This window comes from Gluconobacter sp. OJA (assembly GCF_039638325.1).
Taxonomy (GTDB): domain Bacteria; phylum Pseudomonadota; class Alphaproteobacteria; order Acetobacterales; family Acetobacteraceae; genus Gluconobacter; species Gluconobacter cerinus.
Window position 1 is genome coordinate 398,485 of the sequence record NZ_JBDIWI010000001.1, and the last position, 114,009, is coordinate 512,493.

Sequence of the window (114,009 nt, forward strand, 5' to 3'; positions counted from 1 at the left end):
CAGGGTCAAAGCCGGTCTGAACGCGACGGGTGACCATCTCCCCGGATGCCCGAAGCTGGCTGACGCGTTCGTTGTAGCCGTTGATATTACGGACCTGAAGCTGCGCCATCAGACGATAGCGACGGTCCATCTCCTGCACGGTCCACTTGAGAGCACTGACAGCCTTTGCCGGTTCCGTCACCACAGGGGTCAGAAGATGCGGAATTCCGTCGTAAATCGACAGTTCCAAGATCTTTGGATCAATCATGATCAGACGGCACTCTTCCGGGCTAAGCCGATAGAGCAGTGACAGGATCATGGAGTTGATACCAACGGACTTACCCGATCCAGTCGTACCAGCCACCAGAAGATGCGGCATTTTTGCCAGGTCCGTATAGACCGGAACGCCAGCAATATCCTTACCAAGCGCAATCTGGAGGCGGCCCACGCCATTGGTCCATTCCGGCGTCATAAGCAGTTCGGAGAAAAACACCATCTCGCGCTTGGCGTTCGGAACCTCGATACCAATGACATTCCGGCCGGGCACCGTCGCGATACGCACACTGAGAACGGAGAGGGACCGCGCCACGTCATCCGCCAGACCGATCACACGTGACGATCGGATACCCGGAGCAGGTTCAAGCTCATAAAGCGTGACAACCGGGCCTGCGTGAATGTCGCCAATCGTGCCCTGAACGCCGTAATCCGCCAGAACACTTTCCAGCAGTCGTGCATTGGACTGAAGCGTTTCCTGCGAGGGACCTGTGGAGGCGTGTGCAGGTGGTGGGTTCAGTAGAGACAGCGGGGGAAGTTCCCAGCCTGTTGCTGCGGGGGTGCGCGGTGGCATCGGGCGGGCGGCAGGTTGTGGCTGAGCCGGGCGCTCAGGACGACGCATTCCGAAGAGGCTGCGGCGCTGTTCCGGCTCTGGTGCAGGCGGCTCGATGCTGCTCTGCGGCCCATCTTCATCCGCATCGTCTTCAACATGCGAACGCTGGATCGTTTGAACATTCCTCTGGCGGGCAATCTGCGCCAGTCGTTCAGCATAAGGGTTGGACGGCGCTTCTTCCTCTTCCGGCACCTGCGGATCTGGGGCCGCGGCGTTGGCAGCTTCGTTCCGCATGACTGCCGGATGCTCGTAAGGGTCTTCCGCCGTTTCCATGGGAGGCTGCATCCAGCCCGTGTTCTGCGGCACGAAGGGAGACGGGCGCGTGCTTGGGTCACTCTTGCCGAAGCTACGCCGCAGAAAAGACAGGGGCGCTGCATCTGGTGCAGGGCTGCTTCCTGTATTGCCGCGCTGGAATTCGTACTGACGCGGGTCGGGAGCAGGACGATCGGACGTCTGCGGGCCGTTCATGCGTCGGGCGAGGGCCACGGGCTGGCGGGCCAGCAATGCGGCGCCCTGTCCCATGGCGCGCCATTCGCGCCACTGAAGCCCCATAGCAAGTGGCATCAGAATGCCCATCAGGAGCAGAACAAGAAACACTGCCAGTGCACTGCCTGCTGAACCGGCTTCAGCATGTGCGGCGTCAAGCAGACGATGAGCACAGGACACGCCCATTTCGCCGCCCAGACCGGCTGCTGTCGGCCAGGCTACTTCAAGCCCCGGAATAAGCAGCTGGAGAGTGCCAATGAACGTGGCGCCAGCCGGAAGAAGCAGGAGTGCAGCGATAATCCGGACGATGGGGGCACTCATGCCGTGATGGCGGACCATACGCCAGGCCCAGGCCAGCAGCACGACAATCGGCAGACCGCTTCCTAGGCCCAGCCACTGCACCAGACCATCCGAAATAGTGGCGCCGGTCCGGCCCAGAAGGTTCGTGGGTTCTGTTCCCGTGGACGTATTGAACGACGGATCGTGCGGGTTGAAGCTCCACAGCGCGATGCCGATGGCAACAGCCGCAATCAGAAAGCCCAGTCCCAGAAGCTCCATGAGGCGGGCGTTCAGCGCACTCCGGAGCTTTGGTGTCATGTGACGGTCGTGTGCTTCACGAACGATGTTGCGCACTGTGCTGGTCGAACGGCTGAACACGGCCAAGTCTCGTCACCCCGTCGGTTTTCTGGATTACGGCTTTCAGATCAAGACTGAATTATACCTGACAGGCCACTGAATACAGTAGGAAAATTAAGGAACAGTGGATGAATGTCGCCAGATGGTCACCTTTGCCGCGCCGAATTTCCGGATCACGAGTGGCTCGGCAGGAAGTGTGGGGGAAAAGTGTTCGGAAGGTGGCACAAACGGGGCAAAATCTTCAGTCGCTCCCGTCTCTGCAACGATCAGTGCACCTTCAGCAATCCAGCCCCCTCGTGCCAGAGCGCGCAGACCCGATTCGACCAGTGTTTTCCCGTAAGGTGGATCCAGGAAAATCAGCGTATGCGGCTCTGTCGCACGGGGCGGATGCGTCACGCTGCAACTCAGCACGCGAGAGATGTCCCGAGCGCGGCAGATATCGAGATTGGCACGCAGGGCGTTCAGGGCATTGCGGTCCCGCTCGATAAAAGATGCGCGCTGAGCCCCGCGTGACAGGGCTTCCAAGCCCATCGCCCCTGTCCCGGCATAACCGTCCAGAACAATGGCCTCTTCAAGCTCATCATGCCCGTACCATGGGGCATGAGCCAGCATGTCAAAGATGGCCTGCCGCGTCCGGTCAGATGTGGGGCGCGTCCCTTCTCCCCGTGGGGCCATAAGTGCACGGCCCTTGTTCTCTCCGCCAACAATCCGCATGAATCAGCGGGTCCGCTTGCGGGTCGGAGCAGGTAGATCGGGGATCTGCTCGCGCAGTGTCTTACCGTTGACTTCCTCAAGTTCGCGCGCCTTCAGGGAGCCGAGCTGAAACGGACCATACGACAGACGGATCAGGCGGCTCACATGCAGGTTCAGGCCGCGCATAACCTGACGGATTTCACGGTTCTTACCTTCACGCAGAGAGACGGTCAGCCAGGAGTTGTCACCCTTGACGGAATCCAGTTCGGCTTCGATCGAGCCGTAACGGATGCCTTCAAATTCAAAACCATCGACCAGAGAGGCCAGACGTCTCTCGTCCACCATGCCAAAGACGCGCACACGGTAACGGCGGACCCAGGCATTGCCGGGCAGCTCCAGACGACGTGCCAGTTCGCCATCGTTTGTCAGCAGCAGCAGACCCTCGGAATTGATATCCAGTCGGCCGACGCTGATAACACGCGGCATTCCCTCAGGCAGGGAGTCAAAAACTGTCCGGCGTTCCTGCGGGTCACGATGCGTGGTCAGAAGGCCGTCAGGCTTGTGATAACGCCACAGACGGGTACGCTCGGGATTATCCACGGGCTTACCGTCAACCAGCACGATGTCACCCGGCTGAACGAATGTTGCGGGATGCGTGACGGGCTGGCCGTCCATCTTGATCCGGCCGTCTTCGATCATGCGTTCCACGTCACGACGGCTGGCAACGCCAGCGCGCGCAAGGAACTTTGCGATGCGTTCGCCTCTTGGGCCGTCGGATGTTTCAGGGGTCGGGTTAAGTTCTTCGGTCATCGTGCTGCTGCCTCCACCAGCGCCGCATACAGGCGACGGTCGCCGGGGTCGAGGGTGAATTCAGGATGCCACTGTACACCAATGGCGAATTTTGCGTCGTCCAGTTCGATTGCTTCGATCACACCGTCCGCCGCAACAGCCGAGATTTTTGCCTTTCCTGCCGTCCCCACAGCCTGATGGTGGGACGAATTGACGTGCATGATCTCGGTCTCAACAATGCGGGCCAGACGGGTGCCAGTCACAAGAGAAACCGTATGTCCGGGTTCATGGCGCGGGTTGGGCTGCTCATGTTCCAGTTCGGGTGGAAGATGCTGGATCAGTGTCCCACCCGCATTCACGGCCATAAGTTGCATGCCGCCGCAGATTCCCAGAACAGGAATGTCCCGCTTGAGTGCAGCACGCAGAAGGGCAAGCTCGGCAGATGTTCTCGCGGGGCGGGGGCTGGTCAGAGGATGAGGTTCTTCCCCATACAGCGCAGGATCAACATCAAACGCGCCGCCAGTGATAACGAGGGCGTCCAGGCGCTCTACCATAGCTTCCGCGTTCCCCACATACCCCAGGCAGACTGGTAAGCCGCCAGCGCCACTGAGGGCTGTGAGATAATTTTCCCGCAAGGCATGATAAGGATAGCGAGAAAATTGCCCCGAACCGCCAGGCTCATGATCGAGCGTAAGACCAATGAGCGGAGCTGTGTTCCGGGAAGGGGATGGACGGGCGGTGGTCATACGCCCCATCATCGCATCATGATTCAGGCCGATACAAGCCGCGCCATGCAGTTGGCTCTTGATGCCGCAGACGAAGCGGCCCGACAGGGTGAAGTTCCCGTGGGGGCAGTGGTGCTGGATGCGGCGGGAGATGTCGTGTCCGTGGCGCGCAACCGCGTAGAGGAACTGTATGACGCTTCTGCCCATGCTGAACTCTTGGCCATGCGTGCCGCAGCAGTGAAGCTTGGCTCGCCGCGCCTGACAGGATGTACGCTTGTTGTCACGCTGGAACCCTGCTCGATGTGCGCGGGCGCCATTGTACATTTCAGGTGCGAGCGTGTCGTGTTCGGTGCTTATGATCCCAAAGGTGGCGGGGTCGAACATGGTCCGCGTGTGTTTGAACGGCCGACCTGCCTGCACAGGCCGGAAGTGATCGGCGGACTACGTGAACGGGAAGCGGCTCTTCAGCTCAGGACATTCTTCCAGCGGCTGCGGAAAGGGTGACAAACAAAGACTTACGGATGTTTCACCTCCCGGTCAGCTTGGTGAATGGGAACGCAGTGCATAGTGCGGACTTATAACGACCGAACCGTTCTTCTGTAACAATCGGGACTGACATGACCACACGCTTCCGCGCTTCCCTTGCTGCCCTCGCTGCCACGACCTTTCTGGTCGCGGCTCCCGCTGCCATGGCGGATAACGGAGCCATCAAGCCGCAAACCAATGTTCAGGCACTGCCCAACTTCGTCACTCTTGTGAAGCAGGTGAAGCCTGCCGTTGTTTCCATCACGGCACACATCAAGGCCGATGTTGCCGAGCAGGAAGAGAACGGCCCAGGCGGTGATGGCGGCGGCGGAATGCAGGGTTCGCCTTTCCCGTTTCCCTTCCCGTTCCAGATGATGCCGCAGCAACAGCAGCAGAACCGCACGGTGGAAGCTCGCGGATCAGGCTTCATCATCTCGGCTGATGGTTATGTCGTGACCAACAACCATGTTGTGAATGGCGCCACGAAGGTGACGGTCACGCTGGATGACGGGACCACATTGCAGGCCAAGATCATTGGCCGTGATCCGAAGACGGACGTGGCTCTTCTGCGTGTGAAGCCAACCGGAAAACTGCCGTTCATTGACCTCGGTGATTCTGATGATGTCCAGCCGGGCGAATGGGTCGTTGCCGTCGGCAATCCCTACGGTCTTGGCGGAACCGTGACGGCAGGTATCGTCTCGGCTCTGGGCCGTGATCTGCATTCCGGTGCATATAACGACTTCATCCAGGTTGATGCGCCGATCAACCACGGCAACTCCGGTGGCCCGCTGTTCACGCAGGATGGCAAGGTCGTGGGCATCAACTCCATGATCATTTCGCCGAACGGTGGTGGCTCAATCGGTATCGGCTTTGCCATTCCATCCAACACGGTGCGATCTGTCGTCGATCAGCTTGAAAAAACGGGTCATGTGACGCGAGGCTATTTCGGCATCGAGGGGCAGGATATTTCTCCGACGATGGCTCAGGCGCTCAACCTGAAGTCCCCGGAGCCCGGTGCTCCGCCACATGGTACGCTGGTGGCGTCCGTCTCCAAGGGTAGCCCAGCCGAAAAGGCTGGTATCAAGAGCGGTGACGTCATCCTGACGCTAAATGGCCATCCGGTGAAGAACGGCCATGATCTGGCTGTGAAGGTTGTCTCCATTGCACCCGGGACAGACGCTACGGTGAACCTGCTGCGTGACGGCAAGCCGATGGATGTGAAGTTCACAGTGGGCAACCTTGCTAACCAGGATCATGGCAGCGGCGGTGCAGATAGCAGCCAGTCCGCCGGTGCTGGCAAGCTTGGTGTGTCTCTGGCATCCCTGACGCCGCGCGCCCGACAGGAACTGGGCCTGGATGACAGCGTGCAGGGCGCCGTCGTTGCTGACGTTGTTCAGGGTTCCCCGGCTGACCAGTCTGGCATTCGTCCGGGCGACATTATTGTGGCCGTGGGAAATCACGTCACGCCGTCTCCGAAGGCTGTGGTGGCACAGGTGCGTGACGCTCTGTCCCGCAAGCAGCCCCCTCTGCTACGCATCCTGCGTGACGGGCAGCAGCTCTTTGTCGCTGTCTCGCCTGATGGTTCGGATGATGGCAGCTCAGGCGACGATCTCCAGTAATTCTCGTATCGGGTTTTACGAAACAGCGCGGGGGGACAGATGTCTCCCTGCTTTTTTTATGGTCGTCACAAGGGAAGGCGTCAGAGTTCTGTAACTGGACAGAAGGCCCGAGATAAGTTTTTCTGAGCCGCAATTGGCGTTCGTGCGTTACGGTCGCTTAAAACGCGGATCTGTTAAGGATTTTGGATTAATGGCCAATATCAGCCCCCTCGCCGGAAAAACGCTCGATCAGTCGCAGTTGACGGATATATCGGCCCTGGTTGCCGCTTATTATGATCGCAAGCCGGACGTCTCCATCCCGACCCAGCGTGTTTCGTTCGGGACTTCCGGGCACCGTGGTTCGTCTTTCCATACCAGCTTCAACGAAGGCCATATCCTCGCCATCTGTGAAGCAATCTGTCGGTATCGTAAGGCGGAGGGGATTGATGGCCCGCTCTTCATTGGCATTGACTCGCACGCCCTGTCGGCCCCTGCACAGCGCTCGGCCATTGAGGTTTTCGCGGCCCACGGCATTGATGTCCGCATCGACCAGAACGATGGCTACACGCCGACGCCTGTCATTTCCCACGCCATTCTGACCTATAACAAGGGCCGCACGACGGGTCTGGCCGATGGTGTGGTTGTCACGCCGTCCCATAACCCGCCGACGGATGGTGGCTTCAAGTACAATCCGACGAACGGTGGTCCGGCAGATACGGCCGTGACGAAAGCCATTCAGGATATGGCGAATGACCTGCTGGCGGATGGCCTGAAGGACGTAAAGCGCCTGCCTTACGACGAAGCCAAGAACGCACCGTCCATCAAGCGCTATGATTACGTCACGCCGTATGTGGCCGATCTGGAAAACGTCATCGACATGGCGGCCATCCGTGATGCGGGCGTGAAGATTGGTATTGATCCGCTGGGTGGCGCTGCCGTTGGCTACTGGAAGCCCATCGTCGAGAAGTACGGCCTGAACGCTACGATCGTCAGCGATGTCGTGGACCCGCAGTTTGCGTTCATGACGGCAGACTGGGACGGGCAGATCCGTATGGACTGTTCTTCGCCGTATGCCATGGCGCGTCTCATCAAGATGGGCCAGGATTTTGACGTCGCGTTCGCCAATGACACGGATGCAGACCGTCATGGCATCGTGGCCATGCCGGATGGCTTGATGAACCCGAACCACTATCTGGCTGTGGCGGTTTCGTACCTGTTCCAGAACCGCCCCGAGTGGAAGCCTGATCTCGGTGTCGGCAAGACGCTGGTGAGCAGTGGTCTGATTGATCGCGTTGTCGCGGATATGGGCCGTAAACTGGTCGAGGTGCCGGTCGGCCTGAAATGGTTCGTGCCGGGCCTGATGGATGGCTCGCTGGGCTTTGGCGGCGAGGAGAGTGCAGGCGCAACCTTCCTGCGCCGTGATGGCTCAGTCTGGACGACCGACAAGGACGGTCTCATTCTCGGCCTTCTTGCTGCGGAAATCACAGCCAAGACGGGCAAGAACCCAAGCCAGCATTATCATGAGATCATCGCTCGCCTCGGAACGCCGTATTATGCGCGGATCGACGCGGCAGCGAACCCGGAGCAGAAGGCCAAGCTCAGCAAGCTGGCGCCTGAGCAGTTCCCGCTTGAAGAACTGGCTGGTGACAAGATCATTGCCAAGCTGACGAAGGCACCGGGCAATGGCGCGGCGATCGGCGGCCTGAAGGTTGTGACGGAAAATGGTTGGTTCGCAGCCCGTCCATCCGGCACGGAAGATGTCTATAAGATCTATGCCGAGAGCTTCAAAAGCCCAGAGCACCTGAAGGCCATTCAGGACGAGGCGCAGGCCGCGATTTCCAAAGTCTTTGCGTCTTGAAGCTGTTGCCCTCAAAAGCGCAGTAACGACATTGGGCCACCATCTTTAACGAGATGGTGGCCTTTTTTGTGGAACGTCTTTCCCGCCCGGTCAGAAAGGCAGCACGGGCCTTTATTTTCCCGAGAGGCTTCGGTGCAACCGTGCAATAGCACCTGGCAGGCCCCGGATTTTCAGAATACGACCTGTCTCGTCATGATCTTCGGACAAGACGCGGGTGCTCTCGTAAATTTCGCCAATCAGCCCCTGTTTCGAGTAGGGCAGTACCAGAACATCATCGACCATTTTCGTCTCGAAGAAGGCGATTAGGCTTTCCCGTAAAGCACTGACGTCATCTGGCCGATGGGCAGACAAGGGAATGGCGTCGGGATGCTTTTCCAGCAGTTCAGCGCGCCGGGCCTCATCAACCTTATCCATTTTGTTCAGAACAAGCCGGGATGGCACAACATCCGCCCCGATTTCATGCAGAACGCTGCGGCTAACCTCAAGCTGCGCTTCGTAAGTCGGGTCCGAGGCATCTACGACAAATAGCAGCAGGGACGCTTCCAACGCTTCAGACAGCGTGGAGCGGAACGAGGCGACCAGATCATGGGGGAGCTGTTTGATGAAGCCCACCGTGTCGGACACAAGAATACGCGGACGTGTCTCGGGCTGAAGTGTCCGGACTGTCGTATCAAGGGTAGCGAAGAGCTTGTCCTGCACCAGAACTTCGCTACCGGTGAGCGCGCGCATCAGGGAGGACTTGCCAGCGTTGGTGTAACCCACCAGAGCGACGCGGAGCTGATCCCGCCGTGCAGAACGCCGGTTATCGCTATCGCGTTGCACGGCTTCCAGCTGGGTTTTCAGCTCGGCAAGGCGGTCCCGGATCTTGCGGCGATCAAGCGACAGATTGGTTTCACCAGCGCCGGGCCCCTGCTGTCTGCCGCCGCCATTCGAAGATTCCCGCAGGCGTGGTGCAACGTATTTCAGCCGCGCCATCTCCACCTGAAGCTTTGCTTCGCGGGTGTTGGCGTGACGATGGAAAATTTCGACAATGACACCCGTACGATCCAGCACCTGCGCGCCGGTAGCGCGTTCGAGATTGCGGATCTGACTAGGTGTCAGTTCGTGGTCAACAATGACGAATTCTGGCTTGCGGGGGCCATCTGAGTCTTCTTCATCGGGCTCTGATGCTTCAACGGTGCCCTCAAAGCGTTTGCGGGCTTTTGTCATCGGGGTCTTGACCATCGGTGTGATGATCCCGCGGCCGCCGGTAATGTCTGCGAGCTCTTCCAGCTTGCCAGCACCAAGGAGCGACGCAGCACCCGTACCTTCGCGCTTTTGCGAGACGGACCCGATGACGTCATAGCCAAGGGTTTTGACCAGTCTCCCCAGTTCTTCCAGGCTGGCTTCGTGTGCGACGTCATCAACGTCAGGGGTCTGGATGCCGACGAGAACGGCGAGCGGAATGGGGAGCTTTGTTTCCATTCGCCCTTACATAGCACGGATTATGACAACGCCATCGAAATGCATGGACGGCGTGACTCACTGTTTCGATGGCGCGGAACACGACGCATTTTCTGCACGTTTCTGACGAAGTTTGTTGTCTGGGGCTGGGGGGTGCGGCATGAGAAGGCACAATCAGAAACCACCCTTTTTCCGTCAGCAGGTCCGTACAGATGTCAGAACACACCCCAATTGGTCTCGGAAAAGAAGCCAGAACCGTCAAGGCATTGACCCACTCGGGCAATTTCCATGCCGACGAGACGCTGGGTTACGCCATTCTTCACTACGCCCTTTCGCCGGAAGGCAGTCTGCGTGGCCGTGTGCTCGGTGAAGACGCAGACGACCGCCTGCAGTTTGTTCGCACCCGGTCACCGGAGCGTATTGCAGAAGCCGATATCGTTTTTGATGTCGGCGGTGTCTTTGATCCGTCCATCGGGCGGTATGACCATCACATGAAGGACAAGCCCCTGCGTGAAGACGGGACGCCGTATAGCGCTGCGGGTCTGTTGTGGAAGGACTACGGCCACGCTGCCATCCGCAATATCGTCACCACACCGGTGACCGAGGACATGGTTGCCGCCATCTGGCAGTCGCTCGACAAGTCCCTGATCATTCCTGTTGATCAGGATGACAATGGTGTAGCCAAGATGGGCAAGCTGTCTCTTGCGGATATTGTTTCTGCGTGCAGCCCGGCCTGGGATACTGCGGAGCTGTACGGAGCGCAGGAAGCCAAACAGCGTGAAGCTTTAGGGTTTGCGAGTGCGGCAACGGCCGTCGCATCCCATCTGGTTAATATGGTTGACCGTGTACGGGCCAGCCTCAAGGCCGCTAACCGCGTTGTGGAAGCTTACGAGGCTGCGGAAGACAAGCGCATCCTTGTCATGGAAACGGGAATGCCCACGGAAAAGGTCATTTTCGAGCGGGATCTTCCGGTTGTTTATGTTGTCTCTCCAGCAGGCCCGGAGCAGTGGAACGTGAAGGCCATTCCCCCTGTGCGCGGCGATTTCGGGCAGCGCGTCTCTTTGCCGGAGGCCTGGGGTGGGCTGGAAAAAACTGCGCTAGCGGCCGTTTCGGGCGTTCCGGATGCAGTTTTTGCTCATCCGGCCCGTTTCATCTGTGGTGCGGGAAGCCGGAATGGGGCCATCACCATGGCGCGCCTGGCGTTGGAAATCGATGCGGCCCTGAAATCCAAAGCTGACTGATCACCGGCATTAGAAAACCGTTGATCCGGAAAAAGCGCCCGGATCAACGTCTTGTTTGTAAATGCTGGTTCAGGCTGCAATTTCTGCAAGCAGCGCGTCTACATCTTCTGGCCGGGTGTAGTAACTCGTGACCAGACGGATCAGTGTGCCAGAGACGTCTTCCGGTGTAGGCCAGCGGTAGAATGTGTAGCCAACGGTTTCCAGATCTTTCAGAACCAGATCTGGCAGAATGACGAAAACCTCGTTGCTCTGCCGCTCATAAGGCATCTGGGCCGCCGGATGGCGACGAAGCCCATCGACAAGGCGCTGGGCCATCTGGTTCGCATGCGCGGCGTTCTGGAGCCACACATCGTTTTCCAGCAATGCGTGAAGCTGCGCACTCAGGAAACGATGCTTGGACCACAGATTGCCACTGCGTTTGATGCGACGCAGAAACTCTTTAACCAGTGGGCGTGTCCGCTCATTGAGGAAAAAGACCACGGCTTCCGCCGCCATTGCGCCAGCCTTGGTGCCTCCGAAGCTCAGAACATCCACACCTGCTTTCCACGTCACGTCTGCTGGAGAGCAGCCAAGATGGGCCACGGCATTCCCCAGGCGCGCGCCATCGAGATGCACGCTCAGGCCATGGTCGTGTGCGATGCGCGTCAGTGCGGCCAGCTCCTCCAGACTGTAGACAAGTCCCCATTCGTTCGCCTGTGTGAGTGACAGAGCCTGAATGACAGGGCTGAGAATGCCGCTTTCCTCATTATTCCTGAGAACGGCAGGCATTGTCGCCGGGTCCAGCTTTCCTTCTGCGGATGGAATGCAGATGAGCTTGGCGCCATGCATGTAGAATTCCGGAGCGCCACCTTCATCCGTGTTGATATGGGCGCTCTGGTCGCACAGCACGGCTCCGTAAGGTGAGACCAGCGCGGAAAGCGCGATACTGTTGGCGGCAGTTCCAGTCGCGATCGGGAAAACAGCCACTTCCGTCTCGAAGATGTCCCCAAACCGTTTGTCCAGGGATTGGGTAAGATCATCCGCTCCATAAGATCCAACACTGCCCTCATTGGCGGCCAGCAAGGCTGCCATGACTTCAGGGCAGATGGGGGTAACATTGTCACTGGCGAAGTTCTTGCGTATTTCCTCGGACATAAAACCATCCTTTTCCTGCGCACGACGCGGGCTGTAGCCTGAATCGTAACTGAAACTGCAGCCTGTTGCCATCCGGAGAGCCCATGAGCACGTTTCCCCCTGAACTGGCCGGCAAACTCATAGATGGCAAAGGTATTGCCCGGTCTCTGACAGACCGTATCGGCCGTGAAGTTTCCAGCTTTATCGAGCAGGGCAATGCCGTGCCGGGTCTGGCGGTTGTTCTGGTCGGCAACGATCCTGCATCTGAAGTCTATGTGAAGAACAAAGCTATTCAGACGCACCGTGCTGGCATGCGCTCCTTCATGCACATGCTGCCGCAAAGCACGAAGCAGGAAGAACTGCTGGAGCTCCTTGCGCAGCTGAATGCGAACCCGCAGATTCACGGTATTCTCGTCCAGCTTCCGTTGCCGCCCCAGATTGATCCGGTTGTCGTGACGAATGCGATTGCGCCGCATAAGGATGTCGACGGGTTGGGTGAAGTAAATGCCGGGCGCCTGTCTCTGGGCATTGACGGGCTCGTCCCCTGCACGCCGCTGGGATGTCTTATGCTGCTACAGTCTGTTCATAAGGACATGACGGGCAAGCATGCTGTGGTGATCGGGGCGTCCAGTCTGGTTGGAAAGCCCATGGCGCAGCTTCTGTTGAAGCAGAACTGCACGGTCTCGGTCGCGCATATCCATACGCGGGACACACGAGCACTGGCACGTGAGGCAGACATTCTGGTTGTGGCAACCGGCAAGCACGGCCTTGTTCGTGGAGACTGGATCAAGCCGGGCGCTACCGTCATTGACGTTGGTATTACGCGCGTCCCGACGCCTGAAGGCCGGACACGACTTGTGGGAGATGTTGCTTTTGAGGAAGCGCTCCCCATTGCAGGTCATATTACGCCTGTTCCGGGTGGCGTTGGCCCAATGACCATTGCCTGCCTGCTGCACAATACGCTTCAGGCTGCGCGCGTTACACAGGGGCAAAGCAAGGGTGAAGCCCTCTGATGCGTGTTTCTGTTGAACTGGTTCCCCGCTCGGAAGACGCTCTGTTTGATGATGTTGCGGTGGTACAGAAAGTGCTTCCGCAGGTTGGTCTTCTGAACATTCCGGACCTGATCCGTTTCGACCTGCGCAGTGACGATGCTGCTGCACAGGTTAACCGTCGGTCAGGCATGGATGTGATTCCGCATATTCGGGCGATTGATATCGCTCCTGGAGCACCTCTTCCGGGTGCAGATCGTCCAGAATTGAAATCCGTGCTTGTGGTGGCAGGCGATCCACTGCCTGCGGGAAGTGATCGAGTGTCCTACCCGAATACTTCTGCGGAAATCATTGCGCGGTATCGCAAGGAAGCGCCGCATCTGGATGTTTATGCGGTATTTGACCCTTACCGCCGGGCTCCCTGGCGGGAGCTGGAAGATATCGCCCGGAAGAAAGACGCCGGGGCCTGCGGTTTCTTTACTCAACCGTTGTTTGATCTGCACATGCTCCAGCTCTCCATGGACTGGTTGCGCGACGACACGGTGTTCTGGGGCGTCTCACCTGTCTTGGGTGAACGATCCCGCCGATACTGGGAGCGCGTTAACCATGTGGTGTTCCCCAAAGACTATGACGATACCCTTGAAGGGAACGTGCATCTTGCGCGCCAGATGCTGACACTGGTGCGCGAAAAGAACGACAATGCCTATCTTATGCCTCTGAAAGTTGATCTTGCATCTTATCTGGGCGGCCTAGGTGATATTATAACGGGGTAGGAACTAACGAGCGGAGATCATAGCCCGGATGCGCGTATGCCTTTTTCTCTTACCCCTTCTGGGAGGCGCGCTGGTTCCGGCCGCTCTTTCGGCCAAAACCCTCTCTGACCCGGCTCCGGTTTTTGCTCCGCTGACACTGCCTGATGCCCCGAACGTCTATCGTTCGGGCTCCGGTCTGCCAGGACCACAATACTGGCAGAACCGAACGGATTACGTCATCCGATCCCGCATCGACACGCAGGCGCATGTCCTGCATGGGGCCGAAACCGTCACATACAGCAACAACAGTCCGGAAACGCTGGACGTTCTGTGGGTTCAGTTGGAGCAAAACCTCTATCGCACAGACTCACGGGCCTCGTTCTGGGGTAAATTTCCATCGGGTGGTCATCATACTTCCGGCATGGAAATCGAGCGTGTTTCCATTGTGCAGTGCGGCCATGAAGTTGATGTCACGCCGCTCATTACCGACACCCGGATGCAGCTTCGACTGCCCCGAGCCCTTGATGCTCATGGCGTCGCAGTCATTAAAATCGAGTGGCACTATACAATCCCGGGAGAATGGGGAGGTCGTACAGCTGTCACCCCGTCTCGCGAGGGCGAAATTTACGAGATTGCTCAATGGTACCCGCGCCTGAGCGTGTATGATGATCGTGCGGGATGGAACACTCTGCCCTATCTCGGGCAGGAGTTTTATCTGGAATATGGCAACTTCGATTACACCGTCACTGTTCCGTGGAACTTCACGGTCGTCGGGTCCGGGGCACTCCTGAATCCGGAGCAGACCCTGACGACAACGGAGCGCGCGCGACTGGCTCAGGCAGCGCAGAGTGACAATCGCGTCATGATCCGGACCATTGATGACGTGACAGACCCCAAAAGCCATCTCAGGCAGTCTGGGGAAGTGTCCTGGCATTACGTTATGCGCAATAGCCGCGACGTGGCCTTTACGGCATCGCCAGCTTTTCTGTGGGATGCTGCTCGTATTAACCTGCCGCCGGTTGCGCCCTGGGCCAATTATCGTCCGGTTCCGCGGCTGGCGATGTCCGTCTATCCCCGCGAAGGCATTGGCCCGCATGGATGGGACCGATCAACGGAATACGTCAAACACGCCATCGAGTATTTTTCGTCTCAGTGGTACGAATATCCATGGCCAAATGCCGTCAATCTGGGCGGGCACGGAGCCGGAATGGAATATCCGGGTATCGTGTTTGACGGCATGAGTGACCGGGACCCGGAGCTCTTCTGGATCACGACGCATGAGTTGGGCCACGACTGGTTCCCGATGATTGTGGGTTCTGATGAGCGGCGTAATCCGTTCATGGATGAAGGGTTCAATACCTTTATCGATGCGTATGCGTCAGATCATTTCCACAACGGGGAATTCGCGCCAAAGCGGGACCCGGAATTTGCTCCAAAAACGGGCAATCCTGCGCAGGATATCGTTCCTGTCCTGACGGATTCAAAAGCGCCAAACCTGATGGCGGGGGCCGACGAGGTCTCCGAAACCTACCGCCATAGCGTTGTCTATTTCAAAGGGGCTTACGGGCTGAAGCTTCTGCGAGAGCAGATTCTCGGGCCTGTGCGTTTTGACGCTGCCTTCCGTCGCTATATTGCCGTCTGGGCTTTTCATCACCCATCGCCCTCGGATTTTTTCCGCTTGATGAGCAGCGAAGCCGGTGAGGATCTCTCATGGTTCTGGCGCGGATGGTATTTCTCTAACGCCGCGCCCGATTACGCTGTTGGAACCGTGGAGCAGAAAGGAACAGACCCTGTGTCTGTACAGGTTCTGAACTACGGCACCCTGCCTCTTCCTGTTGTTCTGCGCGTCGAATATCAGGACGGAACAACGCTGGACCGCCGTATCCCGACGGAAGCTTGGCGGCAGACCAGCGATTTGAAGGTCACGTTTGAAGCCCATGGTCCGGTGAAGGCCGTAACGCTTGATCCAGACCATGTCATTCCGGACATTGACCGCAGCGATAACCGTAAATGACACGCCACCATTCCTGACATGCAATGTGTGTCAGGAATGGAAAAACTCCCATGTCCTGCCAAAGGCATGGGAGGAGTAGTTTTCACCCGACCATTTGAATAGCTGCGCGAGTTTCGTTGGATGCCGCAGGTCCCGCATATGGTGAAGGGGCAGCAGACGCTGACAGACCTTCAATCATATCCCTGTTGATATCAATGAGAGCCTGAAGGGATGTATCCGAGTTCAGCGCAACATTGGCGTAACGCATGGACCAGGTTCCAACGGTCGTCAGGTCTTTGCGCAGAATGGCATCCAAAGGGCAGTCCGTCCGCTGGACCCCCTGCATCAGAATGCCCCAGAGTTTGAGATTGGCAGACAATGCAGCCTGCCGATCTGAGCGTGTTTTTGCGGCCGAAAGCAGCCCATTAACGTGTCTGAACGCCATGGCTTCCACTTCTCGTGGCGGAAGATAGGTGCCGGACTGGTTCTGGTATTGTGACATGCCATAGGTCATGGACATGATGCTCCTTTACAAAAGGACTGTTTCAAAAGGCTCCCGGGAAACGGGAAACTTTTGGAGCAGTTCAGGAAGGGGCGCTGGCTTTCACCAGCGCCCCGCCGACATCAACCGCGGAAGAGCGACATGATGTTGGAAGACTGCGAATTCGCAATCGAGAGCGACTGAATGGCCAGCTGCTGCTTCGTTTGCAGGGACGTAAGCTTGGCGCTTTCCGCTGCAAGATCAGCATCCGTCAGAGCACCCACACCCGTCGTCAGAGCGTCAGACAGCGTGCTGTTGGACGTCTGAAGCTGTGTAACGGTATTGGAAGCCACACCAATGCTGGAAGAAATGCGGCTCATCTTGTTGATAGCGCCCGTGACAGCAAGCTGTACAACATTCGTGCCAGTGGTGGAGGCAATCGAGACAGGTTTCTGAATGCTGGCACCCACAATGCCATCACCTAGTGTCAACGTTGTGCCCTGAGCCACGCCCGTCAGCTTGCCGCTTGAGTTTGTCAGGCCCGTGGCCGTTGCCAGTGAGGTTGTGTAGCTGGCTTCTGTTCCATCTGTTGATGTGACAGCATCGAATTTGGTTGTCTGGTTCGTCGTTGTGTTTGTAACGGTGTAAGAACCAGCGGACCCAGTGACAGTATAACCCGTCGTTGCCGTGGTAGCAGAATTTAGGGTGCCATCGGCAGCGATGCTGATCTTATGATCGCTATCCGTTGCGCCAAGAATTGCGTTGATGCTGTCAGTCATTGCCGAAGCCGCATTATCAGACAGCGGGCTGCCAGCACTTGCCACATAATTCGTGACGTTCCCGGTGCTGTCGGTAGCGGTAAGCGCTGTATGACCGTCAACATATGCTGCAGAAGACGGAATTGACAGTGTCGTCGTTGCTGCGCTGCCGTTGGACAGGTTGACGCTGGAAGAATCCAGGTTGCCGCCAGCGACTGTCAGCGTGCCGTCGTTTTCCAGCTCTGCGCCAAATCCGGCATTTCCAATGGCTGTGACAAGAGTGGAAAGTTGATCAGCCTTCGTGTTCGTCGCGGAATCCGTGCGCGCTCCGCTGATGTTGACGTCCACGATATTGGTCATGGCTTTTGCATTACCATTCGCATCGAGGTCCGCAGCCTTCGTGACGCTGTAGGCCATGTTGCCACTGGCGTCAGCTTTGGCAGAAATGGAGTCCCCGTTTTTGAGCGTATAGACCGTCGTACCGTCGGACTGACTCTTCGACGTGGCGCCATCAATGCTCAGAGCGCCGTTTGACCCAACAGTTACGGTCGCTGCCGTCGTCAGTGCATTGGAAATCGCCGATCCAACTGCTGAGGATGCCCCCTTTGCTGAGGAACCGGGCTGAGAATCCATTACAAAAGACGTCGTAATGGCTGGGTTGGCAGCAGTTGCACTGGAGGCACTTGCTGCAGACAGGTTCTTCAGTGTCAGGCTCGTCGCAGTGGTGCTGTCGCCGGTGCCCGTGATGCTCATGGCTGTGGCATCAATGGTTGCGCCCTTCATGTCTGTGCTCAGACCCTGCAAGCCCAGACCTGTCGAGGTGGCATCAGCGCCATTCAGCGTGAAGAGGTTTCCGTTGATGTCCTGAGCAGCAGAAATCTGCGTGTACTTCACACTGCTGCTGGTTGAACCGGATAGCAGGTTCACACCCTGGAAGGTCGAGTTCGAAGTCGCCACATCAACCTGGGACAGGTAGCTGCTCAGCTGGGTGTTCAGGGTATCCTGATTTTCACCGTTATTGGCAGCGTTCGTCACGGTCTCGGAAATATTGCTCAGGACGGTCGAGATAGACCCGGCCTGCGAAGAGGCCGTGCTGAGAACCTGCCCAGCGAACTGAAGACCTGTCGAGACACCGGACAGAGCCGAAATCTGGGAATTCATTGTCTGGGAAATGGCGTAAATGGCCGGGCTGTCAGAGGCGGAGCTGACGCTCTTGCCCGTGGACACGGCGTTCTGCGTCTTGCTCAGCTGGTCCGTCGTCTGGTTCAGGACCTGAAGAGCCGACATGGCGGCTGTATTTGTATTGATTGACATGGACATCGAGACATTCTCCGTCGGTGCAGTTTTGCTCCTTCACGATAGGCCTCGAATGGTTAAGGGAACCTGAATCTTCATCTTTAAAAAACGGTGACAGGGTTTGACAGGAAAGAGGCAAACAACCGGTAAATTTTAAGCAGTTCTTGCATTTTATAGACAGGAACGAAATAAGAACAATGCATGAAGAAATCTCTGTCTGAACGTCTTGCGATTCTGTCCGATGCGGCAAAGTACGATGCGTCCTGCGCGTCCAGTGGATCGACGCGCCGGGACTCTGCCAAAACAGGAGGTCTGGGCTCCACGACCGGGAACGGGATCTGTCATGCCTATACGCCGGATGGGCGTTGTATTTCGCTGCTCAAGATCCTGCTGACCAATTTCTGCGTTTATGACTGCGCCTATTGCATCAACCGCTCGTCCTCAAATGTTGAGCGGGCGAAGTTCACGCCTGATGAAGTGATCTGGCTGACGCTGGAGTTCTACCGTCGGAACTGCATTGAGGGGCTTTTCCTGTCGTCCGGGATTATCCGGTCGTCCGATCATACGATGGAGCAGCTTGTTCAGGTCGCGCGTGACCTGCGGCTCAAGCATGGTTTCCGCGGATATATCCATCTCAAAACGATCCCGGATGCGTCTCCCAAATTGCTGGAGGAAGCTGGGCTTTATGCGGATCGCTTATCGATCAACGTCGAGATGCCAACAGAAACGGGCCTGAAGGATTACGCGCCGGAGAAGGATGCCGGAAATATCCGTCGCGCGATGGGGGACATGCGTCTCAAGATTGATGCAGCCAAAGAGAAGACACATACAGGCAGGCGGGCAGGGCGCTTTTCACCGGGCGGCCAAAGCACACAAATGATCATCGGGGCAGATGCCGCGACGGATCAGGATGTTCTGGCCAGTAGCTCAGGCCTTTACGGGTCTTATGGTCTGCGCCGCGTTTACTATTCAGCCTTCAGCCCCATTCCGGATGCTTCAGCGATCCTGCCTGTGCGTAGCCCCCCGTTACAGCGAGAGCACCGGCTGTATCAGGCAGACTGGTTATTCCGGTTCTATGGCTTTGATTTTGGCGAACTGACAGCATCACGGCCCAATGGAATGCTGGATCTGGAGATTGATCCCAAGCTGGCCTGGGCTCTGGATAATCGCGCGCAGTTTCCTGTGGACCTGAATCTGGCCTCCAAGGAAATGCTGCTGCGGGTTCCTGGACTTGGGGTTCGGACCGTTGCTGCGCTGCTGTCTGCGCGAAAGCACACGACAATCCGTCTGGAAGATCTGGCGCGGCTGAACGTGTCCATTAAAAAGGTGCGTCCGTTCGTCAAGGCATCCGGATGGAGTCCTGCGCGTCTGACGGATCGTCAGGATTTGCGCACTCTTTTTCTGCCGACTCCACAGCAGATGCGGCTTCTGTAAGTGCCGGTTACCGTCAGGCTCGCGGATACCAGCGCGTTTGAAGGCTGGCGCGAAAAGGCCAGAATGGCGCTTCAGCGTGACATTCCTCCAGACCAGATCCTCTGGCGCTATCCTGAGGCCGATCTGGATCTTTTTCACGCGGCTGAAAATCAGACGTTTGAGGGTGAAGTCGTGCGGGATGTTCGCCTCAAAGCGTCGAGCCTGCCCCTTTTGAAAGATGTTCTCTGCCACTCCAGTGCTGAGCGGTTCGCATTAGCTTATCGGCTGCTCTGGCGTCTTCAGAGTGATCCGAACCTGTTGTCGGTGGTGATAGATCAGGATGTGGCGCAGGCGCGTCGAATGGTGCATCAGGTTCGCCGAGCGGCCCATAAAATGACGGCTTTTGTGCGCTTCCGGGAGCAGGGAACGTCGGAGACGGGTCGGCGGCGTTTTCTTTCCTGGTTTGAGCCGGACCATCATGTGCTGGAAAAAGTCTCTTCTTTTTTCGCGGGCCGTTTCGCAGATATGGACTGGATGATCCTGACGCCGCGCGGCTCTCTGCGATGGGATGGCGAGACGGTACATTGCTCTTTCGAGCCCTGTGAAAAACAGGTGCTTGATGATGACGTGGATCAGCTCTGGCAGACCTATTACGCCTCGACTTTCAATCCTGCCCGTGTCCGGACGAAAGCGATGCGCAATGAAATGCCGCGGCGTTACTGGCATAACCTGCCAGAGGCGAACCGGATTCCCCATCTGGTGGCTCAGGCGGAAAAACGCGTGGCTGAAATGGCAGCGCAGGAGGCTCTTCCCGCGCCTAAATTTCATCAGGCTCTGCAGATTCGCCAGAAAGCCGTTCCAGCTGCGGTGCCGACAGCAGGCAGTTGGGCAGATCTGAAGCAGCAAATTCGCACCTGTCAGGCCTGCTCGCTTCACTGCCATGCTACGCAGGCGGTCTTGGGGGAGGGGCCTGAGACGGCAAAAATCATGCTGGTCGGTGAGCAGCCGGGCGATCAGGAAGATCTGGCTGGGCGTCCTTTTGTCGGTCCCGCAGGCTCTCTTTTAAAGGAGTGTATGGCGGAGGCGGGCGTTGAACCCCAGGCCCTCTACATGACGAATGCTGTAAAGCATTTCCGGTTCACCACGCGGGGCAGACGGCGCATTCACCAGACGCCTGGCGCTGAGCATGTTCAGGCGTGTCAGCCCTGGCTGCGGCAGGAAATAGCCTTGGTTCGGCCACAGCTTGTCGTGACGCTTGGGGCGACAGCATTGCGCGCAGTTGCGGGGCCTTCGGCTCAATTGAAAGACTTTCGGGGGCTGATGCGTGAGGACGCGCAAGGCGGACACCGTCATCTGAGCCTCGCTCATCCATCATGGATTCTGCGTCTGGGACCAACCGAGCAGGCCGAGCAGGAACGTCAGCGCTTGATTGAAGGTCTGAGAAAGATGCAGACCGCCCTTTAAGGGCAACATTCTGTTCAGGCGTTGCGTGGAGACCCTTTCAGGATAAGAAAATTTCGTCTCACGGATGAGCGGGCGCAAGGAAAAATCTTCCCGGCCTGAAAGGAAACGCATCAGTTTTTTCCGGCTTGAAGACGGCCATACAATATGTCATGGATGACCGAACCGATCGGTCAATCGGCCTTTTCATGAGGCCATTTCATTCAGCCGGTCACTTCGGACAGACCCGTTTAAAGCGAGAGAGACGATATGGCGCAGGGCGACCAAGCGCAGGCCGAACAGCAGTCCGGAGCGTCCGGAAAACCGCAGAAAAAGCGCAATCCCCTTGTACGGGTGCTCTTGATCTGTCTGGTTGTTCTGGTGCTGGTAGGGATTGGTTCATACCTCTTCCTGACCCGCAATAACATCGAGACGGACGACGCCTATACGGCCGGTCGCAAGATCGCCATTGCGCCGCACGTGAACGGGTATGTGACGCAGCTGCTGGTGAACGATAACCAGTATGTGCATCGCGGTGATCTTCTGCTGACCATTGATGACCGCGACTACGCGGCATCCCTGCACAAGGCACAGGCGTCAATCCAGCAGGCACAGGCCAACATGCAGGCCTATCAGCTGATGGTTGAAGTGGCGCACAAGAACTTCCCGGGTCAGCTCGTAACGGCTCAGGGCAGTCTTTCTGCCGCTCAGGCCCAGCTGACGAAGGCTGAAGCAGATTACAAGCGCCAGCGCAGTGTTTCACGTGCGGCAACGTCCCAGCAGGACATTGACTACGCTCGTGCAGCTCTTGAAGAAGCCAGAGCCCGTGTCATGCAGGCGCAGGGTCAGTTGACGCAGGCTGAGCCGGTGAAGGCCAATGTCGCGAATGCGGATGCCCGCGTCTCGCAGGAAGAAGCCAATCTGAAGTCTGCCCAGGCATCCCTGGAACAGGCTGAGCTCAACATGGAATGGACGCAGGTTCGCGCCCCTCATGATGGTTGGGTGTCCCAGCGTAGTGTCGAGCGTGGCAACTTCGTCCAGACCGGCCAGCAGATGTTCACGATCGTCCAGCCAGAAGTCTGGGTTGTGGCCAACTACAAGGAAACACAGCTGACCCACATGCGCCCGGGTCAGAAAGTGGACATCGAAGTTGACGCGTACCCACAGCTTAAGCTGCAGGGCCACGTGGATTCCATTCAGCTTGGCTCGGGTGAATCCTTCAGCACCTTCCCGCCCGAAAATGCGACAGGCAACTTCGTGAAAACGGTGCAGCGTATTCCGGTGAAGATCCTGATCGACAGCGGTCTTGATCCGCAGCTGCCGCTCGCTCTTGGTCTTTCCGTCGTTCCTACGGTCTATGTGAAATGAGCGATACTGCCGGGCATCAGGACTGGAAACCCAGTCATAATCCGTGGGTTGTGGCCATTACGGTCACGCTGGCGGCCTTCATGGAGGTGCTGGACACCACCATCGTCAACGTGGCGCTACCGCATATCGCGGGATCGCTCGGCAGTTCCTATGACGATGCCACCTGGGCGCTGACGTCCTATCTGGTGGCAAACGGTATCGTTCTGACGATTTCCGGCTGGCTTTCACGCCTGTTCGGCCGCAAGCGCTACTTTCTCATCTGTATTGCGATGTTCACCGTCTCGTCCTTCCTATGCGGTCTGGCGACATCGCTGCCCATGCTGGTGGTCTTCCGACTGATGCAGGGCTTCTTCGGTGGTGGCCTGCAACCCAGTCAGCAGTCCATCATCCTTGATACCTTCCCGCCCGAAAAACGTGGTGCAGCCTTTGGCATGACCGCGATTGCAACCATCGTTGGCCCGGTTCTCGGTCCGATGCTGGGTGGCTATCTGACGGACAACTTCTCCTGGCGCTGGATTTTCTTCGTCAACGTTCCCTTCGGGATCCTGACAGTCATGGCCGTAACGGCTTTCGTTGAGGATCCGCCTTGGGAGCGGAAGAAGCGTGAGAAGGTGGATGTGATCGGCATCAGTCTCATTACGCTGGGGCTGGGCTGTCTTGAGGTCATGGTCGACCGTGGTGAAGACGATGACTGGTTCGGCTCGAACTTCATCATCACCATGGCTGTTCTGGGCGTGATTGGTGTGCTCGGTGCGATCGTATGGCTCTGCTATGCCAAGGACCCGCTGGTGAAGCTGACGGTTTTGAAGGACCGTAACTTCGCAACCGGCATGTTCCTGATTTCCATGGTGGGGGCGACCCTCTACGCGTCTGCCATTATCGTTCCGCAATTTGCGCAGCAGGTGCTTGGTTATACGGCAACCACGTCTGGTCTGCTGCTTGCACCAGGTGGGGTCGCGGTAATTTGCCTGATACCGATTGTTGGTCGCCTCATGAAGGTCATTCAACTGAGGTATCTGATTGCCTTCGGGTTTTTCTGTATGGGCATGGCCATGTTCCAGGCTGCCCATCTGTACGCGGCAATCGATTTCAAACACCTGATGTTTTATCGAATCAGTCAGACCGCGTCTCTGGCTTTCCTCTTTGTGCCGATTTCAACGATCGCGTATTCGACGTTGCCACGTGAGCTGAACTCGGACGCATCAGCCCTGTTCAGTATGGCGCGAAACTATGTGGGCTCAATGGCCATTTCCCTGGCCACGGCAGCCATCATTGAAACGCGCCAACGGCACCAGAACTACGTGACCGATAACATGACGCCGGGGCGGCAGGAGTTCACCAACTATATCAATCATGCGCAGACCGTTGGTGAAGCGCATGGCCTGACGCCTGCGGCCGCGCATACGTTTGCAATCCATCGTCTGTTCATGGACTTCACGTCCCAGATCTCGATGCTGGCCTACAACGAGGTGTTTCGCTGGATCGGCGTTATCGCGATGTTCGTAGTCCCGCTTTGCTTCCTGCTGTCACCGAACAGTACGAAGAAGACGAAGCCGGCGGGAGGTCACTGATGATGCGGGCCGTAGATTTTCATGAAGGAATCGGCCGTAATGTTGGCCAGTCGGCTGATGGCTTCCGGGCTGTCATCAACGGGCAGCATGAGCCGACGGCGATGCACGATACGGGCCTGGCACAGGATCATAAGCTGTTCGGCAGCGAAATCCGGGTCTTCGATCTGGAGCTCGCCCGCATCCCTGCGGCGACGCAGCCAGTCGGAGAGGTTGTTCAGGGTGCGCCCAAAACCGTAGCGCCAGAAGGCGTCAGCAAGGTTCGGGAATTTTCCCGCTTCGCCAACGATGATGCGATACAGGTCCATGGACGTCGAGTGGAGCATCATTTTGATGGCAGTTTCCGTCAGGCGGCGCAGACTCGTATGAACGTCTGGCCCATCCTCTCGGGAAATGGCCTCAATAGCCGCCAGTTTGGTTTTGCTGCGTTCTTCGAAGAACGCGGAGAAGAGCGACGCCTTACCATCGAAATGATTGTAAAGCGTGCCCTTCGAAACACCGGCCTCCCGCGCAATCTGCGACATGGACGCACCTTCATAACCGCTTGCGAGAAAGACCTTTTCCGCTCCCTGCAGAATCTGCTCGCGCTTGGCGCGCATCTGGCACAGAGATGCGCTGGCCTCGTCAGGCATACTCTCGGGGCGGTCAGTCGGCGTGCTGGTCATGAGTGGGCAAGGTCCTTTTCCGGAAAAAATACCATCTCCAACATGCTGACCGAACTGGTCGGTCACCGCAAGATCATTTCCGTTTCAGGAGTTTCTTTGTGAGCGCAGCCTTTCTATCCCGCGCGCTGCTGTCTGGCTGCGCCCTTGTTGCTCTTTCCGGCTGCCTGCGGGTCGGACCGGAATATCACGAGCCTCATCCCTGGTCTCCGGCGCACTATGCCGATCATATGGCAGGTGCCCCTGACAGTGTGACGAGCGAAGCTGAGGCTGCCAGCAAATGGTGGATAGTCTTCAAGGATCCAGAGCTGGTTTCCCTGGAAGACCGCCTGGTTCAGCAGAACCTGTCCTTCCGTCTTGCAACGGCCAATCTGGCACAAAGCCGTGCGCAGCTCATGATGGCGGGGGCCGAGCGCTTTCCCGGATTGAGTGCTTCTGGCTCCTACACGCGGAGTCAGTTCAGCACGAAACAGATGCAGGAAATCATCAATCGTGTGGGTGGCAATATTGCCAAGTCCGACAACGGGCTTTTGGGAGATCAGGGCAGTAGCATTCTCAGTGGTGCAGCCAGCGGGGCCACGATCCCTCTGCTGAACCAGTGGAAGACATCCATTGATGCCAGCTACGAAATCGATCTCTGGGGACGCGTGGCCCACCAGTACGATGCTGCCAAAGCGGATCTTCAGGCCACGGACGAAGAGCGCCGCTCGGTCCTGATCGCCCAGCAGGCCGATATGGCGCGTGGATACATGACGCTCCGCGGGGACCAAAAGCGCCTGAAGGTTCTTCAGGACAATCTCGGAACGCTGAAGCAGATCGTGGATATTTCCCAGAGCCGCTATCGCAGTGGTCTGGTCACGGAAGTGGATGTCGATTCCGCGCAGGCCCGGCAACATGACACCGAAGCGCAGGCTGCTCAGCTTCAGCAGGGGGTGGCGCAGGAAGAAAACGCACTCGCGCTGCTCCTCGGTGCGCCTCCAGGTAGCCTGAATGCCGAACTGAACAAGGACGCAGGCATCCCTGTGGTGCCGCCGGTCGTTCCTGTCGGGTTGCCGTCTGAACTGGCGCATCGCCGTCCGGATATCCGGGAAGCTGAAGCCAAGCTGCGTGCCTCTGTGGCAGAGGTGGGTGAGGCCACCGCCGATTTCTATCCGAAGATTACCATCAATGCAGACTTCGGATTCCAGACCCTGTCATTCCGTGATCTTGGATTCTGGAATGCGCGTGCGTGGAACGTTGGCCCGTCCATTTCCTTGCCGATTTTTCAGGGAGGACGTTTGCGCGGCCAGCTTGAGCTGAAGAAATATGCCCAGAAAGCTGCGGCAATTTCCTATCAGCAGACAGTCATTCAGGCGTGGCATGATGTCGATAATGCGCTGATCGCTTACCGGGATGAGCAGCTCCGTCATCAGGGGCTTGAGCGGGCTGTGAACGACAACCGCAAGGCGCTCCAGTTGGCCCAGAGCCAGTATCGCAGTGGCCTGACGAACTACCTGAACGTGCTGAACGCGCAGGGTCAGCTGCAATCCGCTGAAATGAGTCTTGCTGACAGTGATGCGACTGTCGCGACCAATCTGGCGCGTCTCTACAATGCGCTTGGCGGAGGCTGGGAAGAGGTTGTCCCTGCAGCGCAGGACGTGACCAAGACGAAGCTTGCCTCGGCAACGCCGGGTCCCTGAGACCCGGCGCTATCGCTGGGAGCTGTTTCAGCTCCCAGCGATGGACTGACCTTTGGAGCCGAGGATTTCAAAAGCCTCGCTCATCCGCTCCACAATAGACTTCTCACCCGCACGCAGCCATTTGCGAGGGTCGTATAAGGACTTCATGGGTTTGTCCGTGGCGGGATCAATCTGGTGCTGGAAAGCGACCGGATGCGTGCTCACATAGGAGCCGACGCCATGAGCAAATGCGAACTGGATGTCTGTATCCAGGTTCATCTTGAAGGTCCCGTAGGACACTGCATCCCGGATTTCTTCCAGGCTTGACCCTGATCCACCATGGAAGACCAGCGGGAGGGGCTTTGGCCCGCTTCCTGTGGCTTTCTGTACGGCGTCCTGAGAATTTTTCAGGATTTCTGGTCGAAGTTTGACGTTGCCTGGCTTGTAGACGCCATGAACGTTGCCGAAAGACGCGGCGATGGAAACCATGCCAATAGGCGAGAGCAGTTCCCAGGCTCTCAGCACGTCTTCCGGCTGGGTATAGAGATGCGCATTGTCCGCACCTTCTTCCAGATCATGGCCAACGCCATCTTCTTCACCGCCCGTAACGCCAAGCTCGATTTCCAGACCCATACCCAGCGGGGCGAGGCGCGTCAGAAGTTTCTCGGAAAGGGCCAGGTTGTCATCCAGTGTTTCGGCCGAGAGGTCGAGCATGTGGGATGAAAAAAGCGGGCGGCCTGTATTTTTGAACTCTGCTTCACTTAGGGAAATCAGGTCTTCCAGCCAGGGAATCAGCTTGCGATCAGCATGATCCGTGTGAAGGATGACGGCGATTCCATACTCCTTGGCCAGCAGATGGACGTGATGAGCCATCGATGCTGCGCCAAGAACGCGGGCGCGATGGGCATCCGGAAGACCCTCGCCCGCGAAGAAGCGTGCCCCACCGTTTGAAACCTGGATGATCACGTCCGAGCCGTTGGCTGCGGCCGCTTCCAGAACGGCGTTGACGCTGTTGGTGCCAACGACATTGATGGCTGGAAGGGCGTATCCGCCGTCCCTGCACGCCTGAAGAAGAGTTTGGTAGTCGGCGCCCGTTACGACGCCGGGAGAAACGCTTGTCATGGGAGACTCCGGTCGAGTGCAGGAACCGAGATAGGCTGTTCCTGCGTTTCGTGTATTGTAAGCCAGAAAATGTTTTCCGTCATGAGCGCTAAAGATAAGGGAACAGTTTCAGCCCAGATTTGTTGCTTGTGGTATCTGCCCTGCTGCGATTATGGAAAAGTATGGTGCCAAATCTTTCCGATCCCGATCTTCCCGCCCGTATCCTTGTTGTCGAAGATGACGCAGGAATGCGGACCCTCATTCTGCGCGCATTACAGGGCGGCGGTTTCCGCGCCCGTGGTGTGGCAAGTGGAGATGAGATGTGGGCCGCTCTTGAAGTGGCTCCGGTTGATCTCATCATCCTTGACATCATGTTGCCAGGCACGAACGGCATTGAGCTGTGCCGTGCCCTGCGCAATGGCCAGGGGGCCAGTCATGTTGACGAGACGCCTCCCTCGCAGGTTCCCATCATCATGGTGTCTGCCCGTGGTGAAGAACGCGACCGTGTGACCGGCCTCGAATCCGGTGCGGACGACTATGTGCCGAAGCCTTTCGGACAGCGCGAGCTTCTGGCCCGCGTCCGGGCAGTGCTCCGTCGTGGTAGCCCAAGTGCGGCACCGGAGAAGGTGCGGCGTGAAAGACTGCAATTCGCAGGCTGGATGCTGGACCTGCGCCGTCGTGAACTGACAGACCCGAGTGGGGCGACTGTCGATATTTCAGGCGCAGAACACGACCTTCTGACCAGCTTCCTCGATAATCCGCAGCGCGTTATTGCACGTGATCGTCTGCTGGAACTGTCACGGACCCGTTTGGGTGATGTGTCTGACCGCAGCATCGATGTTCTGGTCAGCCGCCTGCGTCGCAAGCTTGGTTCTGATGCGGACCAGTTGATTCGTACAGTCCGTGGACTGGGATATATTTTCGTGGCCGAGGTTGAACGGGTCTGAATATTCAGAATCGGATCCTGTTGTGGCCGCTGGGGCTGGTCGGTCGCGTTTGCGTCGTCCTGACCGTAGCGGTCACGCTGGTCTTTCTGGCCAACGCCGTTTTTTATGGTGAGGCTGAAACCTACATTGTGGATGATGTGCGCATTGCGCAGCTTGGAGAGGCCCTCAGTACAGATCTGAGGGTTCTCGCTGCTGCGCCTGTGACGCAGCGCTCCTTCCTGGCAGTCATGCTGTCAGGAAGTGAACTGAGTGTTGCCTGGCAACCCTCAACGGCTCTGCCGCACCTGCCGGGATATCGCCCTACTGTTCTGAGGGATCTCACGGCACGCTTGATCAAGGATGATCCCATCCTCGCGCAGGCCCAGCTCGATCTTTACACGCTGGGAACAGGTACACCCGATGTGCTCGGGTCCGAGCGCCTTCCTGATGGCACATATATTCATTTCCGTGTCCCCGGTCTTCTGGGGCACCACCATTTTACGCGCGGGCTAGCCTCCGCGGCGATTGCGGCAGGTGCTGTAGCGATCGCTGCAACCATGCTGATTCGCGGACTGAGCATGCCCCTGCGGGCTCTGGCTTCTGTGGCAGACAAGATCGGCTCGAATGAAACCTGGGTTCCGCTGGCAGAGCGTGGTCCGCGTGAAGTTCGCGGGGTTGCACGGGCCATCAATGCCATGCAGCGTCGTATCCAGAGCCTGATCAACGACCGAACGCAGGCTCTGGCTGCCGTTTCACACGATCTCCGCACGCCTCTGACGCGTTTGAGACTCCGGTGCGGATTTCTCAATGATGGGGAAGCGCAGGCCGCCATCGAGTCGGACCTCGATGAGATGGAGGGGATGGTCAACGGGATTCTTGCCTATCTCGCAGGCGCAGATGATCCGGAAAAACCTCGCACCATCAATATTGTCGCCACCCTTGCGACTTTGGTTGATGACCATGCGGATCACGGCAAAGACGCCCGTTATGAAGGGCCGGACCGTGCTCTGGTTCACGTCCGCCCTCTGGCTATCAAACGCGTTCTGTCCAACCTGATTGAAAACGCCCTGAACTACGGGGGAAATGCCCTTGCAACGCTGAGGGTTCAGGAAGACGGCGCCATAGAAATTTCCATTCAGGACAACGGCCCTGGCATTCCTGAGAGCGAATACGAGCGGGTTTTGGCGCCGTTTTATCGGCTCGAAGGATCGCGCTCTCGCCAGACGGGTGGGATTGGGCTCGGCCTGGCTATTGTAACCCGCGAGATTGCCCGGGAAGGGGGATATCTCAAGCTTGGGCGGGGAGACGCTGAAAAGGGCTATGGAGGTCTGTGTGCGACGATTGTCTTGCCTCCGGCACGCAAGCCTTCGATCGGTGCCCGTCCTCAGAGCTGACGGGCAAGAAGTGGGACTACGTTGGTCCAGACCCTTGCGCCAGCGGCTGAAGTGGCACATGTCAGGTGCGGACTGGCCATTGAGGACATGATGACGATGTTCATTGAAACCGAAGATACTCCGAATCCCGCCACGCTGAAGTTCCTTCCGGGTCGACCGGTCACGAATGACACGCGCACGGTTGATTTTGGCGAAGCTTCTGCTGCCGAAGGCCGCTCCGAGCTTGCTGAAGCCCTCTTTGCGCTGCCGGACGTCAAGCGCGTCTTCCTGGGAAGTGACTTCGTGTCCATCACCAAGGCGCAGGACGTCAGCTGGGGTGACCTCAAGCCTGTTGTTCTCAGCGCTCTGACGACGTTTTTCGAAAGCGGCAAGCCTGTTCTGGCTGGTGATGACGAAGCGCTGAAATACGATGTCGCGCCGGAAGACGCGGATGTCGTGACGCGTATCCGCGATCTGCTGGATACACGTGTTCGTCCCGCTGTTGCCGGAGATGGTGGTGACATCGCGTTCCGTGGTTATCGGGACGGGATTGTTTACCTCACGATGCAGGGCGCCTGTTCCGGTTGCCCGTCTTCCCGCGCCACGCTGAAGCATGGTGTGGAAAACATGCTCCGTCATTATGTGCCGGAAGTGCAGTCCGTCGAGCAGGTCGAGGACTGATCCATGGATGGCCAGACGTCTCTTCCCGTGACTGACGATCTGGCTTCCGGTCCCGTGCCGGGAGCCGAAGTGCTTTTCACGCAGGCCCGAACACCGCGTGCGTTTTCACCGCGTCCGGTCGGGGAAGATGTTTTGCGTCACCTTTACGATCTGGTGAAGCTTGGCCCCACGTCGGGCAACTGCTCTCCGGGACGCTTTGTGTTTCTGACGACGCAGGACGCTAAAGAACGCCTGCGCCCAGCCCTTTCACCGGGAAATGTCGCTCGCGCCATGGCGGCACCAGTTCTGGCTGTTGTCTGCCATGATCCCCTGTTCTTCGAGGCATTGCCGCGTCTGGGCGCAGATGAAGGCCTTCGGGACTGGTTTGCGGCGGATGTAGGACTCTCGGAAGAGACGGCTTTCCGGAACGGTACGCTGGAAGGCGGTTATCTTATTCTGGCGGCACGGATGCTCGGACTGGCCGCCATGCCGATGTCCGGGTTCGATGCGTTCATGGTGGAAGACGCGCTGCTGACAGCCTCGGGCTGGCGGGCGAATTTTCTGGTGGGACTTGGTTACCCTGCTGAAAATGAGCCTCATCCGGACCATACAGAACCCCGTGCGCCACGTCTCGACTTCGGCGAGGCGTGTCTGTGTCTGTGAGGACCGTTGTTTTTAACGGCGCAGGTGCCGGAACGGGATCGACCAATCTTGTAGCGCTCGTCGAAGACGGTCGTATCATTGCTGAACAGCATTTGGCGGGGAGGGGTGCTTCCGAGCACTTTGCTCCGGCACTACGGACTGTTCTCGAAGCTGGTGGTTGGTCTGGCTCGCCTGACAGGGTTGTTGCTGTAATCGGCCCAGGGTCTTTCACCGGCTTAAGAGCGTCACTCTCTCTTGCCGCAGGTCTGGCCGCAGGATGGGGGTGCCCGACGATTGGTGTCACTCTGGGCGCTGCCATTCGGGCTACACTTGGTCAGCCTGATGTAACCTGCATCAGTGTTGCCAGGCGCGGTCGATATTTTGTGGACCCACCGGCGGGCGAGGTTTTCGCAGTTTCTGCTGACGATCTCGACGCGTCTACATTTGAGGTTATTGCCGGCGACGCAGTGTCTGAGCGTGAGACGTGGCCTTGTCGTGTTGTGGCCTGTGTCGCACCGGATGCTCTCGGTATTGTCCGTGCCGCTGAGACGCTGCCTTCGGGGCCATTGATGCCTCTGTATGTTGACCCCCCCGAAGCCAAACCGCCCGCTGCCGGACTTCGCCCTCTCCCTCAATGACGCCGTCTCTTCCGGATTTAATATTTCAAGTCACGGGCGTGGAAAGCGCTCCGTTACTGGCGGCGCTTCATGAAGAAGCGTTTGCGGGAGGAGAAGTGTGGGATGCGGACTCCTTCACATCTCTTCTCGGTCTTCCCGGCACAGAAGCTCTGGTTGTTCTTAAAGCAAATGAGCCTGCGGGCTTTATCCTGACCAGAACCGTCATGGATGAAACAGAGGTCCTGACATTGGCTGTTCGACCGTCATTCCGGCGTTTTGGCCTGGGAAAATCTCTGGTTGAGCAAATACTTCCAAAAGGAAAAATATTTCTGGAAGTATCAATAAGTAACAATGCAGCAAAAAAACTTTATGATCGGTGCGGTTTCATAAAGGCCGGCCATCGACGTCGCTATTATCGTGATGGAAGCGATGCTCTGGTTCTGGTCTCTACGCCTTCAGAATGAGTAGGCAGTAAAGATCAGTGTCTTCCTGATGTGGTAAATTTTCTATTATTTTATGCCCAAGTGCTAGTACCGATGCAGTTACATTTTTTCTGGGTTCATCGCCTTTAACGATCACTTTTATTTTTTGACCAGAAGTCATGATGTCGAGGCGCGCGCGGACATATACAGTCGTCATCGGACAAATCTTGCTGCTTACATCAAGAAGAAATGTTTCATATTTTGTCATATTCTGGTTTTTCCTTGTTTTTGCTTGATGGTAATTAGCTTCTACTGATAGAGAATTCGTCGTTTCCGGATGAAGGACTATTACACTATGCCGCATGAGACTGCAGACCTCGATCTGCGCCATCTGACCGCCCAGATCGTTACCGCCTACGTATCCAGCCATGACATCGGAGCCGACGCGCTGCCGGGTCTTATTCGTGCGGTACATGATTCGCTTGCAACGGTTGATGTGCAGGAAGAGGTTCCCGCTGAAAAGCCGGTGCCAGCAGTTCCGCCCCGCAAATCAGTATTCCCTGACTACATCATCTGTCTCGAAGACGGGAAGAAGCTGAAGCTGCTTCGTCGTCACCTCAAGACAGCCTACAACATGACGCCGCAGGAATACCGTGAGCGTTGGGGTCTGCCGCCGGAATACCCGATGGTTGCTCCGAACTACGCAAGCCATCGTTCCTCCCTGGCACGCAAGATCGGCCTCGGCCGTCGTCGCGAAGACTGAGGATGTTTCCCGGCTTCCTGATCTTCATCCGCAGGAAGCCGGTTCTTTTATTTGCATCTCTGATTGGACAAATGGTCCGGTTTTCGGCTAGGCCGCTGATATGGTCGTAGATATGAAAATCGCGGACAGACGCGCTCGCACGCAAGGCCGGAAGCCAGAAGGTTCCGTCGTTGTCGATGATTCTCCCATTGCACGCCTCTGCGTGGAAAATGGTTTGAAGATGACAGGACAGCGCCGGGTCATTGCCCATGTTCTGTCTGAAGCCAGCGACCATCCGGACGTAGAAGAGCTTTATCGGCGCGCATCCGCCATAGACAGCCGTATTTCCGTTGCCACGGTTTATCGGACCGTGCGTCTTCTGGAAGAAAAAGGGATTCTCGAACGCCGTGATTTCGGCGGTGGGCGTGCCCGGTATGAGGCCAGCGACAGTGGGCATCACTATCATCTGATTGATGTGGACAGTGGTCGTGTCATCGAATTTGAAGATGACGAACCTGTCCGTCTGCTTACGCAGATTGCAAAACGTCTCGGATTCGATCTCGTCTCACACCGCATAGAACTCTTCGGTCATCGTCTTGAAAAAGAAACTCCGAAGCAGACTGTTGCCAAGAACAGGAACAAGAGCGGATCATGAGCACCAATCCGGCCGAGGAAAAAACCTTACCGACAGCCCATTCGCTCATCAGTAGTGAAGAAACACTCAAACAGATGGAGACCCTCTCCACGCTGGCTCTGAACCGTGACGGCGGTTTCCAGGAGCTTCGGGGCGGTTCTCTGGGTGTTCGCATCGCTGTTACCGAAGCCGAGCGTGATGCGGCTCAGGCCCTGCGGTATCGTGTGTTTTTTGAAGAACTTGGCGCACACCCGGACGAACGCGCATTCCGTACAAAGCGGGATGTGGACGAGTTTGACGAGGTTGCCGACCATCTTCTCGTCATCGACCACAGCATTTCTTCTGGTGCAGAAGGCGTTGTCGGAACCTATCGCCTTCTACGTTCCGATGCTGCCGAGAAGATTGGCCGTTTTTACACGGCTTCCGAATACGATATTTCGACCCTGACGGAATTTCCGGGACGTTTGCTTGAGGTTGGCCGGTCCTGTGTGGCTCGCGAACATCGTGGGCGTTCTGCAATGCAGCTCCTCTGGCGTGGTATTGCATCCTATATCTTCCTTCACCGGATCGACGTGCTGTTCGGTTGCGGCAGCCTTCCAGGCACAGATCCTGATGCGCTCTCCGATCAACTGACTTATCTGCATCATAATCATCTGGCTCCTCCGGCTCTCAGAATTCGGGCGCTGCCAGATCGTTATGTGGAAATGCTGCGTACGGACCCGCATACGCTTGATTACCGGGCCTGCCTAAACAAGCTGCCGCCTCTCATCAAAGGATATCTCCGCCTTGGGGGGTATGTTGGAGATGGTGCTGTTGTGGACGAGCAGTTCAATACGACGGACGTAGCCGTTCTGGTAAAGAGTGAACTTCTGGCGGACAAATATTACCGCCATTACGAGCGCCGCCTTCGGGACGCTCTGGACTGATTTCCGGCTCGGGCCTCTGTGGCACGGCCGTTTTTTCTAACGGATAATCATCTTCATGATTTCGACGCTCCCTGTGCGTGGCTGGCGACTTGCCGGCCTGATGGTGCTGGCAGGGGCGTTTTCTGCCCTGTCTCTTCCGCCTGTCTGTGCGCTTTTTGTGCTCCCTCTCGGGCTGCTGGTCCTCTATCGCGCCTCTGAGGATGCGGCATCCTGGAAGCAGGCTGCTCTTTGCGGCTTCCTGTTTGGAATGGGATTTCACACGGCAGGCCTGTATTGGCTGACCAATGCCATTCTGACGCGTATCCATCAGTTCTGGTGGGTCATCCCGTTCGCGGCTCCGGGTGTTGCGCTCATTATTGCCCCGCTGATGGCTGTTCCCGCGGTTCTCTGTCGCCTTGTGCCAGCTGGATGGCGGCGTATTCTGATGTTCGCCGGCAGCTGGACAGTCGTTGATATGGCGCGCGTCCTGATTTTTTCAGGCTTCCCCTGGAACCCGCTTGGTAGCGATCTGGAACTGCCGGGTTCGATCGGCAATGCACTGATCCAGCCCGCGTCCATTCTCGGGGTCGATGGTCTGACCCTTGCACTGGTCCTGGCATCTCTGGCGCTTTTTCGTGGGCGTGTGGCTGTTTTAAGCGTGCTCGTGTGCAGCGTGCTGTGGCTCGGTGGCGGCTACTGGCGGCTTGCCACAGTGGCTCCTTTGCCGATCAGTAATCCGCGTGCGGTTCTGGTTCAGGGGAATGTCTCGGAAAATGAAATCATCAACCGGCAGCAAAGCGTCGAAAATTTTCGACGCTATCTCCGCCTGACGGCTCAGGGCACGCAGAAGGCCAGATTGATGGGCGATGACCGGCCTGTGGTTGTCATCTGGCCAGAATCCGGCTTTCCGGGGCTGCTCGACGAGGATGAACTGGCCCGACAGGTGATCGCCCATGCAGCCGGCGGTGCTTCGGCAATGATTGGGTCAGATCGTGAAGAAAATGGCCACTGGTACAACAGCCTCGAACTGGTGGATCAGGATGGCAAGATCACATCCATCTATGACAAGAGCCGCCTGGTGCCATTCGGGGAGTACCAGCCCTGGATTATTCCCTTCAACGTGCTTCCAGGAGTTTTGACTCCGGGCCCAGGGCTCAAGACATGGGATCTACCTGATATTGGCCGTGTTGGCCCGATGGTTTGCTACGAGATCATTTTCTCGGGCTCTGTCGTTGCGCGGCATGACCGGCCTGACTGGCTGGTCACCATTTCCAATGATGCCTGGTTCGGCAACAGTGCTGGCCCACGCCAGCATCTTGCCACGGGCCGTCTGCGGGCAGTGGAAGAAGGTCTTCCGGTTGTCTTCGCGAACAACACGGGCATTTCGGCGATTTATGATGCTGTTGGCCGTGAAACGGTTCGTCTGGGCTGGGGACGGGCAGATGTCATTGTGAGTGATATTCCGTCACCCCTCTCACCAACGATATTCTCTCGGTATGGACGCGCCATTCCCCTGTCTCTGTCGATACTGTGCGTCTTGCTCTCGTTCTGGCCAACGGTTCGCCGCAAAAGAGAGCGGGTTGTAATGCGTCAAAAAGGTTAATATTGACAATCTAGGGTTGTTTTATTTACCTTCTCTTGGTCTCAGAGGAGGATCATCATGTCTACGGGTCACGTTAAGGCCGAGCCAAAGAGTGCTTCGGCTGCTGGCCCGGTCGATGTGCATGTCGGAAACCGCATTCGGCTGCGGCGCACGCTGCTGGGGCTTTCGCAGGAAAAGCTTGGCGAGGCGCTGGGACTCACGTTCCAGCAGATCCAGAAATATGAACGTGGTGCCAACCGCGTAGGGGCGAGCCGTCTTTACGATCTGGCGCGTGTTCTGGATGTGCCGATTGGTTTTTTCTTTGATGATATGCAGGATGCGGCCCCCAAAACGGCACCTGCCCCCGTTCAGCCCTCGGTCACGACGGGTTTTGCAGAAACGCAGGCCACTTTCGGCGGTCCGCCCCGTAAAGCGGTTCAACCGCCTCGGCTGTTTGATCTGCCTGCCGATGAGGCGGCATTGTTCAGCCGTCGTGAAACGGTTGATCTGGTGCGATCCTATTATCGCATTCCAGATCCCTCCGTACGCAAGCGAATGCTGGACCTTATCCGCAGCCTCGGCCCGGCAGAAGAATAAGCCAGAGCCTATTCGCGGCGCAGGACGCTATCGTTCAGGAAGGACGAAATCTTGCCCGCTTTGAAATCGGCCCGCAGCCGGTCTTCATCGTATTCGGTCTGAAGCCAGTCCATGAAGGAAAGACGCCCTTCGGCTTCAGCGCGGTAACGCAGGAAAAATGCGTCCAGGATGCCCGTGCGGGACCGGTTGAAATGTCCGAAGCGCCAGTGCAACTGCCTGAGGGCATCTGTTGCCGTTCCTCCTTCGAACATCACGACCAGCCCCGAAGCCAGTCCTGCGCGGTCAGCGCCTGACTTGCAGTGCATCAGCATTGGAAACTGAAGAGTCTGATACATGGCATGAAAGCGTAGGATGCGATCCTTGTGAGGCGCGCCCCGGCTCTCAAATGCCATATCCAGATGCGTCAGCCCCAGCTTTTCACTCGTGCTGCGGGACAGGGCATCGGACCCGCATTTACGATGCCCGCGCAGGTTTACGAGCGTCTTGAGGTGGAGCTTCTTCGTCATTCTGCGCAGACGTGACGGTGTTGGGTGGTTGCAACGCCATACCTTGCCAGGAACGACTTCCGAAAGATTTGTCCAGCCGAGGCGGAAGATGGAGTGGTCCACAAAGAGACTGTCCCACCAGGCCCGTCGCAGCGTGGCGGCAGAAGTAATCCGGCCTTCAAACATCAAAAAACGTCCTCGACTGTGGGGCATGAAGCAGCTTCAGGCAGCGCTGTGTCCCATTTGAGATGGGGATGCGTCAACCGCAAGGAAATGGTAATGTCAGCTTATGCGGTGGCTTTCTCTTTCCCTGATGGTGTCCTGCCTGTCCCTGACGGGATGTGGTGTTGGTTCAATGTTTGACGGACCGGCTGCGGATATGACCGCGCTGCCCCCGCCGGGAGCTGCGCCGGATAGAGCTACTCATCGCCGGCCTCATGCCAGTGGCATGTCCTATGCGGACGATGCGCCCGTCATGCCGATGCCGCCTGGGGGGATGAGCGAGGAAAACCGCCCCCGGGAAAGCAGCGCTCCGTCCTCTGAAGGAATGACCTTCGGGACGAGTGGTGTAGGTGGCAATACAGCCGACATCACCCCGCGCCCTGCCGTGCCGGATACTGAAGTGTCATACGGGAAGAATAGCGGAAATTAAGGACAGCGAGGCCGTCTGACGGTCCGGTCTTCATGATTGCGTAACTATTGGCGTGGTAGGGCGAAAGCGTCCTCACCAGTGGGCCGAGTTGACGTCTTGGAGACCAGAAATGACCGAGCAGGTCGCGGCAGATATGAAAGAGCGCCTTACCTTTTTGGGGATTGGAGCCAGTGAGAAGGCCCTGATAGCGCGAATTGGCCAGCAAGTCCGCCGGATTTTGCCTCCCGCGCTTGACCGGTTTTATCGCCGTGTGGACGAGACTCCAGCGCTTGCCCGTTTTTTCTCAAGCTCTGCCCATCAGAATTCAGCCCGCACACAGCAGGAAATGCACTGGAGCCGTATTCTCGAGGGTGATTTTGGCCCCGATTATGTCCAGAGTACGCGGGCTATCGGGAATACTCACGCCCGGATTGGCCTGGATCCACAGTGGTATATCGGCAGTTATGGCTTGCTGGTCGAAGGTATTGTCGCAGGCGTTATTCAAGATGCGTGGCCAAAGCAGAAACAAGGCTTTCTTGGCAGGCTGTTCGGTAAGCGCCCATTAGGTCTAACCAGTCACGATGTTGCTGCGCGGGTAGGCGTTTTGGTGAAAGCCGCGTTTCTGGATATGGAGCTTGGCCTTCAGACATACACATTGAATTTGGATGGGCAGGAGCGTTCGCGCGCCGAGAAGGAGCGCACTGAAAGTCTGTCAGCACTTTCAGAAGCTCTTGCAGATTCGCTGGACCGCATGGCTGAGGGAGATCTTGTACAGGATATTGATCCGGAGCTCGCCAGTCAGGCAGCCCGGATGAGCGGAGCCTTTCAGCGTGCCTGTAGTGGGCTGGGGCGAATTGTGCAGGGTGTACGCTCTACGTCGGGCGTGGTGGAGCATCGCGCCCGAACACTCAGCAGCTCGTCCGAAGACATCGCGTGTCGTATCGCGGAGCAGGTCGATGCACTGGGGACAGTATCGCGTAACATCACGCAACTGACGACGTCCGTAAAGGAAGTGGCGGAAGAGGCGCGACAAGCAGATGAGACGGTTGAAGCCTGCTGTCAGGAGACAGGGCAAAGTACGGAAGTTGTCGCTCGGACAGTTGAAGCGATGGCCAAAATTTCGGAATCATCCACGCGGATTGTTCAGATTATTGGCGTTATCGATGAAATTGCCTTCCAGACAAATCTTCTGGCTTTAAACGCAGGCGTAGAGGCTGCGCATGCTGGAGATGCCGGGCGAGGTTTTGCCGTTGTCGCTCAGGAAATACGCGCTCTTTCCCAGAGGTCCAAGACTGCCGCTTGCGAGATCAAGGAACTGATCAGCAGCAGTATGGAAGACGTAGAGCGTGGCGTGAAGATGGTTGATGAGACGGGGGCTGCACTCGGCAACATCAGTGCATCTGTGAATCGGCTGGGAGAAGCTGTGGGGCAGATTGCTTCAGGTGCGGAAGCTCAGGCTCAGCGGATCATGGATATCAACACCAGCACCACACAGCTTGAAGCTGTGACCAAAACCAACGCCGCGATCGTGAGGCAGATGAGCAACTCCAGTCAGGAGTTGGTTGGGGATGCTGCTCAGCTGATGAAGATCGTCATGAACTTCAAGGTTCAGAACGATCTTCCAGCACAGCATCAGCTCTGAAGAAAATCTTCAGTCAGAGCGAACGTGCTTCTTCCGGCAACATGATGGGGATGCCGTCCCGGATCGGGAATGCCAGCTTTGCGCGCGGGCTGATGAGTTCCTGCGTGTCACGGTCATAGGTGAGCGGCCCTTTGGTGAGGGGGCAGACCAGAAGAGACAGGAGGCGAGGGTCAAGTTCAGTATTCATGGTCATTCCATGCCTTTTGCCAGAAGATCCAGCAAGACCCCGGCGCGGTCATCCAGCGTGCTTGCTTCAAGAAGGGCCTGTTTCTGCTCAGAACTGAACGGAACAAGCATCGGCAGGATGACGAGCAGCATGTCATCATCCAGTTCATCAAGCAAAGACCAGTCGGTCTGGAGCTGATGTGCTGTCAGATAGCTTTTCAGCCGGCTTAACAAGCGTGCCCGATTGATCGGGGAGGGGTCGCTTTCCAGCAGATCCGAGAAGAAAGGGGAGGCATCAATGGTGCCTTCCCTCCAGCCACGCTGCGTCAAGCCTTCCATCAGCAATCTGAAGCGGGTGATGCCCAGAAGCGTGATGGAGAACGTGCCGTCAGAATATTCCGTAAAGCTGGTAATTCTGCCCAATGTCCCGATGTTATGCAGGACCGGTAGAGGATCGGATTCGTCCTCTTCCTGAGGCTGAATCATCCCGATGAGACGACGTCCTGCAAGCGCGTCTTCCAGCAAGGCGACATAGCGGGGTTCAAAGACCGTCAGAGGAAGATGCCCGCCAGGCAGGATCATGGCCCCGGAAAGTGGGAAAAGCCCGACCCGCGGTGGAATGTCAGCAAGAGTGAGGTCCGCAAGAGCTGGAACCCTGCGCGGGATATCATTCAGATCCAGAAAGGTATCGGGCGTTTTCGTCATGGGATTACGAGAACAGGAGAGAAGAGAGCTTGCGACGCGCAGCAAGCGTTACAGGGTCCGTATGGCCCCACGCTTCGAAGAAACGAAGCAACTCGGTTTTGGCAGCGCCGTCGTTCCATTCACGGTCCTGACGGATAATTCCCAGCAGAACATCCGCAGCATCAGCGCGATTTCCCGCAGCATTGAGTGCCCCAGCCAGTTTGAGCTGGATATCAAAGTCAGTCGGTGAGGCGGCGGCCTGCTGTTTGAGAGTATCCAGTTCGGAAACTGCCGCTGCACCTTCTATTTTGAGGGCGAGTGCCGCACGTGCTCCCGTAATTTCAGGATGGTTATTAAGCTTGGCAGGGATCTGGCTGGACGCTTCTTCTGCGCCCTCTAGTTCATCGAGAGCTAGAAGCGCGCGGAGCATCCCCCCCCATGCTTCAGGGTTTTCAGGTTCTGCATCGAGAACCTGCGCGTAGAGGCCGACAGCTTCTGCGGGCTGGTTTTCGGCAAGGGCTGTCTTGGCTGCGGCCAGAATATCTGCTGCGGGCATCGTGCCGCCAGAAGCTTTCAAAAGCGATTCGACAAAATGACGAATTTCACTTTCTGGCTGTGCACCCTGGAAAAGATCCAGAACCTGGCCCTTCCAGAACGCGACAACAACGGGAATGGACTGAAGCGGAAGCCCCATCTGAGCCAGTTGAGCCGCGAGGGACTTGTTGGCCTCTACATCGACCTTGACCAGACGAACCCGTCCGTTGGCAGCATGGACGATCTTCTCCAGAACGGGCGTCAGCTGTTTGCAGGGGCCGCACCACGGGGCCCAGAAATCCACCAGAACCGGGATCTGCTGGCTGGCCTCAACCACGTCCGCCATGAACGTCGTCTGATCTGCTTCGACGATGTATGCGGCCTTGCCTGAAGACGGGGACTGGCCAATCAGATGTTCGTCAAAAGTGCTGCTCATGGAATGGAAGCCATCCTGCTGGGAAAATCTAGTTCCGTTGAAGATCGGGCCTGATGGCTCTGTGTGCAAGGGCGCTTTCGCGGGAATGCTTTTCATCTTCCCAGAAGATCATGGCGCTTTCTTCACAAGAAACGGTGCAGATTGAAAAATTGACTGAGAGGTCCATTTTCTCTCTTGCATGTCCCTGAAAGTTCAGTAATAACACCGCCCACGGAACGCGGGTGTAGCTCAGGGGTAGAGCACAACCTTGCCAAGGTTGGGGTCGTGGGTTCGAATCCCATCACCCGCTCCAGTTTGAAAAAGACGCCTTAGGGCGTCTTTTTTCGTTTCTGGCTCATAAATATTTCCTGATCAGGAAAATGCTTTTCCACTCGTCTTTCCTCTTGCGGATATTGCAAGTTTCCGCCATAAGCCGCCTCACGGAATGCGGGTGTAGCTCAGGGGTAGAGCACAACCTTGCCAAGGTTGGGGTCGTGGGTTCGAATCCCATCACCCGCTCCAGTTTGAAAAAGGCGCCTTAAGGCGCCTTTTTTCGTTTCTGGAACCTGAAGTGCCTCAAGGTGGCGTTCTGTTACGATAAAAGTCGCATGGTTGCAGAAAACGTAGCGATGATCAGGGCATTGTCCAGCCCCGAACAGAGTGATGCGCCTTCGTGGAAAATCCTGATCCGTCCTGTCCGGTCATTGCCATTATCGGAAGTGGCGCCAGTGGAACGCTTCTGGCCTGGTATCTTCGCAAAGCAGGCTGCGCTGCGAGACTGATTGTTGTTGGAGATGCGCCAGAGCCGGGGCGAGGGCTGGCATACGGCACTCCCTGTCTCTCACACTATCTGAATGTCTGCGCGTCCGGAATGAGCGCAGTTACGGATGACCCATCGCACTTTCTGGCGTGGGTACGAGAGCATCATGATCCACATATCAGCGCTTCAGATTTTGTTCCCAGAGCGATTTATGGGCGCTATCTCCAAAGTCTGTGGACAGAGGCTGCGCCAGAATACCATCAGGGCCATGTTCTTGCCTGCAACAAGGCGTATCAGGAGTGGAATCTTACACTCGCTGACGGGGCCTGTATTGCCACGTCCTATGTCGTTCTCGCGACTGGAAATTTTTCGCCCGTCGTGTTGGCAGACCCGCGGCGTTTAGTGCCCGGATACTCTCCTTCAGCATGGCAGGATGATCTTTATAGTCGCATTCGCCTTGATGATGACGTTGCTCTGATTGGAACGGGGCTGACAGCCGTTGATGTTCTGGTTCGTTTGAGACAGCAGGGGCACAGAGGCCAGATTACCGCTATTTCCCGGCATGGATGGTATCCGACCTCACATGCAGAGGCGCCTGCGGCGGGGGTGGATGATGTGTGGTTCGCCACGCCCCCGAGTGCGAGAGCTTATCTTGCTTTATTCCGGGCATGTCTGCGCAAAGGTATTTCCTGGAGGAGCATGGTCAATGCTCTGCGTGCCCATACAAACGCGCTCTGGGGCCGACTGCCAGTAGAAGAAAAACGTCGCTTTGCGCGCCATCTTCAGCGGCGATGGGACATCGTGCGGCATCGAATGGCGCCAGCACTCCGATCAGTGCTTGATCATGAAACCGAAGCCGGGACTTTGAAAATCCTGAAAGGGCGCGTGGAGCAGGTCTTCGCGGTTTCAGGCGGGGTGCGTCTTAGCATTCAGGGAGCAGAACGGCTTCGTTGTCTCGACGTAGATCACGCCGTGAACTGTACGGGGCCAAGTCGTGATTATCGGACAGTTGGCTCAGCTTTGTTAACAGGATTGCTTGAGACAGGGTCGGCAACACAGACCCCATTCGGTGGCTTGGTTTGTGATGACAGGGGCGCTTTGCAGGATGCCTCGGGCAGATGGAGTACGAGCCTGTATGCCATTGGCCCGATGCGCTGGGGGACGGTCTTCGAAACAACAGCCATACCCGAAATTCGCCAGCAGGCTGCTGAACTGGCTTATCATCTGGCTGCTCAGGTGCAGTCCTCGTCTCTTCAAAACAGTCTGGCCGACGAGGTCCGGGTACCAAAAGCGGCCAGTCACATATCTGACTGGCCGCTGGGAAAGGTTAGAAGAACTGGATGTGGCTCTTGAAGCCGAGCATTGCTGCATTATGCAGTGCAGCCTGGCCGCCGGGACGGAAGTAGTACTGGAAGTCCGGTGCGAAGGTCACGCCACGCATCACGTGGATACGGTAGTTCGCTTCAAGAACTTCGCCATAGTTCTGGATCCCGTAAGATCCGTTCATGAGTGACATCCCACGAGCAAGCTGAAGGCGCTGAGTATCGGACACGCTGCCTGCAACACGAACGTAGGTGAAGTTCACACCAATACCGTCCAGCGGGCGAGCCTTCCAGAAGCCGCTGTCCACAAACCCGATTTCATACTGCTGGGCACGTGTCTGGGTGCGGGGGCTGTTGGCGTAGAAGCCACCCAGCACGACAAGGCCTGCGTCCGGATTTCCGGGCGTATGATGGCGCCAGACCATCTGATCCGCCAGGAACCAGGCTGCCCAGGAGTAATTGACCGTGCGCTGCGCCAGACCTGAGATGACATACGGGTTCCCGTTGACATCATAGTAGTTGTCTTTGTGCGGTGCATTGTCGATGGCGTAGCCGACCTTGTAGTGACCCGGCAGGTGGTCCTTGCCCACCAGCGGCTCCCAGCCAGCTTCCACTGGCACAGCTTCGCCATTGATGTCTGCGCCGTTGAGCTTGAAGCCCGTCCGGTACTGAACGTTGTTGTAGATGCCTGCCTGCGCGAAATACACGCCGGTCTGAATGTATGTGCTTTTTGTTGGGCGAACGCGGATACGGGCCGCCCACACAGCATCTGGGTAGGACGAATGGGTTGTGTTGTCAGACGATGCCTTCGGGTTACCGCAGAAAGCATTGTTCTGGAAGTTGCAGTACAGCGGGTTAGCGGAGAAGTCGTTCAGGAACGGAATACGTCCGGCAGCGACGTCAAAGTGACCGTTTCCAAGTGTTTCCTCACCATAAGCATAGACAAGGTGAACGACAACGTTGCCGCCTGCGCCATAGATTTCGGAGCTGGGGTTCAGGTTGTCACCGAACATGCGGCTGGCGGGAATACCGTAACGGCCGACAACGACGGCATGGGTTGAGAAGCCGCGGATACCAGCGAGCTTTTCCCAGTCGATATCGTTCTCAAGGCTGTACTGGCCTGCGTTGCTGCTACCCTGACGAAGCCCATAACCCGGGGTCGGCTTGGTGATGGCGCCCGTGTATTCGTTGGTGTTGTCCATCATGATCGCGATGCCGCGGTCACGAAGCCACTTGTTCCAGCCAAACGGGTTGGTCAGCAAGGCCTCAGGCTTGGGGAGCGGGGGGACCTGCTCCTTGTCGAACGACATGATGGTAAGCGGGGTGTTAACGCGAACACTCGGGTTTTCCGAGTTCTGGTCTGGCCAGTCCATAACCGTGATGGGCGCGAGAACGCGCACGGTCGTAACCTTGTCGCCAGCCTTTGACTGAACGACGGTCGTGACAGGTGCGGGAGCCTTGGTCGCGCCTTCAGCGGCGGCGATGGCGGGCGTAAAACAAACCGCACAGGCTGCGGCATAGAGATGCAGGCGAGACAAGTCTCTTATCCTCGGGTATCAGGTTGCGAGATCTTCGTAACACTTTTTCCGGGATAAAGAACAGAGATTATGAGATAAATTTCTAAAAAATCACGTTCATATGATATAGGCTCCGTTTTTCAGGAAAAAACAAAGCCTATACCAAGCGATGTAAACTATAATCCGTATAAAACGGATCACAACATCGTATTATTTGGCTGCTGCGAGTGCTGCCTCGATGACTTTACCAGCCTCTTCCTTGCCAGCCCAGCCTGTTACCTTAACCCATTTGTTGGGTTCAAGATCCTTGTAGCGCTCAAAAAAGTGCTCAATCCCCTTGCGTGTGATCTCTGGCAGGTCGTCGATGGACTTCACGTCCGTGAACTGCGGATGGATCTTGTCGTGCGGGACGCAGATGATTTTTTCATCCTGGCCGCTCTCATCTTCCATCTTCAGCATGCCGATCGGACGTGCACGGATCACGGCGCCAGGAACGACGGCTGCCGGAGCCAGAACGAGGGCATCAGCCGGGTCACCGTCAGCGGCGAGGGTGCCAGGAATGAAGCCGTAAGCTGCCGGATAGGCCATCGGCGTGAACAGGAAACGGTCCACGAAGATCGCGCCGCTATCCTTGTCCACTTCGTACTTGACCTGAGAGCCCTGCGGGATCTCGATAACTACATTAATGTCGTTCGGCACGTCTTTGCCGGGCGAGATCTTGGAAACGTCCATGATGTTCACGTCCTGAACTGGTTTTAAGACGGCGGAACCTTAGCTGTCCTGCGCCTTTCTGCCCAGAGCGGAAGCAAAAACATGATGGGGAGCTAATGCGTTAGGTGCGGGGGTGAGGGCGCTCGCCAGATCGCCAGAAACGCAAAACGCTCCAGCACAAGGCTGAAGCGTTCGTAGAAGCCGATAAACTCGGAAAGTCAGGGATCAGAGAAGCGGCTGTGCGGCCTTTAGGGCATTGTGGCAGGCTGCGCGACGGTCATCTTCGTTGGTGTAGGCCACCAGATAATAGCGCTTGCCATTGCTGTTGAAGAAGCCAGCGGTGCCAAGAGCATAGTCTTCATTGCCAACCGTCTGTTCGGTGGCCTTGTATTTTTCGCTCAGGCCGTAAAGAGCCGGGTTGCCTTCATCATAAGAGAGATACTGCAGTTCGACGCAGTAGTTCATGATTCCTGCAAGATTGGCAGGAGAGACGCCCGTGAAATCTTTGCCAGGCGTGCCCTGAACGGCAGCAGGAGGCGGTGGCGACTGTTCCTGGGCCATAGCAGCCGTGGACATCACGCCGAGGCCAAGAGCTAGGCCGAGAGCGGGCACGATACGACGAAACATGACGGTATCCTTTCTGAAGACCCTGTCTTCCCGCGGCACTCCGCGGTTGAAACGGAACATTTCCCCCCTTTTCGTGAAAAGAAAAGTCTATTTCAGAACATTTCTTCGTGAGCACTCACACGGGAGGGTCGAGATAGGGGCTCTTTGTGTCAAAGAATATCTTGTTGGTGTTCAGTTCCGTTGCAATGACGTCCAGAGCCGTCAGGGCGGCGATCAGCACGAAGCGCTGACGAGGGCGCGATTCGGTTGTCTCACAGTCTCGCAGTCTCTGAATGGCAAGGAGCGTGGCGCGCAGTGTTCGTCCATAATGCCCGTGATAACGCCCACTGAAATGGCTCATCCGTGCCAGAACCAGCTCAAGAGCCTGATGCGCGCGGGGATTGAGAGACGCATCATGGTTGATAGCGCGAAGTCGGAGCAGGTTCAGCATGACACGCATCGCGGAAAGAATCCCCGCCAGATAGGCGTGAACGACAGGAGACGGTGTATTCCCTGAGTTGGTCATCAACCGGACGAAGCGGTCCACGTTGCGTGAGACCACTGTATCAAGTGTGGCGTTCGTTTTCCCTTCGGCAATGTGATGCAGGTCCTGAAGGATGTGTTCTCGCATGGTCCAGCGTTGGTGCGCCGGGTCATAAGGCAGGAAAACACGGTACATCCATGATGTGTACAGCAGGCCCAGAACGAGTGGCATGGCCGTATTGAAATAGACGATTTCATCCGTTCGGCCCTGATTGGACGGGCCTAGAAGGATGGGCAGGAACAGGTTGTAAGAGACGGCCGGAAGCGTCAGTGGCGGATAGGCAAAGGCCAGCCCGCCCAGCATCATGGCAACGCCAGACCACATTCCGAGCATTTCGAATGTTGTGGGTTTTCCCAGCAAAAGCAGATCGAGTACACCGCCAGCCAAAACGGCGCAGCAGGCGCCATGCAAAAAGGCCTGTGTCGCGAGGGCGGGGCGCTCCAGCGTAGAGAACAGGCTGCATGCAATCGCGACAAACATGATGAATGTCAGGCCGCTGGGCCACGCTGTTGCAATCCAGATTACACCCGCCCCAAAGACAGTCACCGATGAGCGGAGGCTGTTAACGATGGCCTGGCGCCAGTCCCGATAGGAGCGGATAGGCTCATGGAAATGATCGTGAGGCTGAGGATTGCGGCTGGCTTCGAACTGCCGCAGAGCCATTCTCAACGCATCAATCAGTTCGACCAGAGACTGCTGCAACATGCCGTGGCGAAGCATGGCAGCGCGGTCTTCTGCTTTGGGAAGAACAGTATCGAAATCTTCTACGACCCGGCGTCGGCAGTCCCGTCTGATGTCTCGCAGGTCGCTCAAAATTGCGTCCATGCTCTCGGTGCTCTCCAGCCTCGCGGGCAAGGCGAGAAACATGTGCTGGATCGTTTTGGCCTGTTCGAGGAACGCGTCATCCTGACTGAGGGGAAGACGCATCAGCGTGGCAAGGTCCATGGCCCGCGCCAGGAGAACAGCGATGTTCGCCAGCGCGGCGCGCGTATGATCGCCCGCATGATCCTGTCGTCCCAGCTCGACCTCAGCGAATTCAACCTGATCCCCCAAAGTGGTGATGCGGGTGAAGACAGATTGCATGGTTTCCAGAGCATCAGTCTTGCCCGCAAGGATGTCTGCGATGGTCGAAAGTGCTGGCTTTAAAGTGTCTTCAAATGTGCTGGTAAGTTGTTGGCGCGTTCGTTTCGTGAGGCCGAGCTGGAACAGTCCGGAAATCGATGCTTCCAGAACAATGCCCAGCACAATGTATGTGGCGCGCGAACTGGCAATTTCGAAAATGTGGTGCGGGTCCGCGATCCCATCGAGGGAGACAATGGCGTAGGTGAAGCCCGTCGCCCGCATACCGTGAATACGGTAATTGGTCATGGAAGCCGGCCCTGGCATGAACGTGCCAATCAGGCAGAACAGCCCGATGCCTGCGGCCAGAAGCAGAATGAACATCAAGGGCGCCTGAGGGCAGACCGCGACGAGGATCACGCCGCAGATCACGCCCAGCACCATGCCGAACAGATGCCACTTCGCCTTTGCCAGACTGCGCCCACGTGTGCCCTGCGCGACCATCCAGACGGTCAGGGCTGCCCATTGAGGGCTGCCAAGCTCCATCTTCAGGGCAATCCCCAGCGCGAGCAGGGACGTCAGAGTAGTTCGGAGAGCGTAGCCGGCCATGACCGGGTCCGGGCTGTAGAGCCAGCGGAATTTTTGCAGAAAAGCTGTCGCGCTTGCCTGCATCACTGAATGTGCGGCGTTGTAATGTGTTTCAATGAGCGTCCAGCCACGTCTTCCCCCAGAATAATGAAAACCGGTAGGTGCCTTCTCGAAACGGCGGCAATGGCCTTCTGAGGCCAGTCGGGGACGGGAGGCGTTTTGACACATAATGCAAAAAAAGACATTTCACCATGTCAGCCCTTGCAAAAATGCGTCAGGTGAGCGATTTCGTGCAGCTACCGCGCGCCTGTAGCTCAATTGGTTAGAGCCGGCCGCTCATAACGGCTTGGTTGGGGGTTCGAGTCCCTCCGGGCGCACGGTGTTCTATTTTGTCTGGCGAGCCTGTCTGCCGCCACTCATTCCGCACTCCACCACCGAACAGGAGACCTCATCATGGCCGCCTACCAGTACGTCTACGTCATGAAGGATCTTACGAAGGCCTATCCGGGTGGACGTGAGGTCTTTAAGGGCATCACCCTTTCCTTCCTGCCCGGTGTGAAGATCGGTGTTCTCGGCGTCAACGGCGCGGGTAAGTCCACGCTGCTCAAGGTGATGGCCGGGATCGACAAGGAATTCGGCGGTGAAGCCTGGGCGGCTGATGGCGTCAAGATCGGCTACCTCGAGCAGGAGCCGCAGCTTGATGAAAAGCTGACGGTTGGTGAGAACGTCGCTCTCGGTTTTGGTGAACTCAAGCGCGCACTCGATCGCTTCAACGAAATTTCCATGCTGTTCGCTGAGCCTATGTCCGATGAGGAGATGACCAATCTTCTCTCGGAACAGGCCGAGCTTCAGGAAATCATTGATGCCGGTGACGGCTGGGAACTGGATCGGAAGCTGGAGATCGCTCTCGACGCGCTGCGTTGCCCGCCAGCAGACAGCCCGGTCGACAAGCTTTCCGGTGGTGAACGTCGCCGCGTTGCGCTGTGTCGCCTGCTGCTCGAAAAGCCTGACATTCTGCTGCTCGATGAGCCAACCAACCATCTTGATGCCGAGAGCGTCAGCTGGCTCGAAAAGACGCTGCGTGACTATCAGGGCACCGTCATGGTCATCACCCATGACCGTTACTTCCTCGATAACGTCACGAACTGGATTCTGGAGCTCGAGCGTGGCCGTGGCTATCCGTTCGAAGGCAACTACTCGTCCTGGCTGACCCAGAAGCGCAAGCGTCTGGCCCAGGAAGAGAAGGAAGAAAGCTCCCGCCAGCGCGCTCTTGCTGCCGAGCAGGACTGGATCAATAGCTCACCGAAGGCCCGTCAGGCCAAGAGCCAGGCTCGTATCACCAAATACGAAGAAATGCTGGCAGCCAACTCCGAGAAGGTTGGTGGAACGGCGGACATTGTTATCACGCCGGGCCCACGCCTTGGCGGTACGGTGATCGAAGCCGAGAACCTGTCCAAGGGCTTTGGTGATCGTCTGCTGATCGATGGCCTGAACTTCAAGCTCCCGCCTGGTGGCATCGTGGGTGTGATCGGTCCGAACGGTGCGGGTAAGTCCACGCTGTTCAAGATGATCACCGGTCAGGACACGCCGGATGGTGGCTCTCTGAAGGTCGGCGAGACGGTGAAGCTCGGCTATGTCGATCAGTCCCGCGATACGCTGGATGGCAACAAGACCGTCTGGGAAGAGATTTCCGGCGGTACGGACGTCATTCAGCTTGGCAAGCGGACGGTTCCGTCCCGCGCCTATGTCGGGGCGTTCAACTTCAAGGGCTCTGACCAGCAGAAGCGCGTCGGCATCCTGTCGGGCGGTGAGCGTAACCGCGTTCATCTTGCCAAGATGCTCAAGGAAGACAGCAACGTTCTGCTGCTCGATGAGCCGACCAACGATCTTGACGTTGATACGCTGCGTGCCCTCGAAGATGCTCTGGCAGACTTCGCTGGCTGCGCCGTGGTCATCTCCCATGATCGCTGGTTCCTTGACCGTCTGGCCACGCATATTCTGGCTTTCGAAGGCGACAGCCATGTCGAGTGGTTCGAAGGCAACTTCCAGGACTACGAAGAAGACAAGCGCCGCCGTCTGGGCCCGGATGCGACTGAGCCAAGCCGCATCAAATATCGCCCGCTGGCCCGCTAAGACGGACCGTTCCTTTTGCACGTCACCGGGGTAGGCTATTCTGCCCCGGTTTCTGACGGTTTGAGGAGGCCCGGTTGTTAGGGCGAGAACTCCGTACAGCACGTCTTGTCCTCACTCCGGTCAACTGGCCGGACCTTGAGGACATGATCGCCCTGAAGGCTGATGCTGGTGCCTTTGGTCGTATGCTTGGTGGCGTGCGCAGCCGGACCGAAGCAGAGCAGGATATGGCTGAAGACGTCGCCTTCTGGGCGCGTCGCCGTATCGGTATTTTTGCCATCCGTGAAAATGGCCGCTTCGTCGGCATGACGGGCGTGCATGAACGCCCCGATGGGCGCGGCCTCGGCCTCAGATTCTCTATTTTTCCGTGGGCTGCGGGCCGGGGACTTGCTCGTGAAGCTGCGGGTGCAGCGATCCGGTATGTCCTTGATGAGGGTGAGCCCCGGATCGTAGCCGTTGCCCGCGAAGATAATCTTGCGTCCCGTATGGTGCTGGGAAGTATCGGCATGCGTCATATCGATACTTTCAAGCGGGATGGCGATACGATGTTCCTCTACGAAATTGCGCCTGCCTGAAACGGTGCAGAAAGCAGGGAATTTTTCCTTTCGCTTTCAGGTGTGAGCGTTTGAATTGAGACGGCGCGGTCGTCGAGGAATAAATATGGTCTATTTTCTGAAAAACATACGAACAGCAGGTCTTGTTGTGCTGGCTTTGGGCGTGGCCTCTTTATCGGCCGCTCGGGCCGCAGACCCCAAACCTGCTGAGTCGGCGGTTGGTGGTATGCGCATCATTGAGCATACGCTCGTTATGACGTTGGGAGGAACGGAGATCGTAGCTCTTCCTCCTAACCTGCAGACGGCGTCTATCAGCCTGCCTGCAATTGTGCATATCAATCTCGTGTCCCAGAAAGTGGCGGAAATTCTGGCCCATCAGGAGGGCCGGACCGATGTGCTGTTCACCGGGAAAGACACAATCTATCGGTTCCACATCACCGTGCAGCACGTCGCCCCGCGATAAAGGCTTGTAGTGTAGAACCAAAAAAGGCCTCCCGTTCAGGAGGCCTTTTTCAGAGTATCAACTTCGATGTGCAGCACTCAGTGGTGATTGCTGAGCTGACGCTCCAGAGCGGAGTTCAGAGCACCAACATCGCCACCGTGGCGAGCCAGATAGGAGCTGTAATCGCCGCGCTGATTCATGCGCAGGCTGGCACCTTCACCATACATGTCCACGACCTTCGGTGGGTTTCCACCGATGATAAGCTGCATGTTGACCTCTGGCTGGCCTGGACGGTCAATCAGTGCATTGACCCGTTCGCCATCCGGCGTTGAGCTGGTGCCGGTAACCCGGAAGCTCACGCCCTGATAGTTACCGATCTGATCCGTGATCGTGTTGACCAGAACCTGATCGAAAAGCTGCAGGTACTTCTGCTGCTGTGCCGGGGTGGCGGTGCGCCAGTAGCGGCCGAGGCAGTAACGGGCAATGCCCTGAATATCCACATTGGACTGAAGAAGCGGAAGGACTTCGCGCTTCTTTTCACCCAGTGGCTTGCCGGAATTAACGATGCTGACCAGCTGGCCACCAAAGGAATTCACGAAATCTGTTGCCGGATTGGCATGAGCGACGCCAGCCCCGAAAGTGAGGGCTGCAGCAAAAGCACCAAGAAGGGCCCGGCGCGAAAAGGCTTTAAGCATGCGTTTGTCCTCAGTTGTACCAGTCTGGGGTGGTGGCGCGGTGATCGTTCGTCATAGCGTCAATCTGGCTCTGGCGGTTCTGCTGCCAGGCACTACGGACGTAGGAGTACGGATCAAGGCTGTCCTGCTCCAGATGGTCGATCTGATCCACACTGTTGGCAAAGCCATCAACCGTTCCAAGAATATTGTAGGCCCAGTTGAATGTCAGCAGACCATAACCTCTTGGCACATAATTGATCGGGGTCAGAGCCTGCCCGATCCCATAGCCGATACCATCGCGGAAGTTGCTGGGGCCGACAAACGGGATGAAGAGGTATGGGCCGCTCTTCACGCCCCATGTTCCCATCGTCATCCCCGGGTCAGTCTCATGCTGTTTGTAACCGACCAGACTGGCAACATCGAAGAAACCCGCCACTCCCGCACTCATGTTGATCGTGAAGCGCATGAACGAGTCACCCGCACGACGGGGCTTTCCAGCCCCAACATCAGAGAAGAACACCGCAGGCTCACGCCAGGTTTCATTGATGTTGGAAATACTGTGCCGAACCGGCTTCGGAACAGCCCAGATCCAGGCCTTGGCCACGGGACGCAGGGCCACGTGATAAGCCCACATCTGGACGTTATACATCTTCCGGTTCAGCGGCTCGTACGGATCGTTGGCAGCCTTGTAATCAGCAAGGTCGTCCGGATCTTTCGGCGGGGGATTATGCAGGGAGCCACAGGCCCCCAGCGTCAGCAGTGCCAAAACGCCTGCAATGGCTCTGCCACGACGCGAGCGCGTCGCCCTGATACCGATTCTGTCCTGCCGAGAGTCCATAACCATTCCTCAAAAACCCCACTCCGCGGGCGTGCTCACAAAGACTTCATCTGAAAACGGAAATTTTCGAAATCCGTTCCCATTCAATTGGTGTGCCGCCAGCGGAGCCATGAGCCGTCCGTCGCGGAAAACTGCGGAAGGCCGTAGTCATAGCCTATACTGTGCCAAGCTGCACCCCTCTATGTATCCAAATTATGACACAGGGAAGGGACGAGATCCTTTAACGATCCAGAAGTCAGAAGGACACTCCGGCCACTTTGACGGCTGAAATATTTTGAGAGCAGTGTGGCGGCAACTCAACACCAGGGAATTTTCCAGTGTCCAGATTTTCTGCCTGCAAAGCACCGCTTTTTGCCACCGTGGCCCTAGTTGGCCTGTCTCTTGGGGCTGCTCAGGCGCGTCCAACGGCACTCTCTCAGCCATGGGGCAACACGCCCGATGGTAAGCCTGTCCGTATTGTTACCCTGAAGAATGACCATAACGTGACGGTACGCGTCATTACCTATGGTGGCATTATTCAATCTGTTGAAACGCCGGATCGTAACGGGCATCCGCAGGACATCGTCCTCGGGTTTGGCGATCTCAAGGGATACACCGTCGATAGCGCCAAGGGTGGACTGTTCTTCGGGGCGATTATCGGCCGTTATGCAAACCGTCTCGCAGGCGGCAGCTTCCCGGTAGATGGGAAAATCTACCACACGGACATTACGGCGGCTCCGAATGCTCTGCATGGTGGCAAAAAGGGATTCGACAAGAACGTCTGGACGCTTGAAAAGACAGGTGTCTCTGCAAGCGGCTCCTATGTAACGTTGAAGCTGGTCAGTCCGAACGGAGACCAAGGTTTCCCCGGAACGCTGACGACGCATGTGACCTACACGCTGGGGAACGACAATGCTCTGTCACTGCATTATGTAGCGACAACCGATGCGCCGACGGTTCTGAATCTCACGAACCACAGCTACTGGAATCTGAATGGCGAAGGCTCCGGCAGCATTGAGCCGGAAATCCTTCAGATCAACGCAGACAGCTATACCCCGACCGATAGCACCTCAATCCCGACGGGCCAGCTTGCACCCGTTGCAGGCACACCATTGGACTTCAGCAAGCCAACTGAAGTGGGCGCACGCCTCCGCAGCAATGACATCCAGATGATGTATGCGCGTGGTTACGACATGAACTGGGTCGTCAACGGAGCATACGGACAGGCTCCGCGTCTGGCTGGAAAAGTCTATGACCCACGCTCGGGCCGCAGCATGGAAGTTCTGACCAACCAGCCGGGGCTACAGGTTTACACGTCCAACTCATTGGACGGCGGGTATGCAGGAATTTCCGGCCACGCTTATCGTCAGACAGATGCTATCGCCTTTGAAGCCGAGCATTATCCAGACAGCCCGAATCATCCGTCCTTTCCGACGACAGAGCTAAAGCCGGGTCAGACATTCGATTACACGACGACGTTCAAGTTCTCGAATCAGTAAGCGCTCAACGTCAACGAGGCCTTGCTTGAGGAAGAGGGTGTTCTCCGAAAGGAGGCAGCCTCTTCCTGTATCTGCTCAGGACGGCAGTTTGGCGTCTGTTGCAGCACTGACTTTGGAAGGCTCCAGAATCCTGGCCGGATTTCCGACTGCCGTCGCATTGGCAGGGATATCTTCCAGAACGACTGATGCTGCACCAATACGGGCATTTTCGCCGATGATGAGGCGCCCCAGCACCTTGGCACCTGATCCAATCATGGCCCCTCGGCGTACGATCGGATGTCTATTCCCGGTCAGTTTCCCTGTGCCACCCAGCGTGACGTCCTGGAACAGGGAGACGTCATCTTCGATGATGCAGGTTTCCCCGATCACAATCCCCGTTCCATGGTCGATGCTCAGGCGCCGACCAAGGCGCGCGGCCGGATGAATGTCGATTGCGAACAGCTCATTGACCCGGCTTTGAAAATGATAGGCCAGATGCCGTCTGTTTTTCTGCCAGAGGTGATGCGCGATACGATGAACCTGTAACGCCTGCCAGCCTTTGAAGAACAGGAACGGTGTCACCAGATCCGGGCAGGCCGGATCACGGTCATGGATTGCCAGAATATCTTCGGCAGCTGACTCGGCTATGCCGGGGACTTCCAGAAGAATGGAAGTGACCAGCCGTGTGATGGCCGTAGCAGAAATGGATCGATCCGCCAGCTTGGTACCCAGAAGGGATGCAAGGCCCGAGCTGAAGCTGTGATGGTCTCCGATATTCGTAGCGAAAACATCCTGAATCAGAGGGTCATGGCAACTGCAGGCCTGTGCCTGCATATTTCGCCAGAGCTGATCAAGATTTACGGTTGAACTCATACGCCCATCGCCTTGCGAACAAAGGCGCGTCTCAGGCGGGGCAGGCGATGAACGCCCGCAATACCGAGATCACGTACGCGCCGCAGAACCGGATTATCGTTACCAAAAAGACGTTCCAGAATGTCCGTGGCAGCTAGCATGGCCATATTGCCGGGCCGGGCTCGGCGCTGATAGCGGACAAGGAGTTCCCGGCTGCCCGGATCTGTACGTTTCGTATGGGCTTCAATGAGCAGGTCTGCCAGAGCGATGACATCCCGAAAGCCGATATTCAGGCCCTGACCCGCAATCGGGTGAATACCATGGGCAGCATCTCCAACGAGAGCCAGACGCGGCGCAATATATGTCTGCGCATATTGCGCTGACAGCGGATAAATCCAGCGGCGGCCAATGGGTGTGATGGCGCCCAGATCCTCATCGCCCATGCGGGCACGGATTTCGCGGGCAAAGATTTCATCGGGGAGGTCGTGGAAGCGCTGGGCGCGGCCCTCGCCTTCTGCCCAGACAATAGCGGATCGATGCGGATGTTCAGCCGTTCCTGGCATCGGCAGTCGGGCGAACGGTCCTTCGGGCAGGAACTGTTCCAGCGCCACGCCGTCATGAGGCTTTTCATGTGCGATTGTCGCAACGATACCGCACTGATGATAGGGGAGTTTGGTCAGGCCGATGCGGGCCTGGTCGCGCAATGGAGAACGACGTCCCTCAGCGGCGACAGCCAGTTTGGCCGTCACGGTTGAACCCGATGCCAAACGGATCGACACATGATCCGGGTGGAACGTGAAGGTTCCTGTGTCTGGCGCGCGGACGTCCAGCGTCTCGTATTGTTCAAGCGTCCGGTTAATGGCGAGACGCAGATCGCGTGCTTCTGCCATCCAGCCGAAATTCATGCCTTCAGGGGCATCGTCCACACCGAAATGTAGGAAAAGCGGTGAGGGAGCCTCGTGCGGGCGGCCATCCGAGACGCGGATTTCACGGATCGGCTGGGAAACACCGGGAAGATTGTCCCAGATACCTGCGGCTTCCAGCATCTGGCGTGAGCCTTCCGCAATGGCGTATGCCCGGCCATCGAGAGAGGGATCTTCCATGCCCGGGAGAGCTGCCCGGTCAATGAGCAGAACCCGCACACCTTCGGCTGCCAGACGACAGGCCAGTGTCGCGCCAACAGGACCAGCTCCGTTAATGCACAGGTCGTAATGTGTCTTGGTCATCGTGCTCATCTCCCTGCCCCTGTCCTACTCCTGTGACGTGTGGAGCGGAAGAGGGCAGGAAGGGGCAGAAAAGATCAGAGATCGAAGCGTGCGTTCAGGAAGACAGCGCGCGGTGTCCCGACAAAGAAGTAATCAGAGGCCAGAAAGCCCCAGTAATGAAGGTTTGTGGCGTTATCGAGTTCAGCGCGTAGCGTCACTTTGTGACGGCCGATGCTGGTGCGATAGCTGGCCCGCAGATTGAGCAGCGTATAGCTCGGGACATGGAAGCTGTTGGAACTGTCACCCCACATTGACGCAGTATAATGAACTTCTGCAGTCGCTGAGAGACCCGGCACGCCCGGGATACGGTCCGTCAGCTGAAAGACATTCTGGAACAGCGGAATGCCTTCGATCTTGTTTCCTTTAACGCTGGCATCTGCCTTGCTGTATTTTCCGCCTTCGGCGCCCAGACTGTCCGTGAGGGTAATGCCAAACGGTAGATCGACATGACCACTGAGTTCTGCGCCCTGATATGTGACGGTGCCGTTCGACACATAAACATTGTCCGCATTAGCATACTGCGCGCCTCGCGTGATGCGATAGAGCGCGCCTGTCAGGTCCCAGGTCTGGCGCGCAATCTTTGCGCCCACTTCAACCTGATCAGAACGGATGGGCGGAAGGGTCTCGCGTGCGTTCTTATAGGTGTCTCCCACGGTCCCACCGTTTTCCAGCGCCTGAACGTAACTGGCGTAAATGGTGGTATCTTTCCACGGATGGAACATCAGGGCGGCAGTTGGTGTCAGTGGCGTAGTGCGCAGCGCTGTTTTCGTACCGGCGGACGTCCAGGTCAGCTGGTGGAAATCGGTAAAGCGGATGCCGGCGAGCAGTGACCAGTGTTTATCAAACGTCAGGGTGTCGCTGCCGAAAAGACCGACCTGATCGGAACGATAATTACGATAGGTCGCGGTGTCCCAGCTTCCGCTATAAGAGCGGCTGGTGATCGGCGAGTAGAGGTTCTGGCCTCCGATGTTCACGTAATCAGAGTCATATGGAAGATATTTGCTGAGCCCCTGCCAGGCCGCTCCCATCGTGAAATCATGCCGGATAAAGCCTGTCCGGAACTTGCCTTCCAGAATGGCCTGAACCTGATCATATTGTGCCCAACTTCCGGGATTGGTGCTCATATACGTGTCATAGTTGCCACCCTGATCCTGCAGGGACATCCACTCTCCGCGATAGCGGCGATAGTCCATGCTGTGGCTGTAATCGATGCGCGCCGTCCAGTTCTTTGTAATGTCCCAATGCAGCCCCGTTGAGACAAACAGCGTGTGGGATGTAAACATGCTTGCCGGAGATGCGGTCAGGTTCTTGTGTCCGCTGATGGCATCGGGAAGACGGTTGCTGCCATAGGCGGACGGATCATCAATAAAGAAGTCCTGTACGCCACCACGGACCTGACGGTCCTGATAAATGGCATCGGCAGTCCACAGCAGGTTGTGAGCCAGCCGCACATCCGTGGACAGGGAACCTGAAAAGCGCGTGACGTGCGATCCGTTATAGGTTTCGCCATTTTCGTGGGTGAGGTTGAGGCGATATCCAACAATATCGTTTCGGAAGAGGCGCCCACCTGTGTCGATGTGCTGACTGCCAACGGCGCCTGAGCTGTATCCGGCATCAAAGGAAAATGTACGCGCGTCGGTCGGCTTCTTCGTCTGGAAATCGATGATGCCGCCGGGCGCGTTGAAGCCGTACATGAAACCGGAAGCACCCTTGAGAAGCTGCACCGCTTCGAATGACTCAAGCGGGAGTTCCACGGTTGTCATGAAGAAGGGCGTACCGTTGATCTTGTAGCCGTTGTAATCGTCAAGCGGTACGCCCCGGACCGTGACGGAATAGGCGTTGAACGAATACGTGTCGCCGTTTGAAATGACCGATGCATCCTGTGAAAAAACGCGCGCCAGCGATTTGACCTGCCGCTCCTGTAGTTCTGCGGCCGTCACAACCTTGATCGAAAATGGCGTATCTAGAAGGCGGCGTGTCCCTAGCGCTCCGCCGTCAGCCTGATGGGCATGACCGAGAACCGTAACGCTTTCGCTTTTTGCACTGGGCTGCTTATGGGACGTCGGGACAGGTTTGGAATGTCCATTATGACGGGGTGCGACAGAGGGTTTTCGCTCGGATTGAGAATGCTCGTCCTGAGCGTCTGCTGCCAGGGCAATGGCCGAGGTGCCTGACATGAGCAGAGCAAACGAAAACACAGATGACAGAACGGAAGTGGTGGTGGCCATAAAACTACACCAAATAGTTATAATATGAAACAACCAATAAAATATGTTTATAATGATAAATGACAACATGAATCGGTGTTTGTGGTTTGTTGTGATAAAGAACTGAAAAGGCTTAAAAATACTGATTTTCTCTTAAAGTTTTCGCTTCGGCTGTTTGGTATCTGTGGAGCCGAAAAGACGGGTAAATCAGTGTCTCATTTCTGCAACATAAATCGTACAACAATATTAATAACAATTTAAAATAGTGAAAACGGAACTGTTCGTATTTCGGGAACAGTTGGGTCTGCCTGCTGTTGTAGTCTGACGTCCTTGGCCAAATGCGCGCTGAGGGACGCCGCTTACAGCATTTCATTCGCTCAGGATGCAGCCTCCGCGTGACCTGATGGTGGATGACAGGTGATCGTCTAGGGAGACCAATGTTCAGACAGAATTATGTGGACTCAATGTCCAGCCTTCGTCACCAGTTCGACTGGCTGCCTGACCCGCTGGGTTCTGTTCTTCTGCTGATTGCAGCGGCGCTGATTGCTCTTCTGTTCAGTCGGATCATCACGGATGCGCTGCCCCGCCTGCCGGGTCTGAGGAAGATCCAGTTCATTCATGCTTTAACCATCAGGTTAAGGATGAATGTCCGCTATTTTCTGATGATCATAGCCGCCAGTGCAGCTTTGCCAGCGACGGAGGGCTTCTCTCCCGAGACTGAAAAGCTTCTCGCGCACGTGCTGGCCTGTCTGTTCATTATGAACCTGGGCTTCGGCATTATCAGGGCATTTCGTCTGGCGACCGATCAGTACCTGAACCGGATCAGTGCCAAGGAAAACGTGGATGACATCACTGTCCGGTCTCATCAGACGCAGATCCGGGTGCTCCGTCGTCTGATTGAGATCACCTTCGGAGTGCTGACCGTCGCTGCGTCTCTGATGGTTTTCAATTCCGTTCAGAAATTTGGCGTTTCGCTCTTTGCCTCTGCCGGTGCCGCCTCCCTGATCGTGGGTCTCTCCGCTCGACCGGCCTTGTCCAACTTGATTGCGGGTATTCAGATCGCCATTACGCAGCCGATCCGTATGGAAGATATGCTGATCCTGAACGGTGACTGGGCTTGGGTTGAGGAGATCAATGCAACCTATGTCGTCCTGCGGACATGGGATCGTCGGCGCTATATCGTGCCTATTTCCTATTTCCTCGAAAACCCGTTCCAGAACTGGACGCATAGTTCGCAGTCTTTGATCGGCTCCATCTTTCTCTGGTTGGATTACCGCACACCGATGGATCGCTTGCGGGCAATGTTCATGGAAGAAATCGAGCACTGTCCGGACTGGGACAAGGACCGTTCCTCCATTGCCTGCCAGATTGCAGACAGTAATGCTCAGGTCATTTCCATCCGCATGATCGCAGGGGCGGCAGATGCAGGAAACATGTGGAACCTGTCTTGCGATATTCGCGAACGCATGCTGCGCCGTATCCAGATAGAAATGCCGGAATGCCTGCCGCGCGGACGGACTGCGGTCGTATCGGATTCTCCATCTGATACGCCGTGGCCCGAAAGCCTCATGTCGCCGCCCGTCAACCGGCCGGGCGATGGAAAATATCGCGGACCGGACCTGAATACGCCAGCAGTTTCCTGAAATTTCTCAGTGCCGCACTCTGGGGTTCAAAAGTTTCGTTTTGACCCCACAGGAGTGTGGCATTTATGCACTGGAAATCCTGTGATACATTCTGACAAAGGAATAATCGTAGACACATTTTAAAACGTTTCTAATCTGAACCGAACACCGGATCTGATTAGGACTGCCTGAATGCGCCTCAAGTCACTTCTTCTCGCTACTACAATCGTTACGGTTTTGCACCCAGCACATCAGGCCTCTGCTGCCGTGCATAAAACGACCAAGGCCACGGCGCCTGCAAAGGTGACGGCCAAGACCACAGGGAAGAAAACAGTCGTCCGCCAGGCTGTCGCCACGCCGCGTCGCCCACATGCGGTTGATAGCAACAGCAATGAACAGATGATCGTGACGGGAACGCATGCGTTCAACCGCCGCGCCCGGGATTCCACGAGCCCGATCAGCGTTCTTACCGCTGCCACGCTGCGTCGTTCCGGTCAGATGAACCTTGCGGACGCTATCGTCCGTACGGATCCGTCGATCACAGTAAACGCCATGGGCAGTGATGCCGGTGCGCTGACGTCCTCGATCCGTATGCGTGGTTTGAACCCGAACGAAGTTCTGGTTCTCGTGGATGGAAAGCGCCGTCATACGACAGCCAACATCTACGCCGATGCCGGTCCACAGCAGGGCTCAACGCCGGTCGATCTGAACATGATCCCGGCTTCTGCAATCGATCATATCGAAATTCTGCGCGATGGCGCGGCCGCAATGTATGGCTCGGACGCCATTGCAGGTGTTGTGAACATCATTCTGAAAAAGACGCCGCATGGCCTGAACATGACCGCGCAGACGGGTGCAAACGCCTATAACGGCGATGGCTGGCAGTATCAGCTTGGTGCAGATGGTGGCTTTGGCTTCCTGGGTGATGGGTATGTCCACATCAGCGGGCAGATGTACCACACCGATCACATGGTCCCGAACACGACGGACGTGCGAACTGTTCCGGGGAATTCTGAATACAAGGGCTATAATGTCCCGCACGATTCCAACAAGATCCTGAGCACACCAGAAGAAACCCGCGAAAATCTCAGCATCGAGTTTGGCAAGACGCTGACGGAAGGTGTGAATGGCTATGGCCTCATTACCTATGCTCACCGTCATTCCGAGGCTTACGAAAACTATCGTATGCCGTCTGTTGCCCCGACGCTGTATCCTTATGGTTTCTCTCCGCTCGAAACCATTGAAGAGAACGATTATGCCGCGACACTGGGTCTGAAGGGGGACAATTTCTTCGGTTTCTCCTGGGACCTCAGCTCCACTTACGGTGCGGATGAAGACGATGTCGGCAACAAGAACACAGCCAACCCGAATCTGATTGCAGCTACGGGAACGTCTCCAACGACGGTTCGTGCCGAGACGTATCGCCTGTCCCAGTGGACCAACAATCTGGATTTCCGGCGGCAGTTAAAGATCGCTGATCTTGTACCGGTCACGGTGGCTTTCGGTGGCGAGCATCGTCTTGAAACCTACCAGATCTGGCCAGGCGAAGTTGGATCCTATGCTGATGGTGGAACGCAGGGTTATGCGGGCCTGATGCCAGAGAACGCCGGTAAGTGGAGCCGTGACGTCTGGGCTGCCTATCTTGATGGTGACTTCCATCCGCTGAAGCACTGGGATCTCGATTTTGCGGGCCGTTTTGAGCATTACACGGACGTTGGCAATACCGAGAATGGCAAGGTTTCCACACGGTACGACATCACCAAGCGCATTGCCGTTCGTGCCACGATCAGCAACGGTTTCCGTGCTCCGACCCTGCCGGAAGAAAATTTCAGCTCTTTGAATGTGTCGCCGACGGGTGCATCCGGTCTGCTGTCCACGTCAGGTGCGGCTGGCAAGAGCCTTGGTGCGCAGCATCTGAAGCCTGAGCGCTCCACGAGTGCTGAGGGTGGTATTATTCTTGAGCCCGTTGATGGCTGGCATCTCTCGGCGGACGTCTATCAGATCAACATTCGTGATCGGATTTCCGGCGCCGGTTCTGTTTATGGTCCCTCTGCAATTTCGGCAATTGGAATGACGGGTGCGACCCTACCAGTGGGTATTGATACGTCTGACGTGTCTGCCAATTACTTTGCCAACGTTGGCAGCACCCGGACCCAGGGTCTCGATATCCAGTCTGACTATCTGCTGCACATGCATCAGTATGGCAATCTGGACCTGACCATGGCTCTCAACCTCAACCGGACCCGCGTCAGCCACATCAACACGAACTCTCAGGGCAATCCGTATCTTAATGAGCAGAGCATCGCGTATCTGACGTCCACCTCTCCGCGGAGCAAGATCATCCTGAACGCGTATTGGACGATCGGGAAGTGGGATGTGAACCTCCGTCAGACGCGCTACGGCGAAACGACGTCCATGCTGACCTATCAGGATCAGACGCCTGCCAGCCTGACCTGCAAGGGGCAGAGCCTTCAGTATTCCAACGTCTGCTGGGGACAGTTCAAGAATACGCCAGTCTGGCTGACGGATCTTGAGGTCGGGTACCGTCTCAACCACATGTGGCACTTCGCTGTGGGCGCCAACAACATCTTCAATCAGCGTCCGCGCCGTCTGACCAAGTATCTGAACTACCTCGGGGCGAATGCTTACGATACCGACTCTTCCGGTATTGGCATTGCTGGCGGTTATTATTACGGCCGTATCAACGCCACGTTCTGATTGTCCTTCAAGACCCAGACGGAGCAGAAATGCCCGGAGGTGCCGGTTTTCCGGTGCCTCCGGGCTGTTTCGTATATTGTTGTTGAACTGGTACAATCTGGGCCATACTGGCCACCAGTCTTCTGATTCCCAACGAGGATATGCCGTTCGTGAAGCTCGTCACCGCAATTATCAAACCCTTCAAGCTTGACGATGTCCGGGAGGCGCTGACGCCACTGGGCGTGCAAGGTCTGACCGTGACGGAAGTCAAAGGTTTTGGCCGTCAGAAAGGCCAGACGGAAATCTACCGCGGCGCCGAGTATCACGTCAGTTTTCTTCCGAAGCTCAAGATCGAGATCGCAGTGGCGGATTCCGTTGTGGAAGATGTTATTGAAGCAATCATGACGGCAGCGCGTACCGGCAAGATCGGGGACGGCAAGATCATGGTCTCCAATCTCGACCAGCTCATTCGCATCCGCACGGGAGAGACCGGGGAGGGCGCTCTGTGATGAGACGTTCCGGTCTTTCGATCATGGCTGCTGGCGCACTTCTACCAGTATCCGCGATGGCTGCTGATGCGCCTGCGGCCATCGACACAGGTGATACAGCCTGGATGCTGATCAGCACAGCACTTGTTCTGATGATGACAGTGCCTGGTCTTGCGTTGTTCTACGGCGGCATGGTTCGCAAGAAGAACGTTCTTGCGACCCTGATCCAGTCTTTTGCCATCTGTTGTATCGCCAGCCTCGTCTGGATGGTTGCAGGTTACAGCCTGGCCTTCTCGAACGGCACACCGTGGATTGGTGATCTGTCCCGCGCGTTGCTGAACGGTGTGGCAGCAAACTTCCACAATGGCGTTGATTCCGCTTTCACGCTTGGGGCAGGAACGGCAGCCGCCGTTCCGATGACGATCCCGGAAAGCGTCTATATGATGTTCCAGATGACGTTCGCCGTCATCACGCCAGCCCTGATTACAGGGGCCTACGCGGAACGCATGAAGTTCTCTTCCATGTGCGTCTTCACGATTTTCTGGCTGCTGCTGGTTTATGCGCCCGTCGCTCATTGGGTCTGGAGCCCAACGGGCTGGGTCGCTGGCCTAGGCGCTGTGGACTTTGCCGGTGGCACGGTCGTGCACATCAACTCCGGTGTGGCTGGCCTTGTCTGTGCGTATGTTCTTGGCAAGCGCCGGGGCATCGGAACGGATGACATGTCTCCGTTCAACCTGACATACGCCATTATCGGTGCGTCCCTGCTTTGGGTTGGCTGGTTTGGCTTCAACGCAGGCTCCGCGTTGGGCGCAAACGGTCGTGCAGGCATGGCCATGCTGACAACGCAGCTTGCTGCCGCCGCTGGTGGTGTCGCCTGGATGGCTGTCGAGTGGGCACGGACGGGTAAGCCGACGGCACTCGGCATTATTTCTGGCGTGGTCGCCGGCCTGGTCGCCATCACGCCAGCTGCGGGCTTTGTCCTGCCGGGCGGCGCTGTGGTGATTGGTCTGATTGCCGGTGCAGTCTGCTTCTGGAGCGCAACGTGGCTCAAGCACGCTCTCGGCTATGATGACAGCCTCGATGCGTTCGGTGTTCACGGTACGGGTGGTATCATTGGCGCTCTGCTGACAGGCGTTCTGGCCTATGGGCCGCTCTCTGCGACGGACGCCAACCCGTCTGGTACGGTTGGAAGCCTTTCACAGCTTCTGGCTCAGGCGGAAGCTGTCTGCGTGACGATTGTCTGGTGTGTCATCATGACATTCGTGATCCTGAAGGTTTTGGATCGTGTCATGGGTCTGCGTGTTTCTGCAGAAGAGGAACTTGAAGGCCTCGATACGACCATGCATGGTGAACGCATCAACTGATCGTAGTCACCGGCGTTTCTGAACCGGGAGGCTGCGACTTCCCGGTTGACAGACAAGGATGTTTTTCATGGTTTCCAGCCGTATGTTGTCCCGCCTCTCACTGGCCGCTGTTCTGGCTGCCGGTCTTGCCTCGGTTCCTGCACACGCGATGACGGCCAAGGAATGCCATGCTGCATTCCAGTCCGCCAAGAAGGGCGGCACCCTGAACGGGCAGAGCTACAAGGCCTTCAAGGCTGCAAGCTGTGGTAGCGAAACGGCTGAAGCCGCGCCCGCGACAACTGCTGCCCCGGCAACGGCTGCCACAGCACCAACAACGACGGTCCCTGTCACGACGGGTAAGGCGAACCCGCCTGATTCGTCTGTTGCAGGCACGAAGGCACCGATTGCATCCAAGAGTGCTCCGGTCACGTCTGGAAACGTTGTATTCCCAACGTCTGTGTCGTCCCAGTTCTCCAGCCTGTCCGCTGGCAAGGCTCGCATGAAGACCTGTGTTGCCCAGTATAATGCGAACAAGGCGAACGGCGGCAACGGTAGCCTGAAGTGGATCCAGAAGGGTGGCGGGTACTGGTCCCAGTGCAACAGCCGCCTCAAAGGCGAATAACTCCCTGCGTTCCAGTGGGTGTCAGAAACCTCCGTTCCTTTACCGGGACGGAGGTTTTTTTATGCCGGTCATTCAGGATTGAGAATGCTGTTGGAGAGTTTCGGTGTAAGGGGAATGGTCAGGCGTTGGTGTCATCATGAGGTGTCATGTTCTGGTCGCGTTCGAAAAGTCACGATCAGTGATCAATAGAGGCTTTCTCTTTATTGGGCTGGTAGCTCTTACGATCATCTTGGGACCGACGTCGTCTGCGTCTGCGGAAGAGCAGTCGGACTGTGTCACTGCACCAGTTATTCTTCCATTACTGGGAGGCGAGGGAGATGCGCCGCTGATACCGGTGAAAATCAACGGCAAACCCGCTGCGATGTATGTCAGTCCGGCCTTCGATTACATTTACGTCCGGAATTCTGAAGGGATACAGTTTCCCAAGGGCTATGATGACGCCAAAGTCGTCATTAACGGCACTTATAAGGAAAGTGCCTTTCATTCCAAAATTAATGAACTGGTTCTGGATGATATTCCGCTGAAAGATGTAGACGTCGTCTTGCTCGCGAAGGCCAGTACGCAGGTGGTTGACGGGCGACCGATTGTGGGTGTGCTTGGACGCGCGGCGTTATCCCGGCTGGCAGTTCTGATAGATATTCCGGAAAGACAATTCGCGTATCTTGATGTCAAAGATACGAAAGCCTGCAAGCTGGCGTTTAAAACATTCCTGGGAAATGACAGTCATTCCGTGGACATGGAAGACGACTTCACAGTGCATATTCGAGTTGGCGAAAAGAAGAAGCGCGTCAGCCTTGATCCTGATCTGACATACACGACATTTCCGTCTTTCTGGATTTCATCACTAAAGGAAAACCTAGAAGGTCTGGGGGATCAGAAGAAATTCACTCACTATGATGATTTTCTGAGTGTGGGGCAGGGCGCGCTTGTCAAAAACCTTTTTATGGGCGGCGCTCCGATAGAGAATGAAAAAGTTGTCTTTCAGGATGAAGTAGAAATTGGAAGTCTGGGACTTCCGTTCTTTGCGGACAAAATCATCATCTGGAGTCTGGAAAACAACCGGATGTATTTCGCCATCCCGGCCCATATGCGCCCTCTTTCCAAAGGGCAGGGGCTGCATTTCTTCGCCACACATTCAGGAAACGTCTCCGTGCGCGACCGGCGCGGAGACGTGCAGTAATGTTCTGTAGATCAGCTCATAGGGAACGGTGGCTGCCCGTTTGATGCGGTCACGCCGCCGTCAACAGGCATAATCAATCCCGTAATGTAAGCCGCATCCTCACTGGCCAGGAATGTGATTGCTGCGGCCATATCTTCAGGCTCTCCCAGACGCTGCAACGGGACGCGGTCTTCGACGCTTTTGACGAAAGCTGGATCTTTAAGGGCGTCCGCCGTCATGGCCGTGCGTGTGACCGACGGGCAGATGGCGTTGACGCGAACGCCATCCTTTCCGTGATCCATCGCCAGAACACGCGTCAGGTTCACAACGCCGCCTTTGGCAACATCGTAATAGGCCGTGTTCCAGTCTCCCCTCATTCCAGAGACGGAGGCCGTGTTGACGATGTTGCCTTTGCTCTGGATCAGCAGGGGCAGAAAGGTGCGGCTGACATTCAGGGTTCCGGTCAGGGTTGTGGCACACACGGTCTGCCAGGCGTCCAGATCTCCGTCCAGGACCGTGCCGATTGTGGTGACACCGGCGTTGTTCACCAGCACATCCAGTGTGCCGAACGTCTGTTTGGTGAGGTCCAGCAGTTTCTGAACTTTGTCGGGTTTTGAAATGTCTGTCAGAGAGGCCGTAGCTTTGTTCCGGTCGAGGCTCTTCATGACCTCGTCGAGCTTTTCCTGATCCCGGTCCACAAGAATGACATGAGCGCCTTCGTCAAGGAAACGAAGGGCTGTCGCATGACCAATACCCGATGCCGCCCCCGTCACGAGAACCTTGCGGCCAGTGAAACGTGATAGTCCCTGCGTCGCCATGAATAATGTCCTTTTGTTGCTAGGACTTTAAAGTGCCGCTCGCTACAATGGTTGCCTCAAATAAAGGGCGAGCAGGCATGAGTGATCTCACAATGCTGAAGAATGTTGGCAAAGCAGCACTCGCAGATTTTGCCATATTGGGGATTACCTCAACTGCGCAACTGGCATCCTGTGAGCCGGACGATCTTTATCTGAAGCTTTGTCACCTAACGCAGCAACGCCATGATCCCTGTGTGCATGACGTGTTTGCAGCCACCATCCATCAGGCGAAAACAGGAGAAGCCCTGAACTGGTGGGCTTTTACCCCTGCCCGCAAGGAACGGATGAAAGCCGGGACGTTCTGTACGCTCCCAACTCCTTAACGAACGAAAATCTGGTTTGTGGCGTAAGAGAGCCAGATGTCGTGTTTGGCGAACCAGTCTGAGCCCAGCAGCATGTCGGCCTGATCATGAACCGGGGCGACAGTCAGAACGGGATCAACCCAGACCGTCCCCCCCATGGAAAAGCGCTTGAAGCGATGCCAGTGGTAGCGGCGTTCATGCAGGTCCACACCGGCAGTAATACCGCCAGGGTCGAGCGCGAGCAGTTCATCCGTGAGGCCGAGGCGATAGGCGAAGTCGGTGCTGACAATATGGGAGCGCGCACCGCTGTCGAGAAGCGCTGTTCCGCGCGTTCCATCAAGCGTGAAGGTTACCATCAGGCGTCCGTCAACCTGTCGGGCCGGAACCGTATTCCATTGGCCTTTCCAAGTGGGCTGAAGCTGGCAGGACGAGCTGTTTGAGGAAACTTTCCAGAACATGAGCCTCTGATGGGGAACGTCAAACTCCAGATCATACCCATCCAGAACATCTGCCCCGAGAAGCCCCAGAATAGGCGGATGAATCATCGGGGAACCAGGAAGAGAGCCTATGGGCATGGACCCGGCTCCCAGAGAAAGATGCCCCAGTTGCAGATCGGCAATACGGACGTTGGCTACAAGGCGAGGTGTTCCATTGGGCCCCTGCATAACAGTGTGACGGTCAGGGTCCTGAGGTAGATGAAGCGCTGCAACGCCCTGCGGTGTCATCAGGCTACCTTGTGAGCCTGTGTCTACGATCATGGAGACTGCATGACCGTTGATCTGGGCAGGAATGCTCAGATATCCACCATCATCGCGCAGAGGCAAAACGGCCGCTTGTACCGTGTGGCATGGCACTGCTTCAGCCTTCCCGGTCAGAGCCATAAGAGCAGCCAAAATGCCCCATGTCAGTCTTTTCATTCCTGCTCCGCCCGTGGGTGTGCCTTGCGCCAGACGTCCAGCAGATGCTTTTCGTCTGCCAGAGTATAAGCCTGGGTGGTGGAAAGACTGGCATGGCCCATGAGTTCCTGAATGGCACGCAGATCAGCGCCACCTTCCATCAAATGGGTCGCAAAAGAGTGGCGAAGAGCATGCGGTGTGGCGGAATCCGGCAGGCCTTCGCCTTTGCGCCATTCCCGCATGGCGCGCTGGGCGACGCCGGGGTTCAGGCGACCACCGCGTGTGCCGCAGAACAATGGGGCGTCGGGGGAGGGAGACGGATGGGCGGCTTTCCATGTCTCCAATGCCTCGCGCACGGCGGGAAGGAGAGGAACGAGGCGTTCTTTTCCGCCCTTTCCCAAGACCCGGAGCATGTTCTCGCCAGCGTTTGAAAGATCCCGCACGTCCAGCGCGAGCGCTTCGCCAATGCGTAATCCGGTGCCGTAAAGCAACGTGAAAAGCGCTTTGTCCCTGAGAGCAGCGGCGCTGGTGTAAGCGTCGTCGGAAATGCCTTCAGGGGCGGCGAGGGCCTGTTCCTGCCCAAGGGGGCGGGGAAGACGCTTTTTCAGGCGTGGTGTGGCCAGAAGTCCGGGAGCGGGGTTCGACACATCGAACCGAACGGCCAGATAACGGTAAAACGACCGCAACGCCGACACCCGGCGTGCTCGGGACCGCGCACGGGAGTCTGCATTGGTGGCGCGCCGTGTGGGTTTTTCGCTGCGGGCGGTTTCATGGGCCAGCCAGGCGCGCAAATCGGCTAGAGACAGTTTTGCGAGGGATGCCAGATCAACGTCCCCCCCCAGATGCTGCTCGAAAAAGGCCAGTGCGAGAACAATATCGTGCCGATAAGCCTCGACCGTTCGCAGGCTGGAGCGCCGCTCATGGGTCAGCCATTCGGTCCAGTCGCGTAATGCGTCATGGGCCATCATGGCATTTCGGGCTCAGGAAGGTTAGACACAGGCATGGCATCCAGCAGCCTACCCAAGCCTGACCTCTGGCGAAAGCCACCCTCCACCGGAACGCGTGTCTCGGTGCTCGTTCCGCTGCCTTTTCCGGGTCCGTTAGACTATCTGGCACCCATGGCGCTTCAGCCGGGCGATCTGGTGTCAATTCCTCTGGGAAAGCGGGAAACGGTCGGATGTGTCTGGGATACGACCAGCACAGTCCCTGCTGACTTCGCGACGGCTCCGGGGCGCGAGGTTCCGCTGTCCCGCCTGCGTCCAGTTGTCGAAAAGCTGGACGTACGCCCCCTGCCGGGCAGTCTGCGGCGGTTTATTGATTGGGTTGCTGCATATACCCTGACGCCGCCTGGGCTTGTACTGGCGATGGCAACCCGCATTCACCTGAAGGACGCACCAAAGCCTGCGTTGGGTTGGGTCAGAACGGAACAACCGGAAGAAGGCCTGCGCATCACTCCGGCCCGTCGCTCCGTCCTCAATGCGGCGTCCAATGCGCCGATGACGACGTCTGATCTTGCGGCGGCCAGCGGCACCAGTTCCGCCGTGATCCGAGGGCTCGCGACTGCAGGGCTCCTTCGGGAAGCCGTCATCTCTGTCGCGGCTCCTTTCGCAACGCCGGACCCGACCCACGGTGCACCGCAGCTGTCTGAAGAGCAGGCAGATGTTGCCGAGCAGCTGTGCCGCCCGGTGAAAGAGCAGCGTTTTGACGTCACTCTGCTGGAGGGTGTGACAGGATCGGGAAAGACCGAAGTCTATTTCGAGGCTGTCGCGGCCTGTCTGGCCCAAGGGAAACAGGTTCTGGTCCTGTTGCCGGAAATTGCTCTGTCAGCTCAGTGGACGGATCGGTTTATCCGTCGTTTCGGTGCAGACCCAGCCGTATGGCACTCCGACCTCGGAACCAAGCGCCGACGCGAAACATGGCGCGCTGTGGCGGACGGGACGGCCCGTGTCGTTGTGGGCGCGCGATCAGCGCTCTTTCTGCCGTTTGAAGATCTTGGACTCGTTGTGGTGGACGAGGAGCATGAGAGCGCCTTCAAGCAGGAAGAAGGCGTCATGTATCATGGGCGGGACATGGCTGTGGTTCGCGCCCGTCTGGCGAACGCTCCTGCCATTCTCGTGTCTGCGACGCCGTCACTGGAGACACTGGCGAATGTGGAAAGCGGCCGCTATCACCATGAGCTTCTGACGGCCCGGCATGGCGGAGCGACGATGCCGGACGTCTCTCTGGTCGATATGCGGGCTGATCCGCCAGAGCGTGGGCTCTTTTTATCCCCGGTGCTCTGCAATGCCATTGATGAGACCCTGAAGAACGAGGAGCAGGCGATGCTGTTCCTCAACCGTCGTGGCTATGCACCGTTGACGCTCTGTCGTGCCTGTGGGCACAGGATGCAGTGCCCCAGCTGCTCCACTTGGCTGGTGGAACATCGCGCGCGTGGCATCCTGACATGCCATCATTGCGGTCATACCGAGAGTATTCCGTCAGACTGCCCGCAATGCCACGCCGAACACTCGCTCGTACCCATTGGGCCGGGTATTGAGCGCATTACGGAAGAGGCAAAGCTGCGTTTTCCTGAAGCAAAAATTCTGGTCATGTCTTCGGATACACTGGGCTCCCCGGCGGCTACGGCGGAAGCCGTACGGAAGATCACGGATGGCGAGGTCAATCTCATCATCGGGACGCAAATTGTCGCCAAAGGCTGGCATTTCCCGAAGCTGACTCTGGTCGGTGTTGTGGATGCGGATCTGGGGTTGGGCGGCGGCGATCTACGGGCAGCGGAACGCACGGTTCAGCTTTTGCATCAGGTCGCGGGTCGTGCGGGTCGTGCGGAGCGTCCTGGCCGTGTCCTGCTTCAGAGCTACGTGGGTGAGCACCCTGTCATGACGGCGCTTGTCTCCAATGATTTTCAGACCTTCATGGAGCAGGAAGCTGAGCAGAGACGCCCTTCTTTCTGGCCACCATACGGCCGTCTGGCTGCGCTGATCATCAGTGCTGCGACAGCAGACGCGGCAGATGCGCTGGCAAAGGAAATTGCGTTTGCGGCGCCGGAGCGGGAAGGGGTGCAGGTTCTTGGCCCAGCCCCCGCGCCTTTGGCCGTGCTGAGAGGGCGACACCGTCGGCGACTGTTGTTGCGAACAATGCGTGGCATCGCCGTGCAGCCGATTCTGCGAGACTGGCTGAAAGATATCAAGCCGACTGGCAGTGCCCGGATCGATATTGATATTGATCCAATTTCGTTCCTCTGAGGGCTACGAGGAACGTGGAAAGGTGATCTGGCCAGCAACCTGAAAAGGTGTCTGGCCAAACCAAACTCAGGCCTTCCGGTTGCGGAAGAACTGGATGGTTGCTGCCACGACGGAAATAACGGCGAGTGCCTGCTGAAAATAGGGGCGGAAACGCTTGGGGCCGATAGTGGCCATGCCGGTCATGACTGCCAGGCTGATTTCGCGGGCGCGACCGGCATGCTTGCAGCAGGCTTTGACTTTGCTGCAGCAACCCTGTTTTGCGGGAGCCTGATCGGCGGGAACTGTTTTGGTTTTCATGAAGGTCCTCCTGAATAGAATGAATCAGGGAATGAACGCTGACGAATACAAGAGGTTGTGTTCGTCAGTCTTCCTGTCCGTCTTTCTCTGTCTGAAGGATTTTGAGTTGCTTGTCTGCATCAGGAGCATGCGGATCAAGCTGCATCATCTGTTTGTAAGCACGAAGGGCAGCGTCTGGCTCGTGCCTTTCCCGCTCTGCATCCGCCAGCATTCCCCATGCCGTTGCGTCACCGGGGTCTGCCTGAATAACCACCCCGAGATCGGAAATTGCACCATTGTTGTCGCCTGCGGCAAGGCGCACGGCAGCACGATAACGGCGGAGAATGGATTGGTCAGGCTGGATGGTGATGGCGGAGGTGAGGTCGTCTTCCGCGTTCTGGAAATCGTGTTTGCCCAGTGCGTCCTGCGAATCGGATAGGAGCATCCGTACAGCGCCTGTCAGGCTGCGGCTGCGCAGGCTTTCAGCCTGGTCAGCAAGCTGACGCGCAATTTTTTCATTTCCAGCTAGAGCGAGAGCCTTTTCCGCCTCAACAAGACGTTCCTGAACGGTCTTGTGGTGTGGATGTGTCTTGCTGGAATCGTTTTTTGTAGGGGAAGGAGCGCTGGCCGGTCCGGACGTTTGGGACGGGGCAGGGGTTGGCGGTGTGGCAGAGGAAATGGCCGGTGCACAAAGCAGAACGGCGCCAGCCATCAGCCAGCGCCGTCTGTTTGATATCCGGCGGATCAAAGCTATTAGCCCTGACGTGCCTTCATGCGCGGGTTCTTCTTGTTGATGATGTAAACGCGTCCACGACGGCGGACAACGCGGCAGTCCTTGTCGCGGACCTTTGCGGACTTCAGGCTGTTGCGGATCTTCATGATGTTTCCAGGCTCTCGACTGTATGGCCCACAATGGACCGGATAGCGGGCCGAAACGCCCGCAAAAGGATGGCCTCGCTTAGCGACCGTCCCTTAAGGAGTCAAGGTCAACAGCGTCCCGCAGCGCGGAAAAGCTGCCAGAATGCGTTCTGCAACGGTGTGTGACTATCATGCCATGAGGCTTGTCCGGAGATTATTTTCCCCTAATCATGCCGTCATGATCAAGCGTCGCTTTGTGGCCTTCCTCCTTTTGGCCGTCCCGCTCGCCTTTCCAGCCCTGGCTCACGCCGAGGATGGAGGGGCCAAAACCAATGATGACGACCCATCGATCAATGCTTTGGGCATCGGGGTCAATCAGGTCCTTAAGGTTTTGCAGACTCACCCCGATTCTGCCACGGATGCCTGCATCAATGCCCTCAAGGAAATGCATGCTGCGCAGGACCAACTGAGCAAGGAAGAGGGCCATGAAAACAACCAGGACGTTGAGGTGGCGCGGGACGTGACATCGTCCACCATGGAAGACGTGACAACGATCTGTGGTGCGGATGCACGGACGCTGTGCAGGGAGTCAGCGGAAAGTAATCCGAAGCTCGACGCAGCATGTCATGCTTTGCCCCATGAAGACGACTGAGGATTCGGTACATCACGTTCAGGCGATAAAATCCGTCAAATCATGTCAGGGGCAATACAGGGCTAACCTTCTTCTAAAGTGAGGAGTAGGGTTTTCAGTCTGAGTTGATGACTGGAACTGTAAGCTGCGCCGGAATGACCCGTTTGCCTGGCAGGGATAATCTGTCTTGACCGCCACGTTACAGTCGGTCTTTCGCCCGGGATGGATCCAGTTCAGCCTCCGAACCTGGATTGCGCTCGTTCTGGCTTTGGCCACGGCGTTCTGGGCGCAGGTCGATACACCGGCCGGCGCTGGCGTGACTGTCATGATCCTGGCCCAGCCCCTGAGAGGGCAGGCTCTTTCCAAGGCATTTTATCGCTTTCTCGGGACCCTGCTGGGTGTCGGCGTTTCTATCCTTCTGATTTCCATGTTCAGTCAGGATCGCGGCCTCTTTCTGGGAGGCGTCGCTCTCTGGATGGCTGGTTGTGCCTTTGTGGGGACGCTGGAGCGCGACTTCCGGGCTTATGGTGCCCTTTTGGCTGGTTACATGGTGGCACTTGTTGCTGTTGCCAGTATCGATGCGCCCCAGAACATCTATCATGTCAGTGTAGCGCGTGCCTCAACGGTCGCTATCGGCGTTGCATCCATTGCGGTTGTCAATCTGCTGTCTGGCTCACCACAGGCCTGGCGTAATCTCGCCAAGGGGCTCCAGAACCTCGGGCAGAGAATCCGTGGCCTGAGCCACTCCGCCATCATGGGAGAGCCATCCCCCTCCGCGCAGGGGACAACGGCTCTGGCCTCCGAAATCCTGTCTCTGATGACGCAGATTTCTTACGCCCGGACGGAGCTGGATCGTAGCCGCCTGCGGATGGCAGGAGCCAAACTCAGCATCATCGGTATGTTGACGGTTCTCACCTGTAGCCGTGCGATTTCTACGTTGCTGAGTGAAGGTGGGGTAACGGACATTCTGGTCCGCTACGTGCGCCAGTGGCACGAGCGTGTTGAGGACGGCACGAACCGTCAGGAAACGATGGGCACCATCCTGTCCAACATCCGACGGGAAGATCCGGAGTATTTCCCGACACCTCGGGATGCCTGGTTTCTGGAGCGTGCTGCGACGCTTCTGAGTAACCGGCTGCATATCCGCACGGGTATCAGTACACTCATGAAAGCAACCCCGGCAGGGGAGGCGCTGAAACTGGCGACGCTTTCAAACAATCCAGACTACATTACAGCGTTCATCAACAGCATGCGTGTGCTGCTTGGTTTCAGTTTTATAGCAGCATTCTGTGTGGGAACGGGCCAGCCAGCTTCTGCCACCGCCCTTTCCCAGAGCGCACTCGTTCTTGTCCTTGCATCTTCATCACTGGACACAGCCGTGTTCGGTAAAGGCGCGATGATCGGGACGCCTTTGGGAATTCTTGCGGCCGGGTTTCTGTCTTTCTGGGTCTTACCCCACGTCTATACGCTTCAGGGGCTGGCTTTTGTTCTGCTTCCCCAGACCGTTATTGCCTGCCTGCTTCTGATGAATCCGAAAACAACCGCTGTGGGCTTTCACTATGGTGCGTTCTTTCTCGTCTTCGTAGGCTTGGGGAACCACCACAGTTACGACCCGGGCGCGTTCCTCGAACGCAACACATTCTATTTCCTGTCAGCGGTTCTTTCATTCATCCTTCTGGTTCTGCTGTGGCCCCCAACCGCGCGCCGACATCGGTTCCGCATTGCCGTGACCATCTCTTCGGATCTGGAATCGCAGCTGAGCGGTCATGGTGAGGCTATGGGCCCCGCGTTGCTCAGCCGGAAATATGATCGTCTGAGCCAGCTCCTGTTGTGGACAAAGCGTCTCCCGAAGCGCGGTACGGCCTCAGAGCATGTCTTTGAGCGCCTTGTCGCGCTGGAGGATCTGTCCAGCACGATTGCCCGTGTGCGTCTGTACCTCGATCAGGCGGCACGGATGCCGTCTCTGAGGCACCTTGTGAGGCCTGCGCGTAAAGCGCTCGCACAGGATAGTCTGGCGCTCCTGGAGAGTGAACTGGCAGATATGACGCAGGCCTTCCTTGACCGACTACGTCTGGGCGCCCCCAGTGAGGAAATTCTGATCCTCAACTGTGTTGGTGGGCTGGAGTCCGTGCGCGTCATGCTTCTGCGAAATCGGACAGCCGTTCATCATTATGGAATAGGACGTAAACGATGGTGATGAGACAGGTCGTAGACCTTGGCGGTTTGCTTGTGTCCGCGTTCGTCGTCAATCTGGCGTTGTCACTTCTGACGCTGGCCATTCTCCGCTGGCTCATGGGCTGGCTTGATCTGTGGCGTTTCGTCTGGGATCCGCCGCTTGCCCAGTTCGGCATCCTTATCTGCCTGCTTGGGCTCTATACCCTGATCCTCTGATACAAGGCCGTTTCAAGTGCTATCCAGTGCCCATCGTCTGATCCGCCTGACCATTACGATCTCCATTCTTGTGGTGGCTGCCGTCGTGGTGGTTATCCTGTGGGATTACTACACGGCCTCTCCCTGGACACGGAATGGCCAGGTGCGTGTTCAGGTCGCCAATATCGCGCCACGTGTTTCAGGGCAGATCCTGCATGTGAATGTGCTGGACAATCAGCCGGTTCACCATGGAGACGTCCTGTACGAAATTGACCCGTTCGATTTCCAGGTTGCGGTGGATGCGGCCAAAGCCAAGGTGGCCGAACGCAAGGCAGACATGGAGTTCAAGGAAGTTCAGGCCCAGTGGCGTAAAGCCATTCCCGGTGTGGCGGTCTCACAGGAAGAAAAGAAGCAGTACGTTGCACTGTCGCAGCAGGCAGCAGCGCAATACGCTTCTGCTCAGGCAGACCTGCGTCAGGCAGAAATCAATCTGGACCGTACAAAAGTCCGCAGTTCCATAGATGGTATTGTCACAAACCTGATCATGCGACCGGGTGACTTTGCAACGGCTGGCGTCGTGAACATGCACGTCATTGATACCAACTCATACTGGATCGACGGCTATTTCGAAGAGACCAAGGTCCATGATCTGGATGAAGGCGATCTCGTTCGCATGGATCTGATGGGCTACCACGACCCACTTTTCGGACATATCGAGAGTATTACGCGCGGTATTGCCAGTAACAATGCACTGGTGAATGAGCAGGGTCTGCCGACAGTTGATCCGGTTTATACATGGGTGCGTCTGGCACAGCGTATTCCTGTGCGCGTGAAAATCGATAAGGTCCCATCCGATCTCACATTGGCTGCTGGCATGACCGCAACCGTGACGGTCGTTTCAGAGACGGGAAATCGTCGTCATCGTTCAACGCAGGATGCGTTTCAGCATTTCGGTGATGATGTTCGTCACCTCTTTGGTCACAAATAACGGAAATTCCAGTATCCGGGGCGAAAAGGCCCCGATTTGGGTTGGCACAAGATTTTCACACAACTTTTTCCGTCAGAACCCGTACCTTACTTTGTCAGGCCCACAGAGCATTTCAGGTAAGGAAGAATTGTGCGCGTATCTTTTTCCCATAAGACGATCAGTCTGGTTATGGGTGGCGTTTGTATTGCTGCCATCTCAGCGCAGGCGAATGCCGCACCGCAGAACAGCGCACAGAAGCCGGGTGTTCTGCTGAACTCTGCTCCGTTGGCAGAGACCCTGAGCCTTCCGAATGCTGCTCGTTCCCTGCGCATCACCTATCTTTCCACAGATGGTGTTACGGGGAAGGGGCTCGTCCCCGTGACTGCCGAAGTCATTGTTCCTGCTGGTGAAGCGCCTGCAGGCGGGTGGCCGATTGTTGCCTGGGCGCATGGTACGGTTGGAAATGATGACAGCTGCGCACCGTCTCTGAACCCCTACAGCGAGCGTAATACTCATTACCTGTCCGAATGGATGAAGCGCGGTTTTGCGATTGTCGCAACGGATTACCAGGGGCTGGGAACACCGGGCGTGCACCCATATCTGAATACACGGGCTGAAGCTTACAGCGTGCTGGACTCTGTGCGGGCGGCGCTGAAGTCTGTGCCAGGCCTCCAGAACAAGGTGATGATCGTCGGGCAGTCCCAAGGCGGCGGCGCAGCCTTTGCCTCTGCGGCGTTTGCACCGACTTACGCTCCGGATATCAATGTGCGCGGGACTGTGGCGACAGGCATCCCGTACATGACGCCGGAAATACTGTCTGGCCTGTTACAGGAAGCTGGCAAGTCATCGGGATATAGCCCGCTGGTGGCTTACACGCTGCTGATTGGTTCGTCCTATGCTGGTCTGCATCCGACCTTCCGTCCCGAAGACGCCTTTACGTCCAAGGCTATGCCGGCGTTCAAGGCAGCGGCTGACTCCTGCCTGACGGGCCTCTCAGATATGGCGGAGAAAGACGGTCTGACGCTTGCGAATGCGCTTCAGCCTACGTTTGTGAAGGCCATGACGCCCGCATTCAAAACAATGACGTACCCGACCCTGAAACTGGCCCAGCCACTTTTTGTTGGAACGGGCACCGCGGATCAGGACGTTCCGCCGCAGCTTCAGGAAGGTTTGGTCAAGGCAGCCTGTGCCGCTGGATCAACAGTTCAGGCGCATTTGTATAAAGGGCTGGACCACTCCCAGACAGTCAATGCGTCCCTGCCGGACTCTGCGGCTTTCACGAAGGCTGTGATGGCGGGTGAGCCTGTCACACCGCAGTGCACGCCGATTCCTCAATAATCAGATGATCACCCTGAGGGAAAGCCGTCTTCCTCAGGGATTTTCAGACGTTGTTCATAAAACTGACGATCGCGTCAGCCGCTCTCTGCGATGCCCCGAGCAAGGGCTCCCCAAACGTTTCCCGGAACAGTTTTTCCTGCACTGGCCGATAGAACGCATGGCGTTCCTTCGCCCTTGCAACCGCAGGCATAATGTCTGCGGGGTCATCGACCACCTCTCCGAGTGTCCAGTGTAAAAAATACGGGTCGTCACGCCATGGGAGCTTGTGAGGATTTAGGAAAATACAGGGGCGCGGGATGGCCAGAAACTCATAAACCTGACTGCTGACATCCCCAATATAAAGGGCCGCCTGAGATGTGTAGGTCATGTCCAGCATGGCATTTGAACCAGTGTCCACGAGCACCTCGGGGCTTTGCTGGCGTTGAAGCAGACGCTCCCGGATGCCAAAGCCTTTGTGGAACATCTTGATGTGAGGGGCCACAACCAGATTGTACTCGTTCTGTGCCTTAAAGCCTTTGATGATGGTATCCATACATGCGGGTGCAGATGTCAGGACACGCTGATAGTGCGGATTATAGAGCGCGAAGGGGCGTTCGTTGCTGAAAGAAACGGCATTTTCCCGACGGATGGCTTCGAATACATCGAATTTGGGATAACCCACAATGCGTGATGCACCGTTCTGGAGAAGCCCTTTGTCCCGGAAGTAAGTCTCGACTTTCGGACCGGGCACAAGCGTCAGATCAAACTCTCGAACAAGATGCTCGTCGTTAACGTAACGGTCTCCGGCGCCATGCATCAGCAGAATGAGTTTCGGGCCGTTCAGCCCCATGTCTTTCAGGACGCCCGCCGTATATTCCGTTGCGACAACCACATCGTACTGGTTTAACTCTTCAACGTTCTCCTGAAGAATGACCAGTCGCTCCTGATCCAGCCGCCGTGCGCGTTTCAGGATGTTTGCTTTCCAGGATCTGGGAAACGGCAGCAGCGGAAGCGGCGGAACATTCAGGGCGCGTCTGATGCGGGCCAGATGATCAATGGTCTCTGGAAAGCTGTAGTATTCCGTGACGTCACATCCCGGTATTGCCGCAAGTGCACTGGCAACGGATGCGGTGTGATAGCACTGATAAGGCTCGGCAATATAAATAAAGGCGATTTTCATGAGCTTCTTTTGCGTCCTGCCCGGAGCAGGCTGCCTGCTGCTCTTGTCCGGAACGCCGTCTGCTGAAAGGGCGCCATCCCGGTTATGAAGTGCCTCTGAAACACTTCGGAGGCTCGGAATAGGGCCCTGTTCATAGCCCTCGGGTCTTCGCTGTCAAGAACGCGGCAAAACGCAGGGATGCATGTTCCGGCATGGACACTCCCGGGGCTTTGTGGTCAGAAAGCCCGCATGTCGTCCGCCGAGCGCTCTGTTTTCAGATCCATTTTCCGAAATGTCAGTGTTCTCACCCTTGGCCGTGTGGTCAATGCCCTGTGCAGCTTTGTCTATATCGCGTTCACCGTGCGCGCTTTGGGCCTCTCTGACTTCGGATTGCTGATCCTCATTCATTCTCTGGCTTCGACCGGGTCCGTTCTGTCACGGATGCAGTCCTGGCAGACGCTGATTCGCTTTGGCAGTGACGCATTCAGCAAGAACGAAACGGACCTGCTGCGGAAGGTCGTTCATTTCTGTATCCGGCTGGATACGATGTCTGCGGCAGGGTCGATTATTTTCGGGCTTGTGGCCGTACAGATTTATGGTGTGACGGCACACTGGTCCAGACATGTCCGGTTTCTGGCGGATCTGTACGTGATCGTGAGCCCACTGATGTATTCAGGCTGGGCCAACGGTATTCTGCGAATGGCAGGGAAATTTCACCTTGTCCCAATCATTGATACCTGTGCCGCGATCGTAAAGACGGTGGGAGTTCTGGTCGGATATGCCCTGCATCTGAAGCTTGGATATTTCCTTGCAATGTGGGCGCTCGCGATCATCATCGATTACGGTTTCTACTTCTATTACGCGATGGATATCCTGCGAAAGAAGTTCCGGTTCCGCTATTTCCAAGCCTATCGCAGCTGGCGCTGGCAGATCCCCGGCATGTGGCAGTTTACCCGTGCGGCCAGCGTGAACCAGACACTCGGTAACATTTCCGGGCATGTTGCAACGCTTCTGGTCGGTAACGGTCTTGGCCCGGCGGAAGCTGCTGTTTTCCGCGTTTGTCGCCAGATTGCGGACGGGATTGTTACGCCTGCCCAGCTCATCTCCCCGGTGCTGTACCCCGAACTGGTCAAGATGCGGGATAAGCAGGACTGGAAAGGCCTCAAGCGCGTTACATGGAAAATGTTTGGCGTGCTGACCGCACTGTCCCTGCTGCTTCTGGTGCTGTCTGCTTTTTTTGGCTCAAAGATTTTCCGTCTGATGCTGCATGTTCATGTGCATCACACATCGCTTTATATTTCCATCATGCTGATGGCAGCCGTTTTCAGCCTGCTGGTCATTCCGCTGGAGCCACTGCTGATCGTCGTCGGGCATGTGAAGTTCCTGATGACCAGCCGCACGGCTATCATGGCGATCTATTTTCCCGCGCTCTATGTCCTGACCATGCATTTTGGTCTCGCCGGTGCCTGCCTGACGACGGCTGCCTGTAACGCGGCTATCTTACTGTCGCGGTTTGCCGGGGTCTGGATATTTGGCGGACGGATCGGGAAGTCTAAACCCGAGTGATGTCTGGTCCACTGTAGGTGTGGGCCAGACTGTCATCCCTTTAGCGTAGAGGCGCGCGATCCATGGCCCAGATGGCGAAGGCCTGCACCAGCGCAACTTCTTCCAGTCGCTTGAAGCGCCCGGATGATCCACCATGGCCAGCATCCATGTTGATGCGGCACAGGAATGGGCCGCCTGAGGCCACTTCACGCAGCTTGGCAATCCATTTTGCAGGTTCCCAATAGGTCACTCGCGGATCTGAAAGGCCTCCCATGGCAAGAATGGGCGGGTAGGGGCGCGCCTGAATGTTGTCATACGGAGAATAGCTGGCAATCAGATCGTAGGCCTCTTCGTCTTCGAGTGGGTTTCCCCATTCCGGCCATTCTGGTGGGGTCAGCGGCAGGGAAACGTCAGACATGGTGTTGAGCATGTCCACGAAGGGCACCTGCGCGGCGATCCCGGCAAAGAGGTCCGGTGCCATGTTGGCCACAGCGCCCATCAGTAGGCCCCCGGCTGAGCCACCATGAGCAACGATGCGCCCTGCTGAGCCATAGCCCTCTTTGGCCAGATACTCTGCGGCGGCAATGAAGTCCGTGAAGGTGTTGGGTTTGGTCTTGCCGCGCCCCTGCAGGAACCAGTTCCAGCCTTTCTCGGACCCGCCACGGATATGCGCGATGGCATAAACCCATCCACGGTCAACGAGGCTGAAGACTGTTGTGGAGAACCCTGCATCCATCGCAATGCCGTAGGAGCCATATCCGTAGAGCAGAAGGGGGGCAGAGCCATCCAGGGGCTGGCTTTTTCGCATCAGAACGGTGACGGGAACCTGCTCGCCATCCGCCGCGGTCGCGAACAGACGCCGCGTTTCATACCGCGCTGGATCATGGCCAGACGGGACATCGCGAACCTTCTTCAGGGTTCGCTCGCCTGTTGCCAGATTGTAGTCATACCAGTGCGCTGGCGTTGTCGGGGATTGATAGACGTAACGCAGAACAGAGCCGTCATATTCCAGAATGCCCTGAAGGGTCAGATCATATGCGGGTTCGTCCATTCCGATCGTGGCGGCCTGCGCACGAACATCTCCTGTTACGCCTGCTTTGACGACGCGGATATAAACGTTTCCGTCTTTCCGCTCTGCCCATGCCAGATAATCACGCGACGCCGTAGCCGCCAGAAGGTAGTGCCCCTCCAGATACGAGACGAACGGGCGCCAGTTTTCCCGATCTGTGGCCGTATCGGGCGTTTGCATGAACTGGAAATCGACAGCGCCGCCCGCGTTAGTGAGAATGATGAAACGATCATTCCAGTGCGTGAAGGAATAGCGCTCTCCCCGGATCAGGGGGGCCGCAACAACAGGCATTGCCGTTGGTTCGGCAGCAGGAATCAGAAGCGTCTCATTCGTATCGTGATCCCCGCGTTCGATAACGATCCACTTGCGCGAGGCGCTGGTGCCGATGCTAAGGAAAAAGCCTGCATCGGTTTCATCGAAGACGAGTACGTCTGTTCCGCCGGTCAGGGGACGTCGGTAAATCCGCGAGGGGCGGCCATTGTCATCCCGGAAGATCCAGAACAGCCACGCACTGTCAGGGGAAAGAGTAAAGCTTCCAGTCGTGCTTTCAACCGCCTCGGAGCAGAGTTCTCCGGTTTCCAGGTCCTTGACCTGAATGCGATAAACTTCAGAGCCCTGCACGTCTTCGGAATAGACGAAGTAGCGATGATCCGCAGAGTGGGCCGTCCCGCCGAGCGCATAGTAGTCAAACTGTTTGGCGCGGGCGTCCACATCCAGAAGGATCTGCTCTTCTCCGCCGTCGCGCGGGCGCCGTGCCCGGAGAGGATGCTGAGCCCCATCTTCGAAGCGACTGTAATAGGCCCAAGGCCCATCAGGCACGGGAATGGACTCTTCGGCAGGGGGAATGCGACCGATCATTTCCTGCAGAAGCTCTTTGCGAAGCGGCTCCATGCCAGAGAGCACCGCTTCGGCGTAAGCATTTTCTGCTTTGAGGTGATCGGTGATGTCCTGGCGAAGGACAGATGGATCCCGCAGAACCTGCTGCCAGTTCTCGTCCTTCATCCAGGCGTAGGAGTCAGTTCTGGTCCGGCCAAGCTGCGTTGTTGACAGGGGCTCCTGCTTTGGAGCCGGCGGAACGGGGAGGGATTGCATCGCGTCTGACATATCCGAAACCTTGGCGCAGAAATGCCGGGGACTCAATCCAGCGTTAATTGACTGCCTGAATGCGGGGCCTCATGGCGTTATAAAATCGGGAAAGATTATTCGAAAAGAAACCAAGTCGGCTCTCAAGTGTTTCTAGAAAACGGCCGTGAGATAGCCAGCAGAGTATTGCTCTGGTGATTATATTTCTGAATAGCCGCTGTGTAATAATATCGAACATGGAAAGACTCCATCCATGAATACCAATAAGTATTTTGCCGCCGTAGCCGCACTTGGCCTCGCTGTTTCCGGAGCTGCCTTTGCACAGACAGCACCGCAGCCAGGACAGCCGATTGTTCCACCAGGAACGCAGGCCGTGATTACGCCAAATCATGTGCAGGCCGTCGGTAATCTCAACGGTATTGCAACTGCATCAACCCCCGGCACGCTTGGCGAGAACGGCATGCCGTCCATCGACAATGCCCAGGCCGGCAACGTGGCAGGCCTGACGTCCTATTGCATCCATAAGAAGCTCTCGCTGGGTACAGGGCCGCGCTCGGCATCCCGTAAGCTTGCCAAGCGCTCCGATGTCCAGAATGACCAGTACTACTCACTGGGTGGTCGTGGTCTGCTCCAGACCAGCAGCAACACGCCGTTCGACATCTCTACGCTCCCGAAGGACAAGCAGGTTCTGGTCTGCCGCGATCTCTTCAAAAAGGCTCAGAGCCTCGGCAACTGATTCTTTTGAGTTTTCGTTCTGAGAAAAGCCCCGGAGCAACTGCCCCGGGGCTTTTTTTATGAGTATTGGCCTCTTACCCGTTGCGGGCTTGTGCGGCAAAAGCATTGAGCTTGGTCAGTGTTTCATCAAACTGACCATTGGCCTCTGCAAAGCGCAGAAAGCGCACGCGTTCGACAAGAATTTCCGGTGGTGTGGGCTGTTGCGTCAGCAACGCCATGACTTCATTCGTAAAGTCCGTCAGGGGCTGATAGCCGGGACGCGTTTCTTGGCCAGGCGTGAGGCCTGTTTGCACTGCGGGTGGGGCAAGTTCGATAACCTCGACTTTCCCTTTCAGAACCTCTCGGAGGGCAATCGTGTAGGAATGGATCGCGGCTTTGGTGGCGTTATAGGTGGGTGTTGTCGTCAGCGGCACGAATGCCAACCCGGATGTTACATTGATCACGACGGCATCCGGCTGCTTAACCAGATGATCCGTCAGGCTGTTGATCAGGCGGATTGGCCCGAGGAGGTTGGTCGTAATCGTCGCTTCAGCGTCCGTCAGATCATGCGTCTGCGCCAGATCTTCAAATCGCATGATGCCGGCATTGTTGATCAGAATATTAAGTGACGGATATGCGCCTAGAAGCCGTTCTGTAAAATCGGCAATCCCCTCTGGGCTTTCAATATCCAGCACCAGTGCATGCATGTTCGCCCGACCGGCGATCGTCTCATCCAAAGCATTCTGGCGACGCCCGGCGACGATAACCGTGTTGCCAGCATCATGCAGTCGCTGTGCAAGAGCCTGGCCTATGCCTGAGCCGCCACCGGTGATCAGGATTGTGTTTCCGCTCGGTTTCATTGGAGTTGCTCCATTGAGAATTGGAACACTCTATCTAGCGGGCTATCGTCAATTCGAAAGAAGGCACCTCAAAGATTTATACGCACCGAAAAGAGAGTGACCCCCATGACGGATAACCCCTACGAAGCCTCGCCTGAACGCCGTGCTAAGCGTTTGGCCGAAGCAACGCCCCCTACGGAGTGCGATGTGCGCGTTGAGCGATTGGTGACGGAGCTCATTGGTCGCGTTGCTGACAAATGGACGATGATCATTCTGGAGGTTTTGGAAGAGCACAAGGAATTGCGCTTCACGCAGTTGGCACGAAAAGTCGAGGGTATCAGCCAGAAGATGCTGACCCAGACACTCCGGCAAATGGAACGGGACGGGATGGTGACCCGTACGATTCACCCGGTTATTCCGCCACGGGTAGACTATCGCCTTACACCGCTGGGACTAAGTCTGGGTGCAGCATTTTGTGGGGTGTGGATCTGGGCAGAGAAAAATCTGTCTGAAGTGGAAGCCGCCCGGAGTGCGTTTGACAGTAAATAATCTGTGGCTGGCATACTTTGCCAGCCACAGAGAGAGTTAGTCCGGAAGGTTCTCGACGAGTGCGACGCCTTCGGTCGTCCCGAGGACTGAGGCCTTTTCCTGCCGGGTCAGTTTGGAAAGGGCGGCCTTGATAGAGGGCGCCTCTTTCAGCTTGACCAGTCCAACCAGCAGGTTGGCATCAATCGCACTGCCAGCCTTACGGGTTGGCGGAAGTGCGCCAAGGTGAGCGTCTAAAAGTGTTCGATCCGTCCGCAGAAGGGCGAATGCCTCACTGGGCGGTTGATGAGGCGCGTGCAGGGCTTCTGTGCGCAGACGTTCGTTCTCTTCTGCAAGACGAAGAATAGGCGGGGGGGCCGTTTCTTCCTCGATCAGCAGAAATCCAGCCCGACGGAGTCCCAGTCCAACGTCGCGACTGGCTGTAACGGCCGCGAGTGGAATAGCCAGCACAAGCCCCAACAGAACCGGTGTCATCCACAGAAAGAGTGCGTGTGAAACGGACCATGCGGCTGCGGCCAGCAGAAGGCCGAACACTGTGTAAACCCAGTATCCACGTGCAACTTCACGGAGTGAAACCCGCCCGTCTTCACGGTTCTGGGCATTCCAGCCAGAATCCCGGCCCAACAGAATGGAGATAACTCCAGACGTCTGGATCAGCATGGCAATCGGCGCAATCAGGCCACCAATCAGGGTTTCCAGAATGATGGAAAGGAAGAGCCTGATAGCACCGCCGGAGCCGCGCAAGGCAGAGCGATCAAACATCATGGCGATGAACGCCAGGAACTTTGGCGCCAGAAGGATGCCCATCGTGCCGATGAACACAAACTTTGCCTGCACAGGATCGACGCGTGGCCAGTGCGGATAAAGCGTCGGCTTCGTGCCGAAATATTCCGGATGATAGAAATGCGACTGAAGGGAAATCAGGATCCCGAACAGCAGGAACAACAGCCAAAGCGGAGACATGATATAGGAACCAATGCCCGTCAGCATGTGTGTACGGCTGACCCAGTGCAGGCCTTTGGTTCCAATAATCTTGGCGTGCTGGAGGTTGCCCTGACACCAGCGCCTGTCACGAATGGCCACATCCGTCAGGGACGGGGGGCTTTCCTCATAAGACCCGAACAGGCCAGGCACCATGTGAATGGCCCAGCCGCCGCGTCGCATGAGTGCTGCTTCGACAAAGTCATGGCTGAGAATATGGCCGCCGAAGGGTGGTCGGCCTTTCAGATGGGGCAGGCCCGCTTGTTCGGCAAAAGCCCGTGTCCGGATAACGGCGTTATGGCCCCAGTAATTGCCTTCCGAGCCATGCCACCAAGCAATGCCATGGGCAATGAGTGGGCCGTATACGCGGCCTGCAAACTGCTGCATGCGGGCAAATAATGTCCGGCCGCCCACAATAACCGGAAGGGTTTGGATCAGCCCGACGCCTTCATGGTTCTCCATGGCGGAAACGACACGCACGATCAGGCTGCCGTCCATCACGCTATCAGCATCAAGGGTGAGCATCTGCTGGTACGAGTTACCAAAGCGTGTCACCCAGTCGCCCAGATTGCCTGCTTTACGATCTGTATTCTGATGGCGGCGGCGATAGAAAATGCGCCGATCGTCCCCAGTCGCCCGACGGAGGGCAAGGAAGGCACGCTCTTCCTGTAACCATACGTCCGGATTGGTCGTATCAGACAGAATGAAGAAGTCGAACGCATCAATCTGGCCGGTGGCAAGAATGCTGTCATAGATGGCCTTCAGGCCGCCCAGAACGCGTTCCGGATCTTCATTGTAAGTCGGCATCAGCACGGCAGTCCGTGCTTTGAGCACCGGAAGCGCACCATCCCGATGAATGCCGAGCCCAAGGCCTCCGCGTGTGATCAGGGAGACGAACCCACCAAGACTTGAGGTGAAGGAAAGCGCGATCCAGAAACCGAGAATAGCGAACAGAATCAGCACAATCACGCCAAGCGTAGACACGCCTAACGAGTTAAAAACCTGATTGATCCTGTAGATGCCAAACCCGGTCAGCGCCAGCGCTGACCCAAACACGAAAAGCCGTCGCAGCCAGAGTGTCTTCGGCGTCGTGTCCAGAACTCTGAAAGGGCGACCATGCCGGTCAGGCTGCTGATGGAGGTTTTGAGGCTCCATCCTGAGCGGAGCCTCATGAGGCAGGAAGGGCGCTTCGGACGGAGACATATTGGTTACGGCGTCCAACGGTACATCCATTTTTCTGAGATCGGACCCTGATCGCTTGCAAGCTGCGCCTGGAGTTCAGAGGCTTTGGCATCGCCCGGCACGAATTCAAAGGTTGTTCTCCAGCCTTTGATGTTCGGGTTTGGCTCAACCACCACATTCCGGATGGTGCCGGGTGAAGCCTGTGAAATCAGGTGGAAATGTGCGTCCTGCGGAATGTTCTGGAATGGCGCGCCCGTAAAGTCGATTACGAACATTCGTGCATCGGCGTGGTCAGTGACTGCACCGATACGGGTTCCAGCGACACGTGCCAGCGGTGTGGGCCACGGCGTATCCCAACCCCAGTACATTCGGTAGGTAAAGTTGTATTCCTGACCGGCCTTAAGAGCGTCTTTCGGACGCCAGAACGTCACGATGTTGTCGTTGACCTCATTGGGCGTCGGAATTTCGACGAGATCAACCGCTCCATCTCCCCAGTTGCCAATGGGCTCGATCCACAGGGACGGGCGCTTCTCGTAGTTGAGAGCAAGATCTTCGTAGTCATGGAAAGAGCGCTTGCGCTGCATCAGGCCAAAGCCGTGCGGGCTGCTATCCTGGAAGGCCGAAAACTGGAGGTCCGTGGGGTTGACCAGTGGACGATAGAGCTGCTGCCCAGATCCGGTCCACACCTGAAGAGCCTCGCTGTCATGGGCGGCCGGGCGCCAGTCATCGACGTGGTTATGTTCGTTGGCATCGAAATAGAACATGCCCGTGAGAGCCGCGATGCCGGACTCGGTAATATCCTGCCGGGGAAAGAGCGATGACTGCACATCAAAGACGGTTGTGTCGCCGGGGCGGATCGTGAAGCTGAAAGCTCCCGTGACGGACGGACTATCCAGAAGGGCATGAATGACAACGGACTGAACGCCAGGTTCCGGCTTTTCCAGCCAGAATTCGCGGAACAGTGCAAACTCCTCGCCTTTCGTGTTGCCAGTGCCGTTGGCGAAGCCGCGGGCGGATAAGCCGTAGTTTTGCCCCTTGGCCACCGCACGGAAATAGGATGCGCCGAGAAATACGGCACATTCTTCCATTTCGCCCGGTGTGTTGATGGCGTAGCGCAGGCGAAGACCGGCAAAGCCCAGATCATCGGTGACGCGCAGCATCGGGTTGGCGTAGCTGAACAGGTCAGGGTCGTAGGCAATCGGTGTCGACTGGCCGCCGATGACTTCATTCATCGCGATCCGGGGCTTGTAGAGAAAGCCGCGCGGGAAAAATTCGACCTCAAACGCCAGGCTCTGCCCATGCCAGAGGGCACGGTCCGGGTTGAACGTAATCCCCCGGAACTGGTCAAAATCCAGATTGGAAATGGCAGAGGGCAGACTTTGCGGAGGTGGAGCGTAAGGAGATCTGGCCAGTTTCTGCGCAATGGCGCGAACAGTTCCATTATCGAACGGAACAGTCTTTGGAGCCTGCTTGGCCGCAGGCGGCGCGGACTGGGCATAAGCGAAGCGGCCAGACGTTCCCATCAGGGACAGGCCTGCCCCAAGCTTTACCAGATCACGACGCAGGATACTCATACTTTTCCCAACAGTCCCAGTTGTGTGCCTCCCCCTGAAATCAGAGGGCGGTCTTTGATCAAGCGATACGCCGGATGCACTTCGTTGCGAAGAGACGTTCTATGATTACGCAGCTATTTCACAAGGGTCGGATGTGTTCTTTTCATGGCACATCCCAAAAAGAACACATCATTGTGAATTCTGTTGCTGCAAGACACAAAGCGGCGGTACACGGCCAGAAATTTCAGAAACGACGGTTTCATTTATGCTCTCTAGACGTGGAACGCTGAAAAGGATCCGAACGTTCCCGAAATGAGCAATGTCGCGTGCATTTCCTGGATTTTCAGGCCCGCTGAGGACGACACCCAGAACGGGAATGCCTCTGCGACGAAGCGCTTCGAGACTCAGGAGCGTATGGTTGATGGTTCCTAACCCGCTCCGCGCAACAAGAACGACGGGAAGATCCAGTCGCTGCATGAGATCAATCATCATCATGTCGCTTCGGACAGGCACCATCAGGCCGCCCGCACCCTCAACGACAAGGGGCGCTTTGACGGCGGGAAGAACAAGACGTCCGGGATTGATTGTAACGTTTTCCAGGGCGGCCGCTGCGTAGGGTGCGAGAGGGGCCTGAAGCGCATATGCCGGAGGAATAATCCGATCAGGCGGAAGGACAGCCAGAGTTTTGACGGTAGAGGTGTCGCCTGCTTCGTCAGAAAGGCCCGTTTGAAGCGGCTTCCAGTACGTCGCAGTCCAGGCTTTCGTCAGGATTGCACTGACAAGCGTCTTACCGATTTCGGTGTCCGTCCCGGTGACGAACACACCGCGAAAGCTGTTCATGGCATATCCTTCCTGAAAATTCCGATCCCCAAGGCGTAGGTGACGCTGGTGTGCTCTTTGTCAAAACAGGACATGGCGCGCCTGAGTGCGTGTACTCCCGCAGGAGTGCTTCCTTTGCCAGGGAGAGACGCGCCGATCTGCTGCAATCTGCGGAGGAATGTTCTGGCGTTTGGGACCGAGTCTTGCATGTTTGCCGTATGCCATTTACCGCGCCCTCCAGAAGGCCATTCCTGCTGAAGCGTGGGGGCGCCGGGATAGGATGGGGCGCCGCAAGGGGTGTCTGTCTTCTGGCAAGCTGAGCGCCACTCTTTCAGGCTCCCTTCAAGCAGCGTTGCAATCATCAGAGTGCCACCTGGCGCCAGTAAGCGGCAAAGACGTTCGAGCCCCTTGCTGCGGTTTTCAAACCATTGGAAGCACAGGCTCGATGCGATCAGGTCAAATGGTCCCGTCGCATCCGGGCGCTCTCCATCCATGACCTTGAAGGCGATATTTTGCCCGTGAAGGCGTGATCTGGCGCGTGCGAGCATAGTCGGCGCAAGATCGGTGGCGAGAATGGCGCTGTTAGGAAAGCTTCTGGAGAGATGCTCTGTGAGGAAACCCGTGCCACACCCGAATTCGAGAATATGGGCAGGCTGAGTCTCGGTCAGGTCAGCGACAATTCGCTCGGCCAGAAAAGCGGCGCAGCGGCGCTGGATATCTGCCGCAGCGTCATAGTCGTCCGCCTCATCAAACCGGGTGACGATCTGGCGTTTGCGCTCATCCATGCTGTTTGACCTGACGCAGCACAAAATTAGCACAGAGTTCTGGCTGTTCGAGAGGCAGAAGATGGCTGCCTTCAACCCTTTTACCCGGAACACTGAAACCTGCCTGAGCAGGAGGGAACGGATCTGACAGTCCTGTCATCCAGTGAAGCTGGTTCCCCCAGCGGGTCGCTGCATTTCGTTCATCGTTTTGAATCAGATGTTCCAGACCCTGATTCAGAACGGTCGTCGCAGGATCAGACGGAATAGGTTTGTCCGTTCCGCATCTCTGGCGGAAATCGTTCAGGACCGTTTTAGGGGAGCGTTGCAGCTGGCGCTTCATTCTTTCCAGAACGCGAAGGGGCACGCCTTCCGGAAAATCGTTGCTCTCAGAAAACCGTCCAAACCCATTGAACATGATGAGCCCCAGGCATCCGGGAAGATCCTGTCCCAACAGGTCCAGTGTTCCTGCGGAATGGCCGATCGCCAGATAAGGTCGCTCCGGTTTAGGGGCTGCGTAATGGCATCCGAAATATCCCTTATCCACGACGGACGCATTGAGATCAGGAAGGCGCTGAAGCATTGGGTCCCAGAAAGACGCGTCAAATCCCCAGCCATGAACGAGATAAAGGGAGACGGTCATAGCGTGTGCTCACATGCCAGCCGGGTAACAGCCTCGCCCAATTGAGTAATCTGTGAGTCTGTCAGTCCAGCATGCAGGGCCAGACGCAATCGTGCCGTTCCCTGAGGCACGGTTGGGGGGCGAATGGCTACGGTGAGAAAACCTTCGTTTTCCAATGCCCTGGCAACATCCAACGCTCGCTGGGATTCACCGATCAGGACCGGCACAATCTGCGTGGACGACTCTGCTGTCGAAAGACCCGCCGCGTTTAAAATTGTTCGAAGACGTTCTGCCTGACCCAGCAGGGTCTGCCGTTCACGGTCCATCGTCGGAATAATGTCCAGCGCGGCATCAATGGCCCCCAGGACAGCGGGTGGAAGGGCCGTACTATAGATAAAGCCTGAAGCGTGATTGAGCAGATAGTCACAGAGAGGCCTGGAGCCCGCGATATAAGCCCCCATTCCTCCAAGGGCCTTGCTGCATGTGCCCATTGTCAGATCAGCCAAACCGCCGGAAAGCCCATGCCCATGGGCTCCAAGAACGCCCGTGGCATGGGCCTCATCAACATACAGGAACGCATCGTAGCGATCGGCCAGAGCGCGCAGGGCGGGAATGTCTGCGCGGTCCCCATCCATGGAAAACACGCTCTCTGTAACGATCATCCGCAAGCCAGGCTTGGCGGCTTCCCGTTTGAGCAGTGTCTCAAGATGCGCAAGATCATTGTGGCGAAAACGATGCTGTCGGACGCCCGCTGCTGCGCATCCGTGATGGAGGCTGGCATGGTTCAGCCGGTCGGAAAAAACCAGCATGGGATGACCGGTCCGAGCGGTCGAAAGGGCGCACAGGGCAGGGACCACCGAGGCATTGGCTTGCCAGCCCGATGCAAAGAGCAGCGCAGCCTCGTAACCTTTAAAGCGCGCCATCTTCTGCTCGACAGCCTGATGGATTTCCAACGTTCCACTCACAAGGCGGGATGCCCGTGCCCCCGTTCCAAAGCGCAAAGCCCAGTCAGAGGCACGCTCTTTAAGCATCGGATGGTCGGCAAGACCCAGATAATCATTTGAGGACACATCAATTATGCGACGGTTGTCTCGCAGGATGGTCTGTCCGTCCCATGTAACCGGACGCAGTGTTCGCCGTGTTCCCGCAGTTTCTCGGTCGTGAAGGGCGGATGTGAAGTGGGCGTCAAACAGGCTCATGCGTTGTTCCGGAGAACAGTGACAATGCTGGCTGTCAGAAGAGACAGATCTTCCTCGCTAATCGTGAACGCTGGCGTCAGATACACAATGTTCCGGAAGGGGCGGATCCATGTCCCTTGGTTCACGAACGCGCGGCGCAGGACGTCAGGGTCTGCAATGTTTTCCAGTTCTACCACGCCGATTGCACCTAGTACGCGAACATCTTTCACGCTTGGAAGTCCGCGGCATGGTTCCAGCTCCCGTTGGAGTTGAGCTGAGATGCGAGCAACCTGTTCCAGCCTGGGTTCCTGTTCGAACAGATCCAGTGACGCATTCGCCACGGCGCAGGCCAGTGGGTTGGCCATGAATGTTGGCCCGTGCATGAGGGCCTTGCCAGCTTCTGTGGAGAGAAACGCTTCGAAAACGCCTCGTCTCGCCACGGTTGCAGCCAGAGCCATCGTCCCGCCGGTCAGGGCCTTGGAAAGGGCGATGATATCGGGGACGATTTCAGCCTGTTCACAGGCGAACATCGTTCCGGTTCGGCCAAAACCGGTAAAAATTTCATCCAGAATGAGCAGAATGCCGTATCGGTCACAAATGCTGCGAAGGCGCTGTAGAACGTCCGGGTTATGGAACAGCATTCCGCCTGCTCCCTGAACCAGCGGCTCCGTGACGATGGCGGCTACTGTATGCCCTTCGGCGTCCAGCAGGGCTTCAAGTCTGGCCGTGCTGTCATCATCAACTGGAAGATCAGCAAGGATCTGGCGGGGAAGAACGCCCGCGAAAAGGCTGTGCATGCCCTCTTCCGGGTCGCAGATGGACATCATGCCCAGCGTGTCCCCGTGATAACCGCCCCGGAAAGACAGCATCTTTGTCCGGCCATGCGTGCCACGATTGATGTGATACTGAACTGCCATTTTAACGGCGACTTCCATCGCCACCGAGCCGGAATCTGTAAAAAACGTGCGTTCAAGATCGCCGGGCAGAAGTTCAGCCAGACGTGCTGCCAGACGCCGGGCCGGCTCGTGAACCATTCCTCCGAACATCACATGAGGCATGTCGCTGGCCTGCCGAACCAGTGCCTGCTGAATGTGGGGGTGGCTATAGCCATGGCAGGCGGTCCACCAAGCGGCGACTCCATCCACGAGTTCGCGCCCGTCTGACAGCGTAATCCGGCTTCCGGACGTGCGGATGGCCTCCACAGGAAAAGGAGCCGTCTGCATCTGGGTATAGGGCAGCCAGAGATGGGGAAGGTCGGCAGCGGACCGGTTCGCCCCGGCGGATGATGATTTGCAGGACATGCCAGCGTTTTCCCGCATGGCTGGAGGCAAGTCCATCCCCTCGGTCATGATGCTGTCACAGGTTATCATAAAAAGGTCACGCTCTAACGGGAAACGATCTGGCATGAACCCCGTTATTGCAGCGCCCTGGCTGGTGTCAGTGGCGTGGAAAGATAGGTTCTTCCTGGGGCGGAAGGGCAACTGAGGTCAAGACTGATGCTGAATTCCAAGGTTATTCATGTGAACGGCGTGTTTCTGGGCACGGCCATCATGAATCGTGGGATGGATACTCTCCGGTTCTACGCAACGCATGAATGTGTGCGCGCACTCCACAACACCTGCATGCCGGATCTTCTGGCTCTGTACTGTCAGGTCAGACGCCTGTTCAACAACAGTCGCCTGACATTTCAGCCAGCCTGAATATTTTCAGGTCCCACAGAACGTATTGCGGACATGTTCGTTCGAGGCTGGTGGCAGATCGAGCCCGTCATTGGCGTCCTCGAACGGGCGAGCGAGGGCTGCGGTGAGCTGGTAGAAGAGGGTATAATCCCCAGTTAGTGCAGCTTTGATGGCTGCTTCAATCCGGTGGTTACGGGGAATAATGCGAGGATTGCTTGCCTGCATGAGCGCAAAACGCGCGTCAGCCGTTTGATCTTCCGTATCCAGTCTTCCTGTCCAGCTTTGTAGCCACGAAGTGGCAGCTTCCCTGTCTTTGAACTGAGTCAGAAAACCTGTGGCGTCGTCTGTGCGGGCCACGGTGTTCAGGTGCCGGAACGTGAGCGTAAAGTCCGCCTCGTCACGATGCATCATGGTTAAAAGACGGGAGATAAGGGTCGTATCCGTCCGACCTTCCGAGAACAGGCCGAGCTTTCGACGCCATCCGGAAAGATAAGTCTCCCCGAAAATGCTGTCGAAACGGCTCAGCGTGTCTGTCGCAAGGCTGACTGCGTGATCAGTATCCGCATCAATGCATGGCAAAAGTGCTTCTGCCAGGCGACCTAAATTCCAGAGCGCCATATCCGGCTGTTGCCCGTAGGCATACCGGCCATTCTGATCAATGAAGCTGAAGACTTTTCCGGGGTCGTAGCTATCAAGGAAGGCGCAGGGGCCAAAGTCGATCGTTTCTCCGGCAATGGACATGTTGTCGGTGTTCATGACGCCATGAATAAATCCGACCAGCATCCATTGGGCAATCAGCCGAGCCTGGCGGTCAACGACGGCATTTAAAAGCGCCAAGGCCCGGTTTGGGCTGTCTGCTAACTCAGGATAGAGCCGTTCAATGACATGATCTACGAGGAGCGTCAGGCCCTCCCGATCCTGGCGTGCAGCGAAAAACTGGAATGTCCCGACCCTGACGTGCGTAGAGGCGACCCGTGCAATTACACCCCCGGGCATAAGCGTCTCTCGAACGACGTTCTCACCTGTCGTGAGGGCTGCAAGCGCACGTGTTGTGGGAATGCCGAGTGCGGCCATGGCTTCGCTGACCAGGTATTCCCGTAACACAGGCCCCAAAGCCGCATGGCCGTCTCCCCGACGGGAAAATGGCGTAGGGCCTGATCCCTTGAGGTGCAGATCCCACACTTTGCCCTGTCTGTCCGTCAGTTCTCCGACCAGCATTGCGCGGCCGTCCCCGAGCGAAGGAACAAAATGCCCGAATTGATGCCCGGCATAGGCCATAGCAACGGGTGGCGCTCCGTCAGGGCGCTGACCCTGACTCAGGAAGGCAAGGCCATCTTTTTGGCGAAGCCAGTGAGTATCGAGCCCGAGACGTGTGGCGAGCGGTTCGTTCAGGGCAACCAGTTGCGGATTACGAAAGGGGCGAGGGGCCAATGCGCTCGAAAAGCGCTCGGGCAGGGAGGCATAATGCCGGGAGATCTGCATGCAACATCCTTGTGTGCCCGTGTGACAGAGCTTCGAGAGATAGGTTTCCTGATTGGGAAAGAAAAGAAATCAAGAAATTTTCCGGTCACTCATTGTTCGGAAAATATGGGCATCCGGATGCAAAGATGTGAGGTCACAACAGTTCAACCAACAGTTGTTGGTTTTATCTTTATGTAAACCTAAGCAGATTCGATCCGGGAGTGACTGTATTTTGTAAAGATTTTTCCGTTCGCGAAGACAGGGGGAGGTGACGGAAAAGACAGTATTCTCTATTCATGAAATATGAACGGGCATTTCTGCCTTTGATGCCGCCTGTGCGGGACCACAGCATAGAGGACGTTTCGTGGATCAAACCCAGCGCGTGTCTGGCCCCGGAAGGGACGTAAGCCCGGCAGTCATCCGACTATATGCCGCTTTGGCTGCAGCCCGGTTTCATGGGCTTGAACTCGATATCCGAGATTTTGCTGCGGAGCCTGGGGAGAACACACCGTCTCCCGCATCTCTTGCGCGCTGGCTGAACGAACAGGGCGCGGTTGCCAAGGGAATGCGTCTGAAGTGGCGCTATCTTTTGCGTCTGCAGAACTCTCCTCCTGTTGTTCTGATGTTCAAGGACGGCTCGGCCGGCCTCATGGTGGCGACAAACCCTGAAAAAGGCGTTGTCTGGCTCCGTGATCCGATGGGAGGGGATGGCGATACGCCAATCCCGGTAGATGAGCTCCGTCTGTCGCAGGTTTGGACAGGCGATGTGCTTCTCGTAAAGCGCCGTCGTGATGAATCCGAGGCTGATGCACGGTTTGATCTGCTCTGGTTTGCTAAGATGGCAATGCGAGAGAAGAAGATCCTTCGGGACATCGCCTTCGCATCCATGATCCTGAGTATTCTTCAGATCTTCCCGGCTCTGATTGTCATGCAGGTGTTGGATCGCGTCGTAAATTACCATTCCATGGCGACGCTGGTCTCGTTGTCATCTTTTGTGTTGATTCTAACGTTCTACGAAATTCTTCTGACGTATGCGCGGCGGGAACTGTCTCTTGTTCTTTCGTCCCGGCTGGACGCAAGAATTTCGCTGCACGCTTACAATCGTCTGCTTGCCCTGCCGCTTGAATTCTATGAACGCGAGCAGACGGGTGAAATCCTGGGGCGCTTCGTTGCGGTCTTCAAAGTTCGTGACTTTCTCACCGGCCAGTTGATGTCCACAATGCTGGACCTTTTCACACTGGTTGTGATTCTTCCGGTTCTTTTCCTGCTGAGTTCGACACTAGCCTGGCTGACGCTCGCTTCTGCAGGTTGTATCGGCCTGATCGTGGTTCTTTTCCTCCCCGCTGTGACGCGTGTTATGGGGCGGCAGATCCGCGCTGAGATGAGTCGTGGATCGACCCTCTATGAAACGGTCGCTGGTATTCGAACCGTCAAGACCCTTGCGCTGGAATCGACCCGTCGCGAAGAGTGGGATCAGAAAACTGCTGAGGTGGTTCGCTGGAAGCTGGCAGCGGGACGTATGTCCAACTGGCCGCAGACGCTTGTCATGCCGTTTGATGCGTTCATCAACCGTGGTGTGATCCTTGTTGGTGCGTATCTTGTGCTAACCAATGCAAGCAACATGCAGGCCGGTTCGCTGGCAGGCTTCATGATGCTGGGTGGACGTGTCGCAGCCCCTCTGGTGGGGCTGGCGAAGTTGATGGAAGCCATCAATGAAGTAACGGTCTCGCTGGTTGAGGCGGGTGCAGTGCTTAACCAGCCGACCGAAACGAAGGCTCTTACGACAGGAATGCGGCCCCGGATCAAGGGTGCCCTCTCCTTCATGGACGTCAACTTCTCCTATCCGGGCTCGACTACGAAGGCTCTGGATAATGTGGCGTTCGAAGTTCCTGCCGGCACCATGCTTGGGCTGGTGGGACGTTCAGGTTCGGGTAAATCGACCGTTACCCGTCTCTTGCAGGGTGTCAGCCGCAATTATACCGGGTATCTGCGTCTGGACGGTGTAGACCTGCGTGAAATCAATCTGACCCATCTGCGCCGTTCTTTCGGTGTGGTTCTGCAGGATAACTTCCTGTTCCGTGGAACAGTGCGTGATAACATCACAGCAGGTCGTCCTGGCCTGACGATTGACGATGTCGTTCGTGCTGCTCGCCTCGCGGGAGCAGAGGAATTTATCGAAAGAATGCCAGCCGGGTATGATACCTGGATTGAAGAAGGCTCCACCAATATCTCTGGTGGTCAGCGACAGAGACTGGCGATTGCCCGTGCTGTCATTTGTGATCCGAAACTGATGATTCTGGACGAAGCAACTTCGGCGCTCGATCCGGAATCCGAAGCGCTGGTGAATGCCAATCTTCAGCGGATTGGTAAGGGGCGCACGATGGTGATCGTTTCCCATCGCCTTTCTTCCCTTGTGAACTGCCATCAGATCGCTGTGATGGACAGAGGCAAGCTCATGGATATCGCACCGCATCATGTTCTTCTGGAACGCTGCGAAATCTATCGCACGCTCTGGATGCAGCAGAACCGTCATATGAATGCTTCGGCGTCTCCAGATGATGCAGACCAACTGGCCGAAGGAGAATAAGACATGAGCTCCTCCGACATGATCCCGAACAACGACCAGGCTCCTGAAGAGAATGGTAGTGAAAACTACACCAGCCATGTTCCGCGGACGGCAACAGATCCGTTTGCTCCACAGGGCATGCCTATTGCGCTGCTGGAGTTTCATTCTCCGACGGCTGGTCTGGTCAATCTGCCCGCCACGGCATCTGCGCGGTATACAATTTGGCTGATTGGAGGCCTGTTCCTCGCGTGTCTGGCAGGAATGGCTTTGTTTCCGCTCAATCGAATTGTCAGCACGACGGGACGTCTGGTTTCTACCCAGCCGACCATTGTTGTTCAGCCGCTGGAAACGTCGATTGTTCACTCGATTGATGTTCAGGTCGGCGATTTTGTGAAGAAAGGCCAGGTGCTCGCACATCTGGACCCGACCATCACGAAAGCTGACATGACCAATATGGCCGAGCAGCGAGATTCATATCAGGCTGAACTGGATCGGCTGAAAGCAGAAGCTGACGATCAGGACTACCATGTTGATACGTCAAACCCTGCATCTGTTCGGCAGGGTGCAGCGTTCCTGCGTCGTCGCAATGAATATCGCGCTCATATCCAGAATTACGATCAACAGATCGCTGGCTTGCAAAGCGATATGCAGGGATACCGTGCCAACGCAGCCATGTATGCCAGCAAGATGCGGGTCGCCGATGAAGTTCTGAAAATGCGCCAGCATGAGCAGGCGGATCAGGTTGGATCACGCCTTTCCACGCTTGCCGCGCAGAACGACATGATGGAAGCAGAGCGGGCCGAAATTTCTGCTCAGCAGAACGCCAATTCTGCCGAAAACAAGCTTGCGGCCATGCGGGCGGAACGCGACAGCTACATCGAGAACTGGAAGGCGCAGGTCTACACGACCTTGACCGAGACCCAGCATCATCTTGATGAATACAACAGCTCCTACGAGAAAGCCCGTCTGCGGCAGGACCTGATTCTGCTGAAGGCACCGGAAGATGGCGTTGTCCTTACGATTGCGAAGGCATCCATTGGCTCTGTCCTTCAGTCGGCTGGTCAGTTCATGACGCTTGTCCCCACGGGGTATGGCGTTGAAATGGAATCTGTGGTTCGCGCCTCTGACGCGGCCTTCATCAAAATCGGTGATCATGCTCTCGTAAAGTTTGCTGCATTTCCTTTCACCCAATACGGCGGAGCTGAGGCAACTGTGCGGGTGATCAGCGCAGACTCCTTCGATAAGTCCAGCGCTGGAGCGGGAGGTGATGCCAGTGCGGTTTCCGGTGGCGTCAGTGATGATGTCTATTACCGGGTCCGTCTCCGGATTGATCGTTACACGCTCCACGGGCAGCCAGATTTCTTCCATCCGGCACCTGGTGTTCCAACGACAGCTGATATCGACGTTGGAAAGCGGACCATTCTTCAATACCTCTTCAGTCGTCTAACTCCGACCCTGACAGAGGGTATGAGAGAGCCATAAGGCTGAGAAAACGCCCGGCCAGTCCGGGCGTTTTACATTTTTGCCGTACCCGAGTTGAGCAACATGACATTCAAGCGCCGCATTACGTCTCTCCTCTCTTCCAAAGGAAAGCTGGAGCAGGCGATCCATTTGATGGAGACGGGGGAAACCGTTCGTGGTTTCGCTCTGTTGAGCCGCATGGCGGCTCAAGGCGACATGGAGGCGTCCTTTCGCGTCGGGCGGGCCTATCTGGACGGAGCTGGTGTTCCCCCCAGTCTGGAAGAAGGTGCTCGCTGGATTCTGGGCGCTGCAGAAGCCGGTCATGTCGAAGCGACTTTTGTGCTGGCCACGCTTTATACCGTTGGTCTTCCCGAAGGCTTCGAAATCCGGGCACAAACGGCAGGACTGGATCTTTCTGCCCGTCCCGTCTCTGGCGAAAGGCATCCTGATTTTCATCAGGGCCGTCACTGGGCACAGGTCGCCGCAGATGCGGGTTCGGCCGATGCTCAAGCTTTGCTGGGCTATATTCTTACAAATGGTCCGGAAGACCTGCGTGATCTTCCTCGTGCTCGTGCTTTGTACGAACAGTCTGCTGCAGCCGGATGTTCTCAGGGCCATCTGGGGCTGGCACTGGCTATTTTACATTCAGCAGAGACGGAGGATGCCCGGGAGATTGCGGCATCCCATTTGAAAGAGGCAACCAAGGGCGGTTTAGGCACTGCCTTCGACATTCTTGGTCGCATGAGTGAGGCCGGTGCAGGTGTTCCACAGGATATGGGGGCTGCGGCCCGCTATTACCGTCAGGCTGCTGAGCGTAATATCGTCGGCGCACAGGCACGCTATGGCCTGTTTCTGCTGGAAGGCGTTGGCGTTGAGCTGCACTATGGGCGTGCTGAAACCTGGTTGCGCCGTGCTGCCCTGAACGGAGATGCAGAGTCTGCTGCGCTCCTGGGTGACCTTTATGCCAAGGGCGGAGAGCTGCCACCTAATCTTATGGAGGCGGCGAGCTGGTATCGGCTGGCTGCAGAGCAGAAACACGGTGGGGCAGCTCGCGCCCTTGGATTGCTTTACCTGACTGGGAATGGCGTCCATCGAGACCCGGATGTGGCGACGCACTGGTTTCGTGTGGCCTCAGAATCCGGAGACCATCATGCCGATGCAGATTTCGGGAATCTGATTTTGACGGGCGCGTCTGCGACAGATGATCAGAAGCAGGCTCTGAAGGAACGTTTCGAGCGCGCTGCAGAAAAGGGTGATCTGGTTGGTGCCTTTAATCTGGGCGTATGCTTTGCGGAAGGGGTCGGCAGCACGCAGGATGCAGCGGAAGCAGCCCGCTGGATGCAGAAAGCCACAGACGGCGTTGTGAATGCGCAGTTCTGGTACGGGCGGATGTTGTTGGAAGGGCGCGGCGTTCAGCCTGACCCGACACAGGCAATGCATTGGATGGAAAAGGCCGCCGATGCGGGTATGGCTGAAGCTCAGGTCGCCGTTGCGCAGCTTCTGGTCACGGGGCAAATCAATGGTCGGCGTGACCATGCGCGGGCTCTGAGTCTTTATCAGGCAGCAGCAGACAGCGGAAATACAGACGCAATGTTCTCATTGGCTGCAATGTATGGCGGCGGTCATGACGTCGAAGAGAACCGGTCAGACGCACAGAAATGGTTTCGAAAGGCGGCCCAGCGGGGAAATGGCCTGGCGCAGCTGATGTTGGGCCGATATCTGGTGCGTGGCATTGCGGGTGTGACGGACCTCGTTGAGGGACGGAGCTGGCTGGAACGCGCCAAGGCTCAGGGCATTCAGGACGCGGAAGCCGAACTTATTAATCTCGATGATGCCCGCGCTGACGAGGACGATTGATTTTACGTGTCTTCTGACAAAGAGCGCCCGGATCTGACCGGTACGACCTCCCGCGCGGCTTTTGGCGGGTATGGTCACGAAGTTACAGATCAGGAAAGGGCAGAGTGGCGGGACGTCATGAACGCCCGGGCGCAGACGGCTTTCAGGCGTGGTCAGGAGGCAATGCAGACCGGGCGTTTGCAGGATGGCCTCTTCTGGCTTGAACGAGCCGAGCGCATGGCCCGTCAGAGCCCAAATGTGACATGGGCTCTGGCGCTGGCTTATTTGCAGGTAGGCCGGGTCGCTGAATGTCTCATTCGTATGGAGCAGTTGTATCACGTCTTTGGACTGCGTGAGGCTGCCTTCCTGTCAGTCGTGTGTCTGTTCAGACAAAAACGGACAGAAGAAGCGGCGTCCCGTATGGGGCAAACCCTATCACGTTTCCACATCCTGCCAGAGCTTCGGGACCTTGCGACGCAGCTCTCAATACAGAGTGGACTGGCGGGCTGGTGCACGGCTTCAAATGGCGGTTGGGTCGACGTTCACGCATCTGGAATCTGCCGTGTTCTGCTGGATGGCGTGGCCGTTGGGCGCGGGGTCAGTGGACGCCACACTTTACCTGACGGGTGGCAGAAGGGTGGCCATCTGGAAGTTCGGTTAGGGCGGAAGCATGTTCTGGGAAGTCCGATCGACATTCAGGCATTAACGCGCTGTGAGTCCCTAGTGCAGGCAACAGCCAACGGTCTGGACGGCTGGATCTGGTATCCGGCCGAGCCTGATCATGTGCCGTCCCTGCGACTTTGGGACGGAGATGTTTTGCAGGTTCCGGCCCTGGCGACGAACGTGGATAGTGATGTTCCCCTCTCTAGGCCTCGTGTCTTTGCCATTCCAAGAAATGCGCTGCCAGCTGGGGATAACGGCCTTCTGATGGTCGAGGATGAACAGGGGAGGCCGTTGTCCGGTGCCCCAGTTGATCCGATGATTGGACAGCTTCTGGAAGGAGATAATGATCTTCCAGCGCGCCTGTCCCCTATTCCGGTTGTGCCGTGGAACCATCGTCCGGCTTATGACCGGGTAAGCCCCGGATGCGCGATTGTCATTCCGGTCTATCGTGACAAAACAGGGACGCTCGCCTGTCTGCAAAGTGTACTGAAAACCGTCCCTGCGGATGTTGATGTCATTGTGGTGGACGATGCCACACCAGAGCCTACCTTGGCCGCGGCGTTGGATGATCTTGCTTTAAAAGGACAGATTACTCTCCTTCGCCACGCCTGCAATCTTGGTTTCCCTACCTCCGCAAATGATGGAATGCGTGCGGGGTCTGGCCGGGATATTATTCTCCTGAACAGCGATACCATTGTGTTTCCGGGATGGGTCGAGCGTTTGCGAGCTCGTTTGACCACGACGGATGTTGGCACACTGACACCCTTTTCAAACGATGCCAGTATCCTGTCCTATCCGGCAGTTGACCAGACAAACAACGTTCCTGCCAGAGCTGAGGCTAGAGAGCTGGATCGTTTGTGCGCGCGTCAGTTTTCCGCGGATGCCGCCCAGATAGATCTTCCGACGGGCAATGGCTTTTGCATGGCCATTACGGCGGACTGTCTGGCTGAAACAGGCTTCTTTCGCGAAGATCTGTTTGGCCAGGGATACGGGGAGGAAAACGACTTTTGCCTGCGAGCGTCAACTCTGGGTTTTCGTCATTTGCCTGCACCTGACGTGTATGTCGCCCATGTGGGGTCAGTGTCTTTCGGAAGCAGCCGCAAGGCGCTGATGGCGCGAAACCTCGATATTTTGAATGCCCTGCATCCCGGATATGACGCGGTAGTTGCTGCTTTTCTGAAGTCTGACCCGCTTTTGGAACTCCGGAGAACGCTGGATGTGGATCGTCTGGCGCAACGCCGAGGTAACCGGCCGTCAATTTTACTTATTCAACATGATGCTGGCGGTGGCGTAGGGCGTGCCGTTCATCACAGAGCAGTCGACTTTGAGCGGCGGGGCCTCTTGCCTCTCGGGTTGCGGCCGACGGAGCAGGGCTGCCTGCTAGAGTGTTTGTCGGACGAGACGGAGACTTTCCCCAATCTGAAATTCAAGCTGCCGGAAGAGCTTCCATTTCTTGTGGATGTCCTGTCTCGGCTTGGTGTGCAGAAAGTGGAGTGGCACCACCTTGTTGGTCATGCGCCCTGCATTCGGACGCTGCATCACGCGCTGAATGTTCCATATGATATCTTCATTCATGATCATATCTGGTTCTGTCCCCGTATTTCGCTTCTCAATGGGGAGGGTCGATATTGCGGGGAACCGGATGTCGCTGGATGTGAAGCCTGTGTCTCACGCTGGGGAAGCTATCTTGGGGAAAAGATCACCGTCCCCGAGTTGATCGAGCGATCTGATCGAGAGTTTCGTGGCGCAGGGCAATTACTGGTGCCGTCACGGGACACTGCACAGCGCCTGTCACGCCATTTTCCCGGTATGGATTTCCGTGTCACGCCCCTAGAAGACGATGTCGCTCTGCTGGCCAATTTGCCTGAAAAGACAATGATTGTGCCGGGCCGCCCATTGCGAATCTGTATTGTCGGTGGGTTGAGTCAATGGAAAGGCTATGACGTTGTTCTGGCAATGGCCCATCATGTTGCAAGAATGCCGGTCCAGATCGAGTTGATACTTGTGGGGCATACGCCAGATGATGAAGCTTTAATTGCAGCTGGCGTCCGAGTTACAGGAGAATACCGGGAGGATGAGGCTGTCAGCCTTGTTCAGAAGCAATATGCCGATATAGGCCTTATTCCCTCTATTGCGCCTGAAACCTGGTGCTATGCATTGGGGTTATTATGGAAAAGCGGCTTGCCTGTGGTGTGCTTCGATATCGGTGCGCAGTCAGAGCGTGTGAAACGTAGTGGTCGCGGGGGCGTCATGCCCTTGGGTATGCCTGTTGAGTTAATGCTGGCTTTTATTTTGCGTTGCTGGCGCGAGGGAAGTTGAGATGAACGGGTTTACGCTTCGACTGGAAAGAGTAAAATATAAAACAGGAACAGAGCAGATCATCCTTCCTGAAGACAGCTCATAGACTGGTCCTCCAGTTATGGAGTGTCTGGTGTAGCGCGGACCTGAAGATTTTTTTCCTCCCGATAGACGGGAACAAGTGGAGTAGGGAATGTCAAAGACGGCTGAAGCACCGACGCAGAATCGGGTCATTGACCTCAAGGCTGGTGCTCACATGATGGTGCTGGATGCAGGTATCTTCTGCATCTTCCATGCCGCCGGGCAACCTGCACCGGGTCCTGCCGGTCTGCCTGGCGTCCGTATCTCCCGCGCACCCGGGACGCCCGCTGGCATCGTAACAGTCAGCACCTTTGAGGAAGATGGCTGGATCGGTGCATCCAGTGGTGCTGCTCTGGTCCGCGTGACGCGTGGCCCTGCTGCTGTTCTGGTGACGACGTATCAGGAGCCGAATAGTCAAGCCGAAGCCCCAAAGATCCAGGTCGCTCAGCTCGCCGGCCCTACGTCGACAGCTCCTGCTGCTGTTGTTGCGGCAGAATCTGCAACCGCTCCTGCACCAGCAGCATCTGGCGTGGCAGAAATCTCTGCCCATGTTCAGCGTCAAGGCGACGTCGCTGCTCCGATCGGGGAATGGATGGGCACGCCGGGCAGTCAGGCGTGGATCGAAGGTTTTGCCATCGCTCCGAAAACCAGTATTCCGACGTCCGACATCGAGTATCAGGCTGTTCTTGGTAAGGGATGGCTCTCCCCTTGGTCCGAAGGCGGTCAGTACTGTGGTTCCCGTGGAATGGCACTGCCAATTCTCGGATTGCGCGTGCGGTTGAAGGGCGAGTCAGCGCAGACGCATCATGTGCGCCTGTCTTCCACGTTCACGGATGGCACACGTCTGGGCCCTGTAGACGGAACTGATGCACTTGAAGCAGACAGCCTTGCTCCGCTTGAGGCGTTCTTGCTTGAAATTATTCCGAATGATGCCGCCGAAGAGGCTCCGGTAAAGGCACCGGCAAAGACCGCTGCGAGCAAGGCTGCAAAAACAACCAAGGCGCCTGCCAAACGCAAGGCAAGCTCTGCAGACTGAATTGAGTAGAGGCTGTTCACTCCCCGGAGTGAACAGCCTCTACGGGCTCTTGCAAATGACAAGGGTCGCTTCATACAGCACCTGAGGTCTTTTGTTATTTAGACCTCTTAGTGGCTAGATCTTCTCCAGCAGCCGGGATTTGGTGTGCGCTTCCTTTTTGTTCATCAGAATTTTCCTGGCCAGTTCTTACATTTCGTGCGTCACCTGCATGAGCAGGGTGGCCATGAGATCGTTTTCATTTCCGAGGCAAATGCGGGTGAGGTGCCTGGAGTCAGGCGTGTCATCTATCGGGTGCCTCGTTTGCCATCCTCATCTACGCATCCCCATCTCAGAGAATTTGAATACGGGATACTCCGAGCAGAAGCCGTTGCGACCGCTGCTAAAACCCTCAAGCAGTTGGGGTATGAGCCTGACATCATCATCGGACATCACGGCTGGGGAGAGCTCCTGAACCTCGGGGATGTTTTTCCGGGGTGTCCGATACTCGGATATTTCGAGTTTTTCTATCACGCCGACCGGAACGATGTTGGGTTCGACCCTGAATTTCCGTCCAGCCCGGACCTTGCGGCTGCGGTACGAATCAAGAATTCGATCAATCTACAAGCTCTTTCCCAGACCAATGGCTACGGCCAGACGCCAACACAGTTCCAGCGATCAACTTATCCGGCCTGGGCACAGGAGAAAATTTCGCTTCTTCGCGAAGGTGTAAACCTCGATCTTTGCAAGCCAGAGCCACAGGCTCGGAAGCGCAATCTCGTCATTAATGGCGTCAAGATTGGTCCACGGGATGCTCTTATTACGTATGTCGCGCGTAATCTGGAGCCGTATCGCGGTTTTCACTCTGTAATGCGTGCCCTGCCTCGTATTCTTGCTGAACGTAAAGATGCTCATATCATCATGGTGGGCGGTGATCAGGTAAGCTATGGCGCTCCTCCGCCGGGGCGGGGAAGTTGGCGCGAGATCCTGCTCAAGGAGCTTGAGGGCCAACTGGACCTCAACAGAATCCATTTCGTCGGCAAGGTTGCCTATGACGACTTCCGAGCGCTGTTGAAGCGCTCAGACGCGCATCTTTACCTGACATATCCATTCGTTGCGTCCTGGTCCCTGAGAGAGGCTATGGCAACGGGCTGTCCGATTGTTGGAAGTGATACAGCACCTGTCAGTGAGTTTATCACAGATGGTCTGACAGGGCGGCTAGTACCGTTCCTTGAGCCGGATCGTATTGCGGATGTTGTTCTGGAACTGCTTGAAGACCGCAAGCAGGCGCGTCGTCTGGGCCAGGATGCGCGCCGTTATGCTGAAGCTGAGTTGTGTCTACAGGGTTACCTGAAGCGCTACGACGCTCTGGTGCAGGAAATCGTCAGCGGGCATCACCGCTGACGATATAGCCAGTTTCTTACTGACTGTGCCAGGATGCGTTACCTTTGTAATGCACCTCATACTCTTCAACGAAGTCATTGAAACGGGCTTGGTCATCTATCCGAAGCACGGGAAGCTGTGCCTTGAGTTCGAGGCTCTGGAAGAGCGCCCGGCTCACGGCACGATTCAGAACGCCTGGGCCGGTCTTGAAGGCAATGTAGAGGCCGGGATGACGGAACATGTTGGCCCACGCCGTCATCAGGGCATTGGCAATGACTGGATGCGAGGCTGTTGCTCCAAAAAAATCATTGTGAAGGACGTAGTTGTCGGTGGTGAATAGCTGGCAAGTCGTTGGAATGGTGGCGAGGGCATTCCATTCTTCATCAGACTTGATGCGCAGGTCTGCATCAATCCACCAGCCGCCTTTTGCCAAAATGACGTGCAAGCGCAAGAGATCAGCGCCTTCTGCCGGGTGACGGACCTGCTGGAAAAGGTCGGATGCTTCCTTTCCGTAGTGGTCGTACAACCATTTGGTCGCTGTTTCCCGTGTGAAGATCGTAAAGCGATCTCCCAGCATGTTCTGATGGTATTCAATATTCTCGCTGATCTCTACGGGCGGGTTCGCGTCCCAGTACATGTAGAGGTGGTGGGGTATTTGAGGCTGCGACTTTGGAAAGCCGTCTTCACCGAAAGAGCGGATCCAGCGGAGAGCGATTTCAAGATAAAGGCGATCGATCTCTTCGCCCGAGTGAAACTCCTCAAAGCAGTTTCCAATCAGTTTCAGGCTTTCATCGAAATTATTTTCACGCCAGGCCGCCCGAATTCCGCGGATATAATTTGCCTGCGGGAACGAATACTTTTCTAATTCAAGTATTTCTTCTTCAGGAAGCGCTTCACTGGCTTTGAGAAGGCATAGGAGCCGCACTTGTAGAAGTGATTGGGGTAAAGGATATTCTGTTTGGCTCTTGCTGTGCAGATCCAAGGCGCGTCTGTAGAAAAATGAAGCTTCTTTAACGTTGCTGTGGATATGGAGAATATTTGCGATGGCAAATGAATGCTCTACCGTATCTGCGCCATGTTTCTCGAAATATGCGAGGGCTTGTCCGTCACCTGCGAGGGTTGCCGCTGTGATGGACGGAGCATTATCGGATTCATGGTCAATATTCTGAGTCATCAATACCACTTGCGCGAATGTGTGAGCTAATCCGTAGCTTTGTCTCTTTGCAGATAGGACTACTCTGAAGCCAGGCGCAATAGGATCTTCAATTTGATTATATCTAAGACGTGCAACTCACATTTCCTGTGATCCTCAGGCATGCTATTTTCCAAACCCAATAAAATGGCGGCAATCCTCCGAAATGATAGATTCGGGGGCAGCAGGGAGAAAATTTTATGTCTGGCGAAATGCTTCCTGGCCTTGCGGTCTTGGTTGAGGGCTGGGTCATCAAGAAAGATGCAACGCTGGCTCCTCAGCGCATGACCAGCGACGATATTCAAGATCTGGCCAAGGCGACCGTCGAAACCTTGAAAGAGCGCGCTCTGGGCGATGTGGAAAACGGCTGGGGCAGCTTGCAGACATTAACGGGCGGCTGGGTTGTGCAGCGCGAGCGAGGCAAAGTGCCCACCCCGTTGGGAAAAGAAGATTTTCGGAAATTTGTGATGCTGGCGCTTGAGGGAATGGCTCAGCAGCCTTCAGGCTCAACTGTTTTGAGCGATGATGTCGATGAACTGTCTATTGAAGATGAAGCACCATCCCTAGATGCTTTTCGCTTTGCCAGAGAGCATCTCCAGCGCTGCCTGTGAAAGAAACCTGGCCCCGAAAGAAAAGCTTTCGGGGCCAGTAAGCCCTCAGGCTGTGTACCAGGAAGGCAGCTGGGTTTTGTAAGGTGTATCAAATTCTTCAATCATGTCGTTGAAGACATGGTGGTCGAAGACTTCGATGGATTTTGCAGGTGTCCGGCCCTTGAGGGACCGATGGGCAATCCGGTTCAGTGCACGGTTAAAGATGTCTGGACCCGTTTTGTAGGCAATGAAAAGTCCTTGGTGCAGATAGCAGTTCCGATACAGGGACAGCAGGCAGTCCGTCAGGACGTCGCTGTTAGCAACAGATCCGAAAAAGTCATTATGAACGACGTGATTGTGCGTAAGGAAGAAGGCTGAACCTTCCTTGCGCTCTGCCATGAACTGTAGCGCTGCATCGCTCTTGACTCGAATGTCGGCATCCAGCCACCAGCCACCAAGGAGCTGGATGACGTGGACGCGCAGGAAATCAGCAGCCTCAGCTGGGTGGCGGGCACTCAGGAACAGTGTGCGGGCTTCAATCCCGTAATTGTCGTAAAGCCACTCAGCAGCTTCTTCCTTATCGAAGGTTTTGACTTCAAAGCTGGAGATCGCTTTGTGATAGTCAAAATTCTTCTGGATTTCTGCTGGCGGATTTTTATCCCAATAGAGAAACATCTTCCGTGGAATACGATTATAAATATCGTCGCCCTGCGGAGTTGCTGAAAATACAGATGGGGAGGCTCTAAGCGCGACTTCCAATGCGACAGAATCAACTTCTTCGCCTGTATGGAATTCGTCGTAAGCATTACCCATAATGTTCAGGGCATCACGTGGTGGCGTTCCACGCCAGGCGTGGGATGTCCCATCGATATAGTTTGCAAACGGGATATTCAGGCTGCGCAGCTCAGCGAGTTCATGTTGCGGAATGGGCTGGCCTGCCTTGAGCAGGCAGAGAAGCCGGACCTGCAAAAGTGACTGTGCCAAAGGATACTGCGTGGGAGACTTGGAATGCAGTTCAAACGCACGGCCGTAATATGTCGCGGCTTCGGCTACGCTGCGGTTGGTGTGCAGAATATTGGCAAGCGCAAAAGCATGTTCAACAGTGTCTGCGCCATGCTGTGCGAGATATGCCGCAGCCTGAGGGTCCGGTAGTTCTGCTGAAGCGGGCGCCGGTGGCGCTGCAGGTTCTTCGGCGGCATTGGAAGGTGGCGTATCTTCTTCTCTCAAGGCTTCCCATTCGGACAGATCCCAAGCCGCGCTGTCTTGGTGTGTCGTTTGATCTTCGGAAGTCATGCCTATTGTCCCGCTTCAGGAAAGTCGTGATCAAGGCTCACCTCAGGCGGCGCCTTTTGTGCCTTTATTGGTAATCGCGATATTGTTGAGGGGCAAGTGCCACAATAAAAAACGGAGCGGCCCAAGACCGCTCCGTTTTCAGGCTCAGTAATGCAGGCGCGTATTAGGCGCGCTTGCCTTCGTGGTCACCATCACGCATCTGGCCGGTCGGTTCCTGCACGTGGGCTTCCAGGAACCACAGGTGCTTGTCCAGACCACGGGAAACCTCGGTGAAAAGGTCGGACGTGTCATCGTCGCCTGCTTCGTCCGTGATCTTGATGGCTTCACGCACGTTGTTTGCAACAGTGGCGTAGCGATCAATCAGAGCGGCAATATGGTCTGCAACCCGGTAGATGTCGGTCGGGTATGGCTTGCAAGATGAATTCTTGGAGACATCCTGCACAGTCCCATATGCCGTGCCACCGAGCTGCGTTGCACGCTCTGCTGTTGTGTCCACAAAATCGTCAATGCTGGTACGGAAGCCATCCAGCATTTCGTGGACACCGATGAACTGTGGTCCCTTGAGGTTCCAGTGTGCCTGCTTGGTGATCAGGGCAAGATCAATCAGATCGGCCAGACGGGCGTTAAGCGTTTCGATTGAAACGCTTTTCGTGTTGTCCGCTGTATCGTTCTGCGTGACATGGCGATTGGACTTGGTGGCCATGATAGGTCTCCTGCAAGAGGGTTCGTTATCCGAATAAACGCCGAAACCTCAATTTGGTTTCACAGTGTTTCCGGATCCACAAGATCGAAAAATGGCTGCTGATCTACTGTAAAGTAGCGAGGATATGACGGATCCCGTTCGAAAAGTGGATTGTCACTCCAACGAGCTAGCATGGTCTGGGTTTCATGAAAGAAGCGGGCTTCATGTTCCGGACGATCATCGCTGCCACGGGACAGGCTTTCATGATGATAGGCCACCACTTCTGCAGAGAAGATGATGCGATAACCCGCATCGCGAATTTTCAGGCAAAGATCGACGTCGTTATAGGCGACTGTCAGTTCTTTTTCGTCGAACCCACCAATTTCATGAAAGACGTCTGACCGGACCAGCATCGCTGCTGCCGTGACGGCCGTGACTTCATGTGAAAGCATGGTGCGTCCAATGTAACCATATTCCGTCACTGGATCACCGCGGTGAACATGAGCGCCTATGCCTGCCGGCCCGACGATCACGCCTGCATGCTGGATCGTATCGTTCGGATAGAGGAGCTTCGCGCCGACTGCTCCGATATCTGGCGCGGCGAGGGCTTCTCCGATGGCAATATGAAGCCAGTTAGAATGTTCAACGAAAACATCGTTGTTCATGAACATCAGATAGTCGGCACTGGTCTGTTCAACAGCAAGGTTGTTGAGGCGTGAATAGTTAAAGGGTTCCTCAACCGTCAGGACTGACACGCGCGGGCGCTTCTGTATCTCGCTGATGAAATCAATTGTTTCATCCTCGACTGACCAGTTGTTGACCAGAATGATATCAAAATTTTTGTATGCGGTTTTATTGAGGAGGGCATCAACACACTGACGCGTGGTTTCAACCTGATCTTTGAACGGAATGATAATGGTGACTTTTGGGGCTTTTTTGGTCAGCCACTCAACGCCATAGAGCGTGAGCCCACGGATTGAAGAGACTTTGGCTTTGATCTTTCGGCGTTTGAGATGGTCATGCACACACCGGACGCCTGCTTCGATGGCATAGGTCTTGTTGGCGACATTAACGGCTGTGGAATTGGGTGTTTTACGCCAGTGATAGAGAACTTCGGGAACGTGATGAATTTCTGAAGGCGACAGGATTTCCGTTGCTCGCAGAACGAAATCGTGGTCCTGCGCGCCATCATAGTCGGACTTCAGGTGGCCGATTTTACGCATGGTTTCTGCTTCAACCATCGTCAGGTGACAGATGTAGTTGCAGCCCAGAAGATAACGATAATTGAAATCGGGTTTGAGGTTAGGTTCCAGGAAATATCCGGCTTGGTCAATCTTGTCTTCGTCCGAATAAAGGAGCTTGGCCCCTGTCTCCAAAGCCGCATGAACCATCACTTCAACGGCGACATCGACCATGAGGTCATCATGGTCAAAAAAGACCACATAATCGCCTAGGGCTGCATCCATTCCGGCATTTGTTGCACCCGAAATGCCTGCATTTTTCGCGAGAGGCACAGCACGGATGCGCTGGTCTGCTTTGCAGAACTGCTCAATGACGGCAGTCGTCTGTGCGCATTTCCCGGCATCATCGACGATGATGAGTTCCCAATTCGAATAGGTCTGAGACAGGACTGAATTGACGGCTGCTTCAAAGTCACTTTTCAAGGGCCGATAGGTCGGACAAAGAATGGAAACCAGAGGTTCAGTGCGGGTGCTGCCCTGGAGTTGACGCTGTTTGGCGACGCGCTCTCTCAAAAGAGAGTAGTATTTATGTGCCCAGCGATTGTAATCGCCAAGGTTATAGCCGCGTCTCGGAACAAGATCCCTGACTTCCTGACGCAATTCAGAAAGCTTCCTGTGGAGCCCGTCTATGGTTCCCAGAAGGTCAACGAGGCGTGTTTCCAAAGCATCGTCAGCAAGGGACGTAATAAAAGGACTTCCGTTCAGCTCGGTCCGGTCCGGAAGGGTGACAACCTGGAATTTGTGCGGCGCGCTCCCCCGAAGCCGCTGAGGAATGGGAATTTCGAAGCCGCAGTTCGGGTCGCACCCCAGAACGGCTGCGACATCTCCTCGATATCGGTCTGCTCTGGTTTGCGCCATTGGAACACCGTCAACAATGACGGAGATCATGCATCGACCGTGCTGCTCGGCGCCCGGCTTATCAACGCAGAGAATCCAGCCCCGAAGCGCGCCCTGCTTCACGCCGTCAATGTAGCTTTGATATTGAGGTAAAGATTTTTCGGAAAAATGAATGATGGCCGCAGGAGGAACGTCCGGGGTTGACGGATTGGCTAACGGCAGAGCTGTACGATCAGGAAAACGGATGGAAAATTCGTGACGTTTTCCATCCATGAATTTTTCCGGAATGGAAAATTCAAACCCTACCTTTGGTGTGGGCAACTGAAGGGCGGACTGAACGTCTGGTCGCTCTTGATCGCATGCGATCTGCATGACCTCTTGTTGGTCGATCAAAACGTGAAGTAGGACCGATCCCTGCCTACGACTATCTACCGCCCAGCCGCGAGCTGTGCCATTCTCAAACAGATCAAGATGTCCAGTAAATGGGCCAAACGTCGTTGGGAGTGATTGGTTCAACGCCACTGGTTTCCTGCTCCGTTTCTATGCATTCGTAATTTTATCGAAAGACAAAATTAAGGCCTACTTTCTGGCATGTTAAATCAATTGCCGAAACGGGTCTTGGTGATCTGATTTCGCATCGAGCGAAAAAAATGTGTCGCGAGTGACATAAATCTTTCATGCCCTGCCTGGTCCACGCCGGTTGTCCTTCTGGGTTGGGACGGCTAATGCACGGAAGTGGCGGCATCTGCCGTCAGTGTGCACCAGTTATCACAGCCAGAGCCTTTGACGCATGACACTTGCCCCAGCCAGGCAACCCGAAAAGGTTTCCGTTTCCGAACATACGGAAAAGCGGAGTAACGCAGATACCGCATTTCAGGCGGTGGTCGGTGGATGCTCTCTGCTGGTCCTGATTGTCCTCGGTGGCCTTGTTGTGTTGATGGGTGTTGGTGGGCAGGACGCTTTCAAGACATTCGGTCTTGGGTTCGCGTTTCGGGATGTCTGGAATCCAGTTTCCAACGAATATGGTGCTTGGGCTCCTCTGTTTGGTACAATCATCAGCACTTTGATTGGTGTGCTGATTGCAACGCCACTGGCATTCGGAACGGCCTTCTGGCTGACGGCCATCGCTCCTCCAAAAATTTCGGCGATTGTCGGAACGGCTGTTCAGCTTCTAGCTGCAGTGCCGTCCATCATCTTTGGTATGTGGGGCTTCTTTACGATCGTGCCTTTCATGGCGCGGCATGTGCAGCCCTTTATGATGCACCATTTCCGGCATGTTCCCGGCATCAACATGCTGATCCATGGTGCGCCTTTCGGAACCGGCCTGATGACCGCGGGTCTTGTTCTGGCCATGATGATCGCGCCTTTCATGACGGCGGTCATGCGGGATGTTTTCAGCGCCA

The 114,009-nt window shown here is 56.5% G+C and carries 100 protein-coding genes and 3 tRNA genes (2 of these 103 cut by a window edge); 58 read left to right on the forward strand and 45 right to left on the reverse strand.

Translation table 11 applies throughout. The features are described 5' to 3' along the window. The 4 genes from ABDK75_RS01865 to ABDK75_RS01880 form a co-directional block, all read right to left on the reverse strand. Positions 1 to 1,984, reverse strand: the 5' portion of a protein-coding gene (locus ABDK75_RS01865; RefSeq protein ID WP_346005817.1) for a DNA translocase FtsK. The gene continues 725 nt to the left of window position 1, outside the view; only the first 1,984 of its 2,709 coding nucleotides appear in the window; it begins with the start codon at positions 1,982 to 1,984; the stop codon falls past the left edge of the window. A 117-nt stretch (positions 1,985 to 2,101) separates the two neighbouring features. Further along, entirely contained in the window at positions 2,102 to 2,701 is a 600-nt protein-coding gene (gene rsmD, locus ABDK75_RS01870; protein ID WP_064274599.1) for a 16S rRNA (guanine(966)-N(2))-methyltransferase RsmD, read from the reverse strand. A 3-nt stretch (positions 2,702 to 2,704) separates the two neighbouring features. Further along, a complete protein-coding gene (locus ABDK75_RS01875) occupies positions 2,705 to 3,490 on the reverse strand; it encodes a pseudouridine synthase (protein ID WP_046900642.1) in 786 nt (261 codons plus the stop codon). Next, positions 3,487 to 4,227, reverse strand: coding sequence for a gamma-glutamyl-gamma-aminobutyrate hydrolase family protein (locus ABDK75_RS01880; RefSeq protein WP_346004824.1), 741 nt, complete (start codon positions 4,225 to 4,227; stop codon positions 3,487 to 3,489). Before ABDK75_RS01880 ends, ABDK75_RS01875 begins: the two co-directional genes overlap by 4 nt. Positions 4,228 to 4,233: 6 nt before the next feature. Between ABDK75_RS01880 and ABDK75_RS01885 the strand changes: the two genes are divergently transcribed. The 3 genes from ABDK75_RS01885 (at position 4,234) to pgm (ending at position 8,175) form a co-directional block, all read left to right on the forward strand. Next, a complete protein-coding gene (locus ABDK75_RS01885) occupies positions 4,234 to 4,698 on the forward strand; it encodes a nucleoside deaminase (protein WP_339406350.1) in 465 nt (154 codons plus the stop codon). Positions 4,699 to 4,811: 113 nt separating this feature from the next. Further along, on the forward strand, positions 4,812 to 6,338 hold the full coding sequence (locus ABDK75_RS01890) for a Do family serine endopeptidase (protein ID WP_046900645.1): 1,527 nt from the start codon (positions 4,812 to 4,814) through the stop codon (positions 6,336 to 6,338). A 190-nt stretch (positions 6,339 to 6,528) separates the two neighbouring features. Further along, positions 6,529 to 8,175: a phosphoglucomutase (alpha-D-glucose-1,6-bisphosphate-dependent) gene (gene pgm / locus ABDK75_RS01895; protein WP_346004825.1), complete on the forward strand. Its 1,647-nt coding sequence runs from the start codon at positions 6,529 to 6,531 to the stop codon at positions 8,173 to 8,175. Between the two features lie 111 nt (positions 8,176 to 8,286). Here pgm and hflX read toward each other — a convergent pair whose 3' ends face one another. Beyond that, complete coding sequence (gene hflX, locus ABDK75_RS01900; protein WP_346004826.1) at positions 8,287 to 9,639, reverse strand: GTPase HflX; 1,353 nt, start codon at positions 9,637 to 9,639, stop codon at positions 8,287 to 8,289. Positions 9,640 to 9,830: 191 nt separating this feature from the next. On the opposite strand from hflX, the gene ABDK75_RS01905 reads away from it, so the two are divergent. Next, on the forward strand, positions 9,831 to 10,859 hold the full coding sequence (locus ABDK75_RS01905; RefSeq protein WP_346004827.1) for an MYG1 family protein: 1,029 nt from the start codon (positions 9,831 to 9,833) through the stop codon (positions 10,857 to 10,859). A 69-nt stretch (positions 10,860 to 10,928) separates the two neighbouring features. On the opposite strand, the gene ABDK75_RS01910 is transcribed toward ABDK75_RS01905, so the two are convergent. After that, complete coding sequence (locus ABDK75_RS01910; RefSeq protein ID WP_346004828.1) at positions 10,929 to 11,993, reverse strand: low specificity L-threonine aldolase; 1,065 nt, start codon at positions 11,991 to 11,993, stop codon at positions 10,929 to 10,931. 83 nt (positions 11,994 to 12,076) lie between these two features. Here ABDK75_RS01910 and folD point away from each other — a divergent pair, with 83 nt between their 5' ends. From folD to ABDK75_RS01925, 3 genes are read left to right on the forward strand one after another with little or no spacing between them, the layout of a single operon-like run. Further along, on the forward strand, positions 12,077 to 12,985 hold the full coding sequence (folD, locus tag ABDK75_RS01915) for a bifunctional methylenetetrahydrofolate dehydrogenase/methenyltetrahydrofolate cyclohydrolase FolD (RefSeq protein WP_086633491.1): 909 nt from the start codon (positions 12,077 to 12,079) through the stop codon (positions 12,983 to 12,985). Next, positions 12,985 to 13,734 (forward strand): methylenetetrahydrofolate reductase, encoded by a 750-nt coding sequence (locus ABDK75_RS01920; protein WP_211495522.1) that lies wholly within the window; start codon positions 12,985 to 12,987, stop codon positions 13,732 to 13,734. Before folD ends, ABDK75_RS01920 begins: the two co-directional genes overlap by 1 nt. A gap of 28 nt (positions 13,735 to 13,762) precedes the next feature. Continuing rightward, positions 13,763 to 15,727 (forward strand): M1 family metallopeptidase, encoded by a 1,965-nt coding sequence (locus ABDK75_RS01925; RefSeq protein ID WP_346004829.1) that lies wholly within the window; start codon positions 13,763 to 13,765, stop codon positions 15,725 to 15,727. Between the two features lie 82 nt (positions 15,728 to 15,809). On the opposite strand, the gene ABDK75_RS01930 is transcribed toward ABDK75_RS01925, so the two are convergent. After that, complete coding sequence (locus ABDK75_RS01930; protein ID WP_346004830.1) at positions 15,810 to 16,226, reverse strand: flagellar biosynthesis regulator FlaF; 417 nt, start codon at positions 16,224 to 16,226, stop codon at positions 15,810 to 15,812. A gap of 104 nt (positions 16,227 to 16,330) precedes the next feature. After that, positions 16,331 to 18,259, reverse strand: a complete 1,929-nt coding sequence (locus ABDK75_RS01935; protein ID WP_346004831.1) for a flagellin — start codon at positions 18,257 to 18,259, stop codon at positions 16,331 to 16,333. 183 nt (positions 18,260 to 18,442) lie between these two features. Here ABDK75_RS01935 and ABDK75_RS01940 point away from each other — a divergent pair, with 183 nt between their 5' ends. The 4 genes from ABDK75_RS01940 (at position 18,443) to ABDK75_RS01955 (ending at position 24,033) form a co-directional block, all read left to right on the forward strand. Beyond that, entirely contained in the window at positions 18,443 to 19,675 is a 1,233-nt protein-coding gene (locus tag ABDK75_RS01940) for a putative DNA modification/repair radical SAM protein (protein WP_346004832.1), read from the forward strand. Next, a complete protein-coding gene (locus ABDK75_RS01945) occupies positions 19,676 to 21,118 on the forward strand; it encodes a UdgX family uracil-DNA binding protein (RefSeq protein ID WP_346004833.1) in 1,443 nt (480 codons plus the stop codon). Between the two features lie 246 nt (positions 21,119 to 21,364). Then, positions 21,365 to 22,462 carry an HlyD family secretion protein gene (locus ABDK75_RS01950; RefSeq protein WP_046900655.1) on the forward strand — a complete coding sequence of 366 codons (1,098 nt, stop codon included), beginning with the start codon at positions 21,365 to 21,367 and terminating at the stop codon, positions 22,460 to 22,462. Further along, positions 22,459 to 24,033 (forward strand): DHA2 family efflux MFS transporter permease subunit, encoded by a 1,575-nt coding sequence (locus ABDK75_RS01955; RefSeq protein WP_346004834.1) that lies wholly within the window; start codon positions 22,459 to 22,461, stop codon positions 24,031 to 24,033. The genes ABDK75_RS01950 and ABDK75_RS01955 overlap by 4 nt, the downstream gene beginning before the upstream one ends. Here ABDK75_RS01955 and ABDK75_RS01960 read toward each other — a convergent pair. Beyond that, complete coding sequence (locus ABDK75_RS01960) at positions 24,027 to 24,695, reverse strand: TetR/AcrR family transcriptional regulator (RefSeq protein WP_099211990.1); 669 nt, start codon at positions 24,693 to 24,695, stop codon at positions 24,027 to 24,029. The genes ABDK75_RS01955 and ABDK75_RS01960 overlap by 7 nt on opposite strands. Before the next feature lie 98 nt (positions 24,696 to 24,793). On the opposite strand from ABDK75_RS01960, the gene ABDK75_RS01965 reads away from it, so the two are divergent. Then, complete coding sequence (locus tag ABDK75_RS01965) at positions 24,794 to 26,371, forward strand: efflux transporter outer membrane subunit (protein WP_346004835.1); 1,578 nt, start codon at positions 24,794 to 24,796, stop codon at positions 26,369 to 26,371. A 27-nt stretch (positions 26,372 to 26,398) separates the two neighbouring features. On the opposite strand, the gene fbaA is transcribed toward ABDK75_RS01965, so the two are convergent. After that, the gene (gene fbaA / locus ABDK75_RS01970; protein WP_346004836.1) at positions 26,399 to 27,472 is read right to left on the reverse strand and encodes a class II fructose-bisphosphate aldolase; all 1,074 of its coding nucleotides are present in this window, start codon (positions 27,470 to 27,472) and stop codon (positions 26,399 to 26,401) included. Between the two features lie 161 nt (positions 27,473 to 27,633). On the opposite strand from fbaA, the gene ABDK75_RS01975 reads away from it, so the two are divergent. The 6 genes from ABDK75_RS01975 (at position 27,634) to ABDK75_RS02000 (ending at position 32,133) form a co-directional block, all read left to right on the forward strand. Next, complete coding sequence (locus ABDK75_RS01975; RefSeq protein WP_064274614.1) at positions 27,634 to 28,398, forward strand: response regulator; 765 nt, start codon at positions 27,634 to 27,636, stop codon at positions 28,396 to 28,398. Positions 28,399 to 28,418: 20 nt separating this feature from the next. Beyond that, positions 28,419 to 29,771, forward strand: a complete 1,353-nt coding sequence (locus ABDK75_RS01980; RefSeq protein WP_046900660.1) for an ATP-binding protein — start codon at positions 28,419 to 28,421, stop codon at positions 29,769 to 29,771. Positions 29,772 to 29,867: 96 nt separating this feature from the next. After that, a complete protein-coding gene (locus tag ABDK75_RS01985) occupies positions 29,868 to 30,431 on the forward strand; it encodes a NifU family protein (protein WP_046900986.1) in 564 nt (187 codons plus the stop codon). 3 nt (positions 30,432 to 30,434) lie between these two features. Beyond that, on the forward strand, positions 30,435 to 31,073 hold the full coding sequence (locus ABDK75_RS01990; protein WP_346004837.1) for a malonic semialdehyde reductase: 639 nt from the start codon (positions 30,435 to 30,437) through the stop codon (positions 31,071 to 31,073). Then, complete coding sequence (gene tsaB, locus ABDK75_RS01995; RefSeq protein WP_346004838.1) at positions 31,064 to 31,690, forward strand: tRNA (adenosine(37)-N6)-threonylcarbamoyltransferase complex dimerization subunit type 1 TsaB; 627 nt, start codon at positions 31,064 to 31,066, stop codon at positions 31,688 to 31,690. Before ABDK75_RS01990 ends, tsaB begins: the two co-directional genes overlap by 10 nt. Before the next feature lie 38 nt (positions 31,691 to 31,728). Then, positions 31,729 to 32,133 carry a GNAT family N-acetyltransferase gene (locus tag ABDK75_RS02000; RefSeq protein WP_346004839.1) on the forward strand — a complete coding sequence of 135 codons (405 nt, stop codon included), beginning with the start codon at positions 31,729 to 31,731 and terminating at the stop codon, positions 32,131 to 32,133. Here ABDK75_RS02000 and ABDK75_RS02005 read toward each other — a convergent pair. Beyond that, on the reverse strand, positions 32,117 to 32,359 hold the full coding sequence (locus tag ABDK75_RS02005; RefSeq protein WP_099211653.1) for a sulfurtransferase TusA family protein: 243 nt from the start codon (positions 32,357 to 32,359) through the stop codon (positions 32,117 to 32,119). The genes ABDK75_RS02000 and ABDK75_RS02005 overlap by 17 nt on opposite strands. 87 nt (positions 32,360 to 32,446) lie before the next feature. On the opposite strand from ABDK75_RS02005, the gene ABDK75_RS02010 reads away from it, so the two are divergent. The 5 genes from ABDK75_RS02010 to ABDK75_RS02030 all read left to right on the forward strand — a co-directional run bounded on the left by ABDK75_RS02010 (position 32,447) and on the right by ABDK75_RS02030 (position 36,551). After that, a complete protein-coding gene (locus ABDK75_RS02010) occupies positions 32,447 to 32,854 on the forward strand; it encodes a MucR family transcriptional regulator (RefSeq protein ID WP_046900664.1) in 408 nt (135 codons plus the stop codon). A gap of 100 nt (positions 32,855 to 32,954) precedes the next feature. Beyond that, positions 32,955 to 33,488, forward strand: coding sequence for a Fur family transcriptional regulator (locus tag ABDK75_RS02015; RefSeq protein ID WP_052750032.1), 534 nt, complete (start codon positions 32,955 to 32,957; stop codon positions 33,486 to 33,488). Between the two features lie 74 nt (positions 33,489 to 33,562). After that, positions 33,563 to 34,393 carry a GNAT family N-acetyltransferase gene (locus ABDK75_RS02020; RefSeq protein WP_174694812.1) on the forward strand — a complete coding sequence of 277 codons (831 nt, stop codon included), beginning with the start codon at positions 33,563 to 33,565 and terminating at the stop codon, positions 34,391 to 34,393. Between the two features lie 55 nt (positions 34,394 to 34,448). Then, positions 34,449 to 35,975 (forward strand): apolipoprotein N-acyltransferase, encoded by a 1,527-nt coding sequence (gene lnt, locus ABDK75_RS02025; RefSeq protein WP_232309168.1) that lies wholly within the window; start codon positions 34,449 to 34,451, stop codon positions 35,973 to 35,975. A 57-nt stretch (positions 35,976 to 36,032) separates the two neighbouring features. Beyond that, complete coding sequence (locus tag ABDK75_RS02030) at positions 36,033 to 36,551, forward strand: helix-turn-helix transcriptional regulator (RefSeq protein WP_346004840.1); 519 nt, start codon at positions 36,033 to 36,035, stop codon at positions 36,549 to 36,551. Positions 36,552 to 36,559: 8 nt separating this feature from the next. Here the strand turns inward: ABDK75_RS02030 and ABDK75_RS02035 are convergent, their stop codons facing one another. Then, positions 36,560 to 37,222: a protein tyrosine phosphatase gene (locus tag ABDK75_RS02035; RefSeq protein ID WP_346004841.1), complete on the reverse strand. Its 663-nt coding sequence runs from the start codon at positions 37,220 to 37,222 to the stop codon at positions 36,560 to 36,562. Positions 37,223 to 37,325: 103 nt separating this feature from the next. Here ABDK75_RS02035 and ABDK75_RS02040 point away from each other — a divergent pair, with 103 nt between their 5' ends. After that, complete coding sequence (locus ABDK75_RS02040; protein ID WP_046900668.1) at positions 37,326 to 37,688, forward strand: hypothetical protein; 363 nt, start codon at positions 37,326 to 37,328, stop codon at positions 37,686 to 37,688. Between the two features lie 109 nt (positions 37,689 to 37,797). After that, positions 37,798 to 39,309 (forward strand): globin-coupled sensor protein, encoded by a 1,512-nt coding sequence (locus tag ABDK75_RS02045; RefSeq protein ID WP_346004842.1) that lies wholly within the window; start codon positions 37,798 to 37,800, stop codon positions 39,307 to 39,309. 13 nt (positions 39,310 to 39,322) lie between these two features. Here the strand turns inward: ABDK75_RS02045 and ABDK75_RS02050 are convergent, their stop codons facing one another. From ABDK75_RS02050 to ABDK75_RS02060, 3 genes are read right to left on the reverse strand one after another with little or no spacing between them, the layout of a single operon-like run. Beyond that, entirely contained in the window at positions 39,323 to 39,502 is a 180-nt protein-coding gene (locus tag ABDK75_RS02050; RefSeq protein WP_046900670.1) for a Trm112 family protein, read from the reverse strand. Next, positions 39,499 to 40,179 (reverse strand): LON peptidase substrate-binding domain-containing protein, encoded by a 681-nt coding sequence (locus ABDK75_RS02055; RefSeq protein ID WP_046900671.1) that lies wholly within the window; start codon positions 40,177 to 40,179, stop codon positions 39,499 to 39,501. The genes ABDK75_RS02050 and ABDK75_RS02055 overlap by 4 nt, the downstream gene beginning before the upstream one ends. Positions 40,180 to 40,183: 4 nt before the next feature. After that, complete coding sequence (locus ABDK75_RS02060; protein ID WP_346004843.1) at positions 40,184 to 41,128, reverse strand: co-chaperone YbbN; 945 nt, start codon at positions 41,126 to 41,128, stop codon at positions 40,184 to 40,186. A gap of 217 nt (positions 41,129 to 41,345) precedes the next feature. Here ABDK75_RS02060 and ABDK75_RS02065 point away from each other — a divergent pair. The 3 genes from ABDK75_RS02065 to ABDK75_RS02075 all read left to right on the forward strand — a co-directional run bounded on the left by ABDK75_RS02065 (position 41,346) and on the right by ABDK75_RS02075 (position 43,220). After that, a tRNA-Gly gene (locus tag ABDK75_RS02065) sits at positions 41,346 to 41,420 on the forward strand. Between the two features lie 134 nt (positions 41,421 to 41,554). Then, positions 41,555 to 41,629, forward strand: a tRNA-Gly gene (locus ABDK75_RS02070). 151 nt (positions 41,630 to 41,780) lie between these two features. After that, on the forward strand, positions 41,781 to 43,220 hold the full coding sequence (locus ABDK75_RS02075) for an FAD/NAD(P)-binding protein (protein WP_346004844.1): 1,440 nt from the start codon (positions 41,781 to 41,783) through the stop codon (positions 43,218 to 43,220). Here the strand turns inward: ABDK75_RS02075 and ABDK75_RS02080 are convergent. The 4 genes from ABDK75_RS02080 to ABDK75_RS02095 all read right to left on the reverse strand — a co-directional run bounded on the left by ABDK75_RS02080 (position 43,195) and on the right by ABDK75_RS02095 (position 48,298). After that, entirely contained in the window at positions 43,195 to 44,727 is a 1,533-nt protein-coding gene (locus tag ABDK75_RS02080) for a carbohydrate porin (RefSeq protein ID WP_086633471.1), read from the reverse strand. The genes ABDK75_RS02075 and ABDK75_RS02080 overlap by 26 nt on opposite strands. 189 nt (positions 44,728 to 44,916) lie before the next feature. Continuing rightward, a complete protein-coding gene (ppa, locus tag ABDK75_RS02085) occupies positions 44,917 to 45,438 on the reverse strand; it encodes an inorganic diphosphatase (RefSeq protein WP_346004845.1) in 522 nt (173 codons plus the stop codon). A 204-nt stretch (positions 45,439 to 45,642) separates the two neighbouring features. Next, a complete protein-coding gene (locus ABDK75_RS02090) occupies positions 45,643 to 46,044 on the reverse strand; it encodes a hypothetical protein (RefSeq protein WP_046900991.1) in 402 nt (133 codons plus the stop codon). A 115-nt stretch (positions 46,045 to 46,159) separates the two neighbouring features. Continuing rightward, positions 46,160 to 48,298, reverse strand: a complete 2,139-nt coding sequence (locus ABDK75_RS02095; protein ID WP_064274792.1) for an FUSC family protein — start codon at positions 48,296 to 48,298, stop codon at positions 46,160 to 46,162. A 219-nt stretch (positions 48,299 to 48,517) separates the two neighbouring features. Between ABDK75_RS02095 and ABDK75_RS02100 the strand changes: the two genes are divergently transcribed. The 4 genes from ABDK75_RS02100 to ABDK75_RS02115 all read left to right on the forward strand — a co-directional run bounded on the left by ABDK75_RS02100 (position 48,518) and on the right by ABDK75_RS02115 (position 51,361). Continuing rightward, positions 48,518 to 48,591 (forward strand) — tRNA-Ile (locus tag ABDK75_RS02100). 76 nt (positions 48,592 to 48,667) lie between these two features. Then, positions 48,668 to 50,347, forward strand: a complete 1,680-nt coding sequence (ettA, locus tag ABDK75_RS02105) for an energy-dependent translational throttle protein EttA (protein WP_099211665.1) — start codon at positions 48,668 to 48,670, stop codon at positions 50,345 to 50,347. 74 nt (positions 50,348 to 50,421) lie between these two features. Then, on the forward strand, positions 50,422 to 50,919 hold the full coding sequence (locus tag ABDK75_RS02110) for a GNAT family N-acetyltransferase (RefSeq protein ID WP_046900676.1): 498 nt from the start codon (positions 50,422 to 50,424) through the stop codon (positions 50,917 to 50,919). Positions 50,920 to 51,004: 85 nt separating this feature from the next. Then, entirely contained in the window at positions 51,005 to 51,361 is a 357-nt protein-coding gene (locus ABDK75_RS02115; protein ID WP_346004846.1) for a pilus assembly protein N-terminal domain-containing protein, read from the forward strand. A 77-nt stretch (positions 51,362 to 51,438) separates the two neighbouring features. Here the strand turns inward: ABDK75_RS02115 and ABDK75_RS02120 are convergent, their stop codons facing one another. Further along, complete coding sequence (locus ABDK75_RS02120) at positions 51,439 to 52,035, reverse strand: phospholipid-binding protein MlaC (protein WP_099211669.1); 597 nt, start codon at positions 52,033 to 52,035, stop codon at positions 51,439 to 51,441. Between the two features lie 10 nt (positions 52,036 to 52,045). After that, positions 52,046 to 52,852 (reverse strand): VacJ family lipoprotein, encoded by an 807-nt coding sequence (locus ABDK75_RS02125; RefSeq protein ID WP_046900679.1) that lies wholly within the window; start codon positions 52,850 to 52,852, stop codon positions 52,046 to 52,048. Between the two features lie 317 nt (positions 52,853 to 53,169). On the opposite strand from ABDK75_RS02125, the gene ABDK75_RS02130 reads away from it, so the two are divergent. Beyond that, positions 53,170 to 54,330: an aldose epimerase family protein gene (locus ABDK75_RS02130; protein WP_099211670.1), complete on the forward strand. Its 1,161-nt coding sequence runs from the start codon at positions 53,170 to 53,172 to the stop codon at positions 54,328 to 54,330. 75 nt (positions 54,331 to 54,405) lie between these two features. Here ABDK75_RS02130 and cysE read toward each other — a convergent pair whose 3' ends face one another. The 3 genes from cysE to ABDK75_RS02145 all read right to left on the reverse strand — a co-directional run bounded on the left by cysE (position 54,406) and on the right by ABDK75_RS02145 (position 58,654). Beyond that, a complete protein-coding gene (gene cysE, locus ABDK75_RS02135; protein ID WP_211498635.1) occupies positions 54,406 to 55,182 on the reverse strand; it encodes a serine O-acetyltransferase in 777 nt (258 codons plus the stop codon). Then, on the reverse strand, positions 55,179 to 56,396 hold the full coding sequence (locus ABDK75_RS02140; protein ID WP_064274630.1) for a UbiH/UbiF/VisC/COQ6 family ubiquinone biosynthesis hydroxylase: 1,218 nt from the start codon (positions 56,394 to 56,396) through the stop codon (positions 55,179 to 55,181). The genes cysE and ABDK75_RS02140 overlap by 4 nt, the downstream gene beginning before the upstream one ends. Positions 56,397 to 56,461: 65 nt before the next feature. Next, positions 56,462 to 58,654: a TonB-dependent siderophore receptor gene (locus ABDK75_RS02145; RefSeq protein ID WP_346004847.1), complete on the reverse strand. Its 2,193-nt coding sequence runs from the start codon at positions 58,652 to 58,654 to the stop codon at positions 56,462 to 56,464. Positions 58,655 to 59,070: 416 nt separating this feature from the next. Between ABDK75_RS02145 and ABDK75_RS02150 the strand changes: the two genes are divergently transcribed. The 6 genes from ABDK75_RS02150 to ABDK75_RS02175 all read left to right on the forward strand — a co-directional run bounded on the left by ABDK75_RS02150 (position 59,071) and on the right by ABDK75_RS02175 (position 66,585). Beyond that, the gene (locus ABDK75_RS02150; protein WP_346004848.1) at positions 59,071 to 60,276 is read left to right on the forward strand and encodes a mechanosensitive ion channel family protein; all 1,206 of its coding nucleotides are present in this window, start codon (positions 59,071 to 59,073) and stop codon (positions 60,274 to 60,276) included. A 171-nt stretch (positions 60,277 to 60,447) separates the two neighbouring features. Further along, positions 60,448 to 62,973 carry a TonB-dependent receptor gene (locus ABDK75_RS02155; RefSeq protein ID WP_346004849.1) on the forward strand — a complete coding sequence of 842 codons (2,526 nt, stop codon included), beginning with the start codon at positions 60,448 to 60,450 and terminating at the stop codon, positions 62,971 to 62,973. Positions 62,974 to 63,122: 149 nt separating this feature from the next. Then, a complete protein-coding gene (locus ABDK75_RS02160) occupies positions 63,123 to 63,461 on the forward strand; it encodes a P-II family nitrogen regulator (RefSeq protein ID WP_029495718.1) in 339 nt (112 codons plus the stop codon). Then, positions 63,461 to 64,804, forward strand: a complete 1,344-nt coding sequence (locus ABDK75_RS02165) for an ammonium transporter (RefSeq protein ID WP_086633463.1) — start codon at positions 63,461 to 63,463, stop codon at positions 64,802 to 64,804. The genes ABDK75_RS02160 and ABDK75_RS02165 overlap by 1 nt, the downstream gene beginning before the upstream one ends. Before the next feature lie 58 nt (positions 64,805 to 64,862). Continuing rightward, complete coding sequence (locus ABDK75_RS02170) at positions 64,863 to 65,405, forward strand: hypothetical protein (RefSeq protein ID WP_346004850.1); 543 nt, start codon at positions 64,863 to 64,865, stop codon at positions 65,403 to 65,405. A 136-nt stretch (positions 65,406 to 65,541) separates the two neighbouring features. Further along, positions 65,542 to 66,585 carry a hypothetical protein gene (locus ABDK75_RS02175; RefSeq protein WP_346004851.1) on the forward strand — a complete coding sequence of 348 codons (1,044 nt, stop codon included), beginning with the start codon at positions 65,542 to 65,544 and terminating at the stop codon, positions 66,583 to 66,585. 11 nt (positions 66,586 to 66,596) lie between these two features. Here ABDK75_RS02175 and ABDK75_RS02180 read toward each other — a convergent pair whose 3' ends face one another. Next, positions 66,597 to 67,382, reverse strand: a complete 786-nt coding sequence (locus ABDK75_RS02180; protein ID WP_346004852.1) for an SDR family oxidoreductase — start codon at positions 67,380 to 67,382, stop codon at positions 66,597 to 66,599. Positions 67,383 to 67,459: 77 nt separating this feature from the next. Between ABDK75_RS02180 and ABDK75_RS02185 the strand changes: the two genes are divergently transcribed. Continuing rightward, positions 67,460 to 67,744: a helix-hairpin-helix domain-containing protein gene (locus tag ABDK75_RS02185; RefSeq protein ID WP_099211684.1), complete on the forward strand. Its 285-nt coding sequence runs from the start codon at positions 67,460 to 67,462 to the stop codon at positions 67,742 to 67,744. On the opposite strand, the gene ABDK75_RS02190 is transcribed toward ABDK75_RS02185, so the two are convergent. Both ABDK75_RS02190 and ABDK75_RS02195 read right to left on the reverse strand, forming a co-directional pair. Further along, positions 67,741 to 68,640: a retroviral-like aspartic protease family protein gene (locus tag ABDK75_RS02190; protein ID WP_211508238.1), complete on the reverse strand. Its 900-nt coding sequence runs from the start codon at positions 68,638 to 68,640 to the stop codon at positions 67,741 to 67,743. The two genes, ABDK75_RS02185 and ABDK75_RS02190, sit on opposite strands and share 4 nt — an antisense overlap. After that, complete coding sequence (locus tag ABDK75_RS02195) at positions 68,637 to 69,587, reverse strand: tyrosine recombinase XerC (RefSeq protein WP_346004853.1); 951 nt, start codon at positions 69,585 to 69,587, stop codon at positions 68,637 to 68,639. Before ABDK75_RS02195 ends, ABDK75_RS02190 begins: the two co-directional genes overlap by 4 nt. Positions 69,588 to 69,620: 33 nt before the next feature. Here ABDK75_RS02195 and ABDK75_RS02200 point away from each other — a divergent pair, with 33 nt between their 5' ends. Beyond that, positions 69,621 to 71,861, forward strand: a complete 2,241-nt coding sequence (locus ABDK75_RS02200) for a primosomal protein N' (RefSeq protein WP_346004854.1) — start codon at positions 69,621 to 69,623, stop codon at positions 71,859 to 71,861. A 66-nt stretch (positions 71,862 to 71,927) separates the two neighbouring features. On the opposite strand, the gene ABDK75_RS02205 is transcribed toward ABDK75_RS02200, so the two are convergent. From ABDK75_RS02205 to ykgO, 3 genes are all read right to left on the reverse strand, one after another. Continuing rightward, on the reverse strand, positions 71,928 to 72,158 hold the full coding sequence (locus ABDK75_RS02205) for a hypothetical protein (RefSeq protein ID WP_046900693.1): 231 nt from the start codon (positions 72,156 to 72,158) through the stop codon (positions 71,928 to 71,930). A gap of 64 nt (positions 72,159 to 72,222) precedes the next feature. Next, entirely contained in the window at positions 72,223 to 72,849 is a 627-nt protein-coding gene (locus ABDK75_RS02210) for a hypothetical protein (RefSeq protein ID WP_346004855.1), read from the reverse strand. A 41-nt stretch (positions 72,850 to 72,890) separates the two neighbouring features. Then, entirely contained in the window at positions 72,891 to 73,016 is a 126-nt protein-coding gene (gene ykgO, locus ABDK75_RS02215) for a type B 50S ribosomal protein L36 (protein WP_007281615.1), read from the reverse strand. A 142-nt stretch (positions 73,017 to 73,158) separates the two neighbouring features. Between ykgO and ABDK75_RS02220 the strand changes: the two genes are divergently transcribed. The 5 genes from ABDK75_RS02220 (at position 73,159) to ABDK75_RS02240 (ending at position 78,301) form a co-directional block, all read left to right on the forward strand. After that, positions 73,159 to 73,647 carry a hypothetical protein gene (locus tag ABDK75_RS02220; protein ID WP_346004856.1) on the forward strand — a complete coding sequence of 163 codons (489 nt, stop codon included), beginning with the start codon at positions 73,159 to 73,161 and terminating at the stop codon, positions 73,645 to 73,647. Positions 73,648 to 73,813: 166 nt separating this feature from the next. After that, the gene (locus tag ABDK75_RS02225; RefSeq protein ID WP_099211696.1) at positions 73,814 to 75,823 is read left to right on the forward strand and encodes an FUSC family protein; all 2,010 of its coding nucleotides are present in this window, start codon (positions 73,814 to 73,816) and stop codon (positions 75,821 to 75,823) included. Then, a complete protein-coding gene (locus ABDK75_RS02230) occupies positions 75,817 to 76,017 on the forward strand; it encodes a DUF1656 domain-containing protein (protein ID WP_046900697.1) in 201 nt (66 codons plus the stop codon). The genes ABDK75_RS02225 and ABDK75_RS02230 overlap by 7 nt, the downstream gene beginning before the upstream one ends. A 16-nt stretch (positions 76,018 to 76,033) precedes the next feature. Further along, complete coding sequence (locus ABDK75_RS02235) at positions 76,034 to 76,984, forward strand: HlyD family secretion protein (protein ID WP_064274642.1); 951 nt, start codon at positions 76,034 to 76,036, stop codon at positions 76,982 to 76,984. A gap of 129 nt (positions 76,985 to 77,113) precedes the next feature. Further along, positions 77,114 to 78,301 (forward strand): lipase family protein, encoded by a 1,188-nt coding sequence (locus ABDK75_RS02240; protein WP_346004857.1) that lies wholly within the window; start codon positions 77,114 to 77,116, stop codon positions 78,299 to 78,301. A 43-nt stretch (positions 78,302 to 78,344) separates the two neighbouring features. Here ABDK75_RS02240 and ABDK75_RS02245 read toward each other — a convergent pair whose 3' ends face one another. Next, positions 78,345 to 79,460, reverse strand: a complete 1,116-nt coding sequence (locus ABDK75_RS02245) for a hypothetical protein (RefSeq protein ID WP_346004858.1) — start codon at positions 79,458 to 79,460, stop codon at positions 78,345 to 78,347. Between the two features lie 228 nt (positions 79,461 to 79,688). Between ABDK75_RS02245 and ABDK75_RS02250 the strand changes: the two genes are divergently transcribed. Then, positions 79,689 to 81,005, forward strand: coding sequence for a lipopolysaccharide biosynthesis protein (locus ABDK75_RS02250; protein ID WP_317215192.1), 1,317 nt, complete (start codon positions 79,689 to 79,691; stop codon positions 81,003 to 81,005). A gap of 40 nt (positions 81,006 to 81,045) precedes the next feature. On the opposite strand, the gene ABDK75_RS02255 is transcribed toward ABDK75_RS02250, so the two are convergent. Further along, entirely contained in the window at positions 81,046 to 83,145 is a 2,100-nt protein-coding gene (locus ABDK75_RS02255; protein WP_346004859.1) for a S9 family peptidase, read from the reverse strand. A 244-nt stretch (positions 83,146 to 83,389) separates the two neighbouring features. Here ABDK75_RS02255 and ABDK75_RS02260 point away from each other — a divergent pair, with 244 nt between their 5' ends. After that, positions 83,390 to 83,872 carry a DUF2501 domain-containing protein gene (locus ABDK75_RS02260; protein WP_086633450.1) on the forward strand — a complete coding sequence of 161 codons (483 nt, stop codon included), beginning with the start codon at positions 83,390 to 83,392 and terminating at the stop codon, positions 83,870 to 83,872. Between the two features lie 73 nt (positions 83,873 to 83,945). Here the strand turns inward: ABDK75_RS02260 and ABDK75_RS02265 are convergent, their stop codons facing one another. Next, positions 83,946 to 84,710 (reverse strand): SDR family oxidoreductase, encoded by a 765-nt coding sequence (locus ABDK75_RS02265; protein WP_346004860.1) that lies wholly within the window; start codon positions 84,708 to 84,710, stop codon positions 83,946 to 83,948. A 105-nt stretch (positions 84,711 to 84,815) separates the two neighbouring features. Here ABDK75_RS02265 and ABDK75_RS02270 point away from each other — a divergent pair, with 105 nt between their 5' ends. Beyond that, positions 84,816 to 85,238, forward strand: a complete 423-nt coding sequence (locus ABDK75_RS02270) for a helix-turn-helix domain-containing protein (protein ID WP_211498621.1) — start codon at positions 84,816 to 84,818, stop codon at positions 85,236 to 85,238. Between the two features lie 36 nt (positions 85,239 to 85,274). On the opposite strand, the gene mdoH is transcribed toward ABDK75_RS02270, so the two are convergent. From mdoH to ABDK75_RS02305, 7 genes are all read right to left on the reverse strand, one after another. After that, positions 85,275 to 87,449, reverse strand: a complete 2,175-nt coding sequence (gene mdoH, locus ABDK75_RS02275) for a glucans biosynthesis glucosyltransferase MdoH (protein WP_346004861.1) — start codon at positions 87,447 to 87,449, stop codon at positions 85,275 to 85,277. Further along, complete coding sequence (locus ABDK75_RS02280) at positions 87,425 to 88,972, reverse strand: glucan biosynthesis protein (protein ID WP_099211713.1); 1,548 nt, start codon at positions 88,970 to 88,972, stop codon at positions 87,425 to 87,427. The genes mdoH and ABDK75_RS02280 overlap by 25 nt, the downstream gene beginning before the upstream one ends. A 168-nt stretch (positions 88,973 to 89,140) precedes the next feature. Continuing rightward, a complete protein-coding gene (gene bioD / locus ABDK75_RS02285) occupies positions 89,141 to 89,791 on the reverse strand; it encodes a dethiobiotin synthase (protein ID WP_317215187.1) in 651 nt (216 codons plus the stop codon). Next, positions 89,788 to 90,555: a methyltransferase domain-containing protein gene (locus ABDK75_RS02290; RefSeq protein ID WP_346004862.1), complete on the reverse strand. Its 768-nt coding sequence runs from the start codon at positions 90,553 to 90,555 to the stop codon at positions 89,788 to 89,790. Before ABDK75_RS02290 ends, bioD begins: the two co-directional genes overlap by 4 nt. Then, the gene (locus tag ABDK75_RS02295) at positions 90,548 to 91,174 is read right to left on the reverse strand and encodes a biotin synthase (protein WP_346004863.1); all 627 of its coding nucleotides are present in this window, start codon (positions 91,172 to 91,174) and stop codon (positions 90,548 to 90,550) included. The genes ABDK75_RS02290 and ABDK75_RS02295 overlap by 8 nt, the downstream gene beginning before the upstream one ends. Further along, complete coding sequence (gene bioF, locus ABDK75_RS02300) at positions 91,171 to 92,352, reverse strand: 8-amino-7-oxononanoate synthase (RefSeq protein WP_346004864.1); 1,182 nt, start codon at positions 92,350 to 92,352, stop codon at positions 91,171 to 91,173. Before bioF ends, ABDK75_RS02295 begins: the two co-directional genes overlap by 4 nt. Beyond that, positions 92,349 to 93,701: an adenosylmethionine--8-amino-7-oxononanoate transaminase gene (locus ABDK75_RS02305; protein ID WP_408874419.1), complete on the reverse strand. Its 1,353-nt coding sequence runs from the start codon at positions 93,699 to 93,701 to the stop codon at positions 92,349 to 92,351. Before ABDK75_RS02305 ends, bioF begins: the two co-directional genes overlap by 4 nt. A gap of 126 nt (positions 93,702 to 93,827) precedes the next feature. On the opposite strand from ABDK75_RS02305, the gene ABDK75_RS02310 reads away from it, so the two are divergent. Continuing rightward, positions 93,828 to 94,031 (forward strand): hypothetical protein, encoded by a 204-nt coding sequence (locus ABDK75_RS02310; protein WP_346004865.1) that lies wholly within the window; start codon positions 93,828 to 93,830, stop codon positions 94,029 to 94,031. Between the two features lie 6 nt (positions 94,032 to 94,037). Here the strand turns inward: ABDK75_RS02310 and ABDK75_RS02315 are convergent, their stop codons facing one another. Next, positions 94,038 to 95,492: a protein adenylyltransferase SelO gene (locus tag ABDK75_RS02315; protein WP_346004866.1), complete on the reverse strand. Its 1,455-nt coding sequence runs from the start codon at positions 95,490 to 95,492 to the stop codon at positions 94,038 to 94,040. 343 nt (positions 95,493 to 95,835) lie between these two features. Between ABDK75_RS02315 and ABDK75_RS02320 the strand changes: the two genes are divergently transcribed. From ABDK75_RS02320 to ABDK75_RS02345, 6 genes are all read left to right on the forward strand, one after another. Further along, positions 95,836 to 98,058, forward strand: coding sequence for a peptidase domain-containing ABC transporter (locus ABDK75_RS02320; protein WP_408870819.1), 2,223 nt, complete (start codon positions 95,836 to 95,838; stop codon positions 98,056 to 98,058). Between the two features lie 3 nt (positions 98,059 to 98,061). Further along, the gene (locus tag ABDK75_RS02325) at positions 98,062 to 99,519 is read left to right on the forward strand and encodes an HlyD family type I secretion periplasmic adaptor subunit (RefSeq protein ID WP_211495488.1); all 1,458 of its coding nucleotides are present in this window, start codon (positions 98,062 to 98,064) and stop codon (positions 99,517 to 99,519) included. 63 nt (positions 99,520 to 99,582) lie between these two features. Further along, entirely contained in the window at positions 99,583 to 101,355 is a 1,773-nt protein-coding gene (locus tag ABDK75_RS02330) for a tetratricopeptide repeat protein (RefSeq protein WP_064274653.1), read from the forward strand. 6 nt (positions 101,356 to 101,361) lie between these two features. Beyond that, on the forward strand, positions 101,362 to 104,316 hold the full coding sequence (locus ABDK75_RS02335; protein ID WP_346004867.1) for a glycosyltransferase: 2,955 nt from the start codon (positions 101,362 to 101,364) through the stop codon (positions 104,314 to 104,316). A gap of 172 nt (positions 104,317 to 104,488) precedes the next feature. Continuing rightward, on the forward strand, positions 104,489 to 105,412 hold the full coding sequence (locus tag ABDK75_RS02340) for a hypothetical protein (protein WP_346004868.1): 924 nt from the start codon (positions 104,489 to 104,491) through the stop codon (positions 105,410 to 105,412). A 144-nt stretch (positions 105,413 to 105,556) separates the two neighbouring features. Beyond that, positions 105,557 to 106,792, forward strand: a complete 1,236-nt coding sequence (locus ABDK75_RS02345; RefSeq protein WP_339406214.1) for a glycosyltransferase family 4 protein — start codon at positions 105,557 to 105,559, stop codon at positions 106,790 to 106,792. 16 nt (positions 106,793 to 106,808) lie between these two features. Here ABDK75_RS02345 and ABDK75_RS02350 read toward each other — a convergent pair whose 3' ends face one another. Next, positions 106,809 to 107,945 carry a hypothetical protein gene (locus tag ABDK75_RS02350; RefSeq protein WP_086633436.1) on the reverse strand — a complete coding sequence of 379 codons (1,137 nt, stop codon included), beginning with the start codon at positions 107,943 to 107,945 and terminating at the stop codon, positions 106,809 to 106,811. Positions 107,946 to 108,163: 218 nt separating this feature from the next. Here ABDK75_RS02350 and ABDK75_RS02355 point away from each other — a divergent pair, with 218 nt between their 5' ends. Beyond that, positions 108,164 to 108,574, forward strand: coding sequence for a hypothetical protein (locus ABDK75_RS02355; RefSeq protein WP_099211732.1), 411 nt, complete (start codon positions 108,164 to 108,166; stop codon positions 108,572 to 108,574). 45 nt (positions 108,575 to 108,619) lie between these two features. Here the strand turns inward: ABDK75_RS02355 and ABDK75_RS02360 are convergent, their stop codons facing one another. The 3 genes from ABDK75_RS02360 to ABDK75_RS02370 all read right to left on the reverse strand — a co-directional run bounded on the left by ABDK75_RS02360 (position 108,620) and on the right by ABDK75_RS02370 (position 112,879). Next, positions 108,620 to 109,846 (reverse strand): hypothetical protein, encoded by a 1,227-nt coding sequence (locus ABDK75_RS02360; protein ID WP_346004869.1) that lies wholly within the window; start codon positions 109,844 to 109,846, stop codon positions 108,620 to 108,622. 163 nt (positions 109,847 to 110,009) lie between these two features. Then, a complete protein-coding gene (gene dps / locus ABDK75_RS02365; protein ID WP_046900719.1) occupies positions 110,010 to 110,549 on the reverse strand; it encodes a DNA starvation/stationary phase protection protein Dps in 540 nt (179 codons plus the stop codon). Between the two features lie 59 nt (positions 110,550 to 110,608). Next, positions 110,609 to 112,879, reverse strand: a complete 2,271-nt coding sequence (locus tag ABDK75_RS02370) for a glycosyltransferase family 2 protein (protein ID WP_346004870.1) — start codon at positions 112,877 to 112,879, stop codon at positions 110,609 to 110,611. Between the two features lie 517 nt (positions 112,880 to 113,396). Between ABDK75_RS02370 and pstC the strand changes: the two genes are divergently transcribed. Beyond that, positions 113,397 to 114,009, forward strand: partial view of a phosphate ABC transporter permease subunit PstC gene (gene pstC / locus ABDK75_RS02375; protein WP_046900721.1) — the 5' portion only. 356 nt of this gene lie beyond the right edge of the window; 613 of the gene's 969 nt are visible here — the first part of the coding sequence; it begins with the start codon at positions 113,397 to 113,399; its stop codon lies beyond the right edge, outside the window.

Excerpts from the sequence above, each read along its gene's own strand:
- rsmD (WP_064274599.1), bottom strand. The coding sequence starts at position 2,701 with ATGCGGATTGTTGGCGGAGAGAACAAGGGCCGTGCACTTATGGCCCCA.
- ABDK75_RS01875 (WP_046900642.1), bottom strand. The coding sequence starts at position 3,490 with ATGACCGAAGAACTTAACCCGACCCCTGAAACATCCGACGGCCCAAGA.
- ABDK75_RS01880 (WP_346004824.1), bottom strand. The coding sequence starts at position 4,227 with ATGATGGGGCGTATGACCACCGCCCGTCCATCCCCTTCCCGGAACACA.
- ABDK75_RS01885 (WP_339406350.1), top strand. The coding sequence starts at position 4,234 with ATGATTCAGGCCGATACAAGCCGCGCCATGCAGTTGGCTCTTGATGCC.
- ABDK75_RS01890 (WP_046900645.1), top strand. The coding sequence starts at position 4,812 with ATGACCACACGCTTCCGCGCTTCCCTTGCTGCCCTCGCTGCCACGACC.
- pgm (WP_346004825.1), top strand. The coding sequence starts at position 6,529 with ATGGCCAATATCAGCCCCCTCGCCGGAAAAACGCTCGATCAGTCGCAG.
- hflX (WP_346004826.1), bottom strand. The coding sequence starts at position 9,639 with ATGGAAACAAAGCTCCCCATTCCGCTCGCCGTTCTCGTCGGCATCCAG.
- ABDK75_RS01905 (WP_346004827.1), top strand. The coding sequence starts at position 9,831 with ATGTCAGAACACACCCCAATTGGTCTCGGAAAAGAAGCCAGAACCGTC.
- ABDK75_RS01910 (WP_346004828.1), bottom strand. The coding sequence starts at position 11,993 with ATGTCCGAGGAAATACGCAAGAACTTCGCCAGTGACAATGTTACCCCC.
- folD (WP_086633491.1), top strand. The coding sequence starts at position 12,077 with ATGAGCACGTTTCCCCCTGAACTGGCCGGCAAACTCATAGATGGCAAA.
- ABDK75_RS01920 (WP_211495522.1), top strand. The coding sequence starts at position 12,985 with ATGCGTGTTTCTGTTGAACTGGTTCCCCGCTCGGAAGACGCTCTGTTT.
- ABDK75_RS01925 (WP_346004829.1), top strand. The coding sequence starts at position 13,763 with ATGCGCGTATGCCTTTTTCTCTTACCCCTTCTGGGAGGCGCGCTGGTT.
- ABDK75_RS01930 (WP_346004830.1), bottom strand. The coding sequence starts at position 16,226 with ATGTCCATGACCTATGGCATGTCACAATACCAGAACCAGTCCGGCACC.
- ABDK75_RS01935 (WP_346004831.1), bottom strand. The coding sequence starts at position 18,259 with ATGTCAATCAATACAAATACAGCCGCCATGTCGGCTCTTCAGGTCCTG.
- ABDK75_RS01940 (WP_346004832.1), top strand. The coding sequence starts at position 18,443 with ATGAAGAAATCTCTGTCTGAACGTCTTGCGATTCTGTCCGATGCGGCA.
- ABDK75_RS01950 (WP_046900655.1), top strand. The coding sequence starts at position 21,365 with ATGGCGCAGGGCGACCAAGCGCAGGCCGAACAGCAGTCCGGAGCGTCC.
- ABDK75_RS01955 (WP_346004834.1), top strand. The coding sequence starts at position 22,459 with ATGAGCGATACTGCCGGGCATCAGGACTGGAAACCCAGTCATAATCCG.
- ABDK75_RS01960 (WP_099211990.1), bottom strand. The coding sequence starts at position 24,695 with ATGACCAGCACGCCGACTGACCGCCCCGAGAGTATGCCTGACGAGGCC.
- fbaA (WP_346004836.1), bottom strand. The coding sequence starts at position 27,472 with ATGACAAGCGTTTCTCCCGGCGTCGTAACGGGCGCCGACTACCAAACT.
- ABDK75_RS01975 (WP_064274614.1), top strand. The coding sequence starts at position 27,634 with ATGGTGCCAAATCTTTCCGATCCCGATCTTCCCGCCCGTATCCTTGTT.
- ABDK75_RS01985 (WP_046900986.1), top strand. The coding sequence starts at position 29,868 with ATGTTCATTGAAACCGAAGATACTCCGAATCCCGCCACGCTGAAGTTC.
- ABDK75_RS01990 (WP_346004837.1), top strand. The coding sequence starts at position 30,435 with ATGGATGGCCAGACGTCTCTTCCCGTGACTGACGATCTGGCTTCCGGT.
- ABDK75_RS02005 (WP_099211653.1), bottom strand. The coding sequence starts at position 32,359 with ATGACAAAATATGAAACATTTCTTCTTGATGTAAGCAGCAAGATTTGT.
- ABDK75_RS02010 (WP_046900664.1), top strand. The coding sequence starts at position 32,447 with ATGCCGCATGAGACTGCAGACCTCGATCTGCGCCATCTGACCGCCCAG.
- ABDK75_RS02015 (WP_052750032.1), top strand. The coding sequence starts at position 32,955 with ATGGTCGTAGATATGAAAATCGCGGACAGACGCGCTCGCACGCAAGGC.
- ABDK75_RS02020 (WP_174694812.1), top strand. The coding sequence starts at position 33,563 with ATGGAGACCCTCTCCACGCTGGCTCTGAACCGTGACGGCGGTTTCCAG.
- lnt (WP_232309168.1), top strand. The coding sequence starts at position 34,449 with ATGATTTCGACGCTCCCTGTGCGTGGCTGGCGACTTGCCGGCCTGATG.
- ABDK75_RS02030 (WP_346004840.1), top strand. The coding sequence starts at position 36,033 with ATGTCTACGGGTCACGTTAAGGCCGAGCCAAAGAGTGCTTCGGCTGCT.
- ABDK75_RS02035 (WP_346004841.1), bottom strand. The coding sequence starts at position 37,222 with ATGTTTGAAGGCCGGATTACTTCTGCCGCCACGCTGCGACGGGCCTGG.
- ABDK75_RS02040 (WP_046900668.1), top strand. The coding sequence starts at position 37,326 with ATGCGGTGGCTTTCTCTTTCCCTGATGGTGTCCTGCCTGTCCCTGACG.
- ABDK75_RS02045 (WP_346004842.1), top strand. The coding sequence starts at position 37,798 with ATGACCGAGCAGGTCGCGGCAGATATGAAAGAGCGCCTTACCTTTTTG.
- ABDK75_RS02050 (WP_046900670.1), bottom strand. The coding sequence starts at position 39,502 with ATGACCATGAATACTGAACTTGACCCTCGCCTCCTGTCTCTTCTGGTC.
- ABDK75_RS02055 (WP_046900671.1), bottom strand. The coding sequence starts at position 40,179 with ATGACGAAAACGCCCGATACCTTTCTGGATCTGAATGATATCCCGCGC.
- ABDK75_RS02060 (WP_346004843.1), bottom strand. The coding sequence starts at position 41,128 with ATGAGCAGCACTTTTGACGAACATCTGATTGGCCAGTCCCCGTCTTCA.
- ppa (WP_346004845.1), bottom strand. The coding sequence starts at position 45,438 with ATGGACGTTTCCAAGATCTCGCCCGGCAAAGACGTGCCGAACGACATT.
- ABDK75_RS02090 (WP_046900991.1), bottom strand. The coding sequence starts at position 46,044 with ATGTTTCGTCGTATCGTGCCCGCTCTCGGCCTAGCTCTTGGCCTCGGC.
- ABDK75_RS02095 (WP_064274792.1), bottom strand. The coding sequence starts at position 48,298 with ATGCAGGCAAGCGCGACAGCTTTTCTGCAAAAATTCCGCTGGCTCTAC.
- ettA (WP_099211665.1), top strand. The coding sequence starts at position 48,668 with ATGGCCGCCTACCAGTACGTCTACGTCATGAAGGATCTTACGAAGGCC.
- ABDK75_RS02115 (WP_346004846.1), top strand. The coding sequence starts at position 51,005 with ATGGTCTATTTTCTGAAAAACATACGAACAGCAGGTCTTGTTGTGCTG.
- ABDK75_RS02120 (WP_099211669.1), bottom strand. The coding sequence starts at position 52,035 with ATGCTTAAAGCCTTTTCGCGCCGGGCCCTTCTTGGTGCTTTTGCTGCA.
- ABDK75_RS02125 (WP_046900679.1), bottom strand. The coding sequence starts at position 52,852 with ATGGACTCTCGGCAGGACAGAATCGGTATCAGGGCGACGCGCTCGCGT.
- cysE (WP_211498635.1), bottom strand. The coding sequence starts at position 55,182 with ATGAGTTCAACCGTAAATCTTGATCAGCTCTGGCGAAATATGCAGGCA.
- ABDK75_RS02140 (WP_064274630.1), bottom strand. The coding sequence starts at position 56,396 with ATGAGCACGATGACCAAGACACATTACGACCTGTGCATTAACGGAGCT.
- ABDK75_RS02145 (WP_346004847.1), bottom strand. The coding sequence starts at position 58,654 with ATGGCCACCACCACTTCCGTTCTGTCATCTGTGTTTTCGTTTGCTCTG.
- ABDK75_RS02150 (WP_346004848.1), top strand. The coding sequence starts at position 59,071 with ATGTTCAGACAGAATTATGTGGACTCAATGTCCAGCCTTCGTCACCAG.
- ABDK75_RS02155 (WP_346004849.1), top strand. The coding sequence starts at position 60,448 with ATGCGCCTCAAGTCACTTCTTCTCGCTACTACAATCGTTACGGTTTTG.
- ABDK75_RS02165 (WP_086633463.1), top strand. The coding sequence starts at position 63,461 with ATGAGACGTTCCGGTCTTTCGATCATGGCTGCTGGCGCACTTCTACCA.
- ABDK75_RS02170 (WP_346004850.1), top strand. The coding sequence starts at position 64,863 with ATGTTTTTCATGGTTTCCAGCCGTATGTTGTCCCGCCTCTCACTGGCC.
- ABDK75_RS02175 (WP_346004851.1), top strand. The coding sequence starts at position 65,542 with ATGAGGTGTCATGTTCTGGTCGCGTTCGAAAAGTCACGATCAGTGATC.
- ABDK75_RS02180 (WP_346004852.1), bottom strand. The coding sequence starts at position 67,382 with ATGGCGACGCAGGGACTATCACGTTTCACTGGCCGCAAGGTTCTCGTG.
- ABDK75_RS02185 (WP_099211684.1), top strand. The coding sequence starts at position 67,460 with ATGAGTGATCTCACAATGCTGAAGAATGTTGGCAAAGCAGCACTCGCA.
- ABDK75_RS02190 (WP_211508238.1), bottom strand. The coding sequence starts at position 68,640 with ATGAAAAGACTGACATGGGGCATTTTGGCTGCTCTTATGGCTCTGACC.
- ABDK75_RS02195 (WP_346004853.1), bottom strand. The coding sequence starts at position 69,587 with ATGATGGCCCATGACGCATTACGCGACTGGACCGAATGGCTGACCCAT.
- ABDK75_RS02200 (WP_346004854.1), top strand. The coding sequence starts at position 69,621 with ATGGCATCCAGCAGCCTACCCAAGCCTGACCTCTGGCGAAAGCCACCC.
- ABDK75_RS02205 (WP_046900693.1), bottom strand. The coding sequence starts at position 72,158 with ATGAAAACCAAAACAGTTCCCGCCGATCAGGCTCCCGCAAAACAGGGT.
- ABDK75_RS02210 (WP_346004855.1), bottom strand. The coding sequence starts at position 72,849 with ATGGCTGGCGCCGTTCTGCTTTGTGCACCGGCCATTTCCTCTGCCACA.
- ykgO (WP_007281615.1), bottom strand. The coding sequence starts at position 73,016 with ATGAAGATCCGCAACAGCCTGAAGTCCGCAAAGGTCCGCGACAAGGAC.
- ABDK75_RS02220 (WP_346004856.1), top strand. The coding sequence starts at position 73,159 with ATGCGTTCTGCAACGGTGTGTGACTATCATGCCATGAGGCTTGTCCGG.
- ABDK75_RS02230 (WP_046900697.1), top strand. The coding sequence starts at position 75,817 with ATGGTGATGAGACAGGTCGTAGACCTTGGCGGTTTGCTTGTGTCCGCG.
- ABDK75_RS02245 (WP_346004858.1), bottom strand. The coding sequence starts at position 79,460 with ATGAAAATCGCCTTTATTTATATTGCCGAGCCTTATCAGTGCTATCAC.
- ABDK75_RS02250 (WP_317215192.1), top strand. The coding sequence starts at position 79,689 with ATGTCGTCCGCCGAGCGCTCTGTTTTCAGATCCATTTTCCGAAATGTC.
- ABDK75_RS02255 (WP_346004859.1), bottom strand. The coding sequence starts at position 83,145 with ATGCAATCCCTCCCCGTTCCGCCGGCTCCAAAGCAGGAGCCCCTGTCA.
- ABDK75_RS02260 (WP_086633450.1), top strand. The coding sequence starts at position 83,390 with ATGAATACCAATAAGTATTTTGCCGCCGTAGCCGCACTTGGCCTCGCT.
- ABDK75_RS02265 (WP_346004860.1), bottom strand. The coding sequence starts at position 84,710 with ATGAAACCGAGCGGAAACACAATCCTGATCACCGGTGGCGGCTCAGGC.
- ABDK75_RS02270 (WP_211498621.1), top strand. The coding sequence starts at position 84,816 with ATGACGGATAACCCCTACGAAGCCTCGCCTGAACGCCGTGCTAAGCGT.
- mdoH (WP_346004861.1), bottom strand. The coding sequence starts at position 87,449 with ATGGATGTACCGTTGGACGCCGTAACCAATATGTCTCCGTCCGAAGCG.
- ABDK75_RS02280 (WP_099211713.1), bottom strand. The coding sequence starts at position 88,972 with ATGAGTATCCTGCGTCGTGATCTGGTAAAGCTTGGGGCAGGCCTGTCC.
- bioD (WP_317215187.1), bottom strand. The coding sequence starts at position 89,791 with ATGAACAGCTTTCGCGGTGTGTTCGTCACCGGGACGGACACCGAAATC.
- ABDK75_RS02290 (WP_346004862.1), bottom strand. The coding sequence starts at position 90,555 with ATGGATGAGCGCAAACGCCAGATCGTCACCCGGTTTGATGAGGCGGAC.
- ABDK75_RS02295 (WP_346004863.1), bottom strand. The coding sequence starts at position 91,174 with ATGACCGTCTCCCTTTATCTCGTTCATGGCTGGGGATTTGACGCGTCT.
- bioF (WP_346004864.1), bottom strand. The coding sequence starts at position 92,352 with ATGAGCCTGTTTGACGCCCACTTCACATCCGCCCTTCACGACCGAGAA.
- ABDK75_RS02305 (WP_408874419.1), bottom strand. The coding sequence starts at position 93,701 with ATGATAACCTGTGACAGCATCATGACCGAGGGGATGGACTTGCCTCCA.
- ABDK75_RS02310 (WP_346004865.1), top strand. The coding sequence starts at position 93,828 with ATGCTGAATTCCAAGGTTATTCATGTGAACGGCGTGTTTCTGGGCACG.
- ABDK75_RS02315 (WP_346004866.1), bottom strand. The coding sequence starts at position 95,492 with ATGCAGATCTCCCGGCATTATGCCTCCCTGCCCGAGCGCTTTTCGAGC.
- ABDK75_RS02325 (WP_211495488.1), top strand. The coding sequence starts at position 98,062 with ATGAGCTCCTCCGACATGATCCCGAACAACGACCAGGCTCCTGAAGAG.
- ABDK75_RS02330 (WP_064274653.1), top strand. The coding sequence starts at position 99,583 with ATGACATTCAAGCGCCGCATTACGTCTCTCCTCTCTTCCAAAGGAAAG.
- ABDK75_RS02340 (WP_346004868.1), top strand. The coding sequence starts at position 104,489 with ATGTCAAAGACGGCTGAAGCACCGACGCAGAATCGGGTCATTGACCTC.
- ABDK75_RS02350 (WP_086633436.1), bottom strand. The coding sequence starts at position 107,945 with ATGACTCAGAATATTGACCATGAATCCGATAATGCTCCGTCCATCACA.
- ABDK75_RS02355 (WP_099211732.1), top strand. The coding sequence starts at position 108,164 with ATGTCTGGCGAAATGCTTCCTGGCCTTGCGGTCTTGGTTGAGGGCTGG.
- ABDK75_RS02360 (WP_346004869.1), bottom strand. The coding sequence starts at position 109,846 with ATGACTTCCGAAGATCAAACGACACACCAAGACAGCGCGGCTTGGGAT.
- dps (WP_046900719.1), bottom strand. The coding sequence starts at position 110,549 with ATGGCCACCAAGTCCAATCGCCATGTCACGCAGAACGATACAGCGGAC.
- ABDK75_RS02370 (WP_346004870.1), bottom strand. The coding sequence starts at position 112,879 with ATGGATGGAAAACGTCACGAATTTTCCATCCGTTTTCCTGATCGTACA.